Annotated in this window: 82 protein-coding genes and 1 pseudogene (1 of these 83 only partly in view); 58 read left to right on the forward strand and 25 right to left on the reverse strand. The window is 72.0% G+C overall.

What is annotated here, in order from left to right:
* Positions 1 to 730: 730 nt before the first annotated feature.
* Positions 731 to 1,078 carry an SCP2 sterol-binding domain-containing protein gene (locus AB0M26_RS06165; RefSeq protein ID WP_365255292.1) on the reverse strand — a complete coding sequence of 116 codons (348 nt, stop codon included), beginning with the start codon at positions 1,076 to 1,078 and terminating at the stop codon, positions 731 to 733.
* Between the two features lie 426 nt (positions 1,079 to 1,504).
* Between AB0M26_RS06165 and AB0M26_RS06170 the strand changes: the two genes are divergently transcribed.
* From AB0M26_RS06170 to AB0M26_RS06195, 6 genes are all read left to right on the forward strand, one after another.
* Positions 1,505 to 1,789 (forward strand): hypothetical protein, encoded by a 285-nt coding sequence (locus AB0M26_RS06170; protein WP_365255828.1) that lies wholly within the window; start codon positions 1,505 to 1,507, stop codon positions 1,787 to 1,789.
* 7 nt (positions 1,790 to 1,796) lie between these two features.
* On the forward strand, positions 1,797 to 2,603 hold the full coding sequence (locus tag AB0M26_RS06175; protein ID WP_365255295.1) for a TlyA family RNA methyltransferase: 807 nt from the start codon (positions 1,797 to 1,799) through the stop codon (positions 2,601 to 2,603).
* A complete protein-coding gene (locus AB0M26_RS06180; protein WP_365255298.1) occupies positions 2,600 to 3,505 on the forward strand; it encodes an NAD kinase in 906 nt (301 codons plus the stop codon). The genes AB0M26_RS06175 and AB0M26_RS06180 overlap by 4 nt, the downstream gene beginning before the upstream one ends.
* A gap of 734 nt (positions 3,506 to 4,239) precedes the next feature.
* Complete coding sequence (recN, locus tag AB0M26_RS06185) at positions 4,240 to 6,003, forward strand: DNA repair protein RecN (RefSeq protein WP_365255831.1); 1,764 nt, start codon at positions 4,240 to 4,242, stop codon at positions 6,001 to 6,003.
* Positions 6,004 to 6,491: 488 nt separating this feature from the next.
* Positions 6,492 to 7,391, forward strand: a complete 900-nt coding sequence (locus AB0M26_RS06190; protein WP_365255301.1) for a hypothetical protein — start codon at positions 6,492 to 6,494, stop codon at positions 7,389 to 7,391.
* Positions 7,392 to 8,030: 639 nt separating this feature from the next.
* Complete coding sequence (locus tag AB0M26_RS06195) at positions 8,031 to 9,191, forward strand: glycosyltransferase family 4 protein (protein WP_365255303.1); 1,161 nt, start codon at positions 8,031 to 8,033, stop codon at positions 9,189 to 9,191.
* Positions 9,192 to 9,301: 110 nt separating this feature from the next.
* Here AB0M26_RS06195 and AB0M26_RS06200 read toward each other — a convergent pair whose 3' ends face one another.
* Together AB0M26_RS06200 and AB0M26_RS06205 are read right to left on the reverse strand one after the other, a co-directional pair.
* The gene (locus tag AB0M26_RS06200; RefSeq protein ID WP_365255306.1) at positions 9,302 to 10,942 is read right to left on the reverse strand and encodes a PucR family transcriptional regulator; all 1,641 of its coding nucleotides are present in this window, start codon (positions 10,940 to 10,942) and stop codon (positions 9,302 to 9,304) included.
* Between the two features lie 595 nt (positions 10,943 to 11,537).
* Positions 11,538 to 12,668 (reverse strand): LacI family DNA-binding transcriptional regulator, encoded by a 1,131-nt coding sequence (locus AB0M26_RS06205; RefSeq protein ID WP_365255308.1) that lies wholly within the window; start codon positions 12,666 to 12,668, stop codon positions 11,538 to 11,540.
* A gap of 148 nt (positions 12,669 to 12,816) precedes the next feature.
* Between AB0M26_RS06205 and AB0M26_RS06210 the strand changes: the two genes are divergently transcribed.
* Positions 12,817 to 14,049: a beta-1,3-glucanase family protein gene (locus AB0M26_RS06210; RefSeq protein WP_365255310.1), complete on the forward strand. Its 1,233-nt coding sequence runs from the start codon at positions 12,817 to 12,819 to the stop codon at positions 14,047 to 14,049.
* Between the two features lie 211 nt (positions 14,050 to 14,260).
* On the opposite strand, the gene AB0M26_RS06215 is transcribed toward AB0M26_RS06210, so the two are convergent.
* Positions 14,261 to 16,063, reverse strand: a complete 1,803-nt coding sequence (locus tag AB0M26_RS06215) for a glycoside hydrolase family 15 protein (protein ID WP_365255313.1) — start codon at positions 16,061 to 16,063, stop codon at positions 14,261 to 14,263.
* A gap of 635 nt (positions 16,064 to 16,698) precedes the next feature.
* Between AB0M26_RS06215 and AB0M26_RS06220 the strand changes: the two genes are divergently transcribed.
* From AB0M26_RS06220 to AB0M26_RS06265, 10 genes are all read left to right on the forward strand, one after another.
* Positions 16,699 to 18,351 carry a CTP synthase gene (locus tag AB0M26_RS06220; protein ID WP_365255316.1) on the forward strand — a complete coding sequence of 551 codons (1,653 nt, stop codon included), beginning with the start codon at positions 16,699 to 16,701 and terminating at the stop codon, positions 18,349 to 18,351.
* A gap of 76 nt (positions 18,352 to 18,427) precedes the next feature.
* Positions 18,428 to 19,069, forward strand: a complete 642-nt coding sequence (locus tag AB0M26_RS06225) for an NUDIX hydrolase (RefSeq protein WP_365255318.1) — start codon at positions 18,428 to 18,430, stop codon at positions 19,067 to 19,069.
* 269 nt (positions 19,070 to 19,338) lie between these two features.
* The gene (locus tag AB0M26_RS06230) at positions 19,339 to 21,423 is read left to right on the forward strand and encodes a tetratricopeptide repeat protein (protein ID WP_365255321.1); all 2,085 of its coding nucleotides are present in this window, start codon (positions 19,339 to 19,341) and stop codon (positions 21,421 to 21,423) included.
* 131 nt (positions 21,424 to 21,554) lie between these two features.
* On the forward strand, positions 21,555 to 22,670 hold the full coding sequence (gene ald, locus AB0M26_RS06235) for an alanine dehydrogenase (protein ID WP_365255834.1): 1,116 nt from the start codon (positions 21,555 to 21,557) through the stop codon (positions 22,668 to 22,670).
* 401 nt (positions 22,671 to 23,071) lie between these two features.
* Entirely contained in the window at positions 23,072 to 24,226 is a 1,155-nt protein-coding gene (locus AB0M26_RS06240) for a ParA family protein (protein ID WP_365255324.1), read from the forward strand.
* Positions 24,223 to 24,900: a hypothetical protein gene (locus tag AB0M26_RS06245; protein ID WP_365255837.1), complete on the forward strand. Its 678-nt coding sequence runs from the start codon at positions 24,223 to 24,225 to the stop codon at positions 24,898 to 24,900. Before AB0M26_RS06240 ends, AB0M26_RS06245 begins: the two co-directional genes overlap by 4 nt.
* Positions 24,901 to 25,112: 212 nt before the next feature.
* Complete coding sequence (locus AB0M26_RS06250) at positions 25,113 to 26,651, forward strand: segregation/condensation protein A (RefSeq protein ID WP_365255326.1); 1,539 nt, start codon at positions 25,113 to 25,115, stop codon at positions 26,649 to 26,651.
* Between the two features lie 293 nt (positions 26,652 to 26,944).
* Complete coding sequence (scpB, locus tag AB0M26_RS06255; protein WP_365255840.1) at positions 26,945 to 27,514, forward strand: SMC-Scp complex subunit ScpB; 570 nt, start codon at positions 26,945 to 26,947, stop codon at positions 27,512 to 27,514.
* Positions 27,515 to 27,525: 11 nt separating this feature from the next.
* Positions 27,526 to 28,578: a pseudouridine synthase gene (locus AB0M26_RS06260; RefSeq protein ID WP_365255329.1), complete on the forward strand. Its 1,053-nt coding sequence runs from the start codon at positions 27,526 to 27,528 to the stop codon at positions 28,576 to 28,578.
* Positions 28,579 to 28,606: 28 nt separating this feature from the next.
* The gene (locus tag AB0M26_RS06265) at positions 28,607 to 29,632 is read left to right on the forward strand and encodes an ADP-ribosylglycohydrolase family protein (RefSeq protein ID WP_365255332.1); all 1,026 of its coding nucleotides are present in this window, start codon (positions 28,607 to 28,609) and stop codon (positions 29,630 to 29,632) included.
* Between the two features lie 113 nt (positions 29,633 to 29,745).
* Here AB0M26_RS06265 and AB0M26_RS06270 read toward each other — a convergent pair whose 3' ends face one another.
* Both AB0M26_RS06270 and AB0M26_RS06275 read right to left on the reverse strand, forming a co-directional pair.
* Complete coding sequence (locus tag AB0M26_RS06270) at positions 29,746 to 30,108, reverse strand: DUF952 domain-containing protein (protein ID WP_365255335.1); 363 nt, start codon at positions 30,106 to 30,108, stop codon at positions 29,746 to 29,748.
* Between the two features lie 198 nt (positions 30,109 to 30,306).
* A complete protein-coding gene (locus tag AB0M26_RS06275; protein ID WP_365255338.1) occupies positions 30,307 to 30,750 on the reverse strand; it encodes an ATP-binding protein in 444 nt (147 codons plus the stop codon).
* Between the two features lie 813 nt (positions 30,751 to 31,563).
* Between AB0M26_RS06275 and aroH the strand changes: the two genes are divergently transcribed.
* The 5 genes from aroH to der all read left to right on the forward strand — a co-directional run bounded on the left by aroH (position 31,564) and on the right by der (position 36,288).
* Complete coding sequence (gene aroH / locus AB0M26_RS06280; RefSeq protein ID WP_365255341.1) at positions 31,564 to 31,926, forward strand: chorismate mutase; 363 nt, start codon at positions 31,564 to 31,566, stop codon at positions 31,924 to 31,926.
* Positions 31,923 to 33,008, forward strand: coding sequence for a prephenate dehydrogenase (locus AB0M26_RS06285; protein WP_365255344.1), 1,086 nt, complete (start codon positions 31,923 to 31,925; stop codon positions 33,006 to 33,008). The genes aroH and AB0M26_RS06285 overlap by 4 nt, the downstream gene beginning before the upstream one ends.
* A 201-nt stretch (positions 33,009 to 33,209) precedes the next feature.
* A complete protein-coding gene (gene cmk / locus AB0M26_RS06290; protein WP_365255347.1) occupies positions 33,210 to 33,911 on the forward strand; it encodes a (d)CMP kinase in 702 nt (233 codons plus the stop codon).
* A 65-nt stretch (positions 33,912 to 33,976) separates the two neighbouring features.
* Entirely contained in the window at positions 33,977 to 34,564 is a 588-nt protein-coding gene (locus AB0M26_RS06295) for a lysophospholipid acyltransferase family protein (RefSeq protein ID WP_365255843.1), read from the forward strand.
* Between the two features lie 263 nt (positions 34,565 to 34,827).
* The gene (gene der, locus AB0M26_RS06300) at positions 34,828 to 36,288 is read left to right on the forward strand and encodes a ribosome biogenesis GTPase Der (RefSeq protein ID WP_365255350.1); all 1,461 of its coding nucleotides are present in this window, start codon (positions 34,828 to 34,830) and stop codon (positions 36,286 to 36,288) included.
* Positions 36,289 to 36,439: 151 nt separating this feature from the next.
* Here der and AB0M26_RS06305 read toward each other — a convergent pair whose 3' ends face one another.
* Together AB0M26_RS06305 and AB0M26_RS06310 are read right to left on the reverse strand one after the other, a co-directional pair.
* Positions 36,440 to 36,715 carry a hypothetical protein gene (locus tag AB0M26_RS06305; protein WP_365255353.1) on the reverse strand — a complete coding sequence of 92 codons (276 nt, stop codon included), beginning with the start codon at positions 36,713 to 36,715 and terminating at the stop codon, positions 36,440 to 36,442.
* A 188-nt stretch (positions 36,716 to 36,903) separates the two neighbouring features.
* Entirely contained in the window at positions 36,904 to 37,812 is a 909-nt protein-coding gene (locus AB0M26_RS06310) for a hypothetical protein (RefSeq protein ID WP_365255356.1), read from the reverse strand.
* A 530-nt stretch (positions 37,813 to 38,342) separates the two neighbouring features.
* Between AB0M26_RS06310 and AB0M26_RS06315 the strand changes: the two genes are divergently transcribed.
* Positions 38,343 to 38,966, forward strand: coding sequence for a transglycosylase family protein (locus AB0M26_RS06315; RefSeq protein ID WP_365255358.1), 624 nt, complete (start codon positions 38,343 to 38,345; stop codon positions 38,964 to 38,966).
* Between the two features lie 187 nt (positions 38,967 to 39,153).
* Complete coding sequence (locus AB0M26_RS06320) at positions 39,154 to 40,035, forward strand: transglycosylase family protein (protein ID WP_365255361.1); 882 nt, start codon at positions 39,154 to 39,156, stop codon at positions 40,033 to 40,035.
* Positions 40,036 to 40,118: 83 nt separating this feature from the next.
* Here AB0M26_RS06320 and AB0M26_RS06325 read toward each other — a convergent pair whose 3' ends face one another.
* The 3 genes and pseudogenes from AB0M26_RS06325 to AB0M26_RS06335 form a co-directional block, all read right to left on the reverse strand.
* Positions 40,119 to 40,844 (reverse strand): ATP-binding cassette domain-containing protein, encoded by a 726-nt coding sequence (locus AB0M26_RS06325; protein WP_365255364.1) that lies wholly within the window; start codon positions 40,842 to 40,844, stop codon positions 40,119 to 40,121.
* A complete protein-coding gene (locus AB0M26_RS06330; RefSeq protein ID WP_365255367.1) occupies positions 40,841 to 44,077 on the reverse strand; it encodes an ATP-binding cassette domain-containing protein in 3,237 nt (1,078 codons plus the stop codon). The genes AB0M26_RS06325 and AB0M26_RS06330 overlap by 4 nt, the downstream gene beginning before the upstream one ends.
* A gap of 272 nt (positions 44,078 to 44,349) precedes the next feature.
* Positions 44,350 to 44,844 (reverse strand): annotated as a pseudogene (locus tag AB0M26_RS06335) (hypothetical protein); the annotation flags it as partial.
* 266 nt (positions 44,845 to 45,110) lie between these two features.
* Between AB0M26_RS06335 and AB0M26_RS06340 the strand changes: the two are divergent.
* From AB0M26_RS06340 to AB0M26_RS06360, 5 genes are all read left to right on the forward strand, one after another.
* The gene (locus AB0M26_RS06340; RefSeq protein ID WP_365255370.1) at positions 45,111 to 45,638 is read left to right on the forward strand and encodes a hypothetical protein; all 528 of its coding nucleotides are present in this window, start codon (positions 45,111 to 45,113) and stop codon (positions 45,636 to 45,638) included.
* A gap of 115 nt (positions 45,639 to 45,753) precedes the next feature.
* A complete protein-coding gene (locus AB0M26_RS06345; protein WP_365255373.1) occupies positions 45,754 to 47,040 on the forward strand; it encodes an ABC transporter substrate-binding protein in 1,287 nt (428 codons plus the stop codon).
* Positions 47,041 to 47,216: 176 nt separating this feature from the next.
* A complete protein-coding gene (locus tag AB0M26_RS06350) occupies positions 47,217 to 48,488 on the forward strand; it encodes a glycosyltransferase family 4 protein (protein ID WP_365255376.1) in 1,272 nt (423 codons plus the stop codon).
* 170 nt (positions 48,489 to 48,658) lie between these two features.
* On the forward strand, positions 48,659 to 49,612 hold the full coding sequence (locus tag AB0M26_RS06355; protein WP_365255379.1) for a hypothetical protein: 954 nt from the start codon (positions 48,659 to 48,661) through the stop codon (positions 49,610 to 49,612).
* A gap of 148 nt (positions 49,613 to 49,760) precedes the next feature.
* Positions 49,761 to 50,738 carry a YafY family protein gene (locus AB0M26_RS06360; RefSeq protein WP_365255382.1) on the forward strand — a complete coding sequence of 326 codons (978 nt, stop codon included), beginning with the start codon at positions 49,761 to 49,763 and terminating at the stop codon, positions 50,736 to 50,738.
* Positions 50,739 to 50,802: 64 nt separating this feature from the next.
* Here AB0M26_RS06360 and ctaD read toward each other — a convergent pair whose 3' ends face one another.
* Positions 50,803 to 52,494, reverse strand: a complete 1,692-nt coding sequence (ctaD, locus tag AB0M26_RS06365) for a cytochrome c oxidase subunit I (RefSeq protein WP_365255385.1) — start codon at positions 52,492 to 52,494, stop codon at positions 50,803 to 50,805.
* Positions 52,495 to 53,019: 525 nt separating this feature from the next.
* Between ctaD and AB0M26_RS06370 the strand changes: the two genes are divergently transcribed.
* Positions 53,020 to 53,235 carry a hypothetical protein gene (locus AB0M26_RS06370; RefSeq protein ID WP_365255388.1) on the forward strand — a complete coding sequence of 72 codons (216 nt, stop codon included), beginning with the start codon at positions 53,020 to 53,022 and terminating at the stop codon, positions 53,233 to 53,235.
* A gap of 223 nt (positions 53,236 to 53,458) precedes the next feature.
* Here AB0M26_RS06370 and AB0M26_RS06375 read toward each other — a convergent pair whose 3' ends face one another.
* A complete protein-coding gene (locus AB0M26_RS06375) occupies positions 53,459 to 54,430 on the reverse strand; it encodes a phosphatase PAP2 family protein (RefSeq protein ID WP_365255391.1) in 972 nt (323 codons plus the stop codon).
* A 580-nt stretch (positions 54,431 to 55,010) separates the two neighbouring features.
* On the opposite strand from AB0M26_RS06375, the gene AB0M26_RS06380 reads away from it, so the two are divergent.
* Entirely contained in the window at positions 55,011 to 56,864 is a 1,854-nt protein-coding gene (locus AB0M26_RS06380; protein ID WP_365255394.1) for an MFS transporter, read from the forward strand.
* 334 nt (positions 56,865 to 57,198) lie between these two features.
* Positions 57,199 to 58,377 (forward strand): acyl-CoA dehydrogenase family protein, encoded by a 1,179-nt coding sequence (locus tag AB0M26_RS06385; RefSeq protein ID WP_365255397.1) that lies wholly within the window; start codon positions 57,199 to 57,201, stop codon positions 58,375 to 58,377.
* A 54-nt stretch (positions 58,378 to 58,431) separates the two neighbouring features.
* On the opposite strand, the gene sepF is transcribed toward AB0M26_RS06385, so the two are convergent.
* Positions 58,432 to 58,878, reverse strand: coding sequence for a cell division protein SepF (gene sepF, locus AB0M26_RS06390; protein ID WP_365255400.1), 447 nt, complete (start codon positions 58,876 to 58,878; stop codon positions 58,432 to 58,434).
* A 2,092-nt stretch (positions 58,879 to 60,970) separates the two neighbouring features.
* On the opposite strand from sepF, the gene AB0M26_RS06395 reads away from it, so the two are divergent.
* The 3 genes from AB0M26_RS06395 (at position 60,971) to AB0M26_RS06405 (ending at position 64,580) form a co-directional block, all read left to right on the forward strand.
* The gene (locus AB0M26_RS06395; protein WP_365255846.1) at positions 60,971 to 61,873 is read left to right on the forward strand and encodes a S1 family peptidase; all 903 of its coding nucleotides are present in this window, start codon (positions 60,971 to 60,973) and stop codon (positions 61,871 to 61,873) included.
* 225 nt (positions 61,874 to 62,098) lie between these two features.
* Complete coding sequence (locus tag AB0M26_RS06400) at positions 62,099 to 63,154, forward strand: SPFH domain-containing protein (protein ID WP_365255403.1); 1,056 nt, start codon at positions 62,099 to 62,101, stop codon at positions 63,152 to 63,154.
* A gap of 355 nt (positions 63,155 to 63,509) precedes the next feature.
* Positions 63,510 to 64,580 (forward strand): S1 family peptidase, encoded by a 1,071-nt coding sequence (locus AB0M26_RS06405; RefSeq protein ID WP_365255406.1) that lies wholly within the window; start codon positions 63,510 to 63,512, stop codon positions 64,578 to 64,580.
* Positions 64,581 to 64,729: 149 nt separating this feature from the next.
* Here AB0M26_RS06405 and AB0M26_RS06410 read toward each other — a convergent pair whose 3' ends face one another.
* Complete coding sequence (locus tag AB0M26_RS06410; protein WP_365255409.1) at positions 64,730 to 65,173, reverse strand: subtilase-type protease inhibitor; 444 nt, start codon at positions 65,171 to 65,173, stop codon at positions 64,730 to 64,732.
* Positions 65,174 to 65,707: 534 nt separating this feature from the next.
* Positions 65,708 to 66,808, reverse strand: coding sequence for a DUF3533 domain-containing protein (locus AB0M26_RS06415; RefSeq protein ID WP_365255412.1), 1,101 nt, complete (start codon positions 66,806 to 66,808; stop codon positions 65,708 to 65,710).
* Positions 66,809 to 67,057: 249 nt separating this feature from the next.
* Between AB0M26_RS06415 and AB0M26_RS06420 the strand changes: the two genes are divergently transcribed.
* The 3 genes from AB0M26_RS06420 (at position 67,058) to AB0M26_RS06430 (ending at position 73,831) form a co-directional block, all read left to right on the forward strand.
* Entirely contained in the window at positions 67,058 to 70,729 is a 3,672-nt protein-coding gene (locus AB0M26_RS06420; protein ID WP_365255849.1) for a DNA polymerase III subunit alpha, read from the forward strand.
* Between the two features lie 88 nt (positions 70,730 to 70,817).
* Positions 70,818 to 71,828, forward strand: a complete 1,011-nt coding sequence (locus AB0M26_RS06425; protein ID WP_365255415.1) for a hypothetical protein — start codon at positions 70,818 to 70,820, stop codon at positions 71,826 to 71,828.
* Between the two features lie 1,106 nt (positions 71,829 to 72,934).
* A complete protein-coding gene (locus AB0M26_RS06430; RefSeq protein WP_365255418.1) occupies positions 72,935 to 73,831 on the forward strand; it encodes an alpha/beta fold hydrolase in 897 nt (298 codons plus the stop codon).
* A gap of 120 nt (positions 73,832 to 73,951) precedes the next feature.
* Here the strand turns inward: AB0M26_RS06430 and AB0M26_RS06435 are convergent, their stop codons facing one another.
* On the reverse strand, positions 73,952 to 74,974 hold the full coding sequence (locus AB0M26_RS06435; RefSeq protein ID WP_365255421.1) for a lytic polysaccharide monooxygenase: 1,023 nt from the start codon (positions 74,972 to 74,974) through the stop codon (positions 73,952 to 73,954).
* A 327-nt stretch (positions 74,975 to 75,301) separates the two neighbouring features.
* Between AB0M26_RS06435 and AB0M26_RS06440 the strand changes: the two genes are divergently transcribed.
* The 3 genes from AB0M26_RS06440 to AB0M26_RS06450 all read left to right on the forward strand — a co-directional run bounded on the left by AB0M26_RS06440 (position 75,302) and on the right by AB0M26_RS06450 (position 79,238).
* Complete coding sequence (locus tag AB0M26_RS06440; RefSeq protein ID WP_365255424.1) at positions 75,302 to 76,909, forward strand: carboxyl transferase domain-containing protein; 1,608 nt, start codon at positions 75,302 to 75,304, stop codon at positions 76,907 to 76,909.
* A 508-nt stretch (positions 76,910 to 77,417) separates the two neighbouring features.
* Complete coding sequence (locus tag AB0M26_RS06445) at positions 77,418 to 78,671, forward strand: methyltransferase domain-containing protein (protein ID WP_365255427.1); 1,254 nt, start codon at positions 77,418 to 77,420, stop codon at positions 78,669 to 78,671.
* A gap of 192 nt (positions 78,672 to 78,863) precedes the next feature.
* On the forward strand, positions 78,864 to 79,238 hold the full coding sequence (locus AB0M26_RS06450) for a GntR family transcriptional regulator (protein WP_365255430.1): 375 nt from the start codon (positions 78,864 to 78,866) through the stop codon (positions 79,236 to 79,238).
* 106 nt (positions 79,239 to 79,344) lie between these two features.
* Here the strand turns inward: AB0M26_RS06450 and AB0M26_RS06455 are convergent, their stop codons facing one another.
* Positions 79,345 to 80,781, reverse strand: coding sequence for a DUF5925 domain-containing protein (locus tag AB0M26_RS06455; RefSeq protein ID WP_365255433.1), 1,437 nt, complete (start codon positions 80,779 to 80,781; stop codon positions 79,345 to 79,347).
* Between the two features lie 84 nt (positions 80,782 to 80,865).
* Between AB0M26_RS06455 and AB0M26_RS06460 the strand changes: the two genes are divergently transcribed.
* Positions 80,866 to 81,513 carry a GntR family transcriptional regulator gene (locus AB0M26_RS06460; RefSeq protein ID WP_365255436.1) on the forward strand — a complete coding sequence of 216 codons (648 nt, stop codon included), beginning with the start codon at positions 80,866 to 80,868 and terminating at the stop codon, positions 81,511 to 81,513.
* Positions 81,514 to 81,881: 368 nt separating this feature from the next.
* Here the strand turns inward: AB0M26_RS06460 and AB0M26_RS06465 are convergent, their stop codons facing one another.
* Positions 81,882 to 83,093, reverse strand: a complete 1,212-nt coding sequence (locus tag AB0M26_RS06465; RefSeq protein ID WP_365255439.1) for a S8 family peptidase — start codon at positions 83,091 to 83,093, stop codon at positions 81,882 to 81,884.
* Positions 83,094 to 83,380: 287 nt separating this feature from the next.
* On the opposite strand from AB0M26_RS06465, the gene AB0M26_RS06470 reads away from it, so the two are divergent.
* The 6 genes from AB0M26_RS06470 to AB0M26_RS06495 all read left to right on the forward strand — a co-directional run bounded on the left by AB0M26_RS06470 (position 83,381) and on the right by AB0M26_RS06495 (position 90,952).
* Positions 83,381 to 84,187: an SGNH/GDSL hydrolase family protein gene (locus AB0M26_RS06470; protein WP_365255442.1), complete on the forward strand. Its 807-nt coding sequence runs from the start codon at positions 83,381 to 83,383 to the stop codon at positions 84,185 to 84,187.
* Between the two features lie 337 nt (positions 84,188 to 84,524).
* Positions 84,525 to 85,247 (forward strand): GntR family transcriptional regulator, encoded by a 723-nt coding sequence (locus AB0M26_RS06475; RefSeq protein ID WP_365255852.1) that lies wholly within the window; start codon positions 84,525 to 84,527, stop codon positions 85,245 to 85,247.
* Positions 85,248 to 85,854: 607 nt separating this feature from the next.
* On the forward strand, positions 85,855 to 87,972 hold the full coding sequence (locus AB0M26_RS06480; RefSeq protein ID WP_365255445.1) for a pentapeptide repeat-containing protein: 2,118 nt from the start codon (positions 85,855 to 85,857) through the stop codon (positions 87,970 to 87,972).
* Between the two features lie 73 nt (positions 87,973 to 88,045).
* Complete coding sequence (locus tag AB0M26_RS06485; protein WP_365255448.1) at positions 88,046 to 88,384, forward strand: hypothetical protein; 339 nt, start codon at positions 88,046 to 88,048, stop codon at positions 88,382 to 88,384.
* Positions 88,372 to 90,441, forward strand: coding sequence for a collagenase (locus tag AB0M26_RS06490; RefSeq protein WP_365255451.1), 2,070 nt, complete (start codon positions 88,372 to 88,374; stop codon positions 90,439 to 90,441). Before AB0M26_RS06485 ends, AB0M26_RS06490 begins: the two co-directional genes overlap by 13 nt.
* 250 nt (positions 90,442 to 90,691) lie before the next feature.
* Entirely contained in the window at positions 90,692 to 90,952 is a 261-nt protein-coding gene (locus tag AB0M26_RS06495; protein ID WP_365255454.1) for a hypothetical protein, read from the forward strand.
* Between the two features lie 102 nt (positions 90,953 to 91,054).
* Here AB0M26_RS06495 and AB0M26_RS06500 read toward each other — a convergent pair whose 3' ends face one another.
* Both AB0M26_RS06500 and AB0M26_RS06505 read right to left on the reverse strand, forming a co-directional pair.
* Positions 91,055 to 92,260 carry a CaiB/BaiF CoA-transferase family protein gene (locus AB0M26_RS06500; protein ID WP_365255457.1) on the reverse strand — a complete coding sequence of 402 codons (1,206 nt, stop codon included), beginning with the start codon at positions 92,258 to 92,260 and terminating at the stop codon, positions 91,055 to 91,057.
* Between the two features lie 116 nt (positions 92,261 to 92,376).
* A complete protein-coding gene (locus AB0M26_RS06505; protein ID WP_365255855.1) occupies positions 92,377 to 93,624 on the reverse strand; it encodes a type ISP restriction/modification enzyme in 1,248 nt (415 codons plus the stop codon).
* A gap of 366 nt (positions 93,625 to 93,990) precedes the next feature.
* Here AB0M26_RS06505 and AB0M26_RS06510 point away from each other — a divergent pair, with 366 nt between their 5' ends.
* Entirely contained in the window at positions 93,991 to 95,931 is a 1,941-nt protein-coding gene (locus AB0M26_RS06510) for a propionyl-CoA synthetase (protein WP_365255460.1), read from the forward strand.
* A 21-nt stretch (positions 95,932 to 95,952) separates the two neighbouring features.
* Here the strand turns inward: AB0M26_RS06510 and AB0M26_RS06515 are convergent, their stop codons facing one another.
* Together AB0M26_RS06515 and hmgA are read right to left on the reverse strand one after the other, a co-directional pair.
* Entirely contained in the window at positions 95,953 to 96,699 is a 747-nt protein-coding gene (locus tag AB0M26_RS06515; RefSeq protein ID WP_365255463.1) for a GntR family transcriptional regulator, read from the reverse strand.
* Positions 96,700 to 96,729: 30 nt separating this feature from the next.
* Positions 96,730 to 98,073 (reverse strand): homogentisate 1,2-dioxygenase, encoded by a 1,344-nt coding sequence (gene hmgA, locus AB0M26_RS06520; protein WP_365255466.1) that lies wholly within the window; start codon positions 98,071 to 98,073, stop codon positions 96,730 to 96,732.
* 168 nt (positions 98,074 to 98,241) lie between these two features.
* On the opposite strand from hmgA, the gene AB0M26_RS06525 reads away from it, so the two are divergent.
* The 4 genes from AB0M26_RS06525 (at position 98,242) to AB0M26_RS06540 (ending at position 105,140) form a co-directional block, all read left to right on the forward strand.
* Positions 98,242 to 98,826, forward strand: coding sequence for a TetR/AcrR family transcriptional regulator (locus AB0M26_RS06525; RefSeq protein WP_365255858.1), 585 nt, complete (start codon positions 98,242 to 98,244; stop codon positions 98,824 to 98,826).
* A gap of 500 nt (positions 98,827 to 99,326) precedes the next feature.
* Positions 99,327 to 101,621, forward strand: a complete 2,295-nt coding sequence (locus tag AB0M26_RS06530) for a molybdopterin oxidoreductase family protein (protein WP_365255469.1) — start codon at positions 99,327 to 99,329, stop codon at positions 101,619 to 101,621.
* Positions 101,622 to 102,022: 401 nt separating this feature from the next.
* On the forward strand, positions 102,023 to 103,546 hold the full coding sequence (locus tag AB0M26_RS06535) for a citrate:proton symporter (RefSeq protein ID WP_365255472.1): 1,524 nt from the start codon (positions 102,023 to 102,025) through the stop codon (positions 103,544 to 103,546).
* Positions 103,547 to 103,805: 259 nt separating this feature from the next.
* Positions 103,806 to 105,140: an MFS transporter gene (locus AB0M26_RS06540; protein ID WP_365255861.1), complete on the forward strand. Its 1,335-nt coding sequence runs from the start codon at positions 103,806 to 103,808 to the stop codon at positions 105,138 to 105,140.
* On the opposite strand, the gene AB0M26_RS06545 is transcribed toward AB0M26_RS06540, so the two are convergent.
* Entirely contained in the window at positions 105,118 to 106,065 is a 948-nt protein-coding gene (locus AB0M26_RS06545) for a cyclase family protein (protein ID WP_365255475.1), read from the reverse strand. The genes AB0M26_RS06540 and AB0M26_RS06545 overlap by 23 nt on opposite strands.
* Positions 106,066 to 106,296: 231 nt before the next feature.
* Here AB0M26_RS06545 and AB0M26_RS06550 point away from each other — a divergent pair, with 231 nt between their 5' ends.
* The 3 genes from AB0M26_RS06550 (at position 106,297) to AB0M26_RS06560 (ending at position 112,482) form a co-directional block, all read left to right on the forward strand.
* The gene (locus AB0M26_RS06550; RefSeq protein WP_365255478.1) at positions 106,297 to 109,224 is read left to right on the forward strand and encodes an FUSC family protein; all 2,928 of its coding nucleotides are present in this window, start codon (positions 106,297 to 106,299) and stop codon (positions 109,222 to 109,224) included.
* Between the two features lie 639 nt (positions 109,225 to 109,863).
* Entirely contained in the window at positions 109,864 to 111,282 is a 1,419-nt protein-coding gene (locus AB0M26_RS06555) for an aldehyde dehydrogenase family protein (protein ID WP_365255480.1), read from the forward strand.
* Positions 111,283 to 111,345: 63 nt separating this feature from the next.
* Positions 111,346 to 112,482, forward strand: coding sequence for a zinc-binding dehydrogenase (locus tag AB0M26_RS06560; RefSeq protein ID WP_365255483.1), 1,137 nt, complete (start codon positions 111,346 to 111,348; stop codon positions 112,480 to 112,482).
* Positions 112,483 to 112,579: 97 nt separating this feature from the next.
* Here the strand turns inward: AB0M26_RS06560 and AB0M26_RS06565 are convergent, their stop codons facing one another.
* Positions 112,580 to 113,236, reverse strand: a complete 657-nt coding sequence (locus tag AB0M26_RS06565) for a TetR/AcrR family transcriptional regulator (RefSeq protein ID WP_365255486.1) — start codon at positions 113,234 to 113,236, stop codon at positions 112,580 to 112,582.
* Positions 113,237 to 113,349: 113 nt separating this feature from the next.
* Here AB0M26_RS06565 and AB0M26_RS06570 point away from each other — a divergent pair, with 113 nt between their 5' ends.
* Both AB0M26_RS06570 and AB0M26_RS06575 read left to right on the forward strand, forming a co-directional pair.
* Entirely contained in the window at positions 113,350 to 114,501 is a 1,152-nt protein-coding gene (locus tag AB0M26_RS06570) for an acyl-CoA dehydrogenase family protein (RefSeq protein ID WP_365255489.1), read from the forward strand.
* Between the two features lie 279 nt (positions 114,502 to 114,780).
* Positions 114,781 to 115,343, forward strand: the 5' portion of a protein-coding gene (locus AB0M26_RS06575; protein WP_365255864.1) for a TetR/AcrR family transcriptional regulator. It continues 73 nt past the right edge of the window; 563 of the gene's 636 nt are visible here — the first part of the coding sequence; the start codon lies at positions 114,781 to 114,783; the stop codon falls past the right edge of the window.

A 115,343-nucleotide genomic window follows, 5' to 3' on the forward strand; every position in this document is an offset into this window, starting at 1 on the left:
CGGGGTCGTGCATCGTGCCGCTCACCGCTGTGGCGACGGGCGGTGGCCGGGTCGTGCATCGTGCCGCTCACCGCTGTGGCGACGGGCGGTGGCCGGGTCGTGCATCGTGCCGCTCACCGCTGTGGCGACGGGCGGTGGCCGGGCAGCCGGCGTTCGTCGCGCTCACCGCACGGCAGCTCGGCAGGCGACCCACGCGCTCCGTCGGGCCCCCACCTGCTGCCCGCCGCCCGTACGGTCGGGGCGCTACTGGTCCCCGCGGTCCGGGCGTCGCAGCGGGTCTTCGGGGCGGACCGGCGGTTGGCCTCGTGGCCGGGGGCCTGTGCGCGGATATCTGCTGTGGCTGCTGGTGACGGAGCGCATGGCGGGCGGATATGAAGGGCGTTGCGGATATGACGCGGCAGGACCGACGCGGGCCTGATCGGGCGCCGGACCAGCAGGGGCCGGAAGCAGGGCCGGACCCGCAGGGGCGGGGAAGCACAGTCTGCCTTCCCGCCACCGGATACGACGGACGTCCGACGCCGTGCCGGACGCCCTGCCCCGAGCGCCGTGCCGGAATTGGGCTGCTGCCGCAGTCGCTCATCGCTCCGGACGGTCACCGGCAGCGCCGACCTCGTGGCACGCGGCCGCTACCCGCACCAGGGGCCTGGCGCGGCAGTGGACACCGGCAACGAGCACACACCAGCAGCGAGCGGGACGACAGTAGCGGGCAGTGCGACAGCCGTGAGCCGCACTACAGCAGTGTGCGCAGCCGCATCAGGTCAAGCAGCCCAGCTTCGAGTTTGACCCTGCCCGTACCCCATGCCTTGGCGAAGTTCAGCTCCCCGTCGACCATGGCCACCAGGTCGTCGCCGGCCATCGTCAGCCGGATCTGCGCACGCTCCGGCGGAGGCCCGGGCACCGTCGTCACGTCCCTGATCCGGCCCTCCGCGAGACGGCCCATGAAGGTGATGTCCAGGTCGGTGATACGGCAGCTCAGCGAACGGTCGAGCGCGGCGGCGCTGCGCAGGTCCCCGTTCGCCCGGGCGAGATTCTCCGAGAGCCGGTCGAGTGCCAGCCGGCACTCCTCGATCGTCTTCATCGTGATCGACGGTACCTCAGAGCCTCGCTCCCCGATGACGGCTCGGTTCGGGGTAGCGTCGGGGCCATGAACGAGTCGATGCCCGGCGGGGAGCAGGCCCGGAACCGGGAATGGCTGTCGCAGGACGATCCGGCGGCGGGACGGGAGCCGGCCGCGGAGCAAGAGCGTAAGCCGGAGCCGGAGACGGCGACGGAGCAGGAGCGTACGGCCGAACCGGAGCCGGCGGCGGAACCGGAGCTCACACCCGCCGCGGGGCCGGAGCACGTGGTCGGCACCGAGCCCGCACCGGCCGTACCCGTATCCCTATCCGTACCCGTACCCGTACCCGTACCCGTTGCCGGGGCAGGGCAGGCGCCTCCCCCACCGGGGCCCGAGGACAGCCGCGATGCGCAGGCCGCCGCGGATGCGGGGGCCGACGGCGCCGGAGTGGAGTCCGGCACCGGTCCCGCGCCCCTGGGCGTCCCGCGCACCCCCACCGGGAACGCCGAGGTGGACGCTCAGCTCGAGCGGCTGGCCGACGCCGACCATCTCCCCGCGGACGGCCACATCGAGGTGTACGAGGAGGTGCACCGCGGCCTGCGCGACACGCTCACCGCACTCGACTCCCGCCCGGGCCCGCCTCCTCCGTCCGGCCCCCGCCCCCCAGGGCCTTCAGGGCCCGAGCCGTCCCGCCCTTCGCCCGTACCCGGGCCGTACGACCCCAGGAGCTGAACCGCCCGTGGCACGACGCCGACTCGATGCCGAGCTGGTGCGCAGGAAGCTGGCCCGCTCGCGGGAGCACGCGAGTCAGCTCATCGCCGCGGGAAGGGTGACCATCGGCGGCACCACCGCGACCAAGTCCGCGACCCAGGTGGAGACCAGCGCGGCCGTCGTGGTCCTGGAGGACGCCGGCGACCCCGACTACGTCTCGCGCGGAGGCCACAAGCTGGCGGGCGCGCTCGCCGCGTTCGTCCCCCTCGGCCTGAAGACGGAGGGCCGGCGCGCGCTCGACGCGGGCGCGTCGACCGGCGGGTTCACCGATGTGCTGCTGCGGGCGGGCGTCGAGCACGTCGTCGCCGTGGACGTCGGCTACGGCCAGCTCGCCTGGACTTTGCAGGGCGATGAACGCGTCACCGTCAAGGACCGTACGAACGTACGCGAGTTGACGCTCGAGCAGATCGACGGAAAGCCGGTGGGGCTGATCGTGGGGGATCTTTCGTTCATCCCGCTCGGCCTCGTGCTGCCCGCGCTGGTGCGCTGCGCCGAGCCGGACGCCGACTTCGTGCTCATGGTCAAGCCGCAGTTCGAGGTCGGTAAGGACCGGCTCGGCAGTGGCGGTGTCGTGCGCAGCCCCGAACTGCGTGCCGAGGCCGTACGCGGCGTCGCAGGAGAGGCGTCCGGGCTCGGCCTCGGGGTGCTGGGCGTCACCGCGAGTCCTCTGCCCGGCCCGTCCGGTAATGTCGAATACTTTCTCTGGCTGCGCGCCGGGGCGCCCGCCCTGGACCCGGCAGCTGTCGAACGAGCAGTGGCGGAGGGGCCGCGTTGACGAAGACCACATCAGCACGCACCGTTTTTCTGCTCGCCCACACCGGCAGGCCGTCCGCGATCCGCAGCGCAGAGCTGGTGGTGCAGGGCCTGCTGCGCTGCGGCATCGGTGTACGCGTGCTGGCCGCCGAGGCCGCGGACCTGCCGCTGCCCTCCCAGGTCGAGCAGGTCGACCCGTCCGAGGACGCGCTCGACGGCAGTGAACTGCTGGTGGTGCTGGGCGGTGACGGGACCCTGCTGCGCGGCGCGGAGCTGGCGCGCAGCTCGGGCGTGCCGATGCTCGGCGTCAACCTCGGCCGGGTCGGCTTCCTCGCCGAGGCCGAGCGCGACGATCTGGACAAGGTCGTCGACCGGGTGGTCACCCGCTCGTACGAGGTCGAGGAGCGCATGACCATCGACGTGCTGGTGCGCACCAACGGGCAGATCGTGCACCGCGACTGGGCGCTCAATGAGGCGTCGGTGGAGAAGGCCGCGCGTGAGCGGCTGCTGGAGATCGTGACCGAGGTCGACGGTCGGCCGGTCTCTCGCTTCGGCGGGGACGGCGTGGTCTGTGCGACGCCGACGGGCTCCACCGCGTATGCGTTCTCGGCCGGAGGTCCCGTCGTCTGGCCGGAGGTCGAGGCACTGCTGATGGTGCCGATCAGCGCCCACGCCCTCTTCGCCAAGCCCCTGGTCACCGCGCCGGATTCGGTGCTCGCGGTCGAGGTGCAGCCACAGACACCGCACGGTGTGCTGTGGTGCGACGGCCGTCGCACCGTCGAACTGCCGGCGGGCGCGCGGGTGGAGGTGCGGCGCGGAGCCGTCCCTGTACGGCTCGCACGTCTGCACCATGCGTCGTTCACCGACCGGCTCGTCGCCAAGTTCGCGCTGCCGGTGGCGGGTTGGCGCGGAGCGCCGCAGTAGCCGACGGACCGGACCCGACCGGGGGGTCAACCCCGGCCGGCGAGCGGTGCGTGGGCGCGGGCGAAGGCGCCGTGCCGGATTCCCCGCGGCAGCGGTGGCCGTGGCGGTCGTGGTGAGAACGGCCACGGCGGCGAGTACCAGAGCCGCGGTGGTCGTACGGCGGTGGCGTCGGTCGCCGGTGGACACGGGTGCCTCCAGGGGGGATGCGCGTGAGTGGCAGGTCAGGGGTGGTCGATGGTGCGGGTCCGCGGATGACGCCCCCACGAACGCCGCCCCGGTGAACGCCGCCCCCACGAACGCCGCCCCGGTGAACGCCGCCCCAACGAACGCCGCCCCGGTGAACGCCGGCCGGTGCGCGGGCATCCACGCCCGTGCGAGTGAAGCGCCCATGCTCCGCAACCTCCTTGATGCTTACGGGTGTTCGGGTAACGCCGCCGCTGCCGCACCTTCCGCCGGTCGCGTACTTACCGGGGGTTCGGCCGGCACGTCAGGCAGGTGGCGCCGGCCGATGGCTCAAGCGCCGTGGCCGGGGTTCGTCCGGGGCCATGGAGTGATCAACCGGCCCGCCGTGGGGGTGCCGCCCGACCGGGGTGGGGGTGTCCCCAGGGCGGACGGCGTCGCCGGAGTCCCACCGGGAGGTGTACGGACCGCACGCGCGCCCTACGGGGGGCTCTTGGGGAGGGCGTCGCGCGCTGCCCTCGGAACCTCGTAAGGTCGTGTCCGTGTTGGAGGAGATGCGGATACGGTCGCTCGGGGTCATCGACGACGCCGTCGTGGAGCTGTCGCCCGGCTTCACCGCGGTGACCGGTGAGACCGGCGCCGGCAAGACCATGGTCGTGACCAGCCTCGGGCTGCTCCTCGGCGGGCGCGCCGACCCCGGCCTGGTACGGATCGGGTCGAAGGCGGCGGTCGTCGAGGGCCGGATCACCGTCCCCGGGGACGCCGCGGCCATCGTGCGCGCCGAGGAAGCGGGCGCCGAACTCGACGACGGCGCGCTGCTCATCAGCCGTACGGTTTCCGCCGAGGGGCGGTCCCGGGCGCATCTGGGCGGGCGGACCGTACCGGTGGGGCTCCTCGCCGAGCTGGCCGACGATCTCGTCGCCGTTCATGGCCAGACCGACCAGCAGGGGCTGTTGAAGGCGGCACGGCAGCGGCAGGCCCTGGACCGCTACGCGGGTGAGGCCGTGGCGGCGCCCCTGGAGAAGTACGGGGCGGCTTACCGGCGCTTGCGGGCCGTCGCCGCCGAACTCGACGAGCTGACGGCGCGCGCCCGCGAGCGGGCGCAGGAAGCCGACCTGCTGCGGTTCGGCCTCGAGGAGATCGCGGCCGCCGAGCCCCGGCCCGACGAGGACATCGAACTCGCCGCCGAGGCGGAGCGGCTCGGCCATGCCGAGGCCCTCGCCTCGGCCGCCACCGCCGCGCACCAAGGGCTCGCGGGGAACCCCGAGGACCCGGAGAGTGTGGACGCGTCCACCCTGGTCGGCGGCGCGCACCGCGCCCTGGAGGCCGTACGCGGCCACGATCCCGCGCTCGCCGCGCTGGCCGACCGACTCGGCGAGATCGGCATCCTGCTCTCGGACGTGGCCGGTGAGCTGGCGGGCTACGCCGACGACCTCGACGCCGACCCGCTGCGCCTCGCCGCCGTGGAGGAACGCCGGGCGGCGCTCGCCCAGCTGACCCGCAAGTACGGCGAGGACATCGCGAGGGTCCTCGTCTGGTCCGAGCGGAGCGCGGCCCGCCTCGCCGAGTTGGACGGCGACGACGACCGGATCGGCGAACTCACGGCGGAGCACGACGGGCTGAGGTCCGAACTCTCCGGCCTTGCCCAGGCGTTGACGGACGCCCGGAGGGAGGCGGCACAGCGGTTCGCCGACGCCGTCACCGCCGAACTCGCCGAACTGGCCATGCCTCACGCGCGCGTGAGCATCGACATCCGGCAGACCGAGGATGCGGACGGGATCGAGGTCGACGGGCGGACCGTCGCGTTCGGCCCGACGGGCGTCGACGAGGTCGAACTGCTCCTCGTCCCGCATCCCGGCGCGCAGCCGCGGCCGATCGCCAAGGGGGCCTCGGGCGGTGAGCTGTCGCGGGTGATGCTCGCGGTGGAGGTCGTCTTCGCCGGTTCCGACCCTGTGCCGACGTATCTCTTCGACGAGGTGGACTCGGGCGTGGGCGGCAAGGCGGCGGTCGAGGTGGGACGGCGCCTGGCGCGGCTGGCCAAGTCCGCCCAGGTGGTGGTGGTGACGCACCTGCCGCAGGTCGCGGCGTTCGCGGACCGGCACCTCGTGGTCGAGAAGACCAACGACGGGTCGGTGACGCGCAGCGGCGTCAAGGCGATGGAGGGCGAGGACCGGGTCCGCGAACTGTCGCGGATGCTGGCGGGCCAGGAGGACTCGGAACTGGCCCGCGCACATGCGGAGGAGCTGCTGGAAGCGGCCCGCGCCGCGGCCGACCGCATGGCTGCGGACCGCCTGGCGGGCGAGGCGGCGCGACGGTAGGGGCGGCCGCTTACGCGCGGGCGGACTATCCGCCCGGACCAGCCCCGTCTCGTAGGCCAGCACCACGGCTTGGACGCGGTCGCGCAGGTCCAGCTCCGAGACGCGCGAGCCGGGCAGGATCTGTTGCGCGCGGTCGGGTGAGGTGCGCGCGGGGCGGGCGGAAGTTGCGTGCGGGCGGGGGTTGCCATTGCATGCGGGCCGGTCGCCGTTGCGTGCGGCGTCGGGCGTCGTCTTGGCGTGGCCGGGTCGCCGTTGCGCGTGGGAGAGCCGTCATGGACCGGGACCGGGACTTGGGCCGTGACGCGCGCGACCGGCGGCTTACGGGGGTGCGAGCGGCCGTCGCGCGCGGGTCGGGTCGTCGTATTGCCACCGTGCGCTGGGCCTCCGTGGGCTCCTCCCGCCTGCGGGAATTCCTCAACCCGCTCTGCTGGAAGGGGTGATGAGGAACTAGGGTGACGGGCGGTTCACCAGGTGAGGGGAGCAAGGCGATGGTGGCGGAGCCGGACGGCGGAATGCGGGGGCGGGCCGCGGCCCTGCTCGCCGCGGCGGGGGCGGCCCGTGCGGCCTACGCCGGGCTGCGGCGCAAAGCCCCCGGCGGCACGGAGATATGGGAGCGCCGCAACCACTCCGGCCGTGTGGTCGACCTTCATGCCGGGCCCGCCGTCACCTTCGGAACCGCCCTCGCCGTCACCACTGCGCCCACCCTCCCCGTACGGGCCCGGGCCGCCGCGGCGCTTGCCGTGCTCGCCGCCGGTGCGTGCGGCGCGTACGACGACGTGGCGGGCAGAGGTGACCACCGCCGCGGTTTCCGCGCCCATCTCGGGGCTCTTCGGGAGGGCGAGATCACCTCGGGTGCCGTCAAGCTCTTCGGGATCGGTGCGACGGGGCTTCTGGCGGGGGCTCTGCTGAAGCGGCGGGCCGCCGACCGGATCCTCGCCGGAGTCGTCATCGCGGGCAGCGCGCATCTGGCCAACCTCCTCGACGTACGTCCGGGCCGGGCCGCCAAGGCCGTGCTCGCTGCCGCGGCTCCCGGACTGCTGCTCGGCGGCGCGGCCGGGGTCCTGTCCGCCGCGCCGGTCGGCGCCGTGGCCGCCGTGCTCTGCGACGACCTCGGCGAGCGCACCATGCTCGGCGACACGGGAGCCCACGCGCTGGGCGCCGGGCTCGGGTTGGCGGTCGTGGCCGGTAATGGCCGTACGGGGCTGGTCCTGCACGCCGCCGCTGTGGTCGCAGCCGCGATCGTGGGGGACGCGGTCGGAACCGGCACGGCATGGCGGAAGTTCCCTCCCCTCCGCGTATGGGACGCGCTGGGCCGCCGCCCCGAACCCGCCTCCGTCTTCTCGCGCGGTGTCACGCCCGTACGGCCCATGGGCGGGCCCGGCCGCTGATCGGCGCGCCGCGTTGGTTTCCCTGCCGCCCTGCCGCCCTGCCGCCCTGCCGCCCTGCCGCCCTGCCGCCCCGGCGTCCTGGCGTTCAGGCGCCCTGCCGCCCTGCCGCCCTGCCGTCCTGGCGTCCTGGCGTTCAGGCGCCCTGCCATCCTGGCGCCCTGCCGTCCTGGCGCCCTGCCGTCCTGGCGTTCAGGCGTCCTGCCGTCCTGGCGTGGCGTCCTGGCGTTCAGGCGTCCTGCCGTCCTGTCGTCCTGCCGTCCTGTCGTCCTGTCGTCCTGCGGTCCGGCTTCCGGCCTACCCTTCGGGGGCCTGAGTCTTCTTCCGAGGCGTGCTTCTCCCCGTCGCCGGTCTCCGCGCTCGGCCCCGGGTGGGACCACCTCAGGGGCGCGTCCCGAAAACGGACATAGCCCCCGGTTGTTCGTACGCCGAGTCGTCGTCCGGGCATAGTTGGCCCCCGGTCGTACCCCGGTCGAGTGACCGCCCCGGCGCGCGCCGGGCCTCAGGGCACAGAAACCGCGGGGCATCCCTGCCCGCCACGGCGCCGCTGCTGGCATGCTGGGGGCGCGCGTGCGCCCGCCGTCCCGCCCGCAACACCGTCCGAACCGCCTCGCGTACGACCCGAATCAGGAGCTCCACCGCGTGAGCAGCACACCGGTCCCGCCGCTGGGGAAGCCGTCCCTGCACGTGGTCCAGGTGCTGGGGCGGGGGAGTTCGGGCAGCGGGGCGCATGTGTGTTCGCTGGCCGCGGGGCTCGTCGCCAGGGGCGTACAGGTCACCGTGTGCGCCCCATACGCGACCCAGTGCGCCTACGACTTCACGAGTGCGGGTGCCCGGTTCGTGGCCGTCGAGGCGCGCACGGACCCGGCCGCGCTCGCTGTGCTGCGGGCGGTCTGCGCGGACGCCGACCTCGTACACGCCCACGGGCTGCGTCCCGCCGTACGGTCCTCCCTGGCCCTCGGAGGCGCCCGTACGCCCCTGGTCGTCACCTGGCACACCTCGATCCACGCGGAGGGCGCGCGGGCTCATCTCGTACGCCTGACCGAGCGCCGGGCGGCACGGGCCGCGACCGTCGTGCTCGGAGCGTGCTCGGAACTGGTGGAGCGCGCAAGGGAGCGTGGGGCGCGCGACGCCAGACTCGCACCGGTCGCGGTTCCCGCACCACGAAGGAAACGGCCGACCGACGGCACGGCCGAGACCGGCGACGACGACCGGCGGAACACCAAGGCTCACGCCGAACTGGGCGCGATGGGACGGCCGTTGCTGCTCACCGTCGGCCGGCTCGAAGCCTGGCAGGGGTACGACCTGCTTCTCGACGCCGCCCGCGCGTGGCGCCGCCTGGAGCCGCAACCGCTGCTCGTCCTCGCGGGTGAGGGCCCCGAACGCGTCGGGCTGCAGCGGCGCATCGACATGGAGGACCTGCCGGTACGGCTCCTGGGCCGCCACGAGGATGTGACCGCGCTGCTGGACGCGGCCCATCTCGCCGTGCTGCCGAGCCGGTGGGAGGCCCGGTCCCTCTTCGCACAGGAGGCGCTGCGCGCCGGCGTGCCGCTGGTGGCCACAGCGGTCGGCGGTGTCCCGGAACTGGTGGGGGCGGCAGCCGAACTCGTCCCCTACGGTGACCCCGCGGTGCTCGGGCACGCCGTCGTGCGGCTGCTCGCCGACCCGCGACGGCGTGCCGAACTCGCCCTGGCGGGCCCGGAACAGGCGGCCACCTGGGCGACGGAGGACGACACGGTGGCGCAGGTACTGAGCGTCTACGACGAGCTGGTCGCCCGCCGCGGGTCAGCCTCGGGGCGCTGACGACGGTGGAACACCTGCCGTCAGCGTCTTTCGCGCGGCGAGGCGAGCCACCGTCGTCGCGACCCCCGCCTGAGCCCCCCCGGCGCCATCTCCGCACCGTCCAGGTCGGGTCAGGGGGCGTGGCGGCGGGCCTGGAGTGCGAGGTTGAGGGTGAGGACCGCCTGCGGGTCGTCGAGATCGGTCACCAGCAGGTGCGAGATACGGGCCAGACGGTCGTACAGCGTCTGGCGGTTGAGGTGCAGCTCGCGCGCGGTCTCCGCCTTGTTGCCGGCATGGGCGAGATAGGCCTCCAGCGTGGGGAGGAGCGGCGGGCGGGCCGTACGGTCGTGTGCGATGAGCGGGCCGAGCGCCCGGTCCACGAAAGCTGCCAGGTCCGGGTGGTCGCGCAGACGCCACAGCAGCAGATCGATGTCGAGGCGGCGCGCGTCGTACCACGGCCTCGGCGGCAGCCCCTGCGCGGCGGTCGCCGCCTCCGCCGCGTGCCGCAGGCCCGGGCCGGCTTGCGCCCAGTCGCCCGCGACCCCTACGACGACCGCGGGCGGCAGCACCCCGGCGCGTTCGAGCCCGGCCCGTTCGACACCGGCGCGCAGGGCGGCGGCGACACGGTCGGCCGCTGCGGACCGCTCGGACTCCGAGCGCAGACCGAGCAGCAACGGAACCCGGCCCTCCACCGGCCGTACGCCCATGAGCACCGGCAGCCCCACCGTGGTCAGCTCCTCCTGCACCGCGCGGACGAGCACCGACCAGTCGCCGGGTGGGATGAGTTCGGCGGGCAGTCGCATGACGACCGGCAGCAACAGCCCGCCGGACGGGCGGAATCCGAGGACGCGCGCCTGGTCGGGCGCGTCCTCCGCCGCCGTACGGCCTTCCGCGAGGTCGGTGAGGAAGTCGCCGCGGCCACGGGCGGCGAGTTCGTCCTCCTGCCGTGCCTGCATCAGTACGACCGCGAGCAGTCCGGCCGTACGCTCCGCCGCGATCCGGTGAACCTCGGCGAGCGGGCGGTCGACGGGGATGATCACCAGCCGGGCGCGTACGGCACCGGGGCCCGGGCCTCCGCCGGGGATGTCGACCGTGACACCGCCCGCGGGGAGTTCGGCCGAGCGCCCGGAGCGCTGCCGCCGCAGGCCGTCCCACACCTGCACCGGATCGGCGGCGGCGCTGTCGGACGACGGACCACCGGCGGCACCGGCCGCGTAGAGCAACTGCCCGTCCGGGGTCTCCAGGAACACGGGATTGCCCGCGAACTCCGCGAGCAGCCGCAGCACATCCGGAGCGCCACCGCCGCGCAGCAGCAGCTCCGTACAGCGCCGGTGCACCTCCTCGGCGCTGCGCAGCATCGCGTAGTGCCCGTTGACGATCTCGGTGTGGATCTCCTCGGTGACGGTCACGAACGGGACTTGGCGGTGCAGTTGCACGAGGGGCAGTCCGCAGGAGCGTGCCGTGTCCACGAGGGCGGCGGGGAGTTCCGTGAAGCGGCCGCCCAGCTCGACGACGAGCGCCGCGATGCCGCGCTCGGCCAGCTTGCGGATGAACGTGCGCTGGTCGGCCGGGCGGGCACCGAGGCCGAGGCCGGTGGTCAGGAGCAGTTCGCCGCCCTTGAGGAGGGAGGCGATGTCGGGTACCTCGCCCGCGTGGACCCAGCGGACCGGCCGGTCGAGCCGGTCCTCCGACGCCACGACCTCGGGGAGGCCGCGACGGAGTGCGGGCAGTTCGAGCGCCCGCCGCACCGTGATCCCGGCCTGAGCATCCATGACGCGGACGCTACCCCGCGCGCATGTGCCGCGCACAATCCCCTTGCGGCCGAGGGCCCGGGGCCAGTCGGCGATCCGCGCCGCCGCACCCCGAGCCGCCCGAAACCCGGGGCCCGCGCTGCTCGCGCTCCGCGGCGCCCGCACGGCCCCACGACGTGCCCGCACCCAGGCGCCCGCATCCGGTGCCCGCACGCGCCCGGCGGCCGCACGCGCCCGGCGGCCGCACGCGCCCGGCGGCCGCGCCCCGCGGCGACGCACAGCCCCACGCGGCGCCCGCACGCGCGACCGCATCCCGGGGTCCGCGGTGTCACGCGCTTGCCGCCTCACCCCGGCGGTCCGGGCGACCGCGCCCGACGACGCACGGCCGCACGCGGAAACCACACCCGGTGCCGCCTGCGCCGGCGCCCGCACGCGCTGTCCGCGCCCGGCGGCCGGCCCGCGCCTGGCGCCCGCCCGCGCTGTCCGCGCCCGGCGGCCGGCCCGCGCCTGGCGCCCGCCCGCGCCCGGCGGTCGCCCGCGTTCCGCGGCGCGCGATCCCGCGCCCGCATCCCGCATTCCGCGCACCGCGGTCCGCGGCGACCGCGTCCCCGTGGTCCTACGCCGAGGCGCGGATCACCAGGCGCGCTGGGGTGATCACCGGCGCGAGCGGCGTCTCCTCCGGCGACTCGGCCGTCGTACCCGTCGACGAGTCCGTCGTCACACCGGCCGTCCCCGCCGCAGCCACACCTGCTGTGGTCGCCCCCGGGGCGCCGGCGGACCCCACGCCCAGGCGGCGCAGCAGCAGGGCGGCCATCATCCGCCCCATCTCCTCGACGTCCTGATGCACGGTGGTGAGCGGCGGTTCGGCCCATGCCGCGGGCTCCATGTCGTCGTAGCCGACCACCGCCACGTCCTCGGGCACCTGCCGTCCCGCTGCCCGCAGGGCGCGCAGCGCCCCCGTGGCCATGAGGTCGGAGCCCGCGAACACCGCGTCCAGATCGGGGGTGCTCTCCAGGAGTTCGGTCATGGCGCGCTCGCCCCCCTCCGCCGTGAAATCACCGCGAGCCAGCAGTGCGGGGTCGGGCTGAGTGACGCCGAGCGCGTCGCAGTAGCCGTCGAGACGGTCGGTCGCCGAGGTCTGGTCGAGGGGGCCGGTGATGACGGCGATGCGCTTTCTGCCGTGTCCGAGGAGGTATTCGACGGCCTGGCGGGCCCCGCCGCGGTTGTCGTTGTCGACATAGAGCAGGTCGGGATCGTGGTCCGCCTCTGCCCAGCCCGGGCGGCCGCCGAAGACCGTGGGCAGCCCGGAGGCGGCGGCCATCGACGGCAGTGAGTCGTCGTTGTGCAGGGAAAACATCAGGGCGCCGTCGACATGGCCGCCCGAGAGATAGCGGCCGATCCGCGGGTAGTCCCGCGGGTGCTCGACGAGCAGCAGCAGGAGCTGGATGTCGTGCGCCGACAGTTCGCGGCTGATGCCGCGGAGCTGCTGGGCGAAGAACGGGTCGGAGAACACACGCCGCTCGGGTTCGGCGATGACGACCGCCACCGCCCCCGTACGCCGGGTGACCAGACTGCGCGCCGCGCTGTTGGGGACGTAGCCGAGATCGGCCACGGCGCGCTGCACCTTTTCGCGCACCGCGTCACGTACGCCCGCGCTGCCGTTGACCACACGCGACACAGTGGCGCGGGAAACCCCGGCGTGCGCGGCGACGGCTTCCAGCGTGGGGCGAGGTTCGGGCACGGTCAACTCCTTGTTCTTCGCGGAGGCTTGACGCTACCGCCTGTTGTCGGCAATGTGCTGGACAGGGATCTGAGAGCGCTCTCTACGACACCATGCTCTCACTCTCCCATGCCTGTCTCCTCCCGCCCCCCACCACGAAGAGGAGCGAGAAATCATGCCTACCAGCAAGCACCGCGTCGGCGCGCCCCCTATGACCCGTCGCAGGATCCTCGGGCTCGCCGCGGGAGCCGCCGCCGGGATCGGAGCCGGGGCGGTCGCCGGCTCGGACCGCGCCTCGGAAGGCCCCGCGCGCACGGCACGCCCAGCCGGGCGGACGGACGCGCGCGTCGCCGAGGGCCTGCCGCTCACCGTCGCCAACAGGACGGGGGAGTTCGCGAATACATCGATATGGCTCTACATCGTCGGCAACGACGGACATCAGCAGGTCCGGGTCACGCCCGACGGCGAGCTGAAGCCCGTCGCGCTCTCCGACAACGGCTCCGACGGCTTCACCGACTACGCCGTCCCTCTCTCCGGCAGCGGCGACACCACACTCACGCTGCCGCCCATGTCCGGCCGGATCTACGCCGCGCTCGGCGACAAGCTGAAGCTCAAGGCCGTCGAGGACGGGGACGGCGAACCGGCACTCGCCTACCCCGCGGGCTGGGTGGAGTCCGACCCCAACCACCCCGTGCTGCACGACTGCGCGGAGTTCACGTTCAACGACCGCGGCATGTTCTGCAACACCACCATGGTCGACATGTTCAGCGTCCCCATGGCCATCCGGCTCACCGGGGCCGAGGACCGGACGACCGGCACCCTCAAGAGCGGCGGGCGCGCCCGGATCTTCTCCGACGTCGGCGCCCAGGAGGCCTTCTCCCGGCTCGTCATCGACGACCGGCGCGTCATCGCCCCCGGCCACGGACTGGACGCCGGGCTCTTCGCGGAGGACCACTTCGCGTCGTACATCGACAAGGTGTGGAGCATGTACGAGTCCAAGGACCTCACCGTCACCACCAACGCGGGGACCTTCACCGGCCGGGTCAGCGGCGGGAAGCTGGCCTTCGCGGGACCGGGCTCCGTCTCCTTCGCCAAGCCGTCGACACGTGACGTGCTCTTCTGCGACGGCGCGCTGGCGGCCCCCAACGACCCGGTCGTGGGGCCCGTCGCCGCGATCCTCGGTGCCTCGTTCAACCGCACCACGCTGCACGATCAGGCCGCCCAGCCGACCACCGACCCCGCCCGCTTCTACGGGACGGACTCGGCCCACCACTACGCGAAGGCGATGCACGCGGCATCGGAGGACGGCAAGGCGTACGGCTTCGCATTCGACGACGTGGGGGGCTTCGCCTCGTACATCGAGGACGGCGCACCCGTGAGCATGACGCTCACGCTGACGCCGTTCTGAACTCCGATCGGTTCCGCCCGATCCGTCCGCCCGATCCGTCCGGCGGTCCGTCCCGTCCGAACCGTTTCGGCGGCGCTCGCCGAGTGGTCGCCCATCTCGCCGTCGTGGCGGGAGCCGCGGAACTCCTCCCGCCACGACAGCGGAACGACAGCGGAACGACAGCGGAACGACGGCGCCACGACGGCGGGATGCGACCGTGCGCGGTCCGGGCTCAGCCCCCGTACGCGCCCGAGGCCGTCAGCCGCAGCGCGGTGTCGATCAATGGCACGTGGCTGAACGCCTGCGGGAAGTTCCCGACCTGGCGCTGCAGCCGCGGGTCCCACTCCTCCGCGAGCAGCCCCAGGTCGTTCCGCAGTGACAGCAGCTTCTCGAAGAGCTTCCGGGCCTCGTCCACCCGGCCGATCATGGCCAGGTCGTCGGCGAGCCAGAACGAGCAGGCGAGGAAGGCGCCTTCGTCACCTTCCAGGCCATCCACGCCTTTCTCGTCGCCCTGGGTCGGGTAGCGCAGCAGGAAGCCGTCCTCGGTGCCGAGCTCGCGCTGGATCGCCTCGATGGTGCCGATGACGCGCTTGTCGTCCGGCGGCAGGAAGCCCATCTGCGGGATGAGCAGCAGCGAGGCGTCCAGCTCCTTGGAGCCGTAGTACTGCGTGAAGGTGTTGCGCTCCTTGTCGTACCCCTTCTCGCACACCGTGCGGTGGATCTCGTCGCGCAGCTCGCGCCACCGCTCCAGGGGCCCGTCCACGTCGCCGGACTCGATCAGTTTCACCGTGCGGTCCACCGCGACCCAGGCCATGACCTTGGAGTGGACGAAGTGGCGGCGCGGTCCGCGGACCTCCCAGATGCCCTCGTCCGGCTCATTCCAGTGGTCCTCCAGGTACTGGATGAGCTTGAGCTGGAGGAGCGAGGCGTAGTCGTTGCGCGCCAGGCCCGTCATGTGGGCCAGGTGCAACGCCTCGGTGACCTCTCCGTAGACATCGAGCTGGAGCTGGCCCGCCGCACCGTTGCCGACCCGGACCGGCCGCGAGTTCTCGTAGCCGGGCAGCCAGTGCAGCTCGGTCTCGCCCAGCTCCCGCTCGCCCGCGATCCCGTACATGATCTGCAGGTTCTCGGGGTCGCCCGCGACCGCGCGGAGCAGCCACTCGCGCCAGGCGCGGGCCTCCTCGCGGTAACCGGTGCGCAGCAGCGACGACAGGGTGATCGCCGCGTCGCGGAGCCAGGTGAAGCGGTAGTCCCAGTTGCGGCAGCCGCCGAGGTCCTCGGGCAGCGAGGTCGTCGGCGCCGCGACAATGCCTCCGGTCGGCCCGTACGTCAGTGCCTTGAGCGTGATCAGCGAGCGCACGACCGCGTCCCGGTACGGGCCGTGGTAGGTGCACTGCTCGACCCACTCCCGCCAGAACTCCTCGGTCGCCTCCAGCGACGCCTCGGGCTCGGGCAGCGGGGGCGGCTCCTTGTGCGAGGGCTGCCAGCTGATGGTGAAGGCGATCCGCTCACCCGGGGAGATCGTGAAGTCCGAGTACGTGGTCAGGTTCTCGCCGTGCGTCTCGACCGGGGTGTCCAGCCACACCGAGTCGGGGCCGGCGACCGCGACGGTCCGCCCGTCGATCCTGTGCACCCACGGCACGACCCAGCCGTAGGAGAAGCGCATCCGCAGGGCCGACCGCATCGGCACGCGCCCGCTGACGCCCTCGACGATCCGGATGAGCTGAGGTGCGCCGTCACGCGGCGGCATGAAGTCGATCACCCGCACCGTGCCGCGCGGGGTGTCCCACTCCGACTCCAGCACGAGGGAGTCGCCCTGGTAGCGGCGGCGGTCCGCGGCGGGGGGCTCGGTGCCCTCCTTGTGCGCCGGGCCGAGTCTCCAGAAGCCGTGCTCGTCCGTGCCGAGCAGACCCGCAAAGATCGAATGCGAGTCGAAGCGCGGGAGGCACAGCCAGTCGGCCGTGCCGTCCCTGCAGACGAGGGCGGCGGTCTGCATGTCTCCGATGAGAGCGTAATCCTCGATACGCCCGGCCACGTGCATCTCCAGTCGAACGGCTGGGCGCCCCTCAGGGCGTCTTGCGGTCAGGGGAACTGTGACGAGCTCATGCTCCGGGGGGTGGGCGGGGGTGGTGCCGTACCGGCTCGCTCGCTGATGTGTCCGAGCAGGATACGACGCCCGGTAGTGATCTGTGCGACCGTCCCGGCAAGCTGCCTGAGCCTGTCGAGTGAGCCGCATCCGGGGCCCGGCCGGAGGCCCGTCCCGTACCGTAACCGCAGCACCGTCGGGTCGCGTAACCGCAGGCCCGCCCGGCACCGCAACCGCAGGCCCGCCCCGCGCCGCGATCGCAGGCCCGCCCCGTACCGCAACCGCACCGCCGCCGGGTCAGGGAACCGCGGGCCGGTCCCGTACCGGAGGACGCCGGGCAGGAACCCTTCCGGTGGCCGCGCCACGCGCCCGGAACCGGAAACCGGAGCGGACTGGCCTGAAGCGGTCTCCCGTTGTCGCTGATACCCTGGTAGCCCGTGGACCGGTGGGGCCCACCCCTGGTGAAGGCACCCCCGAACCGCAGCGACGGCATCCCCTCGGCACCACTCAGGACCAGGGTACGGCCGGCCCGCACTTCACGACGCGACCACGGGAGCCCCCTCTTGGCACTGCCGCCGAAATCCATGACGACCAGGCACCTCTTCGTCACCGGGGGTGTCGCCTCATCGCTCGGCAAGGGGCTCACCGCCTCCAGCCTGGGTGCGCTGCTCAAGGCGCGGGGCCTGCGGGTCACCATGCAGAAGCTCGATCCGTACCTCAACGTCGATCCTGGCACGATGAACCCGTTCCAGCACGGTGAGGTCTTCGTCACCAACGACGGCGCCGAGACGGATCTTGACATCGGGCACTACGAGCGCTTCCTCGACGTCGATCTCGACGGCTCGGCGAACGTGACCACCGGGCAGGTCTACTCGACGGTGATCGCCAAGGAGCGGCGCGGTGAGTACCTGGGCGACACCGTGCAGGTCATCCCGCACATCACCAACGAGATCAAGCACCGCATCCGCCGGATGGCGACCGAGGACGTGGACGTCGTCATCACCGAGGTCGGCGGCACGGTCGGCGACATCGAGTCGCTGCCCTTCCTCGAGGCCGTGCGGCAGGTCCGCCACGAGGTGGGGCGGGACAACGTCTTCTTCGTCCACGTCTCCCTCCTCCCGTACATCGGTCCGTCGGGCGAGCTCAAGACCAAGCCGACCCAGCACTCCGTCGCGGCGCTCCGCAACATCGGTATCCAGCCGGATGCCATTGTCCTGCGGGCGGATCGGGAAGTTCCCCAGTCCATCAAGCGCAAGATCTCTCTTATGTGCGACGTCGACGAGGCCGCCGTGGTTGCCGCGATCGACGCAAAGTCGATCTACGACATCCCCAAGGTGCTCCACGGGGAGGGCCTGGACGCGTACGTCGTGCGCCGTCTCGACCTGCCGTTCCGCGACGTCGACTGGACGCAGTGGGACGACCTGCTCCGCCGCGTCCACGAGCCCGAGCACGACATCACCCTCGCGCTGGTCGGCAAGTACATCGACCTGCCCGACGCCTATCTGTCGGTGACCGAGGCGCTGCGCGCGGGCGGCTTCGCCAACAACGCCCGCGTCAAGATCAAGTGGGTGACCTCCGACGACTGCCGGACGCCCGCCGGTGCCAAGCGGCAACTGGCCGACGTCGACGCGATCTGCATCCCCGGAGGCTTCGGCGAGCGCGGAGTCGACGGCAAGGTTTCGGCCATCACCTACGCCCGCGAGAACAGGATCCCGCTGCTCGGCCTCTGCCTGGGCCTGCAGTGCATCGTCGTCGAGGCCGCGCGGAACCTGGCCGGCATCACCGATGCCAACTCCACCGAATTCGACGCCTCCACCGCCCACCCCGTGATCTCCACCATGGCCGAGCAACTCGACATCGTCGCGGGCGAGGGCGACATGGGCGGCACGATGCGCCTGGGCATGTACCCGGCCAAGCTCGCCGAAGGCTCCATCGTTCGCGAGGTCTACGGCGACCAGCCCTACGTCGAGGAGCGCCACCGCCACCGCTACGAGGTCAACAACATCTACCGCGTCGAACTCGAGAAGAACGGCCTGGTCTTCTCCGGCACCTCGCCCGACAACAAGCTGGTGGAGTACGTGGAGTACCCGCGCGACGTCCACCCCTACCTCGTCGGCACCCAGGCGCACCCCGAGCTGCGCTCCCGCCCCACCCGCCCGCACCCCCTCTTCGCGGGCCTGGTGAAAGCGGCGGTCGAGCGGCAGAAGTCGACGCGGAAGCAGAGCACGCAGGTCTGACCGATACGGTGGGCAGGGGTACGGCCACGCAGCATCCGTACCCCGCACCATCGTTTCCCCGGAGGTCTCCCAGCTCATGGGCCAGCACAGCGAGCGCCTGCGCGACACGGCGGAGGAGTGGACGGTCGTCGACACCGCCACCCCGTTCACCGGCAACAAGACCAGCGTCCGCACGGACCGCGTCGTCATGCCGGACGGCACGGTCGTGGCGCGCGACTACCAGGTCCACCCGGGCTCGGTGGCGGTCCTCGCCCTCGACGACACCGGCCGCGTACTCGTCCTGCGCCAGTACCGCCACCCGGTGCGCCAGAAGCTCTGGGAGATCCCCGCGGGGCTGCTCGACGTCCCCGGCGAGAACCCGCTCCACGCGGCGCAGCGCGAGCTGTACGAGGAAGCCCACGTCAAGGCGGAGGACTGGCGGGTCCTCACCGACGTCTACACCTCGCCCGGCGGTTGCGACGAGTCCGTGCGGGTCTTCCTCGCCCGGAGTCTCTCCGAGGCCCGGGGCGCGCGCTTCGAGCCCGAAGAGGAGGAAGCGGTCATGGAGCACGCCCGGGTGCCGCTCCAGGACCTCGTACGCGGCGTGCTGGCGGGCGATTTGCACAACAACTGCCTTGTCGTGGGCGTCCTCTCGCTGACTGCGGCCCTCGCGGGCGACGGTCTCGACGCGCTGCGCCCGGCGGACGCGCCCTGGCCGGCCCGCCCGTTCGAGGCGTAGCCGACCCGCTGCCCGTACCGGCACCGGCAGGTTGCCGTCAGGTCGGCAGCGGTACGAACCGGCCCGCCGCGGCCGCGATGATCCGATGCGGTGATCTTCGGGCGCCCCAACCGCCCTGCTCCGCACGGCCCGTCGTGTCATCTGAACTACGCTCGGATCCTTCCCGTCCGCAGCCGCGGCGGGCCGGTGCGCGGGCACGGGGCGGCTCTTGAGCCCCCGGCCGCGCCGGGGATACCCCGCCCCGTAGGCAGGGGAAGGGAGCGTGGCCCGTGTCGGATCAGGTACTGGATCCGGGCGGCCGCGCGCAGAGCCCCCCGGGCCGGGCCCCCGGCGGCGCGGCGCGGCCGGCCGGTGACCCCGCCTTCCACGGCCGTGCCCGCGAGCTCAAGGCGCTGCGCGAGGACATCGCCCGGGCCGGGCTCGACACCCTCTCCGGACGCAAGTCCGCCCGCGCGCGCGTTCTGCTCATCGCGGGCGGTCCGGGCTCGGGACGGACCGCGCTCGCCGAGGAGTTCGCCCGGCAGGTGGCGGACGACTACCCCGACGGTGTGCTGCGTGCCCGGCTCACCCGGCCCGGCGGCCGTACCGTGCCCACAGCGCGTACGGCCCGCGACCTCCTCGCGGCACTCGGCACCTCCGGCGCTCCCGGTTCGGACGAGGAGGAGCTGACGGCGGCGCTGCGAAAGGCCCTGTCCGGGCGGCGGTTCGTGCTGCTCCTCGACGACGCGGCGGACCCCGAGCAGGTGCATGCGCTGATCCCCGACGAGCACGACTGCCTGGTCCTCGCCACCTCCGAGGGGCCCCTGACGGGGGTGCCCGACGTACGGCCCTGCGCGCTGGGCGGTCTCGACACCGCCGCAGCCGTGGAAGTCCTCGCCCACCATGCCGGCGGCCGCACCCGATTCACCGTCGACCCCGTCGCCGCACGCTCGCTCGTGGAGGAGTGCGCGGGCCGGCCCGCCGCCCTCGTCCTCGCCGGTGGCTGGCTCGCCTCGCGGCCCAAGGCCTCGGTCGCCGATCTGGCCCGGCGGCTCCATGCGCTGCCGCCGGGGGAGGAGCACGCCCAGGGGCTGCGCGCCCTGGCCCGCGCCTTCCGTCTGGTCCACGAGGAACTGCCCCCGCCCGCCCACCGGATGCTGCGCCTGCTGGTACTGGCTCCCGCGGGCTGTGTCGACGCGCACATCGCTTCCGCGCTGGCCGGGTGCTCGGTCACGGCCGCGCAGGGCACCCTCGACCTCTTCGCCGCGCAGGGGCTGCTGCGGAGCGCCGAGGGGCCACGGCACGGTCTGCCGGAGTACGCCGTGCCGGGCTGCCTCGCCCCCTTCCTCGTCGCGCTGCTCCAGGACCGGGACAAACCCTCCGAAGTGCTGCTGGCCCGCGCCCGGATGCTGGAGCGGACCGTACGACAACTCCAGGCCTGCCGGGCGACCGCCGAACCCGTGGACTCTCCCGCCCGCAAGCGGCTGGCCGGGCTGCCCAAGGCCCTGCGCTTCCCCACCCGGGAGGCGGCCGCTGAGTGGCTCGACTCGCGGCTGCCGATGCTGCTGGCCGCCGCCGTGCTCGCGGTCGAGGACGGTGAACTGGACACCCAGGCACGGCGGCTGGTCTCCGCGCTCGTACGGGCTCTGATCGCGCACCGGGGCGAGGAGGCCGCGGCCCCCGAGCTGTATCCCCTGCACGAGCTGGTGCTGGGCGTCGTTGTGCGGCGGGATCTGAAGCTGGAGCAGGCCGCCGCGCTGCTCAACCTGGCCGATCTGGACACCCGAGCGGGCCGCCCCCGTACCGCCCTGGCCCGCTACCGGCGCGCCCTGGATGCGGCACGGTCCGCCGGGGACCCGCTGCTCACCGTGCGCGCTCTGGAGTCCCTCGGCGGCACGTACCAGGAGCTGGAGGACTGGGAGCGGGCCGCGGACTGGTACGGCCGGGCCCTGTCCGTACGGCTCGCACGCAACGAACCGGCCGAGCAGGCGCGTCTCTACGGACGGCTGGGCGCCGTGCACTGCTACGCCGGGAGTTGGGGCGAGGCGATGCGGAACTGGCGCGCCGCGGCGGCCGGCTACCGCCGAATGCGCGACGACCGGGGCCATGCGCGGGCCCTGGGTGAGATGGCCCGGGTGCAGGAGTACGCGGGCCGGCCCGAGGAGTCCCTGCGCACGTGCGAGGAGGCCCTGTCCTGCGCGATGCGCGCCGGGGACCGCCGGCTCCAGGCGGCACTGCAGATGCGCATGGCGGACACCTTGGACCGCCTCGGCGACCCGGCGGCCGCCCGGATACGGCGAGGTGCCGCAGACAGGCTGCTCAGCGACACGCCGGGAGTCGCCTACGAAATCCGTAGCAGTCTGCCTAAAGATTAATGCTTTGAAAGGCTAGACAGCGCGACATCCTTCAATAGACTGGTTGCGCCGCACCGAGTGGCGGTGACATCCCGTATGCAACCGCATGCTGGGGTTTGTACCCAATCCCACATTCAAGGACCGTGATCGACGTGAAGGTCGGCATCCCCCGCGAGGTCAAGAACAACGAGTTCCGGGTGGCCATCACCCCCGCCGGCGCGCTCGAACTCGTCCGAAGTGGCCACCAGGTCTTCGTTGAGCAGGGCGCCGGCCTGGGCTCATCCATCCCCGACGAGGAGTACATCTCCGCCGGAGCGAACATCCTCCCCACCGCCGACGAGGTCTGGGCCACCGCCGACCTGCTCCTCAAGGTGAAGGAGCCCATCGCGGAGGAGTACCACCGCCTTCGCAAGGACCAGACGCTCTTCACGTATCTGCACCTGGCCGCCTCGCGCGAGTGCACGGACGCGCTGCTGGAGTCCGGCACCACGTCCATCGCCTACGAGACGGTGGAGACCGCGAACCGCGCACTGCCGCTGCTCGCCCCGATGTCCGAGGTCGCGGGCCGTATCGCCCCGCAGGTCGGCGCGTACCACCTGATGCGCTCGGCCGGCGGCCGTGGCGTGCTGCCCGGTGGCGTCCCCGGTGTCGCACCGGCCAAGGCCGTCGTCATCGGCGGTGGTGTCTCCGGCTGGGAGGCAGCGCAGATCGCCATCGGGATGGGCTTCCGCGTCACGCTGCTCGACAAGAACATCAACAAGCTGCGCGAGGCCGACAAGATCTTCGGCCCCAAGGTGCAGACGATCGTCTCCAACGCCCTGGAGCTGGAGAAGGCCGTTCTCGACGCCGACCTCGTCATCGGCGCGGTGCTGATCCCGGGTGCAAAGGCCCCGAAGCTGGTCACCAACGAGCTCGTGTCCCGGATGAAGCCGGGAAGTGTGCTTGTCGACATTGCGATCGACCAGGGCGGCTGCTTCGAGGACTCGCGTCCCACCACGCACGCCGAGCCGACCTTCCAGGTCCACAACTCGGTCTTCTACTGCGTCGCCAACATGCCGGGCGCGGTGCCCAACACCTCGACGTACGCGCTGACCAACGCCACGCTGCCGTACATCGTCGAGCTGGCCAATCGTGGCTGGGTGGAGGCCCTGCGCCGCGATGCCGCGCTCGCCAAGGGCCTCAACACCCATGAAGGACAGGTCGTCTACGGCCCGGTCGCCGAGGCGCACGGTCTGGAGTCCGTGGAGCTGAGCACGCTCCTCGGCTGAGTATTCGGGGAGTCACCCGAGAGGGTGTCAACACCCGCCGTCAACATCGTCAACACCGCGCATCCGGCCGGGCCTTGTCGACCAGGGCCCGGCCGCATGCGTGCCGGTGTTTCCCGTACGTCCTTTCAACTCGCCGCAATTGCAACCCATTAACCGGTTCGCACAGACGGGAAACGAGTCCTGCCGAGGTCGTTACACCCTTGACAGAAGGGCGTTCGGATGCCGACACATCATGCCGGGTCCGGTGGATTGTGTTGCTGTGAACCATCGACACGCCATAGAGTCGCCAACCGTCGGCATGGTGTCACGCTGACCTATCGATAAGTTTCCCGGCCGCATCCGAGGAGGTAAGACGACTTGTGAATGAGTCGACATTTACTCCCGGAGGTGGACAACCAGGGATGGGCCCCCTACGACCCGAGGGCGTGGGGGTGCCCCCAGCGCGGGGCCAGGGACCCTCCGGGCTCGAGGCTGTCGGCTCCGTCGCTGTCAACACCCTCGCAACCCGCCAGCAGAGCACGACAGCCCACCAGAGCATGGACGGCCATCACGTGAACGCCATGGCCGGCGACCAGCGCGGGTCGGATCCCGCCACCCGGTTCGCCGACTACGACGACCTGCCCGAGGGGCACTTCTACGACCCCGACGCCGAATACGAGCCGGACCCCGAATACGCGGCGACGCTCGCCCCGGACGCTGCACGCCAGCGCCGGGAGCGCATCGGTCCGACCGGACGGCCCCTGCCGTACTTCCCGATCCCGGGTCCGCTGACCGACCACGGGCCCGCGAAGATCATCGCGATGTGCAACCAGAAGGGCGGGGTCGGCAAGACCACCTCGACCATCAATCTGGGCGCGGCACTTGCGGAGTACGGCCGCCGGGTGCTTCTCGTCGACTTCGACCCGCAGGGCGCGCTGTCCGTGGGCCTCGGCGTCAACCCGATGGAGCTCGACCTCACGGTCTACAACCTGCTGATGGAGCGGGGCATGTCGGCCGACGAGGTCCTCCTCAAGACGGCTGTCCCCAACATGGACTTGCTTCCCAGCAATATCGATTTGTCAGCCGCTGAAGTGCAGTTGGTCAGCGAGGTCGCCCGGGAGTCCACGCTCCAGCGGGCGTTGAAGCCGCTGATGGCCGACTACGACTACATCGTCATCGACTGCCAGCCCTCGCTCGGCCTGCTGACCGTCAACGCGCTCACCGCCGCCCACAAGGTGATCGTGCCGCTGGAGTGCGAGTTCTTCGCGCTGCGCGGTGTCGCGCTGCTCACCGAGACGATCGAGAAGGTCCAGGAGCGGCTGAACCCGGAGCTCGAACTCGACGGCATCCTCGCCACGATGTACGACTCCCGCACCGTGCACAGCCGCGAGGTCCTCGCCCGGGTCGTCGAGGCCTTCGACAATCACGTCTACCACACCGTGATCGGCCGGACCGTCCGCTTCCCGGAGACGACGGTCGCGGGCGAGCCGATCACCACGTACGCCTCCAACTCCGTGGGTGCCGCCGCTTATCGCCAGCTTGCCAGGGAGGTGCTCGCCCGGTGCCACGCCGAGTGAGTCTCCCGGGGGCCGACGAACTGTTCCGCACCACCGGGGGGACCGCTCTCCAGCCGTCGTCCCCCCGGCAGCACGCCAACGGGGAAGCACCGTCGACCGCACCGCGCGTGCCGGCTCCGGCGGGCGAGCAGGACCCGGCCGCAAAGGCGGGGTCCGCCCCGAAGGCCCCCGCGACGCCCTCGGGGGCCTCCGCGCCCTCCGGTATGTCAACTTCGGTGTCCGGCAAGGAGACCCCGGCCCGTACGACGGCGGACGGGTCCTCGGCCGAGCACAGCGGGCGGGGGAGTGGCGACGAGAAGCAGGGGGAGGTCCGTACCCCGGCGCAGTCCGCCGCCCGGCCCCAGAGCCGCCCGGCCCAAGAGGGGACCGCCGCACCGCGCGCCGCGGCGGGCGCGAACCCGGCCCAGCAGACCGTGGGTGCTCAGGGACGGCGCCGGTCCCGTTCGGCGCCCCGCCGCCCGAGCGGCCGGGAGCGCCACGACGAGAAGATCACCGTCTATGTCTCCGCCGAGGAGCTCATGGACCTCGAACACGCGCGGCTCGTGCTGCGCGGCGAGCACGGGCTCGCCGTCGACCGCGGCCGCATCGTCCGCGAGGCCGTAGCGGTCGTCCTGGCCGACCTCGAGTCGCGTGGCGACGCAAGCATTCTGGTCCGTCGGCTCCGCGGGCGCTGAAGCGCACCGCGCCGCCGGCCTGCGCGCTTGCCGACGACTCCGTTGCGGCGCCGGTCGGCCGCGTTGCCTGCCGCCGCGGTCGACGTGGAGGGCGGCCTGACGCCGGCCGTGGCCCGCGGGAGGTAACCTGCCGATTCCGTGGGCCGGTCTCCGGCGTCCGGCCCGGTGACCCGCCCCGGCGTCCGCCGGGAACCCCAGACCCCTGGACCGCAATGCCGACGAACGACGCCTCCGCGCCCCGACCCGCCCGCCGCAGCCTGGGCCGCGGCCCAGGGACGGCCCAGCCGTCCCAGGGGCCCGCACAGGCCGTCCCCGGGCCCGGCCACGAGGCGGTCGACATGGGCCATGAGCGGGATCACGCACCGGGGTCCGAGCCGGGGTACCGGTCCGCCGAAGGCGGTCCCGAGGCCTACGGGCCCGGCCGCGACGGGAGCGTAGGCCCCGATCCGGACCGTGCCGCGCCGCCGCCCGCCGAGACGGCGGGAGCGAAAGCGCCGGGCCCGAACGGCGACGATGCAGACGGCCCTGCCCCGGAAGGTACGGGCGCCGAGGTGCCGGAGGGGCCGTCCGCCGAGAGGCCGGACGAGACGACCGGGGCGCCGGTGGAGACGGGCGAGGTGCCGGTGGAGACGGGCGAGGTGCCGGAGGAGACGTCCGCCGACGGGGACGGTTTCGGGGCGGGCGCGAAGAGCGAGACCCCGACTGCGGACACCGAGGCGTCGACCGGCGAAACTCCGGCCCCGGCAGCCGAACCACCGGCTCCTGCCGCTGAACCACCCGCCCCCGTCGTCGATACGTCCGCCTCGGCCGTCCCCCAGGATCACTTCGTCCCTGTCGGCGCCGAGGGCACCCGCGAAGCGTCCGTACGTGGCGAGGTCCAGCGCGGCGACACAGCGCAGAGCAGCACGACCGCAGGCGGCGGTGAGGAAGCAGGGGGGCGTTTCACCGTCCGGCTGGCCAACTTCGAGGGGCCCTTCGACCTCCTCCTGCAGCTCATCTCCAAGCACAAGCTCGATGTCACCGAAGTCGCCCTCTCCAAGGTCACGGACGAGTTCATGGCGCACATCCGTGCCATGGGTGCCGACTGGGACCTCGACCAGACCACCGAGTTCCTCGTCGTCGCGGCGACCCTGCTCGACCTCAAGGCCGCCCGCCTCCTGCCCGCCGCCGAGGTCGAGGACGAGGCCGACCTCGCGCTCCTCGAGGCGCGCGACCTCCTGTTCGCGCGCCTGCTGCAGTACCGCGCGTACAAGCAGATCGCGGACATCTTCAGCGAGCGGCTGGCCGCCGAGGCGCAGCTCCAACCCCGTACCGTGGGCCTGGAACCGCACCACGCCGAACTTCTCCCCGAGGTCGTCATCAGCATCGGCCTGGAGGGCTTCGCCAAGCTCGCCGTGAAGGCGATGCAACCCAAGGCCAAGCCGCAGGTGTACGTCGATCACATCCACGCGCCGCTGGTCAGCGTGCGCGAGCAGGCCGAGGTCGTGGTGGCGCGGCTGCGCGAGGCGGGCGAGGCGAGCTTCCTGGCGCTCATCGAGGACGCCCCCGACACCCTCACCGTCGTCGCGCGCTTCCTCGCCCTGCTGGAGCTGTACCGCGAGCGCGCCGTCGTTCTCGACCAGGAGGAGGCGCTGGGCACACTCATGGTCCGCTGGACCGGCGGCGAGGACGGACGGGAGCCGGTGGTCACGGACGAGTTCGACCAGGTTCCGGGCGAGCAGGCCGCGGAGAAGGAGAAAGAGAACGCATGAGCAGCGACGACGTGGCCTCCATCACCGATGGGCCCCCCACCACCGGTGGGACGTCCGCCCCCGATTGGCCCCCCACCACCGGTGGGACGTCCGCCCCCGATGGGCCCCCCACCACCGATGGGCCCCCCACCACCGACGTGGCCCATGATGCGCCCGCGGACGTGGCGTACGAGCCTCGGGAAGACGTGGCGTACGAGCCTCAGGAACCCGAGGCGGCGGCGCGCTCCACCCAACCCCCCGCCGGTACCTCCGCCGTCGCCGAGCTCGACCTCAAGCCCGCCCTCGAGGCGGTCCTGATGGTCGTGGACGAGCCCGCGACCGAGGAGCACCTCGCCAAGGTGCTGGAGCGCCCACGCCGGGCCGTCGCGGACGCCCTGCGCGAGCTGTCCGACGACTACACGGTGCAGCGCCGCGGATTCGATCTGCGGCTCGTCGCCGGAGGCTGGCGCTTCTACACCAGGACCGAATACGCGGAGGCGGTCGAGAGCTTCGTGCTCGACGGCCAGCAGGCCCGGCTCACCCAGGCCGCACTGGAGACCCTGGCCGTGGTCGCGTACCGCCAGCCGGTGAGCCGTTCCCGCGTCTCGGCCGTGCGCGGTGTCAACTGCGACGGCGTCATGCGCACCCTCCTGCAGCGGGGGCTGGTCGAGGAGGCGGGCACGGAACCGGAAACAGGTGCGATCCTGTACAGGACGACGAACTACTTCCTGGAGCGGATGGGCCTGCGCGGCCTCGACGAGCTCCCCGAGCTCGCTCCCTTCCTCCCGGAGGTGGACGCGGTCGAGGGTGAGTCCCAGGAAGGCGTGCCGTCGTTCGACCCGGACGCGCCGGACACCGGCGCGGACGACAGCAGCCACTCGTAGACGGAAATTTGATGCGAAGCAGCGGCAGGAACAGCAGGGGCGGCAGCGGCAACCGGAACTTCCGGGGGGCGGGCAACAGCCGCGACGACAAGCAGAGGCGCGCGGGCCGGCCCCGTCCCGAGGAGCGCCGCTACGACGCCCAGGGCGCCCAGGGCAGCCAGAGCGGCCAGAGCGGCGGCAAGCCGGGCGGCGGCCGCAAGGGGGCGCCGCCGGTGAAGGGGCGCGGCCGGGGCCGGGGTTCCGCTCCCGCCCGCCCGCGCGAGTACGAGGCGCAGATCGAGGAGCGCAACCGCGCTCGCCACGACAAGCCGCAGGCCAAGCTCCCGAAGACCTTCGGCGAGCAGGAGGGCGAGCGGCTGCAGAAGGTGCTCGCCCGCGCCGGCATGGGTTCGCGCCGGGCGTGCGAGGAGCTGATCGAGCAGCGCCGCGTCGAAGTCAACGGCAAGGTCGTCACCGAGCAGGGTCTGCGCGTGGACCCGGAGAAGGACGAGATCAGGGTCGACGGGCTGACCGTCGCCACCCAGTCGTATCTGTTCTTCGCACTCAACAAGCCCGCCGGGGTGGTCTCCACGATGGAGGACCCCGATGGTCGGCAGTGCCTCGGTGACTATGTCACCAACCGCGAGACGCGCCTGTTCCACGTCGGCCGTCTCGACACCGAGACCGAGGGCATCATCCTGCTCACCAACCACGGCGAGCTGGCCCACCGTCTCACCCACCCCCGGTACGGCGTGCGGAAGACGTATCTGGCCGCCATCCAGGGGCCGATCCCGCGCGACCTCGGCAAGCGGCTCAAGAGCGGCATCCAGCTCGAGGACGGCTACGCCAGGGCCGACCACTTCAAGGTCGTCGAGAACACCGGCAAGAACTACCTCGTCGAGGTCAGCCTGCACGAGGGCCGCAAGCACATCGTGCGCCGCATGCTCGCCGAGGCGGGCTTCCCGGTCGACAAGCTGGTGCGGACGAGTTTCGGTCCGATCGCCCTCGGCGACCAGAAGTCGGGCTGGCTGCGGCGGCTGACCAACACCGAGGTGGGGATGCTGATGCGCGAGGTCGACCTGTAGGGTTATCGTCACTGTAACGCGAAGTGCGATGAGGGGGGCGGGCGCTGTGAGGCAGGCTGCCGCGGGAAGCCTGATCGGGCTGGCGCTGGGGGACGCGCTGGGACATCACACCGAGTTCAGCGACGTGCCGACGATCCTGACCACCCACGGCCCCTGGCGGGAGATGGAACTGCCCGACCCCGCCCTCGTCACCGACGACACCCAGATGACCCTGGCGCTGGGGCAGGGACTGCGTACGGTCCTCGACCGCGGCCCCCTCACGCCGGAGCACATGGAGGCGCCGGTGCGCGCGGAGTTCGTGGAATGGTGGCGCTCGCCGGACAACAACCGTGCGCCCGGCATGACATGCCTCGACGCCTGCCGGCAGCTCAGCCATGACGAGGTGCCGTGGCGGGAGGCCTGCCGCGTCGGCTCCAAGGGCTGCGGGGCCAACATGCGGGTGGCGCCCGTGGGGCTGCTGCCCGGTGTCTCGGCCGAGCAGCGTGCGGGGGCGGCCCAGCTCCAGTCTGCGCTCACCCACGGCCACCCGACCGCGCTCGCGGCGAGCGACCTCACGGCACACGCCGTCCACGTCCTCGCCGAGGGCGGCACCCCGGCCGAACTCCCCGCTCTGCTGCGGGAGTACGCCCTGGAGCATCGCGGCACGTATCACGAGCGCTGGCTCGGCGACCTGTGGAAGTACGCCCAGGACCCCTCGCCGGCCGCGTTCATCGAACGCGGCTGGGACGACTGCCTGACCGTGCTCGACCGGCTGGAGACGGCGCTGTGCCGACCCGATCCGGAGGCAGACCCCTGCCTGGCCACCGGCGCCGGCTGGATCGCCGAGGAGGCCCTCGCCACCGCCCTGTTGTGCTTCCTGCTGTTCCCCGACGAGCCGGTCACCGCGCTTCGCCGAGCCGCCTGCTCCTCCGGCGACTCGGACTCGATCGCCTGTCTGGCGGGCGCGTTCGCGGGCGCCCACCACGGCCTGGACATATGGCCTTCGCGGTGGGCGGACCGCGTCGAGTACCGCAGCGAACTGCTGTCACTGGCCGCGATCTGGGACTTCCGGTAGCGCATCCGGCGCGGCCGCCAGGCCGCCTCGCGCTCAGGGGGTGTCGGGCGGTTCCGTTGGCCGGCGCTCGCCGGCTGCGGCCGTGTGCGGTCGGGTGGGCGGGCTTCGAACCCTCAGGACCAGAGGGCCAGCCCCGTCGCGTGGCCGTCGGACTCCCGCTGGACCTCCATCATCCCGACGACCGCGGAGCGGTTGATGTGGCCGTAGACGTGCGGGAAGAGCACCCCGGGTGCGACACCGGGAGGTGCGGGGGAGGCCGCGGGCTCCCAGCGGACGGGAGCGTCGAGCAACTCCTCGTCGACGAGGAGGACCATCAGCGGTCCGACCGCCTCGCGGTAGAAAGCGTCGGCGACGGCGAGGGTGGTGGCCTCGTCGGGCGAGCAGTGGACGAAGCCCTCGTCGGCGAGCGTGGGAGGGGCGTACGGGCGCTCGGGAACCGCCAGCCAGTCGTCGAGCCGCACCACATGGAAGATCATGCGCAACACCTTACGAGGTGCCGGTGTCCGTCCAGCGGTTCCACGAGGGGTCGTCCCGTCCTGGTCAGGAGCGCGGGAAGGATGAGCTCGCCTCCGTCCGGAGGGGACCGGTGAGCCGCTGCAAAGCCTTGCCGGTCCACGGAGTTGGACCGTCGGTATCCGTCGCGCGTCGGCCCCCTTGCGCCGGCGCCCCTTGCGCTACGCCCCCATGACGAAACGGTCCGTCCGCAGGCCGGCGGCAATCTCCGCGGTCGTCTCCTCCACGGACTGATCGCTCGAATCGACGACATGGCTTTCGAGCGGGCCCATGTCCGCAAATGCTCCGTACAGGCCGGTGATCGGCTCGACGTCCTTCAACTGCCGTCCCTCGCGCTCGGTGGCGCGCGAGAGCGTCACGTCCCGGCTCGGCCGCAGGACGATGTACGAGAGGCCGATGCGGCGCTGTCGGCATGCGGCGCGGAACGAGTCGAGCAGCCACGGCCTCAGGAGGCCGTCCAGGACGACGTCGTAGCCGCCGCTCGCGTACGCGCACGCGGCGTCGATCATGACGTTCCGGACGACCTCGTTCTGGGGCCCGGCTTCCGGACGATGGGGCAGTACGAAGCCGGAGCGGATCCACACGTGGAAGGTGTCGGTGTGCATATGGACGGTGGGCCGTTGCGCCGCCGTGGCCAGCGTCTCGGCAAGCGGTGGACTTTCCGGATCCAGGTGGTCCACCGAGCAGTACGAGCCTGCCGAATGGTGAATCGCTGACTGCGTCCTTGTACGGCAATTCATGGCTTCTTCGATGGGCGAGCGATCCCGGCGGAGCGTATCCGGAGACGATCCGGGGGATCCAAGCGGCGAAGCAAAGAAATTCTGTCAAGGGACGGGTCCGGTGAACCGGGTCACGAGGGCGTGCACTCACGGGAGTTGGGCATGACGCCCTTGGGCCCGGCCGCCGGCCGTCCGTGCCGACTCGGGCTGCGAAACGGACCGTTCGGCGGACCAGCGGACCGGCGGACCGGCGGACCGGCGGACCAGCGGACCGGCGGGACCAGCGGACCGGCGGACCGGCGGGACCAGCGGACCGTCGGGACCGGCGGGACCAGCGGACCGTCGGGACCAGCGGACCGGCGGGACCAGCGGGACCAGCGGACCGTCGGGCGGATCAGCGGACCAGCGGGCCGTGAGCGGGAAAATTCCCCCGTCATCGGAATGCGCCCTGCCCCTGTCTCGCTCATTCGAAGCAATCGCCTGCGATTGCTCTGTTGCCGGTTCGGATTCATACGCGTTCTCGCCTTTTCTCTCCCGTTGAGAAGTGAAGAGACGGTGAGGGAAGGGACCGGTGCCTCGAAGCAGGGCCGGTCCGTCTCGCAGGGCGGTCGCCCGGGCTGCCGGACGTCCCCGCTGACTACGCTGGTCGGAGCAGGTCGGCAGACCGGTGGACGGCGGGGCAGGAGAGGGAGAGACGACGTGGCGGTACGAGCGGTCCGAGGGGCCGTCCAGCTCGAGCGGGACGAGTCCGCCCATATGCACGACCAGGTCGGTGAACTGCTGACCGCCGTCCTCGAGCGGAACGGCCTCACCGCCGACGACCTCATCAGCGTGTGGTTCACGGCCACGCCCGATCTGCATGCCGACTTCCCGGCGGCCGCGGCCCGCAAGCTCGGCATTGCCGACGTGCCGCTCATCTGCGCCCAGGAACTCGACGTCGTCGGCGCCATGCCGCGGGTCGTCCGCGTGCTCGCACACGTCGAGACCGGTCTCGCCAGGTCTGAGATCTCCCACGTCTACCTCGGCGCCGCAGCCGCTCTCCGCAAGGACATCGCCCAGTGAGAACCGCTCTCGTCATCGGAACCGGACTCATCGGTACCTCCGCCGCTCTCGCCCTGGCCGGGCGCGGCGTCCGCGTCCACCTCATGGACCACGACCCCGCCCAGGCCCGTACCGCCGCGGCGCTCGGGGCGGGCACCGACGAGGAGCCGGAGGGGCCTGTCGACCTGGCCGTGATCTCCGTACCGCCCGCGCACGTCGCCCGCGCCGTGGCCGACGCCCAGGGCCGGGGTCTGGCCCGCGGCTACATCGATGTGGCAAGCGTCAAGGGCGGCCCGCGCCGCGAGCTGGAGTCCCTCGGAGGGGACCTGACCCTGTACCTCGGTACGCACCCCATGGCCGGGCGGGAGCGCTCCGGCCCGCTCGCCGCCACCGCGGACCTCTTCGAGGGACGGCCCTGGGTGCTCACCCCCACCCGGAACACCGACACCGAGGTGCTCAACCTCGCGCTCGAGCTCGTCGCCCTCTGCCGCGCCGTGCCGGTGGTGATGGACGCCGACGCCCACGACCGGGCCGTCGCCCTCGTCTCGCACACCCCGCAGCTGCTGTCCAGCATGGTCGCGGCCCGGCTGGAGGGCGCCGAGGAGGCGGCGGTACGGCTGTGCGGCCAGGGCATCCGGGATGTGACCCGGATCGCCGCCTCCGACCCCGCCATGTGGATCGACATCCTCTCCGCCAACCCGGGGCCCGTCGCCGACGTCCTCGCCGCCGTCGCCGCCGACCTCGACGAGACGGTCCAGGCGCTGCGCGCCCTCCAGTCCGCCGACGAGGTCAAGCGGCAGGACGGCTCCGCCGGCATCGAGGACGTGCTGCGGCGCGGGAACGCCGGCCGGGAACGGGTGCCGGGCAAGCACGGTGCGGCCCCGGCCACGTACGAGCTCGTCACTGTCCTCATCGGGGACCAGCCCGGCGAGCTGGGCCGGATCTTCTCCGACGCCGGGCGTGCCGGGGTCAACATCGAGGACGTCCGGATCGAGCACGCGACCGGGCAGCAGGCGGGTCTGATCCAGCTCTTGGTGGAGCCCGCCGCGGCCCCGATCCTCACCAGCGCGCTGAGGGAGCGCGGCTGGTCCGTCCGCCAGTAGCGGCCGTCCCGACCAGGGCCGGCCTCCGGGGCGAAACCGGTTGCTCACCGCGGGTACGGGTTCCTGATCCCGCTTGCGGGGAGCCCGCGGAAGAAGGCCGCGCGGAGGGCTGCACAGGGCGGTCCGGACAGTCGGTAACCTTGTCCGAAGGCTTTGTCGCCCAGCAGATCCCCCCGTGTCACAGGAAAGGTGTTCGTCACCGTGGAAACCGCCGCCAGGACCGCACCGGCATCGGTGATTGTCGCCATCGACGGCCCCGCAGGGACGGGCAAGTCGAGCACCTCCAAGGCCGTGGCGGCCAAGCTCGGCTTCGGCTACCTGGACACCGGCGCCCAGTACCGGGCGATCACCTGGTGGATGCTGGCCAACGACATCGACGTGAGCGATCCGCAGGCCGTCGCCGCCGTGGTCGACAAGCCCGTCATAGAGTCCGGCACCAACCCAGCCACCCCGACGATCACCGTCGACGGAACGGACGTCTCGGGCCCGATCCGCAAGCAGGACGTGACCTCCGCGGTCAGCGCCGTCAGTGCGGTCCCCGAGGTGCGTGCCCGGATCACCGGGCTGCAGCGCGCCATCGCCACGGCCGCCGCCCCCGGCATCGTCGTCGAGGGCCGGGACATCGGCACCACCGTCCTGCCCGACGCCGACCTGAAGATCTTCCTGACCGCCTCGCCGGAGGTCAGGGCCGCCCGCCGCAGCGGAGAGCTCAAGGGCAAGGACGCCGCGGACATCGCGGCCACCCAGGCCGCGCTCGCCAAGCGTGACGCCGCCGACTCCAGCCGCAAGACCTCGCCGCTGGCCAAGGCGGACGACGCGGTCGAGGTGGACACCACCGAACTCACCCTCGACCAGGTCATCGAGTGCGTCGTCACGCTCATCGAGGAGAAGCGGACCGCGTGACCGGATCCGACACGCTGCCCGGGGCGGGCGGCGCGGCTGTCGGCCGACGGCTGGGCATCGGCCTGATGCACGGATTCTGGAAGCCCCGCGTGCTCGGAGCCTGGCAGGTCCCGGCGACCGGCCCGCTCATCCTGGCGATCAACCACTCCCACAACATCGACGGCCCGATGGTGATGGGTACGGCACCCCGGCCGGTGCACTTCCTCATCAAGAAGGAGGCGTTCACCGGCCCGCTCGGCGCCTTCCTCCGGGGCATCGGGCAGCTGGAGGTAGACCGTATGCGCGCCGACCGGACCGCGATCACGCGCGCCCTCGGCGTACTGGAGCGCGGCGGTGTGCTGGGGATCTTCCCCGAAGGGACCCGCGGTGAGGGCGACTTCGCCTCGCTGCGCGCCGGACTCGCGTACTTCGCCGTGCGCTCGGGCGCGCAGATCGTGCCCGTGGCGGTGCTCGGCAGCACGGACCGTAAGGGCAGGCTGGTCCACGGGCTGCCGCCGCTGCGCGGCCGCGTCGACGTGGTGTTCGGCGCACCCTTCACGGCGGGGGACGGCAGCGGCAGGCGCACCCGCAAGGCCCTCGACGATGCCACGGTGCGCATACAGGAGCAGCTGACCGCCCACCTGGAAAACGCCAGGCGTTCCACCGGACGCTAGGGTCTGTCGTCACAGGGCCGTCCTGCTCGCGACGCCAGCGCGGCACTCCGCCGCGTTGTCGGAGCCGGCCGAGTACACCCCAGTACGAGGCCAACCCCCCAGCCACCGCTGGGAGGGGCCCCACCGCCTTGCGGTGCTTCCCCGGCCACCACTGGGAGGTGCCCCGGTATGGATGCCCCTGTGATGACAGACCCCGGGCGAGACTTGACCCGGTGATCCGTACGGGATCGCCACGGCTGATGGACGATGAGGAAACAGACTTCATGAACGACCAGATCCACTCCGGCGACGAGCACGGTGAACTGGGCGACGCCGAGTACGCGGAGTTCATGGAGCTCGCCGCACAAGAGGGCTTCGACCTGGAGGAGGTCGAGGGCGACCTCGCCGCGGCCGGCCACGGCCCGCTGCCCGTCCTCGCCGTCGTCGGCCGCCCCAATGTCGGCAAGTCGACCCTGGTGAACCGCATCATCGGCCGCCGCGAGGCGGTCGTCGAGGACCGGCCGGGCGTCACCCGCGACCGCGTGACGTACGAGGCCGAGTGGGCCGGCCGCCGCTTCAAGCTCGTCGACACCGGCGGCTGGGAGCAGGACGTCCTCGGCATCGATGCGTCCGTCGCGGCCCAGGCCGAGTTCGCGATCGAGGCCGCGGACGCCGTCGTCTTCGTGGTGGACGCCCAGGTCGGCGCCACCGACACCGACGAGGCCGTGGTCAAGCTGCTGCGCCGGGCGGGCAAGCCCGTCGTGCTGTGCGCCAACAAGGTCGACGGACCCTCCGGTGAGGCCGACGCCGCGATGCTGTGGTCCCTCGGCCTCGGCGAGCCCCACCCGGTCTCGGCCCTGCACGGCCGGGGCACGGGCGACATGCTCGACGAGGTCCTCGAGGCGCTCCCCGACGCCCCGGCCCAGAGCTTCGGGCAGGCGGTGGGCGGTCCCCGCAGGATCGCGCTCATCGGCCGCCCCAACGTAGGCAAGTCGTCGCTGCTCAACAAGGTCGCCGGCGAGACCCGCGTGGTCGTCGACGAACTGGCCGGCACCACCCGCGACCCGGTCGACGAGATGATCGAACTGGGCGGGAGGGCCTGGAAGTTCGTCGACACGGCCGGCATCCGCCGCCGTGTGCACCTCCAGGAGGGTGCGGACTACTACGCCTCGCTGCGCACCGCCGCGGCCGTCGAGAAGGCGGAGCTCGCGGTCGTCCTCATCGACGCGAGTGAGACCATCAGCGTTCAGGACCAGCGCATCATCACCATGGCCGTCGAGGCGGGACGCGCGCTGGTCATCGCGTACAACAAGTGGGACACCCTGGACGAGGAGCGTCGCTACTACCTCGAGCGCGAGATCGAGACCGAGCTGGTGCAGGTCCAGTGGGCGCCGCGCGTCAATGTCTCCGCGCGCACCGGGCGGCACATGGAGAAGCTCGTACCGGCGATCGAGACCGCCCTGTCGGGATGGGAGACCCGCATCCCGACAGGCCGGCTGAATTCCTTCCTCGGCGAGCTGGTCGCAGCCCACCCGCACCCGATCCGCGGCGGCAAGCAGCCCCGTATCCTCTTCGGGACGCAGGCCGGTACCAAGCCGCCGCGGTTCGTGCTGTTCGCCTCCGGTTTCCTGGAGGCGGGCTACCGGCGCTTCATCGAGCGGCGGCTGCGCGAGGAGTTCGGCTTCGAGGGCACCCCGATCCAGATCTCCGTGCGGGTGCGCGAGAAGCGGGGACGCAAGAAGTAGCGCCGGGCGGGCGGCACCGGTCGCCCGCTACGGCCGTACGTCCCCGGCGCGGCCTCACGGCGCGTGCCTCGCCCCTGCCGCGTCACCACCCGCGGCGGCTTTCACCACACGCGGGTCGCCGGTGTCACAACGCGCGGGTCGCCGGGCGACGTCAGTGCCCGTGCTTACGGTTGTCGCGCTGCGCGGGAGGCAGCGCGGGCGGACCCGCGCGGTGCTGCCCCCGCGCGCCCGAGTCCCAGCCTTCGGCACGTTCCCACGAGCCGCGGGGCTCGCGGTTGCCGAAGGGCTTGAACCCGAGGTCCTCCTCGCCCGACCGGTCACCGGGCAGCGCCTTGAAGGAGCGGCGGTACTCGGCGTACAGCGAGTCGTAGATGGGCGTGGCCGACTGGGGGCCGCTCGCCGGGCGCGCGTCCAGAGGATGACGCATCCCGGGGATGTGGCTCTGGTAGGGAATTCGGGCAGGGGGGTCATATGCGTGCACATAGGTGCCAACGACCTCCGGGCCGCTCGGATGCGGCCGCGTCCCGAAACCCCCTGATCGGCGCGGAGTGAAGGGAACGGCTGACCGGATGGAACGGTGCCGGCCGTTCGCCTGTCCGTCGGCGGGGGGCCGGTTCATGTGCCCGCCAGGGGCATGATGGCGGCCACCAGCTCTCCGCGGGCCGCGGCCTTGTCCAGAGCGTCGCGCAGCAGGTCCTCGCGCGGCTGCTGGCCAATGGCCCCCGCGGGGGCGGCGAACACCAGGACCTTGGAGGACCGGTTCACGGCCGTACGCCAGTTCTCGCTCACCAGCATCGGCTGGTGCGCCTGCCACCACGAGACCGGCTGGCCGCCGCCGGTGCCCGGCATCAGGATGGCGTGGAGCTGACCCATGGCCAGCAGGACGGACCAGCCGGGGAGTTGGGCGGGCACGTTCTCCACGTCGTGCACCGGCATGAAGCCCTGTTCGAGGAGGAGCGGCAGGAACTCGTCGCCGGGGCCGTCCGTGCCCGGCCGTGCGATCGGCCCCGTCGGCTCGACCACCAGCGCCGGGAAGAGCTGGCCGCTCACCAGAACGAGCCCGCTGGTCACGCCGATGACTGCCTGCCGCGGTTCGAGGTGGAAGTCCACGTCCTGGTGCGGCTCCAGGTGGAAGTCCTCGTCGTGGAGCGGCGCCGGACCGTAGTCGTCCGCCCCGTGCGGGCCCGGCGCCAGGCCGTCCGGGCCCTGCGGCGTATGCACCGGCTGCGGCTCGGGGGCGGTGCCGTTGTCGCCGGTGATGCTGCGGACGGCGCCCTGGAGCTGTTCCTCGGAGACCGAGACGACCTGGGACGGAATGCAGCTCGCGTGGGCGAAGGCGAGGACCGCCGTCTCCTCCCCGACGAACAGCACGGTGCTGGTGCGCTCCTGTGCGGTGTCGCCGGGGGTGCGGCAGGAGGTGCAGTCGTAGCTGCCCGGGGCGTTCTCGCCCGCGATCAGCCGGTCGGCTTCGTCGTCACCGATCTCGGCACGTACGTCATCGCTGACGTCGAGCATGCGCGGCACTGGAGGGCTCCTCGAACTCGGGGATGGGCGCCGGTCAAGAGAACCCGGCTCATAAGAGGACAACGGGTGATCTGTGGGCGGAGTCACGCGCGCACGCCCGCGGAATCGGCGCATCGGGCGCGGAGCGTGAGGGTGCGGCCGGAATGCGTCACTCCCCGTCAATTCCTGGGGGCGGGTTGACGGTTGGCTCAAGTGAGGTGAACCACACGACGTGATGTGATGTGGTGGAAATGGCGGGATTTCACACGACGTGGTGGGTGTCCAAGAATCACGGATACCCGGGGTAACGCGCAACTGGCCTGGAGCGACGAGGAGTTGTTTGATTCCCGACGAGGCCGCTGCCTAGATTCTCCCGCCGTGTGCACCGAGCACCGCCCGGGAACGCCCGCCACCCGCGCCCCGCGCCACCGGCGCGACAGCACCACCGCAACACCTCCCCCTCGGCGGGCGGGACGGAACGGCACGCCGACGCCGGACGCGTACGGCGGCTGCTCCGCCCAGGGGCCCCCGGGTCCGTGGAGAGGGAATACATGTCCAAACGTCGTCGTGAGACAGCAGCGCTCGCCGGGGCCGTTCTGATCGCCGCCCCGCTGGCACTGCTCGCCGCCGCCGGCCCGGCCGGCGCGGCGGACACCGGAGTCTGGGACCGCATCGCCAAGTGCGAGAGCGGCGGTGACTGGCACATCAACACCGGCAACGGCTACTACGGCGGCCTCCAGTTCGCCGCGACCACCTGGCGCGCGTACGGCGGCACGTCCTACGCCCCGACGGCCGACAAGGCCGGCCGCTCCCAGCAGATCGCCGTCGCCACCAAGGTCCAGGCCGCCCAGGGCTGGGGCGCCTGGCCCGTATGCGGCGCCCGCGCCGGAGCATCCGGCGACGCACCCGCCACGCCCGCGGCCTCCGCGCCCCGGTCCGAGATCGCGGCCGTGAAGCCCACCAAGCGGTCGCTGCCGAGCCAGGCCCCTGCCCGTACGGACGGGCACACGGACCGCAGCCAGGGCCGCGCCGACTGCACCGTCGCGCGCGGCGACACCCTGGGCTCCATCGCGGAGGCGAACGGCACCACCTGGCGGGCCGTCTACGCGGCCAACCGCGACGTGATCGGTGACGACCCGGACCTCATCCTGCCCGGACAGCGGCTCGACCTCTGATCCCGGTCGCTGCATCCCGCCACACCACGCCCCACCCGGTCCCGACGGACGCGTCCCGGGACGACCGAGCCGTACAGCGGACTGTCTCATCGTCGGCTTGTCCGATCGTCCGACCGGGTGGGGCTCGGCGCACACGAGGGCGCGGCTCCCGGGAAGACGCCCAAGGGTCTGCTTAGCGTCTGGCGGCATGTCCCATGTTCTGATCGGCAGGTCAATGGTTCTCGCCCTCGCAGCGCTGATGGCCATGGCGCCGGGAGCGTCGGAGGCCGCGCCCGCGGCCCCCGCCGCGGACAAGTCACCCGGCGGGGCGGGCAGGAACGGCAAGAACGGTACGGGCGGCACGTTCGCCCCCGGCGGGAAGTACGCCGGCGACGCAGGCCGGACCAAGAGCGTCACGGGCTTTCTCGCCGTCGGCAGCGGCAAGAGCGCCGAGATCCGCAGGAGCGGCAAGGACAACGACCGGAAAACCGGCGGCTCGGGCGGTACGGCGGTCTGGGACCGGCTCGCCCAGTGCGAGAGCAGCGGGCGTTGGCACATCAACAGCGGCAACGGCTACTTCGGCGGACTGCAGATCATGCATCGCACCTGGGTGGAGCACGGCGGCCTCGCCTTCGCCGCACGGGCCGACCTCGCCACCAAACGGGAACAGATCGCGGTCGCCCGGTCCGTCCAGGCCAAGCAGGGCTGGAACGCCTGGCCGGTCTGCGCCAGGCGCGCCGGGGCCGCCTCCGCCGCCCGCCCTGCCGCGCAGGCGGATTCCGCTCGGGCGGCATCGGGGCGGATCCACGTCGTACGGTCCGGCGAGACGCTCTCGTCGATCGCCGAGCGCTACAGCGTCCCCGGAGGCTGGCGGGTACTCCACCGGGCCAACGCCGGGGCGATCGGCCCCGACCCGAACCGGCTCGTCCCGGGCACAAGGCTGCGCGTGCCCCCGGCGCGGCAAGCCGCGCGCCGCACAACCCGGCCCGCGGTCATGTCGCGAACCGCCGCCCGGCCCGCGGTTCGCCCGGCAGCACAGCTCGCGGCGGCCGTCGCGCCGGCCGGGTCGGCGTCCCGGGCCCGGTCATGAGGCGTCCTCCGGGCCCGGAGCGATGCCGTCGTTCCGGGCCGCCCCCGGCGCCGGGCGTGCTGCCGGGTCCGGAGGTTTCGCCGTCAGCCCCGCTGTTCGTCCGGCCGATCGTCCCGCGGGTCCGGGACCGCAGGGGCCGATGACTCCTCCGGGATCTCCCAGGGCTCGCCGCTGAGCACCACGGCACCGCGCCGCAGGACGTACACCACGCTCGCCTCGGCGCGAAGGGCCGGTGGCAGGGCCTGTTCCGCCACCAGGACCGTCCGCCCGCCCGCGGCAGCCTCGCCCAGCAGGGCGTAGGTACGGGCCGCAGTCTCCGGCGACATGCCCTGGGACGGCTCGTCGAGCAGCAGCAGGCGGGCGGGCGACAGCAGCGCCCTCGCCACGGCGAGCATGCGCTGCTCGCCGCCGGAGAGCGTGGCTGCCCGGCGATCGAGGAGGGGGCTCAGCGCGGGGTAGACGCCCGCCACGGCCGGTCCGGGGTCCCTGCCCTGACGGATCGCCAGTGCCAGGTTCTCGGTGACGGTGAGGGACGCGAACACGGCTCGCTGATCCGGTACGAACGCGAGGCCGCGGCGCGCCCGCGCGTACGCCGGCAGCCGGGTCACGTCCGCGCCGCCCCAGTCCACCCGGCCTTCCGCCAGCGGGACCGTACCGGCCAGCGCACGCAGAACGGTCGTACGGCCCGCGCCGTTGCGGCCGGCGAGCACGGTGAGACGGGCGGCGGGCACCGCGAGATCCACGCCGTGAAGGGCCTCCAGCGGTGCGTATCGGACGCGGGCGCCGCGCAGTGCGATCTCCACGCTCATGGCGCGGTCTCCGCGAGCACCCGCCCGGCGGGCCCGGTGGCCACGATCCGTCCGGCCGCCATCGCGTAGACGGTGTCGGCGAGACCACCCACCAGATCGAGGTCGTGCTCGACGATCAGCAGAGCCATGCCGTCGGCCGCGAGCGCCCGCAGCGCGCGGGCCAGCGCGGCGACCTCGGTCGCGTCGAGCCCGGCAGCCGGCTCGTCGAGCAGCAGGGTCGTGGGGCCGCCCGCGAGGGCGCGTGCCAGCTCCACGCGGCGCAGCGTACCTGTGGACAGCCCGGCGGCGGGGGCGTCGCGCACCGGCCCGTCGAGGCCGAGCAGACGCAGGATCCGCCCGACGGCGGCGGGGTCGCGAACCCGGCCCTGCTCGGCGCCGATGCGGACGTTCTCCGCAACCGTGAGCGAGGGGAACACGGCGAGCTGCTGGAACGTACGGGCGATGCCGAGGCGGGTACGGGCGTGGGCGGGGCGCCTGGTGATGTCCCGGCCGTCCAGGACGACCCGTCCGGACCTGGGCCGGAGTGTGCCGGCCAGACAGTGGAACAGGGTGCTCTTTCCCGCCCCGTTGGGGCCGATGAGCGCGGTGACCGTGCCCGGGGAGACGGCGATGTCCACGCCGTCGAGCACGGCGAATCCACCGTACGTCACCCGGATTCCGCGCGCCGTCAGCCGCCCGCGGGGACGCGGAGCCTGCCCGTGAAGTCCGGGGACGGGACGGGCTCCCGTGCCGTGACCGGCGGTGGCCGGACCGCCGGTGCCGGGACCACGAGACCTGGCACCACGAGTTTCATCACCACGAGTTTCGTCACCACGAGTTCCGCCACGAGTACCGGAACGAGTCCCGTCACCGGCGGAACGGTCGCCGCTCTCGCTGCGCCGGGCGGCGGGCCTGCGGGGGAGGCGTGGTCGCCACGGGGGTTCGGGACCCGGGTCCGAGCCCGGACCTGCCGGGTCCGAACCGGGGCCTGCCGGGTCCGAACCGGGGCCTGCCGGGTCCGAACCGGGACTGTCCGGGCCTGAACCGGGACTGTCCGGGCCTGAACCGGGATCGCCCGGGCCTGAACCGGGATCGCCCGGGCCTGAACCGGGATCGCCCGGGCCTGAACCGGGATCGCCCGGGCCTGAACCGGGTTCGCCGGGGCCCGGTGGCCCGGGGCTGCCCGAGCCGGGCCCTCCCGTACAGGATCCCGGATCTCCCCGGCCCGACCCCGGATCTCCCGCACCCCGACCGGCACTTCCCGTATCCGAGCCGCGGTTGTCCGCGCCCGGAGGGGAGACTGCGCGGCCGGAATCGGCGGCAGCCGCCCGAGAAGGGGCAGGCGCAGCGGTCGGCGCCCCGGCCGCGGCCAGGCGTGTGGCGACCCGTACGCCCAGTGGCGTCAGGGCGGGCGTTCCGCGGAGCGGGAAGAGGCGGGCCGCCGCCGAGCGGAGCGCGCCGGTCACGCCGTCGGGGAAGTGGCCCACCAGCACGGCGAGGAGACCGATCAGCGCCGCGGCGACCCCGCCCCGCGCCCCCGCGTCGAGCCCCACCAGCAGCGCGGCCGCGAGCATCGCGCCGAGCAGGCTGTCCGCGCCGAGCACCACCACCGCCGCGAACCAGAGCAGGCTGCGCACCGGGTCGAACGCACCAGGGTCGAAGGCCCGTGCGCCCATGCCCAGCAGGCCGCCGCCGAGTGCCGCCAGCGCCGCACCGGCCGCGAAGGCCGCGATCTTCAGCTGCGGCACCTGCACCCCGGCGGCCGCGGCACCCGGCTCGTGGTCCCGCATCGCGGCCAGCGCACGGCCCGCCCGGCCGCGCCGCAGAACGGCCACGGCCGCCAACGCCCCTGCGAGCACGACGACTTCGAGGAGATAGAACGCCCGGTCGCCGTCGAAGCCCGCGGGTCTGCCGAGAGTCAGACCGGATGTCGCGTACGGCTGGACGAAGACGAAGCGGCTGACCGCCACCCCGACGGCCAGCGTCACCAGCGCCAGCGCCAGCCCGTGTCTGCGGATCGCGGGCCCGCCCGTGAGCAGACCGAGCGGGGCGACGAGCACAACGGCCACGCCCAGGGCGAGGAGTTCGGGCAGCGCGGGCAAGCCGGGGAAGCGGCCGGCCGCGAGCAGGGCGGTGAAGAGCGCGCCCAGCCCGGCGTACGCGGCCTGGCCCAGGGAGATCTGCCCGCCCATGCCGGTCACCACGACCAGCGACAGCAGGACGACGGCCAGGGCGGGCACCTCCGCCGCGGCGTACAGGTCCCGGCCCGCCAGGCCGAGGGGGAGGAGGAACAGTACACCGCAGACGAGCCAGGCGGTCCCCGGGTGGCGCCCGCGCCTGCGCCGTCCCAGTGGAAGGGCCGACTCCGTACCGGCGGTCAGCCCGCGTACGGCGCCGACCGCCGGCAGCGCGAGGGCCGCGATCAGCAGGGCGATGACGAAGAGGTTCGCGCCCATCGCCTGCACCAGCGGCTCCGCCCAGCCGCGGGGATGGAGCCGGGTCATCTGGCTCTGCGCCACGCCGATCGCCAGCGCCACCAGCACCGCCACGGGCAGGCTGCGCATAGCGGCGGCGACCGCGACGGCCATGGCCTCCATCACCAGCAGCGGCAGACCGTACGGGTCGAGGCGGACGTACGGGGCCAGCAGCACGCCGGTGAGCCCGGCCGTGAACGCGCCGAAGGCCCAGCCCGCCGCCGCCACCCGGTCGGCGTCGACGCCGCCGAGTACGGCGAGCCGCCGGTTGTCTACCACGGCCCTCAGCTCGCGGCCGAACGGCGTCCAGCGCGTCACCGCGCCCACCCCGGCCGCGAGGACGACGGCTGTGCCGAGCTGCACCCACGGGTCCTCCGGCAGCAGGGCGGGGGCGTCCGCCTGTGCGCCCGGACCCCACACGAGCGTGGCGCCGCCGATGAGGAGCACGAAGACGCCGAGGGAGGCGACGAGTGTCCGGGCCGGTCCGGCACCGCTCAGATCGCGGGAACGGGAGAGCGGGCGGAAGACGACGGCGTCGAGCAGGAGGCCGATGCCGGGCGCGACGATCAGCAGGCTGACGGCGGCGGCCGCCGCGAGCGGCCAGCCCCAGGCGACGGCGAACTGCCACATCACGTAGGCCGTGACCATCGCGACCGCGCCCTGGGCGAGGTTGAGCACGCCGGTGGCCCGGTACGTGACGATCAGCCCGATGCCGGTGAGCGCGGCGGCGCTGCCCACGGCGACGCCGGCGAGGGTGAGTTCGTAGGTGAGCGAGCCCACGGTCAGGTCTCCGGTGGGGGCCGGCCGCCGGGCCGCGGGGCGCCGCCGCGCTCGTCCGGGCCCTGCTCCGTCGCCTCATCGGCCCCGTCGCCATTGCCGTGTCCGGCTTCGGTGTCGTGTGCGGCTGCGGTGTCGTGTCCGGGGGCTTCGGTGTCGTGTGCGGCTGCGGTGTCGTGTCCGGGGGCTTCGGTGTCGTGTGCGGCTGCGGTGTCGTGTCCGGGGGCTTCGGTGCCTTCCCCGTCGGCGTCGCCGGGGGACGTCTCGCCGAGGTCCGGCTCGCAGACCGGGCACGGGCCCAGGCCACGTCGCGTCCGGTCCCGATCGCTTACGGGGGTGGCCTCCGCCTTACCCGCGACCAGCGGGCAGTCGGGCCGGTGCAGCAGCGTTCCGCCCGGGAGCGCCACGAGCGGAGGTTCCCGGTCCCCCGGCCCGCCCCCGGTTTCCGTGACGAGGCCCCCAGGCCCCCGGCCCGGCTCATCCGGCCGCGGTGTGTGGGGCCCTTCCTCTCCGCCCGCCGCGCCCTCCGCCCTTTCTCCGGCCACGTCCCCGGAGCCGCCCTCGTAGGTCACCAGCAGCCGGTGCAGTTCCTCCACGCGTTCCGCGGCGATGTCCCGCTCGCCGCGGGCGAGCAGCACCGCTCCCGCGACGATCAGCGCGGCGCCGGGCACGGTGCAGGAGGCCAGGTAGGGGATCTGCCGCTCGGCGAAACGCTCGCCCGAAACGCCGTACCAGCCGACGAGGCAGAGGACGGCTCCGGCCGCGAGCACAGGCCAGCCCGCCCAGTGCGGGGCCCTCGCCCAGAAGCGCCAGTGCGTCGCCCTCGCCCACGAGCGCTGTCGTGCCGTCCGCATGCGGCCCCCTCGGGGTTCCATCGATCGGGGCTCCCTCAATCGGTCTGCGGAGGCGCCGTACCGCGACATTCGCCATGCCGGATGTGTCTATTTATCACCCGATAGGTTGCGCTATGCCCCTCGGAGTCACACCCTGAAAGCATCGATCAGTACGGGCCCGACTACATCTGGTGGTGGTCCAGATGGTCATTGGCGGACATGCGCGGATGGCGGCGTGGGCTGCGGCCGGGATCCTGTTCGCCGGGGTGGCCGCCACGGGCTGCGGTGACGGCGGCGGGGGAAACGAGGAGCCGTCCCCGACACAGACCCAGAGCGAGACGCGTGAGCAGAGCCCGACGGGCAACCGGCCCGCCGATCCGGCGGCAGCGGAGAAGGAGATCCGCCAGAACTGGCAGACCTTCTTCAGCGCGGACACGCCACTCGACGAGAAGACCAAGTTCCTCGAGAACGGCGGCCAGCTGCAGCCGCTCCTCCAGGCCTTCAGCGGTGACGCCCGCGCCCGGCAGGTCGGGGCGGAGGTCGAGAAGGTGACCTTCACCTCCCCGACCGGAGCCGATGTCACGTACACCCTCACGCTCCAGGGCGCGACCGCACTGCCCGATGCCCGCGGTTCGGCCGTCGAGCAGGACAGCGTGTGGAAGGTCTCCGTGAAGACCCTCTGCGGTCTGGTGCAGATGAGCGGCAGTGACGTCCAGGCGCCGGGTTGCTGAGGAGGATCGGTCGGCGGCGCATCGGCGGAACACGTCGGCGGCCCGGGGAGGGGCACGCTCGCACGCGCGAGCCCGGGCGGCGGTCTGTACTGCGGGATTCCTGGCAGCGCTGCTCATGGCGACGGCGGCCTGCGGCAGCCGCCTGCCGGAGAGCGAGTTCGGGCACCGGCCGCCGGGCGGGAGCGGTACGTCCTCGCCCGGTACGGGCACCGCCCACGGGCCGCCCGTCAAGGTCGGCATCATCACCAGCGCCACCAGCGCCGTCGGCGGCGCCGTGTTCACCGGTCCCCGCGACGGAGCCCGCGCCTACTTCGACGTGCTCAACGCCTCGGGCGGGATCAACGGCCGCCCCGTCCAGGTGCTCACCTGTGACGACGGCGGAAGCGGCATCGGCAACAACGAGTGCGTGCACCGACTCGTCGACGAGGAGAAGGTGTTCGCCCTGGTCGCCACCACAGCCCTGGACTACGCGGGGGCGCCCCGGGTCAGCGCGGAGGGTGTCCCCGACATCGGCGGCCAGCCCATCGGCCCCGCCTACGACACTTATCCGCACCTCTACAGCATCTACGGCAGCCAGGCCCCGCGGCGTGGGGGCAAGCCCGGCTGGGACGGCCGGCTCTACGGCGGCACCCAGGTCTACCGCTGGTTCAAGCGTGAGCAGGGCGCCGGGACCGCGGCCGTCGTCTCGTACAACCAGGCGTCCTCCGCGGCGTACGCCCGGCTCATCACCCGCGGGCTGAGGGCCGAGGGCTACAAGGTCGTGAACGAGGAGGTCGACTTCGCGCTGCCCAACTTCCAGGCCGTCGCCGCCGACCTCCGGTCGCAGGGCGCCGACCTGGTCTTCGATGCCATGGACACCCACGGCAACGCCCGACTCTGCCAGGCCATGGATGCCGTCGGCGCCAAAGTCACGGCGAAGGTGACGAACGTTCAGAACTGGTCCGATTCGGTCGCCGAGGACTACAAGGACTCGCCGGCCTGCCGCAATGCCCTGTGGGTGACCGGCTCCAGCCGCAACTACGACGACACCGGCAACCCTGCCGTCCGGGCGTTTCGGCAGGGTATGCGAGGGCACGCGGGCGGGGACCGGTTGTCCCAGTGGGAGTTGGAGGGGTGGGCCGCCGCGATGTGGTTCACGGATGCCGCGAAGTCCTGCGGCGACCGGCTCACGCGCGCATGCGTCGAACGGTTCATGGGACGCGGCAAGCCCTACACCGCGGACGGCCTGTTGCTCCCCGCGAGCTTCACGCCGACGGACACGCCGCCCAGGACGCGGCGCAACTGCCTCTCCGTAGCTCGTTGGAGTGATGGAGCGCAGGAAGGGAAAGGCGGCTGGGTCACCCAAGGCGGTGACATGACCCGGAACTGCTTCACGGTTCCGCAGCTCCCGTACAGCCCGTGATGTAGCAGTGGAGACGATGAAAACTCGGCTGGGGTTCCACAAAACGGCTCTCGAATCCGTATCTCTTATGGAACAAGACGGTGATAGAGACCAACCCTGTCCATTGCGGACCGGTCTAACCCTTCGGTAGGCGGACGAGCCGGGCTGTCCGCAGGAAACATGAGATACGGGGACGGATGCACATCTCATTCCTCATCCACAACGCGTACGGGATCGGTGGAACGATCCGTACGACGTACAACCTTGCCCGCACCCTTGCCGAGCAGCACGACGTGGAGATCGTCTCGGTCTTCCGTCACCGCGACGAGCCGGTGTTCGACACCGGCCCGAAGGTGCGGCTCAGCCACCTCGTCGACATCCGCAAGGACAGCCCAGGGTACGAAGGGGACGCTCCCCAACACCAGCGTCCCGCCCGGGTCTTCCCCAAGGCCGAAGGCCGCTACGAGCAGTACAGCGAGCTCACCGACCAGCGGATCGCCCAGCACCTGAGAACCCTCGACGCCGATGTCCTCGTCGGAACCCGCCCCGGGCTCAATGTGCACATCGCCCGGCAGGCGCGCAGCGGCCCCGTGCGGGTGGGACAGGAGCATCTGACGCTCGACAGCCACTCGGCCGAGCTGCGCAGGGAGCTGCGCGGTCTCTACCCGCGGCTCGACGCCGTCACCACCGTCACCGAGGCGGACGCCGGCGCGTACCGCGGCAAGCTCCGGCTGCCCGGCGTACGCGTCGAGGCCGTCCCCAACAGCGTCCCCAAGCCAGTGGTCGAGCCCACCGACGGCACCGGCAAGTGGGTCGTGGCCGCGGGGCGCCTGGCCAAGGTGAAGCGCTACGACGTCCTCATCAAGGCTTTCGCCGCCGTCGTGGAGCAGCGGCCCGACTGGCGGCTGCGGATCTACGGCGGCGGCGCCGAGAAGGACAAGCTGCGCCGGCTGATCGACCAACTCGGCCTCTACAACCACGTGTTCCTGATGGGCCCCGCCAACCCCATCGAGGCGGAGTGGGCCAAGGGCTCCATCGCCGCGGTCACCTCCAGCCTGGAGTCGTTCGGCATGACGATCGTCGAGGCCATGCGCTGCGGCCTGCCCGTGGTCTCCACCGACTGCCCCCACGGCCCCGGCGAGATCATCGAGAACGGGGTGGACGGGCTGCTGGTGCCCCCGCGCAAGCCGGACGCCGTCGCCGGCGCCCTCCTCGACCTCATCAACGACGATGCCCTGCGGCGCCGCATGGGGCGGGCGGCCCTCGAGAGGTCCGCCCGCTACGACCCCTCCCGGGTCGCAGGCCGCTACGAATCCCTGTTCTCCGACCTCGTCGAGCAGGCGGGCCGCGGCAGCGCCCGTGCCCGGCTGCGCAGTTCGCTGCACCGTACGCGCGGTGCGCTGCTCGGCGGTGCCTACGCGTTCCGGGACGCCGGACGCACCGTGCTGCGCAAGGGGCGGCCCGCATGACCACTTCCGCCGGCCTCCCGACAGGGACCGGATGCGGCGCCGGGACGGGGCGCGCTTCCGGGAACGGGCGTACTTCCGGGAACGGGTGCGCGTCCGGGGCGGAGCCCATCACCGAGACGGCACCGGACACCCGGACGTCCCCGACCACAGAGATGCTCCGGACCACAGAGATGCTCCAGACCCCCGTGACGTTCGAGACCGGAACAGCCGAGGAGACCCCTGACGTGTCCGCCCCGCCGCGACGCTCCGACTGCATTGCGGACTCCGCCGGAGGGCTCACCTTCGACCTCGTGGACTGCGGCACCTCCGGTGGCGCCGACGGCAGTTGGGACGCGGCGCTCGTGCTGCGCGGGCGGGGCGCGAACTCCACGGCGGACGAGGTCCGCCTCCCGCTCGTCCCGGCCGGCGACGGCCGGCTGCGCGCGGTGCTGCCGAGCACGGTGGCGCTGCCCGAAGGGCGCTGGGACGCCTTCGCCGCGGTGGGCGCACGCGCCTCCGCGGCGACGGTGGGCGAGGCGGACCGGCTGCTCCCCGGCATCCTCGACCTCCGCTCCCTCGTCGACCGGCGGCCCGACACCGACCGCCCCTCGGTCGCCGTCCGCATCCCCTACGCCACCAAGCACGGCAACCTCTCCATCCGGAGCTGGCTGCGGACGCCGCACGCCGAGGCTGGCGAGATCCGGCTTGCCGACGGGGTGATGACGGTCCAGGGTCGGCTGTACGGAGTGCCGGCCGGGGCCGGTGCCACGGCCGAGGCGTGCTCCCGCCGCGATCCTTCCCTGGTCCGCACCGTCCCCGCGTCCGTCGAGGACACGGTCCGCGACGGCGCCACCGGCCGTGTCTTCGCCTTCGCGCTCGCCTTCAAGGAGCTGGCCGAGGAATGGCGGGGCGGCCGCGAGCCATGGGACCTGTGGCTGCGTCCCTCGCCGGACGCGAAGCCGGTGCGGATCGCCCGCATCCTCGACGACGTGCCGGACAAGAAGCACATCTTCACCTACCCCGCGCAGCCGCTGACCTGCTCCGAGCATGGACCTGCCGAGGCGGGCCCGTACTACACGGCGGACAACGACCTTGCCGTCCGGGTCGCTCCCGCGGGCGAGAGCGAGGTCGCCGAGGCGGACTAGGGGCCGTGTTCAAATGGCGTCGTCGTCCCGAAGGGCGGACGACGCGGGACTTTGAAGACGGGCCTGGATGCCGCGGCGCCATCGCGCTGTTCACGTGGAGGGGGACCGCGGACGGTCTCTGTCCTCGATCATGTGGACACTGAGAAGCATGTTGGAGACCTCGGCACGACTGCTCCGTCTGCTCTCCTTGCTGCAGACGCACCGCGAATGGTCCGGCGCGGACCTGGCGGACCGGCTGTCGGTCACGACCAGAACCGTCCGCCGCGATGTGGACCGGCTGCGCGAGCTGGGTTACCCCGTGCATGCCAGTCCCGGAACGGGCGGCGGCTACCAGCTCGGTGCGGGTGCCGAACTGCCGCCGCTCCTCCTGGACGACGAGGAGGCCGTGGCGGTGGCGGTCGGCCTGCGGACCGTGGCGGGCGGCGGGATCGAGGGCATCGAGGAGACGTCCCTGCAAGCCCTGGCCAAGCTGGAGCAGGTGCTGCCGTCCCGCCTCCGCCGCCGCGTCGAGGCTCTGAACTCGTACACCGTGCCGATGCTCGGCGGCCACCGCGGCCCGAGGGTCGACGCCGGGACGCTGACCGAGCTGGTGCACGCCTGCCGGGACCGCGAGCGGGTGCGCTTCGAGTACCGCGACCACGCGGGTACGCCGAGTCGGAGGATCGTCGAGCCGCACCGGCTGGTCTTCAGCGAACGCCGCTGGTATCTCGTCGCCTGGGACGTGGAGCGGGAGGACTGGCGTACGTTCCGGGCCGACCGCATCGTCCCGAAGCCCCCGCACGGGCCCCGCTTCGAGCCGCGCCGACCGCCTGCCGAGGATCTTGCGCGGTACGTCTCGAGCGGGGTGTCCACCGCGGCGTACGCGGCCCGGGCCGTCGTCCTGCTGCACGCATCGGCCGAGGTGGCGGCGCAGCGGATCAGCCCGGCGGACGGGGTACTGGAGCCGGTCGACGAGCACACCTGTCTGCTGCGCACCGGAGCTCACTCGCTCGAGGTCCTGGTGATCCACATCGTGCTCATGGGGTTCGACTTCGAGGTCCGCGAACCGGCCGAGCTGGGCGACCACATCTGGGCGATCGCCGAGCGCCTGGGGCGTGCCCTGGACGCAGGGACTCCGTCCCGCTGACCGGCATCCTCCACGGTCCGCTCGTGCCTCCCCGAGTCGGTCACGCCGCCGCCCCGCGGCCGCGTCATTCCTCCAGTTCGCTCGCCTTGCGCTCCCGCAGCGGCATCTCCGGTTCGAGAGCCGACACCTCCGGGTGGTGCAGATCGAACGCCGGTGATTCGGACCGGATGCGGGGCAGGGTCACGAAGTTGTGCCGCGGCGGGGGACAGGCGGTCGCCCACTCCAGCGAACGGCCGTAGCCCCACGGGTCGTCGACCTCGACTCTGGCGCCGTGCGCGGCGGTCCTCCAGACGTTGTAGAGGAAGGGCAGCGTCGACAGGCCGAGGACGAACGACCCGATCGTCGAAACGGTGTTGAGCGCGGTGAAGCCGTCGGCCGCGAGGTAGTCGGCGTACCGACGCGGCATACCCTCGGCGCCGAGCCAGTGCTGGACGAGAAAAGTGGTCTGGAAGCCGAGGAACAGTGTCCAGAAGTGGATCTTCCCGAGCCGTTCGTCGAGTCGCTTGCCCGTGAACTTCGGCCACCAGAAGTAGAAGCCGGCGAAGGTCGCGAAGACCACCGTGCCGAAGACGGTGTAGTGGAAGTGGCCGACGACGAAGTAGGTGTCGGTGACATGGAAGTCCAGCGGCGGTGAGGCCAGGAGCACTCCGGTGAGCCCGCCGAAGAGGAAGGTCACCAGGAAGCCCGTCGCCCACAGCATCGGTGTCTCGAAGGACAGCGAGCCGCGCAGCATCGTGCCCGTCCAGTTGAAGAACTTCACGCCCGTCGGCACGGCGATCAGGAACGACAGCAGGGAGAAGAACGGCAGCAGCACGGCGCCGGTCGCGAACATGTGGTGGGCCCAGACGACCATCGACAACGCCGTGATGGCCATGGTCGCGCCGATCAGTGTGAGGTAGCCGAAGATCGGCTTACGGGAGAACACCGGCAGGATCTCGGTGATGATCCCGAAGAAGGGCAGGGCGATGATGTAGACCTCGGGGTGCCCGAAGAACCAGAAGAGGTGTTGCCACAGCAGCGCGCCGCCGTTCTGCGGCTGGAAGACGAGGGCGCCGAAGCGCCGGTCGGCCTCCAGGCACAGCAGCGCGGCCGCCAGCACCGGGAACGCCATGAGCACCATGATCGAGGTGAACAGGGTGTTCCAGGTGAAGATGGGCATCCGGAACATCGTCATCCCGGGTGCGCGCATCGCGATGATGGTGGTCAGGAAGTTCACCGCGCCGAGGATCGTTCCGAATCCGGCCAGCGCGAGCCCCATGATCCACAGGTCGGCACCGATACCCGGGGTCCGCTCCAGGCTGTTGAGCGGCGCGTAGGCCGTCCACCCGAAGTCCGGGGCGCCGTCCGGCACCACCAGTGCGCCCAGCACCATGAGCCCGCCGAAGAGGAACAGCCAGTACGAGAACATGTTCAGCCGGGGAAAGGCCACATCGGGCGAGCCGATCTGGAGCGGCATGATCTCGTTGGCGAAGCCCGCGAAGGTCGGCGTCGCGAAGAGCAGCAGCATGATGGTGCCGTGCAGGGTGAATGCCTGGTTGAACTGCTCGCTGGACATCACCTGGAGGCCGGGGTGGGCGAGTTCGGCCCGCATCATCATCGCCATCACGCCCGCGGCCAGGAAGAAGAGGAACGATGTGATCAGGTAGAGGTGGCCGATCTTCTTGTGGTCGGTGGTGGTCAGCCAGTCGACGACGACGTGCCCCGGCTTCCTCACCGGTGCGGGTCCGGCGCTCGCCTCGGCGGTCCGGCTGCTCATCAACGCCCCCTCGTGCTCTCGCCGTAGGCTTCGCCGTACGGATTGCCGGGCTGGTTCTCCATCGCACGTTATGCCGCGTATGTCGGCATCGGTGGGCAGCGCGCCGCAGCATGCGCGGAGCGTGCGGCCCGGCGGGTACCCGGGTGCGGAGGCGTGACGCACGGGTCCGCGGAGAGGGGGAGGCCGTGCCGGGGATTTCTGATTTGTCTTTGCCGGCGAGGGCGTGCCGCGCTTCCCGGCGCGGTGTTCCCGAACCGGTCGAAAACGCCGTCGCCGGCAGCTGCCGAATTTGCTTGGCCGGTCCGCGTGTTCAGTATTTCCGAATGAATGAGCCGTGCCGCGCGACCGATAATGCGCGGAAATTCTCCGGGTGTTCTCCAGGGTCCAGGAATGCCCGTACGAGTGACGGCCGACAGGTGACGCCGGACGGGCCCGCTTGTGACAGAGCCGTGACGAGACCTGGATCGCACGGTGCTCCCGGGTGTGGCTTCCGTCCCCCGCCGGCCGCGGCCTACGGTGGGCTTCATGGACGACACTTCGCAGCATCCGGAGCCGGTGGACGACGACTTCGAGGCTTATGTCGGACTCACGGCCGAGGCCGCCGAGGCGCGGGCCCGCGACCTCGGCTGGACCACGGTCCGCAGCCTCCCGCCGGACGCGATCATCACCATGGAGTACCTGGTCGGGCGCATCAACTTCGCCGTCAAGGACGGCGAAGTCGTCCGCTGCTGGAAGGGTTGAAGCACGGCGCGACGGCAGCGGCACCCTTACGCGGACGGGTCGGCGCGGTGATGGCGGTGATGGCTGCGCGACGAAGGCCCCGGTGCTCGAGCAGGAGCGCCGGGGCCTTCGTCCGCGCGGGAGCGGGGTGTGCGTACCGTCCCCGCGGTCTCCGGGGCCTCGGAGGGCGTCCGCGGGCCCCGAGCGCGCCCTCCTCGTCTCTCGTCGGACCCTCCGGTGGGCGTCAGGCCCCGGAGCGTCCGCGCTGGGCCGCGGGCCCCATGCCGGCGGTGCGCGGCGTACGGTCCAGGTGCGGAGGCCTGCGGCTGCCCGTCGGTGTGACGGGGGTGCGCTCGGACCGTACGGTGTGCGGCCGCGGCGCGTGGTGGATCCGGGTGTCGGCGTTCCGCGCGGCCCGCTGGGCCACCAGTGCCGGCGGGATGGCCGCGGCCGGTGCGACCGGCACGGGGGCGAGCCCGCGGCGCCGGCCGAGCCGGGCCTTGGCTGCGATGATCCAGGCGTTGGCCCTGGCGATGGCCGGCTCGAACCAGGGCAGCGCCAGCAGGACGAGCAGCCCGGCGGCCCAGCCCAGGAGTACATCGCTGACCCAGTGGGTGCCCAGGTAGACGGTCGTCGCACCGACGCCCAGCGCGAAGACGGCGGCCACGACTGACAGCACGCGGCGGGCGCGCGGGGTGGTGGCGAGGTAGGCGAGAATGCCCCAGGTCACCACGGCGTTGGCGGTGTGACCCGAAGGAAATATATCCCCGCCGGCGAACAGCTCGGCCGAGCCGACCGTCGTCGCGTAGTGCGGGCCGAGCCGGCCGAGACCGTACTTCACGGCTCCGACGGTGATGTTGAGCAGGAGCAGGCCGATGCCGAGTGCCAGAAGCGGGCGCATGGTCCGCTGCCGCCACGACCTCCAGCCGAGCCATGCGGCCACGAGCACCGCGGTGGGGCCGCGCTGGCCCATCACGACGAAGTAGTCCAGGAAGGCGTGGAGGTCCGGCCACTGCTTGTACGGCCGGAAGAGCATGACCTGCCAGTCCAGGAGAAGGAGGTGGTCGCTCACGAACACGGCGGCGACGATCGCCAGGTAGAACAACACCGCGGCACCGAACAGCACCACGCGGTGTCGGCTCATCCGCGGGACATCGCGGTTGCTTGGTCGCTCCGGCTCCTGCTCCAGCCGGGCGAAGATTCGCTCGGTACGCACTCAATCGACGTTACAGGGGGTGAGCGGTGCCCCCGAACGAACCAGGGGGTTCGTGATGACGATGTGATGTGGCAGAAGCGCTCTTCAGAGCCTTTTTCGAGCCCTGCCGACAAAACTCGAGTGGCCGTGTGGTGAATTTCTCAGGACTATTGCCTGGGGCCGCCTTTGCGTCGCCTGCCGTGTTTACCTGACTGTGGCCCGGAATTCTTCACCGCGTTCCGGGCCGGGCGCGGACCGGAAGGTTCCATGCTCCTGCGCCGGTCCGCGATCATGTGGGTGACCTGTGCGTTCCCCGTACCCAGGTGATCGTCGGCGCCGAGGTTCCTTCGATGCGGCGCCCCGAAGGACGGCCGAGCCGACGATGACGCTCCGCGTAACCCCGTACAGCTGTGCGTGACGGTCGCCCGATGGTGCGGGGCGAGGGTGAGGTGCCGAGGTTGACAAAGGTGAGCCTGGCCACGCTCCCCGCAACCCGATTCGCGTAGTCTGGCGGCTCACTCGCATCCGATACCGGGCTGCCGGGGCCGCAATCAGCCCCTGGGGCTCGTTCGACGGCGAGGCAAGACTGGGAGGTGCCTACATGTCCGGAACGACCACGGCCCGCGAACCGCGGGCGGCGGGCGTTCCCCGGCATCCGCACGGCACGGCCGGCGGTGCCAACCGCTGGGCCGTACTGATCGTCCTCTGCGTGAGCCTGCTGCTCGTCGCGCTGGATGCGACGGTGCTGCACGTGGCGGTCCCCGCCCTCACCGAGGACCTGCGCCCCGGCGCGATCGAGCTGCTCTGGATCGTCGACGCCTATCCGCTCGTCGCCGCCTCCCTCCTGATCCTCTTCGGCACCCTCGGCGACCGCGTCGGACGGCGGCGCATCCTGCTGCTCGGCTACGGGCTCTTCGCCGTGGCATCGGCCGTCGCCGCCTTCGCGGAGACCCCGCACCTGCTCATCGCGGCGCGCGCCCTCCTCGGCGTCGGCGGCGCGATGATCATGCCTGCCACGCTGTCGATCCTCCGCAAGGTCTTCCCCGACCGGCGAGAGCGTGCGCTGGCCATCGGCATCTGGAGCGCGGTCGCCGCGGTCGGCGCGGCCATCGGCCCGCTCCTCGGCGGCTTCCTGCTGGAGCACTTCTGGTGGGGCTCGGTCTTCCTGATCAACATCCCGCTGATGGCGATCATCCTGCCCATCGGCCGCTGGCTCCTGCCCGAGTCCACCGGCGACCGCAACGGCCCCTGGGACGTCTTCGGCGCCCTGCTTGCCGCCTTCGGCCTCTTCGGCGTGGTCCTGGGCGTGAAGCGGGCGGGCGGCGGCGAGGCCCTGCTCCACCCGCTCACCCTGGGACCGCTGCTGGCGGGCGTGGCGCTGCTCGTGGTCTTCGTACGGCGTCAGCGCCGCCGGGCGCACCCTCTCCTCGATCTGCGCATGTTCTCCCGGCCCGCCTTCGGGACGTCCGTCGGGTGCATCGTCCTCGCCGTGCTGGCGCTCGTCGGGCTGCAGCTCATCGCCACCCAGTACCTCCAGCTCGTCCTCGGGCTCTCCCCGCTCGAGACCGGGCTGCGGATGGTGCCGCTGACCGTCGCCGCGATGGCGGCCGGGCTTTTCGGATCGCGCATGCTCCAGCGCTTCGGTCCGCGTGTCATGGTCGCCATCGGCTTCTCGCTCACCGCCGCCGCCGTGCTGTCCGTGACCTTCATGGGCCAGCAGGACAACCCCGCGCTCCTGACCACGGCCTTCGTGCTCCTCGGCTTCGGCCTGGAGACCACGCTCTTCGGCGCGTACGAGTCGATGCTGAGCGAGGCCCCCGCGGAGCAGGCGGGTGGCGCCGCCGCGATCGGCGAGACCTCGTACCAGCTCGGCGCGGGCATCGGGATCGCGGTGCTCGGCAGCATCATGAACGCCGCCTACGCCCCGGGTGTCACCTCCGTGCCCGGCGTGCCCTCGACGGCGAGCCGCGCGGCGGAACACTCGCTGGGCGAGGCGTACGAGGTGGCGACGCGGCTCGGTGGCCCGGCGGGAGCCGCCCTGCGCACGGCCGCCCGCGACGCCTTCGTCCAGGGTCTGCATGTCACGCTCATCGCGAGCGCCGTCCTGCTGCTGCTCGGCGCGGCCGCCGCGCTGCGGCTGCCGCGCGTCATGGAGTGCGGCGAGGCCGGGGACTGCGCGGTCGGCGGGGGAGCGGATGCGGCGGAGGTGGTTGCGGCGGAGGCGGATACGGGGGAGGCGGATGCGGCGGGGGCCGCGCACGGCTCGGGCGAGCCCTCGGGCCTGCCGCACCTCGCGACCGAGGGCGTCCCCCGGCAGGCCGACGCCCGCGACCGAGAGCGGGACGGTCGTGAAGCGCGGGCCCGGGAGCGGGACGGTCGTGAAGCGCGGGCCCGGCAGCGGGACGGTCGTGAAGCGCGCGCCCGCGAACGGGTCGGCGCCGAGTCGTCCGGCTGAAGCTGCCCGCGGCACGCCTCGGAGCTGCCCGCTGCCCGGCCCGGCAGGCGAGACGGCCCGCCGAGAGCATCCCGGCCGGGCCCCGCAACGAGCCTTTCGCTCGGGGCCCGCCGCGCGCAGGCCGGCCGGACCGGGGTCCTCTGGACGTGGGGGCCCGCCCGGCCGTAGCGTCGGCTCAGCCGTAAGTGATCTCCCAAGCCATCGCTGGGAGGTGCCCATCAGCAGCCAGGGCGCCCCGGAGAGCCGGACGGCCACTCCTGGGAAGCCACTGACGGCAAGGACCCATAAGCCACATCCGGCCCTCCCGGGCCACACAACAACTTACGGAGGACCCATGCCCGCGCCGCAGTTCGATCCCCAGGACCCGCTGGGTCTCGACGACCTGCTCGGCGCCGAGGATCTCGCCGTCCGCGAGACCGTGCGCAAATGGGCCGGAGACCGTGTCCTGCCGCACGTCGCCGAGTGGTACGAGCGCGGCGAACTGCCCGGCATCCGCGAACTCGCCCGCGAACTCGGCTCGATCGGCGCGCTCGGCATGTCCCTCGACGGCTACGGCTGCGCGGGCGCCACCGCCGTCCAATACGGCCTGGCCTGCCTGGAGTTGGAGGCCGCCGACTCAGGGATCCGCTCCCTGGTCTCCGTCCAGGGCTCCCTTGCCATGTACGCGATCCACCGCTACGGCTCCGAGGAACAGAAGCAGGCCTGGCTGCCGAGGATGGCTGCGGGCGAGGTCATCGGCTGCTTCGGCCTGACCGAGCCCGACATCGGTTCCGACCCGGGCCGCATGCGCACGTACGCCAAGCGTGACGGATCCGACTGGGTTCTGACGGGCCGTAAGATGTGGATCACCAACGGCTCGGTGGCCGGCGTCGCCGTCGTCTGGGCCCGCACCGACGACGGCATCCGCGGCTTCGTCGTCCCCACCGGTACCCCCGGCTTCTCGGCGCCCGAGATCAAGCACAAGTGGTCGCTGCGCGCCTCGGTCACCAGCGAGCTGGTGCTCGACGACGTACGGCTCCCGGACGATGCCGTCCTGCCCGGGATCACCGGGCTCCGCGGTCCGCTGAGCTGTCTGAACCACGCCCGCTACGGCATCGTCTGGGGCGCCATGGGCGCGGCGCGCACCTGCTTCGAGACAGCCCTCGAATACGCCGGTACGCGCGAGCAGTTCGGGAAGCCGATCGGCGGATTCCAGCTCACCCAGGCCAAGCTTGCCGACATGGCGGTCGAGTTGCACAAGGGCATCCTGCTGGCGCACCACTTGGGGCGGCGGATGGACACGGGGACGCTCGGACCCGTACAGGTCAGCTTCGGCAAGCTGAACAATGTGCGGGAGGCGATCGAGATCTGCCGTACCGCCCGGACGATCCTGGGCGCCAACGGGATCTCGCTGGAGTACCCGGTGATGCGGCACGCGACGAACCTGGAGTCGGTGCTCACCTACGAGGGCACGGTCGAGATGCACCAACTCGTTCTGGGCAAGGCGCTCACCGGGATCGATGCCTTCGCGTGAGCCCGAATGCCCACGCCTGCGGTCGCGAGAGGGGCGCGGTGAGCGGCCCTGCCGTCAGCTCTGGTTGAAGAAACCGTCGGTGGAACGGTTCGCCTCGCCGCTGACCACGTGGTAGTCGGTGGGGGTGAGCAGGAACACCCGGGTGGCGATCCGCTCGATGGAGCCGCGCAGGCCGAAGGTCAGCCCGGCGGCGAAGTCCACCACGCGCTTGGCGTCGGTGGGCTCCATGGCCGTGAGGTTCACGATCACCGGGACGCCGTCCCGGAAAAGCTCGCCGATGCCGCGTGCGTCACGGAAGCCGTCCGGGGTCACCGTGGCGATCCGCCGGTCCTCCTCCTGCGCGCTCTCGGCGGCCACCCGCACGCGTGGGTCGGTCACCCAGGCGTCCTTCGGCTGCTGCTGCTGCTCGGACTCCTCGCCGTACTCGTCGTCGTAGTAGCGGTCGTCATCGTGGTCGTCGACGAGGCCCAGCCAGGCACTCGCCTTGCGCACAGATCCCATGGACGCCTCCTCTCACACGCGGTCTGTTGCGTCCGCCTTCCTATGGTCGTCCATGATGCGGATGTTGCGCCAAGCGGATACCCCTCGAAAAAGGGTTTCGTGACGGTACTGGTGCAGAACGAATGTCGGAACATCAGTGTTCCTGCTGCGTACGGCTACTGACGGAGCGCCACCTCCTGCCTGAGGTCCCGAGCTCCGTCCGGGCGCACCCCAGCCGGATGGGTGACTCGGGGGTCGTACGGGTGACGCATGGCGGTCGGTCCGATGCCCCTTCTGTTCAGCGGCAGGTGGTACAGGGGGAACGCGGTTCGGAATAGCGCTGGATGTCCTGGAGAATCCGGACCATGACGCGGCGTCAGGTGCGTGGAGTGTGCGCAGCACGTCCCGGCCCTGTGGAACCCGAGTTCGCCGTGCACCGGCTCGGGCGCATCTTCCTCGTACAGCTCTTCGCTGTGTACGAACCTCTTCCTTGTGTGTTAACTGCCGCGCTCGGTCGACCGGCTCTTCGGGACGGCGGGCCGCGCACACCGGGGCCCTGGATCGCCGCCGCGGGGCAGGGCCCGGTCGATCCGGAGGCACCGGGCACCGGGCACCGGGCACCGGGCACCGGGCACTGTACGTAGTACGGCCGGGGGGCCGGTCCGGGTGGTGCGACTGGACTTGTGAGCGCCGCTGCCCCTGCGGCGGCTGCTGACCTTCCCGGATCAGTGGCCCCGCCCGGGGAGCCGGTGCCGCTTTCCGGCTCCGGTGTTCGCTGCCTTCCGGATCCTGCGGGTCACCGGACCGGTCGAGCCGGGGAGGCGCATGGGGCTGACGGACCCGCTCCGTCGGGCGTCCGGACCGGACGAGTCCTGCGGTTCATTACCTCCGACGGGCCCGTGGCGGCGCTCGCGACACGGCTGGGGCGGGGGCGTTTCATCCGGACGGACGCAGCGCGGGGATTCATCCTGGAACTCTGCGGCGCACACGTTCGTCCTCCCGAATTCGTGCATGGTGTAGCGCAACTGATGCCGCGACACCGTACGGCCGCATGCGGTTCGGGCAGGTCCGCACGGCGCGCGAGCGCATGAGGCTTCCCGTGCCTGTGTGCAAGGGTCAGCACCATGAGCGATCACGGAGCGGAGGTGCGGTGGCGGGTGCCGCCCGTCCACCGTGTTGCCCCGTTTCCAGAGGGCCGCGGCCCGACGCTCCCCACCGGCGAAACCGGCGAAACCGGCGAAACCGGTTCCACCGCAGGTGGCTCCGGCGGCACCGCAGGCGGTACCGGCGGCGTCCACGGGCTTCCCCCAGTCGGGTGCATCCAGTTCGAGCGCGGTACCGCCAGTCCGGATCCGGTCATCTGCGGACCCCGGCTCGGCCGGACAGGCCGCGGCCGCACCCGCGGGGTGTTCGCCGGGCCCGTGTCCACCGCGTACGCCCCGCGCCGGCACCTGCTCAAGGGCTTCCGGCCGTACGGCATGCAGCGCGCGGTCCCGGCCCCCGGGCCCGGCGGGTGGATGCGCGGGCCCGGCGGGCAAGGGCTCGGGCCCCACGGTGAGGAGTCCGCCATCGCCGCGGAGGCGGTGGCCGGGCCAGCGCACACGCTCCCGATCGTCGTCGCACAGAACTCCCCCCGGCCGGAGGTCGGGGGAGCGAAGGGCGGGAGCCGCGGCTTCCGCACCCTCTTTCCACGGCTTGGAGAGCAGGCCGCAGACACCCCGGTGACGTGGGCTTTCGTGCGTACGGCCGCCGTGCCGTTCGCCGTCACCCGGCACCTCACCCACCCGTCGCCGCCGCCCGGCGCCGCGCCAGTGCGCGTCGGCGCGGCGGGTGAGCGGAGCCGACCGGCGCCGGTGATGCGCCGGAGCCCCGGCCGGGAGGCAGGGACCGCCCCGGCGGCATGTGGCCGCCAGGGCGTCCGCTGTGCGTACGTCCCGTCCGAAAGGCGCCCTTGCGGCCCCAGGCCCAGCCGCCGAATATCCCCACAGCGCACTTGTCAGGAACACGTCGTGTTCGCGGGCCGCGGTGCGACTCCGCACCCACGCGTTCCCCCGACTGCGCCTCACGGGCCTGCCCACCCAAGCGGACCCAGAATTCCCCTTTGGAGGAAGAAGTGAGGATCAAGCGCATGAACCCCCACACCGGACGCGCGAGACGTAACCGGCTGATCGCCGTGGCGTCCGGATTCGTCGCCGTCACCGCCTTCGCCGTTCCGGCCGCCAGCGCCGAGCCCCCCGCCCCCAGCTACAGCGAGCGCCAGCTCGCCGACGCGGGCCACGCCGTTCTCACCGCCGACGTGGGGGGCACCGCCTGGCATGTCGACGTCCGGACGAACTCGCTGGTCGTCACCGCCGACAGCACCGTCTCGCAGGCCGAGATCGACCGCATCAAGCAGCAGGCCGGGACGAACTCCGGAGCCATCCGGATCGAACGCACCCCGGGCAAGATCAGCAAGCTGCTCACCGGTGGCGACGCCGGCTACGCGGAGAGCTGGCGCTGCTCGGCCGGATTCAATGTGCGCAGCGGCACCACCTACTACCTGCTCACCGCCGGGCACTGCACCGACGGCGCGGGCAACTGGTACACCAACTCCTCCCGCACCACCCTCATCGGCCCGACCGCCGGTTCCAGCTTCCCGGGCAACGACTACGGCCTGGTCCGCTACAGCAACCAGAACATCAGCCGCCCCGGCACCGTCGGCAGCGTGGACATCACCAGCGCCGCCAACGCCACCCTCGGGATGTCCGTCACGCGGCGTGGCTCCACCACCGGCACCCACAGCGGTACGGTCACGGGCCTGAACGCCACGGTCAACTACGGTGGCGGCGACATCGTCTCCGGCCTGATCCGCACCAATGTGTGCGCCGAGCCCGGTGACAGCGGCGGCCCGCTCTACTCCCGCAGCCGGGCCATCGGCCTGACCTCCGGCGGCAGTGGCAACTGCACCACCGGTGGCACCACCTTCTTCCAGCCGGTCACCGAGGCGCTGAGTGCGTACGGCGTGAGCGTCTACTGAGGCTCCGTACGACCACTCACTGATCACTCACCGATCACACGTTGATCTTCCGCGGCGGCCGGCGGGCATCCTCCGGCCGCCGCCCCTTCCCGGCCCGCCTCCGGTTTCCTGGGCCCTCCCGGCCCGATCGGCGCGGGATTATCGTGGAAAACGGGCCCCGATTCGAGGCCAAGATGCCCATACCGGGGTATCGATCACGACGACGACGGCAGGCAGGTGGCCGTGATGGTCGAGGAACTCGTCACAGCGGGGGCAGCCGTACTTTCCTGCGGCGCGGTCTACGCGATGGCCGCGGCCCGGGTGGTCAAGCAGTACGAGCGAGGGGTCGTGCTGCGCCTCGGGCGGCTGATGCCGCATGTGCGCGAGCCGGGCTTCACCATGATCGTTCCGATGGTGGACCGGCTGCACAAGGTGAACATGCAGATTGTCACGATGCCGGTCCCCGCCCAGGAGGGCATCACGCGGGACAACGTGACCGTCCGCGTGGACGCCGTCGTCTACTTCAAGGTCGTGGATGCCGCGGACGCTGTCGTCCAGGTCGAGGACTACCGCTTCGCGGTCTCGCAGATGGCGCAGACCTCGCTGCGCTCGATCATCGGCAAGAGCGAGCTCGACGACCTGCTGTCCAACCGCGAGAAGCTGAACCAGGGCCTGGAGCTGATGATCGACAGCCCGGCGCTGGGGTGGGGCGTGACCGTCGACCGGGTCGAGATCAAGGACGTCTCGCTGCCGGAGACGATGAAGCGCTCGATGGCCCGGCAGGCGGAGGCCGACCGTGAGCGGCGTGCCCGAGTGATCAACGCCGACGCCGAGCTGCAGGCGTCGAAGAAGCTGGCCGAGGCCGCGACGCAGATGGCCGATGCGCCCTCAGCACTCCAACTCCGGCTGCTCCAGACCGTGATGGCGGTGGCCGCGGAGAAGAACTCGACGCTCGTACTGCCCATTCCCGTGGAGCTTCTGCGCTTCCTGGAGCGCGCCCACGAGGGCCCGCAGCATCCGTCGGTGCAGGCGTCGCCGGGTTCGCGAAAGCAATCGGACCGGCCCGCCGAGTCGGCCACCGGTGAACAGCCGGGCGCGGAGGCGGTGTTCGAGGGTGAGGCGCCCGGGCTGGAGGCACCGGAGAGCCCGGCCACCGCTGCCGAGGTTCCCGAGATCCCGGAGCGGCCGGAAGCGCCGGCGGCCGCCGGCGAGCCGTCTCACCGTCAGGGCGACGGTGACCACCCGAACGGCCAGTCATCCTCGGACTCCGGAACCGGAACGGCGATTACCGGACAGGCCTAGCAAGGACGGGTCTTCCGGCCCCCATCCGGACGCCGGACCCTCAACGGTGTGCCGTGCTGAGGTGACGTGCGTCTCCACAGGTGTGCGCATGGTGTGAGACCACGCCGTGAATTCTTCGCACATACGACCGGAACACAGTCTTGTGTGTCACAGACCGGCGTCGGATACTCGACGCCACTCATCGTCATTTGGCATGGACGCGACTTGCGATGCGATGGGCTCGATCGGGAGTCGCGTCCTGCGCGGTAAGGCGCCACCCATCAGCACCACACCGTTCCGTACGACAACCGAGGCATGACACCCTCCGGGCCGATGCTCCCCACGGCTGGCCCAACCCCCCACGGGAGGTTACGACTTGAAGCACCGACGCATACCCAAGCGCCGTACCGCCATCATAGGAGCGTCTGCGGCGGCCGTCGTTGCCACCGCGTTCGCACTGTCCAGCGCGAACGCCGCACCAACGTCCAGCATTGACACCCTGACGGCCCAGGCCGCCGGGAGACTCGCCTCCACACTCGGCTCCGACCTGGGAGCCGACAGCGGCGGGGCGTACTACGACGCCGACGCCAAGAAACTCGTCGTGAACGTCGTGAACGAGGCCGCGGCGGAGAAGGTCCGCGCCGAGGGCGCCGAGGCGAAGCTGGTCACGCACACGCTGGCGCAGCTCGACTCGGTGAAGGACACGCTGACCGAGAAGGGCATGACGGGCACGGCCCGCGCGGTCGACGTGAGGACGAACCAGGTGGTCGTCACCGCCGACAGCACCGTCAAGGGTGCCGAACTGGCCGAGCTGAAGAAGCAGGTCGCGGCCCAGGACGGCAAGGCCGTACTGAAGCGCTCGAAGGGCAGGTTCACCACCAGAATCGCCGGTGGTGACGCCATCTGGGGCTCCGGCGGGCGCTGCTCGCTGGGCTTCAACGTCACGGTGAACGGCGAGCCGGCCTTCCTGACGGCCGGTCACTGCACCGAGGCCATCTCGAGCTGGTCCGACTCCCAGGGTGGAGCTGAGATCGCGACCACCACGGACGGCAGCTTCCCCGACAACGACTACGGTCTCGCGACCTACACCAGCGAAGTGGACCACCCCAGTGAGGTGAACCTCTACAACGGATCCACGCAGGCCATCACCCAGGCCGGCGACGCCACGGTGGGCCAGCAGGTGCAGCGCAGCGGCAGCACCACGCAGGTCCACGACGGCGAGGTCACGGCGGTCGACGCCTCCGTCACGTACCCGGAGGGCACGGTGAACGGTCTGATCCAGACGACCGTCTGCGCCGAGCCGGGCGACAGCGGTGGCTCGCTCTTCGCGGGTGACACGGCGCTCGGTCTCACCTCCGGCGGCAGCGGTGACTGCTCGTCCGGCGGTGAGACCTTCTTCCAGCCGGTCCCCGAGGCTCTCGAGGTCTTCGGGGCTCAGATCGGCTGACCACCGGCCGGCCGGCGTTGCAGCGCCGGCCGGCCCGACGGCCGGGGGAACGGCCGTCCCGCAGGCCCCCGGACACCCCCACAGTGTCCGGGGGCCGCGGTGTGCCGTCCCGCGGTCCGCGTCATCGGAAGCCTGGACACGGCGCTGCCTCAGAACGAGTAGACCGTGCCTTCCTGCATCGCTCCGTTCATCTCACAGGCGTTGGCGAAGGTCTGGGACCAGGAGACCCGCTTCCCCTGCCACACGCCGTCCGCCGTGACGACGACCGGGTCCCAGATCTTCGTACACATGGGGCCGGGGCCCTCGTGGACGGTCAGGGCCTCGAACTGGCCACCCACGGAACGGAGTTCGGCGCAGGCCTTGGCGGCGGCCGGATGTGTGCCGCCGGCCTTGGGGAAGCAGTTCAGCAGGACGGCACGCTGCACCGTGGACGTCGCGACGCCGTCCCCCTTGCCGACCGTGAGCACAAGAGCCGACGGGGCGTAGAGCGAGCTGGCTTCGGCGGGTGCGGCCTCGGCCGCTCCGGTGGTGCCCGCCAGCAGACCGACGGTCAGAGCGGAGACCGCCCCCAACGCCCGTGCGGTGTAACGCATGTTGACTCCTTTGGTGTTCGCAGGTGCAGATGCCGGACGGGAGTCTTGCTCATGCGAACGGTGAACGCACGTCCGTCGGTCACTTTCAGTCGTAGTGTCCGAACTGAACGTGTCCGAATGTTCATTCGGGCAGTTCGGAGGCGGTGTGAAGGGTGTGGGGAGGACGTCCAGAATGTGGACATGTTTGCTTGCTTCAAGCAAAAACGCCAACTTGACCTGCGCAAACGCGACTTGGATTTCATGCCTGATTGCCGCAGCTCGACCGGAAACCGCCGTCGCTCACCGGCGTGTCGCGGTTTCCCTCGTAGCGCCGGGGGCTTGTGGCGCTGTTGCGGACACTCCGTCAGGCGCCCTCGTGGGCAGGTGATGTGTGATCGCTATCGATCAGGAACGGGTTCAGTGACGCCCGTTCGTGTTCGCCCTTTTCCCGATCGGGACGGCTCAAACCACTTTCCCGCTGTCCTTTTCCCCGGTCATGTGCCGCGTGAACACCGGTGCGGCACAAGCGTGTCGAGACCGGCGCACTCCCGGGGCTCACCGCCGCGGATGCAGGTGCCGCCTCCCGTCGCGCAGGGTCGCGAGCCCCAGAGTGGCCACGGTTCCGCCCACCGCCCAGGCGGAGACGACGAGCAGCGGACCCGTCATCGCACTGCCCCGGAAGTACGCGATCGAGCGGACCGACCAGGTCGCCGCCCCCGGTGGCAGCGCCGGCCCGATGGCGCGCCAGAAGTCCGGCAGCAGCGGATACGCATACGGGCCACCTGCGCTGGGGTTGCCCGCGATGACGACGATCAGGATGGCGAGGCCGATGCCCACCGTTCCGGCGAGCCCCTGCAGCGCGAGGGTCAGTGCCCCGACGGCGAACACCAGCAGGGCGCCCAGACCCAAGAAGCCGGGCGTGCTGCCCGGCAGGGCGTCGAGGACGGGCCCCGCGATGAGCGCGCCGCCGAGGCCGCCGAGAACCGCGTACACCGCGAGAACCGCGAGCCGGATCACCGCCCGGTGCGGATTCGCGGGCCGCGCACCCGCGCTGACCGCCAGGGCGGCGGCGCACAGATAGCCGCCCACGCACCACCCGACGACCAGGTAGAACGAGGTCAGTCCGCGGCTGTCCCCCGCGTGCACCGGTGCGACGTCCTCGGTCCGCAGCTCGCGCTGCTGCGCCCGTTCGGCCCGCGCGACGACCTCCTCGAGGGCCTGCGCGAGCGCGGAGCCCGCACCTGAGGCGACGAGCAGGGTGTCGGTGGTGCCCCGTGGGTCGATCACGAGCGCCCCGTCGACCTCCCGGTCCCGGATGCGCCGGCGGGCGTTCGCCTCGTCCGGTGCCTCCGCGGTCACCTCCAGCGGCTCACCGGGCAGCGACTCCAGTCGTCCGGCAACCGTGTCCCGGACCTGTTCCGGGGCGGCGAGGGCGATCGGGACGCGGTGCGGCGACGGGGCGTGGAAGGCGCCGATGTAGGACGCGATGAAGGCGAGCTGCAGAAGCAGTACCCCGACGATCAGCAGGGCGGCCCGGCCCGAGACCGCGGCCCCGACCTCGTCGAGGAAAGCGGGGCGGGGCCGGGATTCGCCGGGGCCGCCGGGGAGTGGCACCCCGCCGGGGTGTGCGGTGCCGCCGTCGCCGGGGTTGGTCATGCGCCGCTCCTCGCTCCTCGCCGCACAGGCCGGAAGGGGCTCGTTCCGGCGCGGATCCGTGCCCCCACGGTGCGCGGGGCGGCTGGGCGCCGCAGGCGGCGGAAGGCCGATCAGGTGAGTAGTACGGGGGCGGGGGAGGGGGTGGACGTGCCCGAATATCGAGTCGCACGACTGTTCGAAACTTGGTCTATGGTGGGGGTGGGGGCGAAAGGTTTCGGTCAGGGGGTGGGCGAGCGGCAGGAGGTGCGGATGCCCGGGTTCACGCATCTGCACACCGTCTCGGGGTTCTCCATGCGGTACGGCGCCGCACACCCGGAGGCGCTGGCCGGGCGTGCCGCCGAGCGCGGCATGGACGCGGTCGCGCTGACCGACCGGGACACCCTCGCCGGGACGGTCCGGTTCGCCAAGGCGTGCGCACGGGCCGGGGTCCGCCCGCTGTTCGGCACCGGCCTGGCCATCGGCGAACGGCCGCGGGAGGACCGCGAGCGTGCCCCCCGCAGGCGTACGCCCGTGCGCGGCGGGGCGTTCATCGACGAGTCCGCGCCCCGTACGGTCTTCCTCGCGCGCGACGGCGCCACCGGCTGGGCCGCCCTGTGCCGTCTGATCTCCGCAGCCCACGCGGACACCGCGGCCGAACGGCCGGTCCTTCCCTGGGCCGACCTGGAGACCTCCGCGGACAGCGGTCTGACCGTGCTCCTCGGCCCCGGCTCCGAGATCGGCCGGGCGCTGGCCGCCGGCCGCCCCGACCGCGCAGCCGGACTCCTCGCACCCTGGCGGGACCTCCACGGAGACGCGCTCCGGCTGGAGGTCGTCCACCACGGCCGCGCGGGCACCGCCCCCGGCTCGCTCCGGCTCGCCGCCCGCACCCTCGGCTTCGCCGCCGAGCAGGGCGTACGAGCCGTACTGAGCAACGCCGTCCGCTACGCAGACCGGGGCCACGGCGAGGTCGCCGACGTGCTGGACTCCGCCCGCCGCCTCGTCCCCATCGACCCGCGGAAGCCGGACACCCTCGACACCGGCGAACGCTGGCTCAAGGACACGCGCGACATGGCCCGCATCGCCGAGCGGATCGCCGAGGCCGCGGGGTTCCGACGCGACGCCGCACACCTCCTGCTGGAGGAGACGCAGGCCACCGCGGCCGAGTGCCGCGTCGACCCCGAGGACGACCTCGGGCTCGGCAGCGTGCACTTCCCCGAGCCGTATCTGGTCGGCGCGGAGCGGCGCACCGCCGACCGCACCCTGCGCTCCCGCTGTGCCGCCGCCATGGTGCTCCGCGGCTACGACGGGGAGCGGAAGCGCTGGGAGCGGCTGCACGAGGAGCTGGACATCATCGCGTTCCACGGCTTCGCCTCGTACTTCCTCACCGTCGCCCGGGTCGTCGACGACACCCGCGCACTCGGCATCCGCGTCACCGCCCGCGGCTCCGGCGCCGGGTCCCTGGTCAACCATCTGCTCGGCATCGCGCACGCCGACCCCGTGGAGCACGGCCTGCTGATGGAACGGTTCCTCTCCCGGGACCGGCGGGTGCTGCCCGACATCGACGTCGACGTGGAGTCGGCGCGGCGGCTGGAGGTCTACCGTGCGATCTTCGACCGCTTCGGGGCGGAGCGCGTCGCGACCGTCTCCATGCCCGAGACCTACCGCGTACGCCACGCCATCCGCGACGTGGGCGCGGCCCTCGGCATGGACCCGGCCGAGACCGACCGCCTCGCCAAGGCGTTCCCGCACATCCGTGCTCGCGACGCGCGCGCGGCGCTCGCCGAACTGCCCGAGCTGCGCGGGATAGCCGCCGAGCAGGACCGTTTCGGCGACGGCCGGCTGTGGGAGCTGGTCGAGGCGCTGGACGCGTTGCCCCGCGGCATCGCCATGCATCCCTGCGGAGTGCTGCTCTCGGACGCCTCGCTGCACGCCCGTACGCCCGTCGTGGCGAGCAGCGGGGAGAACTTCCCGATGTCGCAGTTCGACAAGGACGACGTCGAGGACCTCGGACTGCTCAAACTGGACGTCCTCGGCGTGCGGATGCAGTCCGCGATGGCGCACGCCGTCGCCGAGATCGAACGGGCCTCGGGGGAGCGGGTGGACCTCGACGACCCGGCGGACGTGCCGATGGGCGACCCCGCGACGTACGACCTGATCCGGTCCACCGAGACCCTCGGCTGCTTCCAGATCGAGTCGCCCGGCCAGCGTGATCTGATCGGGCGGTTGCAGCCCGGCACCTTCCATGACCTCGTTGTCGACATCTCGCTCTTCCGGCCGGGACCCGTCGCGGCCGACATGGTCCGGCCCTTCATCGAACGGCGGCACGGGCGCACCCCGCCGCACTATCCGCACGCGGACCTGGAGGGCGTGCTGAGCGAGACCTACGGCGTCGTGGTCTTCCACGAGCAGATCATCGAGATCCTGCGCATCATGACCGGCTGCTGGCGTGGGCGCGCGGACGAGGCGCGCCGCGCGCTGTCGGACCCTGAGCGGCAGGGGCGGGTACGGGCCTGGTTCTTCGAGGAGGCGGGCCGGCGGGGCTACGGGCCGGAAGTGCTGGAGCGCACCTGGGAGATCGTCGAGGCGTTCGGCAGTTACGGCTTCTGCAAGGCGCACGCCGTCGCCTTCGCCGTGCCGACCTACCAGTCGGCGTGGCTGAAGGCGCACCACCCCGCCGCCTTCTACGCGGGACTGCTCACCCACGATCCCGGGATGTACCCGAAGCGGCTGCTGCTCGCGGACGCCCGGCGGCGCGGTGTGCCGATCCTTCCCCTGGATGTGAACCGGTCGGGCCCGGCCTATCGAATCGAACTGGTGTCTGGGGATGAAGCCGCGTCAGGGGATAAATGGGGCATCCGCCTTGCGCTCTCCGACGTGCACGGCATCAGCGAGGCCGAGACCGAGCGGATCGCGGACGGGCAGCCGTACACCTCGCTCCTGGATCTGTGGCAGCGGGCCCGGCCCGGACGGCCGGTCGCCGAACGGCTCGCCCAGACCGGCGCGTTGGACGCGTACGGGGACAACCGCCGCGACCTGCTCCTGCACATCGCCGAACTGCACCGGCAGCACCGGGTGGCCGGGCGTACGGGCGGGGCGCACGCCGGACAGCTTCCGCTGGACGCGGAGGCGCGCGCGGGGGCGGAGCCGCTGGGGCTGCCGGACCTCGACGCCTCCGAGCGGCTCGGCGCCGAGCTGAACGTGCTCGGCATGGACACCTCCCGCCATCTCCTGGGCGACCACCAGGAGTTCCTGGAGGAGCTGGGCGCGACCCCGGCGCGGCGGCTGGCGTCCGCGCGCCATGGCGAGGTCGTGCTCGTCGCCGGGGCCAAAGCGGCCACGCAGACGCCGCCGATCCGCTCCGGCCGCCGGGTCATCTTCACCACCCTCGACGACGGTACGGGCCTGGTCGACCTGGCCTTCTTCGACGACAGCCACGCCACCTGCGCACACACGGTCTTCCACTCCTGGCTGCTGCTCGTCCGCGGTACGGTCCAGCGGCGCGGGCCGCGCAGCCTCAGCGTCGTGGGCGCCGCGGCCTGGAACCTGGCCGAACTCGCCGAACTGCGCCGGGAGGGCGGCCTGGAGGCGGTCGCGGCGCGGCTGACCGAGGAGAGCCGGGGCGGCGCGGCGGCTGTGGATGCGAACGCCGCCGATCCGGACGCCGCTGATCCGGGGGCCGCGGGAGCCGCCGGCCATGAGGGAGACGGGGGGACCGGAGGCTCCGGTGACGGCGCGGACGGTCCGGATGGTTCGGGCGGTCCGGATGGTTCGGGCGGCGCGGACGGTTCGGGCGACGCCGACACCGACGGCGCGCACGGCCGCCGCATCCACATGCCCACCGGCTACGCCATGCACCCCTGGGCGGACCTCCGCCCCGCGGGCGAGGGCTCCGCGACCCCCCGCAAGCTGTGGCACTCCAGCCCGGGGAGCGCGGGCCGATGACCACTCACGCCACACGTGCCCGGTTCTCCCTCCGGACCGGAGTCGAGCAGTCCGTGATGTCTCGATGGCGAGTGGGAGGCGATGTCCCGTGAACGACGTCCGGCAGCCCAGCAGTGGTACGGGAAGCATTCTGCATGTGCGCTGTGCCTCGACGCTGTCCGAGGACGGCTACCGGGCCGTGCTGGAACTGCTTCGGGAATTCTCCCCTGTCGTACAGGCCGTTCCGCCCAGGGCTGCGCTGGTTCAGGTACGAGGGGCGCAGCGATACTTCGGTGCGGATGCCAGGCGGATTGCCGGAATGGTGCGGTTGCGCTCCTTGGCCCGCCTGGGCACGGACGTGCGTATCGGAGTCGCCGGGACGTGGGCCGTGGCAGCAACCGCCTCCGGTCGTGTACCGGGGCACGGCGGCGTTCTGGCCGTGGCCGACGATTCGGTGGACACCTTCCTCGCGCCGCTACCGGTGGAGTCGCTGTACGGCATCGGGCCCAAGCAGGCCGAGGCACTGCATGCGTACGGGCTGCGCACCATCGGTGCGCTTGCCGCTCTCCCGCCGGGAGTTGTCGAACGGATCCTGGGCAGGCGCGCAGGCCGGGTGGCCGCGGAACACGCTCGCGGGATCGACCCCCGGCCGGTCACCCCCAAAGATCTGCCGCGCTCGGAGAGCGTCCGGCACCGGTTCACCCGGTACGAACTCGACGGTCCCCCCGTACGGGCCGTACTTCTCGGTCTGGTGGTCCGGCTGGCGGCAGTGCTGCGCACCCGTCGTCAGGCCGCCCGGTCCTTGTCCTTGACGCTGGAGTTCGCCGGCGGGGCTCGTTGGGAGAAGACCCGGAGGCTTGCGGAGGCGTCTGCGCACGACGAGGACCTGCGCAACCTGGCGTACAGGCTGATGGACGCGGCCGGTCTGCAGCGGGCATGCCTGACCGGTCTGGTACTTCGCGCCGAAGACCTCATCGATGCCGAGCGCGTGACACGGCAGATCTCACTCGACCCGGAGCGCGAATCCCGCCTGTCGGTGGAAGCGTCCGTCGACCGGGCGAACTCCCGGTTCGGCTTCGGTACCGTGCGTCCGGCCGCCACGTTCCGCAAGGCGTCGTAGATGCGGTCGATGAACCTCCGCAACGGAAGCTGCGTCTTGACCGACACACATCACCATTGATGCCCGCGATTGATCGTGACCGCCGTACGGGACGCGGTGAGGCTACCGGCGCACGCCCACCAGGGGCGTTTTCCCGGTAGTCGTCGATGCCTTTCCCGGGTGGCCGAAATCGGGAGGGGATCCCTCGCGTCCTCGTCAAGGGATCCCGCAGGAACCGGGATCGGGAGTCAGGGGCGCGGAGGGCGTGGACACGGTACGGAGATCGTTCTGGGAGCGTCGGCGGCGGCGGTGCTCGACGAGCCGGCGACCCGCGAGGAGTTGATCGCCGTCGCGGGGCTGCCACCGGACCTTCGGCAGGAGTGCCCTCCTCGCCGCCCTCTCCTGCTCCGCTCTGGCGGAATACGAGCGCGGCCGTTACGGCTGTTCGTCCCGCTCGCCGCACTCTCCGTCCAGCAGGTTGGTGCCCGGCCCGCTTCGGCAGGAACTGCACGGACGGGACGCTGACGTGCTCGCGTGCAGAGAGCCGTTGCCATGGGCGTCCCTGGCTCGTCATCGCCGCGCAGCCGGCCGCATCCACGGCTGGCTGCGCGCCGTGGAGCGGGCTGCGGTGCAGGCCACCGAGTCCGGGCGGCACCAGGATGCGATCGGGGTGCTGGAGCGGACCCTCGCCTCTCCTGCCGTGCCGCAGCAAGCCCGTGCCCGCCTGGCGCCGATGCTGGCGCGCAGCGCGGTCCTCGGCTGCGCTCGGACCCAGCTCCGGAGTCGACCCGGAGGCGGCCCGGAGTTCGGAGAGAAGGGTCTGCCGGTCCCGAAGGCGGTGGCCGGCAGGCCCCGTTGGCCGTTCATCGGTCATCCGCCACGGCCGGGAGTCACGGCGCCGTCCAGCGGCTCACATTCGAACGGGTCGGTGTCCCGGCGGCCCGCTCCGTCACGCTCTGGCCAACGATTGGGATGCGACGTGAAGGTCATGTGCCGGATTCTTTACCGCCATATGCCTGGCCAGTGGGCCTACTCGCCCGTAACTTGAACTCAGAACAGCTCTCTTGTGATCCGGATCACAGGCGACGGAGTCACCCAGCCCGTCCCGCCCCCCGCGAGGAGATCACATGAAGCTGCCCTGGAAGCGAGCCCTGAAGCTTCTTCCTGCCCTTCTACTGACGGCCGGCCTGGCCGCGGTCCCCGTGCAGGCCACCGCCGTACAGGCTGCTTCCGCCGCCCCTGATGCCCCTGCCGCCTCTGCCGCCAACTCCAGCGGCTGGAACGACTTCTCCTGCAAGCCGTCCGAGGCGCATCCCCGCCCCGTCGTCCTCGTGCACGGCACGTTCGGCAACTCGGTCGACAACTGGCTCGGTCTCGCTCCTTATCTCACCGCACGTGGCTACTGCGTCTTCTCCCTCGACTACGGCCAACTGCCCGGCGTGCCCTTCTTCCACGGCCTCGGACCCATCGACAAGTCGGCCGGCCAGCTCGCGGACTACGTCGACCGCGTCCTGGCCGCGACCGGAACGTCCGAGGTCGACCTGGTCGGCCACAGTCAGGGCGGCATGATGCCGCGGCACTACCTCAAGTTCATGGGCGGGGCGTCGAAGGTGAACGCCCTGATCGGGCTGGCGCCGGACAACCACGGCACCGACCTGAACGGGCTCACCAAACTCCTGGAGCACTTCCCCGGGGCCAAGGACGCGATCAATGAGCACACCCCCGGCCTCGCCGACCAGATCGTCGGCTCGGACTTCCTCACCAAGCTCAACGCGGGCGGCGACACCGTCCCCGGAGTGCGCTACACCGTCATCGCGACGAAGTACGACGAGGTCGTGACCCCGTACCGGTCGCAGTTCCTGTCCGGGCCCGAGGTCCGCAACGTCCTCCTCCAGGACCTCTGCCCGCTGAACATCTCCGAGCACCTGGCGATCGGGCTCCTGGACCGAATCGCCTTCCACGAGGTCGCCAACGCCCTCGACCCGGCCAACGCCGAGACCACGACCTGCTGGTCGATCGGCTGAACCACGGCACGTACGAGGCGCCGCCGCCCTCCCGGACGAGCAGGGCGGCAGCGCCATGTGCCCGTACGACGTGTGACCTGCACGCCGTACGGAGACGGGGAGTCCCGGACGTCGGAGGGCTCAGCCGCGGTGGCGTGCGGCGCCGGTGGCAGTGCCCCTGCGGCGCCTCGCGGCCACGATGAGCAGACCGGCACCGAGGGCGGCCACGGCCGCACCGCCGACCGCGAGCGGCGCGGTGCCGCTCTCGCCACCGGTCCGGGCGAGGCGCTCCTCACCGTCGCTCTCGCCGTTCGGCGCGGGCGCGTTGGCCCCGGTCGCCTCGTGCCCGGCGCCCTCGCCCGGCCGGTCGGCGGACTCATCGGCCGGAGCGGACTTCACCCCGGTGTCCGAGGCGGAGCCGTGGCCGCCGTCGTGACCGTTGTGGTCCACGGTCGACTTCCCGGCCCCCTCCTCGATCTGGCCGTCGGTCGGCGCGCTCGCCTCGGGAACCGGGGCCGAACCGCCGCTGCCTCCGCCGAACACCACGTCGGAGCAGGTGTAGAAGGCCTCGGGGCTGTCCGAGCGCTGCCAGATGCTGTAGATCAGGTGGCGCCCCGACTTGCCGGGCACGGTGCCGTCGAAGACGTAACTGCCGTTCTCCAGCTTCGGGTCCGTCACCTCGGCGAACGGCTCGGCCTCCAGGTCCGACCACTTGAGCGGCTTCTTCGGGTCGTAGCCGTCCTTGGTGATGTAGAGCTCGAAGGCGCCCTTGTGCGGGGCGGTGGCCTTGTACCGGAAGGTGTGGCGGCCGGCCGACATCCGGGTCGACGGCCAGTCGGCGCGCGGCAGGTCCAGCCCCTTGTACTTGTCGCGACCCGCGCTGCACAGCTTGCCGTCCGGGATGATCTCCTTGTGGCGCCCGGCCGCGTTCCCGATGTTGACCTCGTTCCAGTCGTAGAACGCCTGGGTGCCGCTCGCGGCGACGGCCGCCTTGCACGCGGCGGACCGGGGGCTCTCCGGGCCCTCGGTGTAACAGGCCGACACCCGGCTGACCGGGTCGGTCATCGAGCCGTGCGCGGCGGCCGGGACGGCCGTGAGGGCGGAGAACACCAGCGGTGCCGTGCCGAGTACGGCGATTCCGGCGGCCTTGCGACGAGAGGTCATCGTGGGGGTCTCCTCAAACGGTCGTGCGGTACCGCGCTCAGGGGGATCTGGGCGAGGTCCGGTGCCCGGGCGAGATGCGGTCCAGGACCGACGGAACCGTCGGCACGGCCCCGTGGGCCACCAAAGGTGTCGCCCGCCCGTCACGGCGCTCAGCACGCTAGCCCCGCGGAGCGGTGAAATCCCCTGCTGGGGCGGGCCGGAGGCGATCCTTATGGTGCGGTTGAGGCACCTCTAAGCGAGGCAACAGAAAGCCCGTCCGGCACGTGGTGCAGCGCAGCCGAGGGGCGCTGAGAGGGGCCCGGGCACCGGCGTGGCAAGGTGTCCCCCATGAGCGCAGCCCGCCCCCGTACCTCGTCCGCCGCGCTGCGGCTCATCGAGGCCGTCGCCGATCCCGGTACCTGGCAGAGCTGGGACCGGCCGGTGGAGATCAGCACCGAGGATCCGGACTATCGGGCCGACCTCGAGCGCGCCCGCGAGCGCACCGGCCTCGACGAGTCGGTCATCACCGGTGAGGGCAGGATCCGAGGGCGGCGGGTGGCGGTCGTCGCCTGCGAATTCGGTTTCCTGGCCGGGTCCATCGGGATCGACGCGGGCGAGCGGCTCGTCCGGGCCGTGGAACGCGCCACCGCAGAACGCCTCCCCATCCTGGCCGCGCCCGCCTCCGGGGGCACCCGGATGCAGGAGGGCACGGTCGCGTTCGTCCAGATGGTGAAGGTCACCGCGGCCATCACCGATCACAAGGCGGCGGGACTGCCGTATCTGGTCTACCTCCGGCACCCGACCACCGGAGGCGTCCTCGCCTCCTGGGGGTCCCTCGGCCATCTCACCGCGGCCGAACCCGCCGCGCTCATCGGCTTCCTGGGCCCCCGCGTCCACGAGGCCCTCTACGGCGAGGAGTTCCCGCCAGGCGTCCAGACCGCCGAGAACCTGATGGCCAACGGCCTGGTCGATGCGGTCCTGCCGGCGGATCAGCTCGCCGGGACAGCGGCCCGGGCACTGGACGTTCTCGCCGGTGACGATGCCGGCACCGGGCCCGGCGGGAACGGCGCGACGCTCTCCTCCGGCCCGCCCGCTTCGGACGGGCCCTCCTCGGACGCCGCCTCCGCCGAGGGCCCCTTCGCGGACATGCGCCCTGGGGACGGGCGCGCACCGTCCGCCGGGGAGTCCATCCGCCGCTCGCGGCGCGGCGACCGCCCCGGCGTACGGGCGTTGCTGAAGGTCGCATGCCGTGACGTCACGCCGCTCAGCGGCACCGGCGCGGGCGAGCACGACCCCGGGCTGCTCCTCGCCCTCGCCCGTATCGGCGGCACTCCCTGCGTGCTGCTCGGCCACGACCGGCGCGGTGAGGCCGCCCCGCCGCTCGGACCCGCCGGGCTGCGCGAGGCCCGGCGCGGCATGCGGATCGCCGCCGAACTGGACCTGCCGCTGCTCACCGTCGTCGACACGGCGGGCGCCGCACTCTCCCGCGAGGCCGAAGAGGGCGGACTGGCCGCGGAGATCGCCCGCTGCCTCGCCGACCTCGTGACACTGCCCGCGCCGACCCTGTGTCTGCTGCTCGGCCAGGGCGCGGGCGGCGGCGCACTCGCGCTGCTGCCCGCGGACCGGGTGATCGCCGCCCGCCACGCCTGGCTCTCGCCGCTGCCGCCGGAGGGCGCGTCCGCGATCCTGTACCGGACGACGGAGCGGGCCTACGAGGTCGCGGGCCGCCAGGGCGTACGGTCCTCCGACCTCCTCGCCCATGGCATCGCCGACCGTATCGTCGAGGAGACGGACGAGATCGGCGAGGGCGACGCGGCCGACCGTGCGGGTGCGTTCCTCACCCGCCTCGGGGACATCCTCGGCGCCGAACTGGCCGCGTTGCGCGCCGAGCCGCCCGCGCTGCGCCTCGCCACCCGCAGGCAGCGCCACCGCGGGCTGGGGACGACGGGCCGATGACGGACGACACCGTCATCCGATCCGCGACCCGGCCGACGCGTCCGCCGTGCGGACCGTCACCCGGGCCGCGTACCACCCGTACGTCGAGAGGACCGGTGGACGCCCAGCCCCCATGGACGCGGGTGTGAAGGCCACCATGCGGTCCACACCCGTGCGTTGACTATGAAGAACCAGCGGACCTACGAGCGCCGCGGCTACGAGGAGACGGCGCGCGGGCGGACCGATCGGTGCCACCGGATCCACTATCGCGAGCGGTGCGAGGGGGGCGCGCCTCGGCGCGGGATGCGGGTGGTGGGTGGCGGGTGGCGGTGGTGTCCGCGTGCCGGGTGGTGGGTGGTGGGTGGTGGTTGTGTCCGCGTGCCGGGTGGTGGGTGGCGATTGTGTCCGCGTGCCGGGTCGCGGTGGTGTCCGCGTGCCGGGTGGCGGTGTCCGTGGTGTCCGCGCGCCGGGAAGGGGTCCGGAGCGCCGGTGGCATCGGGTTGTCAGTGGCCGGTGCGACGATCCCGGTGTGAGCGATGACAGCGATCTTCAGCAAATCACGGGTACGGCCGCGTACTGGGACGGGGCGGCCGACCGGTTCGACGACGAGCCGGATCACGGGCTGCGCGATCCGCAAGTGCGCGCGGCCTGGGCGGGGCGGCTGGCGGACTGGCTGCCGGATGAGCCGTCAGACGTCCTCGACCTCGGGTGCGGCACGGGCAGCCTGTCCCGGCTCGCGGCCGACCTGGGCCACCGGATCACAGCCGTCGACCTCTCGGCCGCCATGGCCGCCCGCGCGCGGGCCAAGCTGGAGGGTACGGGGGCGCGCGTCCTCGTCGGCGATGCGTCGGAACCTCCGGTGGGGGAGCGGCGCTTCGACGTCGTCCTCGCCCGCCACGTGCTGTGGATGATGGATGATCCTGCGGCCGTGCTGCGCCGCTGGTCCGCACTGCTGCGACCGGGCGGGCGACTCGTTCTGATCGAAGGACTCTGGGGCACGACGACGCCGGTCGGCATCCGTTCCGCCGAACTCGCCGCGCTTGCCGCCTCGTTGGCCACCCGGCTCAGTACCGAGCTGCTTTCCGGCGATCCCCTTCTGTGGGGCCGCCGGGTCGACGACGAGCGCTACGCCATGGTGGTGCACCCCGTATCCGCGAACCGGCCGGACCCTGCACGACCGGATTTCGCCGCACATGAGGAACCGTCGGGGTCCGGTACCGAACCGGCCGGACCCCGCCGCCACACCGAGGTCGTCGACGTCCACCTCATCCTGCGCCGCGGCGGCGACGTACTGCTCGCCCGCAGGGCCAACACCGGTTACGCGGACGGGCTGTTGCACGCCCCGTCCGGTCATGCCGAGGACGGCGAGGACGTGCTGCAGGCCGTGATCCGTGAGGCGCGCGAGGAGACCGGACTCGAGCTGCGGCCCGGCGACCTGCGAGTCGCGCTGGTGATGCAGCACCGTGCGCCGGAGGACAGCGCGCAGCCCCGCATGGGCTGGTTCTTCGAGGCGCTGTATGCGGCGGGCGGCGAGCCGGTCAACCGCGAACCCGGCAAGTGCTCGCAGCTCGACTGGTTCCCGCTGGACGCGTTGCCCGACGACATGGTCGCGTACTGCAGGGCCGGGCTGGATGCCTACCGGGCAGGCAGCCGCTTCGTCCTGCACTGGCACCGTCCCGGCGACTCGATCGCCTATGACGCTCGGCTCCCGGACCGTGCCATAAGGCTCCCGGCCACCTCACCGCCTCCGGATACCCGGGCATTTTCGGCCATGAAGCGGTAGCCATGCCTCCGGGACTCGTGTCGCCGATCCGGTGACGGGCTTCGCCTTTTCGTGTGCCCCGCCGCGCTCGCCCTTCCGTCTTCCCACACAATGAGTGCGACAAAGAGCAGCACTGACGTTCAGCCCGCCGAAGCCGGAGTACAGCGGCGCCTCCGCGGCATGCCCAGCCCGGCCCCGTCCCCAGGAGCCCCCGTGAGCCTGAAGGTCACCGTCGTCATCGACGCAGCCGACGCACCGTACGAGCAGATCCGGGCCCAGATCGCGGACCAGGCGCACTCGGGGGCGATTCCGGTCGGCTACCGGCTTCCGACGGTCCGCGGGCTCGCCGAGGAGCTGGGGCTCGCGGCGAACACCGTCGCCAAGGCGTACCGCGCGTTGGAGTCGGACGGTGTGATCGAAACGCGTGGCCGGAACGGGACGTTCATCGCCCCGGCGGGAGAGGCGGCCGAACGCGAGGCCGCCGCGGCGGCCTCGGCCTATGCCCAGCGCGCCCGCCGTCTGGGCCTGGACCATGCCTCGGCGCGTACGGCGGTCGAGCAAGCTCTCCGCGCCACGTACGGCTCATGACACAGCCGTACGTGACGCGTGCGCCCGGCCTGCCGGCGCGCGCGGGAAACCGCTGACCCGGATTGCGAGGCGGAGAACACGAGGTTCGGCGGGCTGGTGCCGCTCACTAGAGGTATAGCCCGGCGTTCTGGTCCGGCGGCTGGTGCGGGACCGACGCCGGGCCGGTGCCGCGGCGCAGCGCGAACAGCTCGGCCAGCGTCGCACCGTCGCGCCCGACTGCCTCGCCGCCTTGGTCGTCCCCGCCGAGCCAGTCGAGCGCCTCGCGCCGGGTCAGCGGTCCCACCTCGATCCGGGCCAGGCAGCGGCCTGGCCGTACGACGGCGGGATGAAGCCGCTCCAGGTCCTCGTTCGTGGTGACTCCCACCAGGACGTTGCGCCCCTGGCCCAGCAGGCCGTCCGTGAGGTTGAGCAGCCGTGAAAGGGCCTGGCCCGCGGTGTGCTTGGCCTCACCGCGGATCAGTTCGTCGCAGTCCTCGAGCAGCAGCAGCCGCCAGCGGCCCTTCGCCGAGCCGTCGTCCTCGCCGATCGCGATGTCCATCAGATAGCCGACGTCGCTGAACAGCCGCTCCGGGTCGAGCACACAGTCGACCTGGCACCACTCGCGCCACGACCGCGCCAGCGTTCTGAGCGCCGAGGTCTTGCCCGTACCGGGAGGACCGTGCAGGAGGAGCAGCCGCCCCGCGATGTCGTCCGGCGTGATCTCCATCAGCCGGCCCATCGCCTCGGCCACCGGGGCCGTGTAATGGGGCCGGATCTCCTCCCACGTCCCGGCCGAGATCTGACGGGTCGTACGGTGCGGGCCGCGTCGCGGCGACACGTACCAGAAACCCATCGTCACATTCTCCGGCTGCGGCTCCGGCTCGTCCTCGGCACCGTCCACGCAGCGGCGCAGCACTTTCTCCGCCAGTTCGTCGTCGACCGCCGTGACGGTCACGTCCGCGCCGCGGTTCCATCGCGACACCAGCACCGTCCAGCCGTCGCCCTCCGCGAGGAGCGCGCTGCGGTCGTCGTCGCGCGCGGAGCGGAGCACCGTGGCACCCGGGGGCAGCAGCGTCAGGCCCGACTTGACGCGGTCGATGGAGGAACTGCGGGACCAGGGCTGCTCGCCCGTCGCGAACCGGCCCAGGAACAGCGCGTCCACGACATCGGACGGCGAATCGCTGTCGTCCATCGTCAGCCGGATCGGCAGCCCGTCGGAGGAGGCGGGTGCGCCGGGCGGGGCCGGAGCGTCACCGGTGAGCGCGCCGTCCGTCCGGTCCGCGCCGCCCGTGACTGCGCTGTCCGTCCGGTCCGCGCCGTCCCCGACCGCGCCGTCCGTGACCGCTGCATCAGTGACCGCACCATCCGCGATGGAGCCTTCGGAAAGAACGCCGTCGGGGGCAACGCCTTCGGGGAGCACGCTGTCGGGCGGGGCGTGCAAGGCCTGCTGGGCCTCGGGAGCACGGTCCGGGTCGCTGTCGGGAGCGGGCAGGATCTGCCTCCTGTCGTCGTCGTACGGCCGGTCGGCACACATGCCGCCCATGATCCGGCACGAATCGGCCATACGCATCCAGGTTTCCCGGTGCCTGGCCCGAAGTTCCCCCGAGGAACCGCCCGCCACCCGTGGTAGCTTTCGTATACGAGCTGTATGCGCGTTCTGGGGGTGCCCGTGCAGTCCGGCCGTGAGAAGGCGTACACGTACCTCAAGGAGGTCGTGCTGGCCGACCCGGAGATGCAGGGCAGATTCCTCACCGAGCAGGAGATCGCCGATCGGATCGGCGTCTCCCGCACCCCGATCCGCGAAGCGCTGCTGCTCCTCGCGGCCGAGGACCTGATCCAGTTGGTGCCCAAGCGCGGTGCCCACATCGCCCCGCTCTCCGGCCGGGAGATCACCGAGCTGATGGAGTTGCGCGGGATCGTCGAGCGCTACGCGGCGGAGCACGTGATCGGCAGCGGCGAAGTGCCGGCCCGGTCCCTCACCGAGATCCTGGAGCGCCAGAGCGCGCTCACCGGCCCGGACCAGCGCCGGGAGTTCATCGCGGCCGACCACCTCTTCCACGCCACCCTGGTCGCGGGCGTTGGCAACACCCTCCTCGACCGGCACTACGACGGGCTGCGCAGCCGTCAGATCCGTGTCGGTTTCGCCGCGCTCCACAATCAGCCGGGCCGGCAGGAGGTGGTGCTGGCCGAACACCGGGCGCTTCTCCATGCGTTGGTCTCCGGCGATGCCGACGCCGCGCGGGTCGCCGTCACCAGTCACCTCGACAGCACACTGCGCGTCCTGCTCGCGGGTTAGGCGCCGTCTTCCAAGTCCCATCTGCCCGGCGGAGGTCGCGGGGCCAGCCCTTCGGGCGGACGACGCCACGTTGAACACGGGCCTGGTTCCGCTCCCGGAGCGGCGGCGCGTGCTCGGCAGCGACGACGCGGACCTCTTGCCGGTCCGATGGAGAACCCCGCCGTGGACCGTCGATCGCCGGTCCACGGCGGGGTGTTGGCGGCCGCGGGCGCATCGCCGTACGCCTGCGCCTCCCCTTGCGGCGCGTCGTCTGTGCGCTGCGTACGGCGCCTGGTCAGTGCGCCGTATGACGCCTCCGCCAGGCTTCTCTATGTGCGCCCGCCGCGCTTTGTGTCAGGAGCGGTGCCTGGTGCCCGCTTCAGGAAAGGTCACTCCACGATCTTCAGCAGCTTGTTGGGCGAGCCGCTGCCGGGGTCTGTCACCACGTCGGGCGTGGCACCGTCACTCAGGGCCTGGGCGACTTCGGCGGGCGTGGCGCTCGTGTGCCCCGCGAGGTAGACCGCCGCCGCGCCGGCGACGTGCGGACTGGCCATCGACGTACCCGAAATGGTGTTGGTGGCGTCGTCCGAGGTGTTCCAGGCACCTGTGATGTCCGAGCCCGGTGCGAAGATGTCCAGCCGGGCACCGAAGTTGGAGAAGTACGAGCGGCCGTCCGCGTTGGTCGTCGAGCCCACCGTGATCGCCTCGGGTACCCGCGCGGGGGAGAAGCCCTCGGCGTCGGCGCTCGAATTGCCCGCCGCCACCGCGTAGGTGACGCCACTGGCGATGGAGTTCTTGACGGCGGTGTCGAGGGCCTCGTCGGCGCCGCCGCCGAGCGACATGTTGGCGACCGACGGGCCGCTGTGGTTCTGCGTCACCCAGTCGATGCCCGCGACGACGCCCGCCGTGGTGCCCGAGCCCTGGTCGTTGAGCACGCGCACGGCCACGACCTTCGCGCTCTTCGCCACGCCGTGCGCGGTGCCCGCTGCCGTGGACGCGACGTGCGTGCCGTGCCCGTGCCCGTCCTGTGCGGTGTTGTCGTTGTCCACCGCGTCGTAGCCGTCGGCGGCTCGGCCGCCGAAGTCGGCGTGGCTGATGCGGACTCCGGTGTCGATGACGTACACCGTGGTGCCGCTGCCCGCGCTGTCCGGATAGGTGTACTTCTGGTCGAGCGGCAGAGCCGCCTGGTCGATACGGTCGAGGCCCCAGGACGGCGGGTTGTCCTGGGTGGCCCCGATACTGACTCTCCGGTCCTGGTAGACCTTCTCCACCGCAGGGTCCGCGGCGAGCCGTCGTGCCCCGGCCGCGTCCAGCCGGACGGCGTAGCCGTTGAGCGCGGCGCGGTAGATCCGCAGCACGGTGCCGCCGTAAGCGGCGACCAGCTTCTTGCCCTCGGCGGAGGCGGACTTGAGGCCGCTGCCCTGCTTGAACGTGACGATGTAGCTGCCCTTGACGGCGTCGGAGGCGCCGGCGCCGACGATCGTGCCGTCCGCGGGGGCGGCGTCGGCGGGAAGTGCGGTGAGTCCGCCGAGGAGCGCGGCGGCCGCCGCTGCGGTGATCGCCGTGGTGACCCTGCTCGAGGTGGTACGCATCACTGCCATCGCGAGGGATTCCTCCTCAGGAGTGGCGCGCTGTGGTACTGCGCGCATGTGGGGGGAGCGCACGGGGAGTTCGTGCGCGAGGGGCCCGAACATGGGTGCCGGCCGGGCCCTTCTGAAGAGTCCACGCTCTCCCTCAAAGGAACAAGAGTTCTGACGGGATGTCATATGCACGTCAAGATCCCCCGGTCACATATATGGGCTCATCGTCAGTTTTGACATGAACACTTCCCGTGTTGCTGCGGCGCTGCTACGACATATGTGGCAGAGGTCCTGCTAAGGGAGGTTCCATGAAACTGTTCCGATGTGCGGCAGTGATGTCCGCAACCGTTCTCACCGCAGCGCTCGCCCTGACCGGGGCGGGCGCCGCTCATGCGGCCCAACGGGCCGCCGCCCCCCACTACGTGGCCCTCGGCGACTCCTACTCCTCCGGCGTCGGCGCCGGGAGTTACGACAGCGGGAGCGGCAACTGCAAGCGCAGCACCAAGTCGTATCCCGCGCTCTGGGCCGCCGCCCACTCACCCGCGTCCTTCGGCTTCACCGCCTGCTCGGGAGCTCGTACGGGCGACGTTCTCGCCGGTCAGCTCGGTCCTCTCAATACGTCCACCGGCCTGGTCTCCATCTCCATCGGCGGCAATGACGCCGGCTTCGCCGACGTCATGTCCACCTGCGTCCTCAGCTCCGAGAGCACCTGTCTGCAGCGCGTGCAGGAGGCTCGCGCGTACGTCGCCACGACCCTGCCGGGCAAGCTCGACGAGGTGTACGCGGCCATCGCCGGTCGCGCCCCCAACGCCCATGTCGTCGTGCTCGGTTACCCTCGCCTCTACAAGCTGGGCGGCTCCTGCATCGCGGGGCTCAGCGAGAAGGAACGTTCCGCGCTCAACGCCGCGTCCGACGACCTCAACGCCGCGACCGCCAAGCGCGCCGCTGACCACGGCTTCAGCTTCGGTGATGTGACCACCACGTTCTCCGGTCACGAGATCTGCTCCAGTGATTCCTGGATTCACAGCGTGACCTTGCCCATCGAGAACTCCTACCACCCGAAGGCCGCGGGGCAGTCGGGCGGTTACCTTCCCGTCTTCGCGTCGGCGGCCTGACCATCCGTCCGCGCGCCGCCCCCCACCGCGCACGGTCCACCCATCGCGCACGGCTCCGCGGGTCCGTACGACTGTGGATGGGTACGACCATGGATCGGTGCGACCGTGGATCGGTGCGACCGTGGATCGGTGCGACCGTGGATCGGCAAGCCGAGGGACCCGCAAGGTCGATGATCCGCAAGGCCCCTGGATCCGTAGAGCAACGAACCGTTGCGGACACCGTGAGGAGGCCCCGCTCCGCCGGGGTCTCCTCTTCCTGGTCACAGGGGAGTTCGGGGCTCGCCGGGGAAACGTGACATTGTACGCTGAGGACTCCGCAGAGCATCGGAGGACCGCGATGGGCGCCCTGCAGCAGCGCAACCCGATCACCGCTCAAGAGCGGCTCCGCGACCAGGTCGCCCACGCCCTGCGCGCAGCGCTCATAGCCGGCGAACTCCGGCCGGGAACCGTCTACTCGGCCCCGGGGCTCGCTGCCGACTTCGGTGTCTCGGCCACCCCGGTGCGCGAGGCGATGCTCGACCTCGCCCGCGAGGGTCTGGTCGAGCCGGTACGGAACAAGGGTTTCCGTATCACCGAGGTGAGCGAGCGCGACCTCGACCAGTACACGGAGATCCGCGCCCTGATCGAGGTTCCGATGGCGGGCCGCGTCGCCGGGACCGCCACCCCTGAACAGCTGGAGAAGCTCCGGCCCGTCGCCCAGGAGATCGTCGACGCCGCGCGCAAGCACGACCTCATCGGCTATCTGGAGGCCGACCGGCGCTTCCACCTCACCCTGCTCGGGCTGACCGGCAACAACAGGCTCGTCGACGTGGTCGGCGATCTCCGCAAACGCTCCCGCCTCTACGGTCTCAAACGCCTTGACGAGCGGGACGAGTTGGTGCCTTCGGCGGAGGAGCATCTGGAGCTGCTGGATCTGATGCTGAACGGCGACGTCGAAGGGACCGAGGCCTGCATGGCCCGGCACCTCGGCCACGTCCGCTCGCTGTGGGCGCAGGCTCGCGACGAACCCGTGGAGCCGCGCCCGCGGTTGCGGTTGGGCCCGCCCGCGACCGCTCGCTGAAGCAGACGTACTGCCGTAACGCACTGCTGCCGCAGCGTCGTTCCCCAGCGAAGGCCATTCCCCGACAACGTCGCTCAGCCGAACTCGTCCCGGTGACAGATGACTCCTGTGTGTGCTCAAAACCGTACACACGGCGGGAACTTGGGCCGAAGACGAGCGCGCGGTCGGATCGATCCCACCTCAATGATCTTCGCTTCCGTCGAGATCAGCGTCGCCAACCCCTGGGTATGCCCTCCGTCTCCGTGCACGTGGAAGTGTCCGTGCACGTGGAAGTGTCCGTGAACGTGGAAGCGTTGGGAAAGCCGGCGTCCTTGCGGAACCGCTCGCGGGGCTGGAGTGCGAGCAACGGCCCGAGGCGGCCGACCCACCGAGCCGCCTCACCCGCCACCATGGGCCCCTGTTCATCTGGGTGCACCGTGGAGGTGTCAGCCCTTGCCGTCTCCGGGTGGAAACTGACTGGCGGTGCTCGATCGTCATTCGTAGCGTGACGTCCTCAACGCCTGAACCACCGACAACCGCTCCACCGTGGCCGCACTGCGGCCACGGTGCCACCTCGGACAATCCGGTCGGCTGCCCCGGTATCCACGTCCCCGGATGCACAGTGTGCTTGGCTCACGTAGACGAGGCTGATCGCGCCACCTATCTGGCGGCACTGACTCCTGGCGCCGACATCGACCACCGTGGCACCCCTTTCACCGCATCCCTGCTGCGTCGGCTGCTCGATGCCCTGTGCGCGCCCACCACGGAGAGACCAGAGCTCGGCCAGGCCCGGTTCAACGAAGCAACCTTCAACGGCGATGCCGAATTCAAAGGGGCGACCTTCACCGACGGCGTCACGTTTCATGGTGCGACCTTCAACGGTGTCGCCGAGTTCGAGGGGGCGACCTTCAACGATGGCGTCACGTTTCACGGTGCAACCTTCAACGGCGTCGCCGGGTTCAACTCGGGAACCTTCAACGGCTACGCCGGGTTCGCCCATGCAGCCTTCAACGGTGACGCCGCGTTCGACGAGGCGACGTTCACCGACGACGCTGCGTTCGGCGAGGCGGCCTTCAACGACACTGTCTGGTTCCGCCAGATGACCTTCACTGGCCACGCCCTGTTCAACGGTGCAACCTTCAACGGCCACGCCACGTTCCTCGACGTGACCTTCGACCAGGACGCCCAGTTCGGCTGGGTGACCTTCAACCACTGGACCCTGTTCAGAAGGGTGACCTTCACCGGCTCCGCCCTGTTCATGGGGGCGACCTTCACCCGCGGCGCCGGGTTTGCAGCGACGTTCAACGGCGAGATCTGGTTCAAACACACGACGTTCGACTGCGAAGCCGGGTTCGACGGGACAATCTTCAACCGCGAGGCGGGGTTCAACAAGGCAACCTTCACCGGCAAGGCCAGCTTCGACAGGGCGATCTTTACGGGCGGCGCCCGGTTCGACGAGGCGACCTTCAACGACGAGGCGAAATTCGACCGTGCAACTTTCAACGGCGATGCCCGGTTCGACGAGGTGACCTTCAACGACGAGGCGAAGTTCGACTGTGCAACCTTCAACGGCGATGCCCGGTTCGACGGAGCCCGGTTCGAGACGACGCCGCAACTGGGGCCCCTGATATGTGATGGCACGGTGGCGCTCGATCGTGCGGTGTTCGGCGCGCCGGTGACGATGCAGATGGCGTCCAGAGCAGCGTCGTGCCGACGGACACGGTGGCGATCCACGGCGGCCCTGCGGCTGCGCTATGCCGAGGTGGACTTGGCCGGAGCAGTACTGGAGTTTCCAGTCACTGTCGCAGCAGCACCAGAATCCTTCACCGACCAACACGGCAGAAACCTGTCCGAGTCGACACTGGAGAAGGACCGAGACCCAAGGGTGCGGATGACAGCCCTCAACGGACTGGATGCCGTGCACCTGGCGCTGACGGACGTGGACCTGACCGACTGCCTTTTCGCCGGCACGGTGAACCTGGACCAACTCCGCATCGAGGGCCGCACCACCTTCGCCCACCCTCCAGCGGGCTGGCACCGCCGCGGGCCGATGGCGCTGCGATGGTCCCGTCGGCGCACTCTCGCCGAAGAGCACTACTGGCGCGCCGCCACCGCCGACCGCCCCACACCAGGGCAACGGCCCTCCTCACAGGAGTGGCGGCCAGGTCCACAGCATCCAACTTGTACTCCGGGGCCGGAGACCATTGCCGCCACCTACCGGCAGCTACGCAAAGCCTTTGAGGACAGCAAGAACGAACCGGGAGCCGCTGATTTCTACTACGGCGAATGCGAGATGCGCCGCCATGACCACACCGACACGACATGGACCGAACGAACCCTGCTGACGGTGTACTGGGCCATCTCCGGATACGGCCTCCGCGCCTCTCGCGCCCTGGCCTGGCTCGCTGCAGCGATGACCGCCACCGTGGCGACCATGATGCTGTGGGGCATCCCAGTCGATGCGCCCAAGCCGACCACCACCGGCCCCCAGGTGCACGTCGGGGAGACGCTCAATCTGGTCACCGAAGCCCCGGACCCGGTCAACCCCACCGGGCCTTTGATGCAGCGCGCGACAACCGAGCGGTTCGAGAAGGCGTTGCGGGTGGTGATCAACTCGGTGATCTTCCGATCCTCCGGCCAAGATCTGACCACCGCCGGCACTTATACCGAAATGGCCTCGCGGCTCGGCGAACCCGTCCTCCTTGGTCTGGCCGTCCTCGCTGTCCGGAGTCGGGTCAAGCGCTAGATCCAAAACTAGAGCCCAGCGCGTCCCCCCAACTCCCCACACCCTCCAGGAGATTCAGGTGTCGCATCCGTGTATGTCACGCAGAATCCTGCTGGCCACGACCCTCGCCACCACCCTCGCGACCGGCCTTGTCCTGCCGGCCGCCCGGACCGCACAGGCCGCCGCTCATCAAGCCCGGCAGCAGACCAACCGTCAGGAGCCGTCCGCCCCGGCCGCTCCCGGTGACGCCGGCCGCCGTGCCGGGTCGCCGGCCACCAACCCGTTCGACGAGGTCGAGCGCCTCGCCAAGGCTCCGAAGGCGACGGCTCACCCGGCGCCCGCCCCCGGCGGCATCACCGACAGGGGCCGCATCCCCGGCCCGCAGACGCCGAAGAAGCCGAGGAACGCCGCACCGCACGCGTGCCCGCCGTAGCCCCCTGCACCCTCGACGGCATCACCGGCCTCGGCCCCGAACAGCTCGCCGACTTCCTTGCCGACCCCGCGGTCACCGCCGACGGCTGCCTTCGCGACCTCATCTGGACGTGGGACGCCCGGCTCGCCCCGGTCATGTCCGACGCCCACGTCCAGGCCGTCTCCCGTCGAATATCCGCGCTCGCCCCCGCCCACGACGGGAAGAACGGCAGCCACCTGTACGAGATGTTCACGTATCTGCACGCGGTGGCCTACCACGACTTCTCGCGCGACGAGATCGACGTCACCGACCCGCCCACCGTCGATGCCATGCGCCGGGCGGTGCACGCCTTCGGCACCGCTGCCAGGACGTTCGACGTCACCCGCACCAACGCCGACACCCTGCGCGAGGCGCTCTACGCCGCCAGTGCACCCGGTCTGCGCCAGCACCAACTCGCCCTGATCAAAAAGGTGCTGGCCACCATGGACAGCTACCACACCGACACCAACCGGGACCCGGCCTGGGCAGGCGCCACCCTCGCCGGGCTCTCCGTCAACTACCTGGGCATCTACCCGGGCAACAACGACACCGCCTTCCACGCCGCCGTCGCGGCCGACGCCGCGTACCGCGCCGCGTTCAAGACCTTCGCCGGCTACACCCACCTCAAGGGGACCGACAACGCGTGGGTGGTGCGCGACGCGCTCGGCGAGTACGGGCGCTTCGGCCAGGTGGCCGCCCTCAAGGAAGGCATCGTCCGCGACCTCGGGCCCCTTCTGGCCGCCGCCACACGGAACTTCGGCGAGGCCAGCGAGCCCTGGGCGAAGGTCGTCTCCTGGCTCATCTTCTTCGAGGCCTGCAAGCCGTACAGCGTCTGCAAGGAGGACATCGAGAAGAAGATCTTCCCGCACACCTACGTCTACGACAACGGCGCCATCAAGGTCCGAACCGGCCTCGACCGGGCCGTCGTCGACCAGCTGTACTACGCGAGCAAGCAGGTCAGGGCGCAGTTCCACCGCGTCGTCGACACCCGGGAACCCCTGGCCGGCGACACCAACACCACCCTCACCATCGTGCTGTACGCCTCACGCAAGGACTACGAGGTCTACCAGCCGCTGCTCACGGGTCTGAGCACCGACAACGGCGGGATGTACATCGAGCGCGGCGCGACCTTCTACACCTACCAGCGGCGCGTTCCCGAGGACTCCCGCCTCACCCTGGAGGAGCTGTTCCGCCACGAGTACGTGCACTACCTCAACGGCCGCTTCGCCGTTCCCGGTTACTTCGGCGAGGGCCCCTGGTACACCGGCGACCGCACCACCGCGATGGACGAGGGCACCGCCGAATTCTTCGACGGATCCACGCGCGACGACGGCATAGCCGTCCGCAAGTCGCTGGTCCGCAGCATCATCGAGGACACCGCGGGCGGGGGACCCCGCATGACCGTCGACCAGCTCCTGCACGCCACCTACGACGGGGACGGCTTCCGCTTCTACGCGTACGCGGGGACGTTCTACGAGTTCCTCTGGCGCGAACACCCCGCGCTGCTGCAGGAGATGTACCGCCATCTGCGTGCCGACGACCCGGCCGCCTTCGACGCCTGGCGCGACCGGCTCGGCCGTGACTCCGCCCTGCAGCAGGGCTACGACGCCTTCCTCGACGAGCACATCCCCAAGGCCGACGACCTCTTCGTCCCCGACACGGTCCACGTCCCGAACGACAAGCTCCGCTTCGCCCGGCCCGACGAGGTCCGGTCGGCGTTCGCCGCCGCCACCCAGAACACTCCCGTGTGCAAGGACGACGGCGGTACCGACGAGCGCCGCTTCATCGACGACGGCGGTACCGACAAGCCCCGCTTCGTCTGTACGGGCCGGATCACCGCCAACCTCTCCGACCCCGGGGACGCGAGCCAGGTCTTCAAGGACATGTCCGAAACGGTGGATCACTTCATCCTCGACCGCACCGGAACGGCGGCCACCAACTTCGAGGACATGAACTGTTCCTTCGGCCCTGTCGAGATCCGGGACACAGGGCAGGCCGGCAGCTCCGATTACAGCTGCGAGGGACCGTTGCGCCGCTGAGCCGTGGGTGCGCCCTTCCGTGGGCGTGCTCATCAGGGGCGGGGCCCTGGCCCTGACGGTCGGGTCCCGCCCCAGAGGGCGTGATCGGGTTCAACGGCGAACTGGTTGTTCCCGTACCGCGGTTCGGGCCGGAATCGTCAACACCCTTGCCGGGAAGGTGAATCCGTGCGCCTTGGATGCGCGGGTGACGTGACGGGACGGTAGGGTTAATCTGCCCGGGCCGGGTGCCCTCGTTTGGGTGGGGAGTCTCATGGAACAGATAGCAATGCACAGCAGGGCCCGCGTACCTGCGATCAAATGCGGAAGCAGCGCGTCCAGTACGCGTCTGGACCGCCATCTCGCCGTGCTGTCCGGCCCTGCCGTGCCGCAGCGCGAGGCGGAGGAAGCCACCCTGCTGATGCGCGAGATAGCGTCGCACGACGTGCAGCGCTCCCGGACGAACAAGGGCGCGCGAGTCAAGCTCCTCGCGCCGCTACGTCGGCTGCGCCGCTCGCTCTTCGGCAACCACTGACGCCTTTCGCTCCCCACCCAGGCCGTCGGCCGCCGATCCCGACGGCCTGGGTCCTCCGGCGGCCGCAGCGAGAGCCCCGGTGACCACACCGCATCGTTCCCCTCAGGCGACCACACCGTCCCGGCGCAAGGCACCGACCTGAGCGTCCGTCATCCCCAGGGCGCGGAGCAGCGCGTCGGTGTGCTCCCCGAGCCCCGGCACGTCACCGGCCCGCCGCTCCTCACAACCGGGCAGGGTGATCGGCGGCACCAGCGTCCGCAGCGGCCCGGCCGGTGAACCGGTCACCTGCCAACGGTTCCGGGCGGCTAGCTGCGGGTGATCGGCGAGTTCCGCGACGCCGTTCAGCCGGGCGCAGGCGATACCCGCCCGCTCCAGGCGTGTGATCGCCTCGTCGGACGTCAGCCGGGCCAGCGACTCCCCGACAGCGGCGTCCGTTTGCGCCCGGTTGCGTGTGCGGGCCACATTGGTCGCGAAGTCCGGATGCTCGGCCAACTCCGGTCGCTCCAACACCTGTTGGGCAAGCCGGCGCCACTCCCGGTCGTTCTGCACCGACAGCAGCACCAGCGGGCCGCCGGCCGTCGGATAGGCGTCGTACGGGGCGATGACGGCGTGGGCGAGCGCCGTCCGCGCGGGCGGCCTGCCCCCGTACATCCCGAAGTACAGCGGATGGCCCATCCATTCGGCGAGGGCGTCGAACATCGAGACCTCGACCGGGCCGCCGCGGCCGCTGACCCCGCGGCGCAGCAGCGCAGCCAGCACCCCCGAAAAGGCATACATCGCCGCGGCGATGTCGGCGGCCGGAACCCCCGCCTTGACCGGCTGCTCCGGGGTTCCGGTCACCGAGACGAGCCCTGCCTCGCACTGCACAAGCATGTCGTACGCCCGCTTGTGCGCGTAGGGGCCGTCCGGGCCGTAGCCGGAGACATCGACGGCGATCAGCCGCGGGTGGCGGGCGCAGAGCGTGGCAGCGTCCAGGCCGAGCCGGGCCGCCGCGCCCTGGGCGAGGTTCTGTACGAAGACGTCGGACTCTCCGATCAGCCGGCGGAGGATCTCCAGGCCCCGCTCGTCCTTCAGATCGAGCGCGATCGACTCCTTGCCGCGGTTGGCCCAGACGAAATGCGAGGCGAGTCCGTGCACTGAGGTGTCGTAGGCCCGCGCGAAGTCGCCGCCGTCCGGCCGTTCCACCTTGATCACCCTGGCTCCCAGATCGGCGAGCTGCCGGGTGGCGAACGGGGCGGAGACGGCCTGCTCGACGCTGACGACGGTGATCCCGTCCAGCGGGAGCGGCTGGGGCACGGTTTTGTCCATGGCCACGGTCCTATCGCTTGCGGCGCCGCGTGCGCCACGGGGGTCCCCACCGGCGCGGCGGGCCCGCTCCGCGCGAGCCCGCGTCGGAGCAGCACGGGCCCCTGTCCGGGGCGCCGTCACAACAGCGCGAACTGGCCGTTCGGGCCTTCCTCGTGGTGGTCCAGCACCGACGCCGGGCCGTGGGCCGCGGCGGGTGCCGGGAGCACGCCCGCGCGGCGCAGGTCCACGGCGGCATGACTGGGGCCGTCGGCCAGCCGGGCGGCCAGTGCGGCGCGCTCCGGCCGCAGTTCGGCGATCATCGCCAGCACCGTGATCAGCTCCAGCAGCTCGGAAGTCCACTCCTGCGGCCACGCGGTGGCCCGTACGGCGTCCAGCGTGCCGGGGGTCCCCGGAGCGGTCCGCACCTCGAACCACCGCTCCAGCACCCGTACACCGCCCGCGTGGAACTCCCAAGCGGCCGCAGGCACCGGGGCGATACGACCCGGGCCGAGATGGAGCGTCTCCTCCTCCCCATCGTGGGTGAGGGCGCCGGGACGGGCATGCAGATCCGGCGGGACGGCTGCCCGTACGTACGGCCGCCTGCCGCCGGGGAGCCTGGGCCGCTCACCCGCCGCTGCCGCGCACCGTGCGCCGTACGTGTGCAGCCACAGCAGCCTCCGGCCGAGGGCGACACCGGTACGCCATGTCTCGGGTGAAGCGGTCAGAGGGACGGCCACGCCCTCGGGGCGGCGGCCGGAGACGGCGGCCACCCATGCGAGGACGTCCACCGGCGAGACGGGAAGGCCGAGCAGGGAGGCGAGGTGGTCGAGGAGCCCCGGGGCCAGGTTGGGTTCGCGGCCGCCGGGACGGCGGTGGAGCGGGCGGATGCGGCCGGGACGGCCCGCCGGTGACCGCCCGTCGGGCAGCAGCGCGGAGAAGACCACTGCCGGGCCGGTGTCGTGCGGCACATGACCCGGCTCCACGGCGAAGATCTGGTGCCCGTCCGCGACCCGCCACAGTTCCGGCCGCGCCACGTCGATCAGCCGGTGGTCGGGGATCAGCCACTGCCGGTCGAACGGGCCGTGCAGCACCCGGACCGGCTCGGCGCAGGGCCCGCTCTCCCCGGCGACGGGCACGGTCGGGGCGGCATGGCCCGGGAGCTGGGGCACGGCGATGTGCACCGTACGGGCGCGGGAGCGCTGGAACAACGCCTCGCGCGCGGCCGCGTCCGGCGCACGCAGCAGCGCGTTCCAGCGGGCCTTCAGGGAGGCGGGGTCGGGTGCGAGCGGCCAGGCGCGCCCCGTCCGCAGCGGCGCGACAGACCAGGGCATGAGATCCGCGAGCAGCGGTGCGTCGTGCGGGGGCGTGACGTCGTACGGGGACATGGGGCCAGGGGCCGGTGCGGCGCGGCGGTCCGGTCCGGTGTCCCGTGCCGGTTCCTTGTCCTGAGCGGGTGCCGGCGTGCCGTCCTGGGCCGGTGCGGTCTCCCGGGCCGGTGGGGCGCCCGGGGACGGCGTGGTGCCCCGTCCACCGTCCCGCTCCGCCATCACGCGGTCGTCCTCCCCGATGGCGGCCGCACCAGCCACCGCCTCGCCCGTCGCGTCGTCCCGCATCGTACCCGCGGCCCCGTCCCGTAGTCGGGCCGCGGCGCAGGGCCGTTCTCGCCGGCAGGCACCACTCGGGCACGGGCCGTGCCCGAGTGGTGCCCGAATCGGATCAAGAGGTGTGGATCATGGGCCCGGGCCACCGAAGTGGGTCACACTGAGGGAAAGCCGAGGAATCAGGAGCTTGACGTGGCACGTTACGAGGACGCCCACCGCAGCAGTCTGAGTGATCCCGACGGGTTCTGGCTTCGCGCGGCGGAGGCGATCGACTGGGAGCGGGCGCCGACGCGGGCCCTGGACGCCACCCGGCCGCCGTTCTACCGCTGGTTCTCCGACGGACGGCTCAACACCTGCCACAACGCGCTCGACCGGCACATCGATGCGGGGCACGGCGACCGTACGGCGCTGATCCACGACTCGGCCTACACGGGGGAGCGGTGCTCCTTCACCTACGCCGAACTGCGTGACGAGGCGGCCCGGTTCGCCGGGGCGCTGCGCGGTCTGGGCGTCGGCGCCGGCGACCGGGTCGTCATCTACATGCCGATGGTGCCGCAGGCCGTTGTCGCGATGCTCGCCTGCGCACGCCTCGGTGCGATCCACTCCGTCGTCTTCGGCGGATTCGCTCCCAAGGAGCTGGCCGCGCGCATCGACGACGCCGGGCCCAAGGTCGTCCTCTCCGCGTCCTGCGGCATCGAGCCGGGCCGCATCATCGAGTACAAGCCCATCGTGGACGAGGCGCTGGCGCTGGCCGCGCACCGGCCGGACGCCGTCGTCGTCCTGCAGCGCGAACAGTCCCGCGCCGATCTCCGCAAGGACCATGTGCCGTGGGTCGAGCTGGACTGGGACGAGTTGACGGCGGGCGCCGAACCGGCCGACTGCGTGCCGGTGGCCGCGACCGACCCGCTCTACGTCCTCTACACCTCCGGAACGACCGGCCGCCCCAAGGGAGTTGTACGGGACAACGGCGGGCACGCCGTCGCCCTGGCCTGGTCGATGTCGGCGATCTACGACATCGGCCCGGGGGACGTGTGGTGGACGGCCTCGGACGTCGGCTGGGTCGTCGGCCACTCGTACATCGTCTACGCGCCGCTGCTGATCGGTGCGACCACCGTGCTCTACGAGGGCAAGCCCGTCGGCACCCCGGACGCCGGTGCGTTCTGGCGGGTGATCGCCGAGCACGGGGTGAAGGCGCTGTTCACCGCCCCGACCGCCCTGCGGGCCGTGAAGAAGGTCGACCCCGGGGCAGGGCTTCTGGCCGGTCACGACCTGAGCGGGTTCCGCACCCTCTTCCTCGCGGGCGAGCGGCTCGACCCCGAGACCTACCAGTGGGCCACGGACACCCTCGGGGTCCCGGTCGTCGACCACTGGTGGCAGACCGAGACCGGCTGGCCGGTGGCGGCCAACCTTCGCGGCCTGGAGCCGATGCCGATCAAGCCCGGCTCCCCGACGGTGCCCGTCCCCGGCTATGACGTCCGCATCCTCGACGAGACGGGCAAGGAGACGGAGCGCGGCGGCGAAGGCGCGATCTGCATCAAACTGCCGCTGCCGCCCGGCACGCTTCCCACCCTCTGGGGCGACGACCAGCGCTTCGTCGACTCCTACCTGTCGCGCTTCGAGGGTTACTACCTCAGCGGGGACGGCGGATATCTCGACGAGGACGGCTACCTGTTCGTCATGGGGCGCATGGACGACGTGATCAACGTTGCCGGGCACCGACTCTCCACCGGTTCCATGGAGGCCGTGCTCGCCGCCCACCCCGCGGTCGCCGAGTGTGCCGTGATCGGCGTGAAGGACCGGCTCAAGGGCCAGGTGCCGCGCGGCCTGGTCGTGCTCAAGGCGGGAGCCGACATCGGACCGGAGCAACTGCGCGACGAACTCGTCGCGGCCGTCCGGTCCGAGATCGGCCCGGTCGCGGCGTTCAAGGACGTCGACATCGTCGCCGGGCTGCCCAAGACCCGCTCGGGGAAGATCCTGCGGAAGTCCATGCGGTCCATCGCCGAGGGCCGCGAGGAGCCGGTGCCCTCGACGATCGAGGACGCCTCCGTGCTGGACGCCCTGCGGCCGGTGCTGCGCCCCGGAACGGACTGAAGGGCCGGGGCGCGGTCCGCACTACGCGTCGAGGGTGACCGTGAAGGAGAAGCGGTCGCCCCGGTAGTGGATGCGGGCGACGTCGACGACGCGCCCTTCGTCGTCGTACGTCACGCCCGTGTAGTGCAGGATCGGGCTGAGCAGCGGCACTCCGAGCAGCCGCGCCGTCTCCGGGTCGGCCAGCCGTGCTTCGACCGTGTCCGTGATGCGGCTGATCACCACGCCCACGACGTCGCGCAGCACCTTCGTCATCGGCCAGCGGGTCAGCACATCGAGGTCGATGCGCTCGGCGAGTTCGGGAAGCACCACGTTCTCGGCCCAGTTGGTCGGTTCGCCGCTGCTGCCGTCGCAGCGCAGCCGCCGATAGGACATCACCTCCTCCGCGCCCGGGAAGTGCTCCGCGAGCTCCATCGGTACGGGCTCCCTCCCGTGGTCCAGCACGGTGGCGGACTCGCCCGACTGCTGGGCCACGATGGCGTCCACCGAACCCAGCAGCCGTACGGGGGCGCCGGGGCGGGCGGCCGGCTCGATGAACGTGCCGCGCCGCCGGTGGCGGCTGATCAGCCCCTCCGCCTCCAGCTCCTTCAGCGCCTGGCGCATGGTCAGCACGCTCACGCCGTAGTGCTCCGCGAGGCTGCCCTCGGTGGGCAGCCGTAGCGGCGCGTCCGGGCGGCGCCCCAGTATCGAGGCGCGCAGGGACTGCGAGACCTGGTACCAGAGCGGCAGCTTGCGGTTCAGGACGAGCGAGTCGGGGGCGAAGGCGGTCACGGTGGCTCCGCTGGTTCTCGGGCGGCCGTGCTACGGACGGAAGTTCCGCTGCAGACCCTGCCACACGTCGTCGTAGCCCGGCTGGAGATGGCCGGCCGACAGCGCTTGCCCGGTGGCGGTCACCGGCCAGCGGGTCTCGAACATGAACGCCAGGCCGTCGTCGATCTTCTGCGGCTTCAGCTCGGCGGCGCTCGCCGCCTCGAAGGTCTCCCGATCGGGCCCGTGCGCGGACATCATGTTGTGCAGCGAGCCGCCGCCCGGGACGAAGCCCTCGGCCTTGGCGTCGTAGGCGCCTTCGATCAGGCCCATGTACTCGCTCATCACGTTGCGGTGGAAGTACGGCGGCCGGAAGGTGTCCTCGCCGACCAGCCAGCGCGGCGCGAAGACCACGAAGTCCACGCCCGCGAGGCCCGGGGTGTCGGAGGGCGAGGTGAGCACCGTGAAGATCGACGGGTCCGGGTGGTCGTAGCTGATGGTGCCCAGCACATTGAAGCGGTGCAGGTCGTAGACGTACGGCAGATGGTTGCCGTGCCAGGCGACGACGTCGAGCGGTGAGTGGTCGTAGGTGGCCGACCAGAGGTTGCCGCAGAACTTGTTGATCACCTCGACGGGGCCGTCGGTGGCCTCGTACGCGGCGGTGGGCGCGAGGAAGTCGCGCGGGTTCGCCAGGCCGTTGGCGCCGATGGGCCCGAGGTCGGGCAGGGTGAACGGCTGCCCGTAGTTCTCGCAGACATAGCCGCGGGCGGCGGGTGCACCCTCACCCGTGGTGTCGAGCAGTTCGACGCGGAAGCGGACACCGCGAGGGATCAGCGCGATCCGGCCGGGCTCGACGCCCAGCATGCCGAACTCGGTGCGCAGCAGCAGCCCGCCCCGCTCGGGGACGATCAGCAGCTCACCGTCCGCGTCGGAGAAGACCCGGTCGGTCATGGAGCGGTTGGCGGCGTAGAGGTGGACGGCCATGCCGGTGCGCTGCGTCACGTCGCCGTTGCCGCCGAGCGTCCACAGCCCCTCGACGAAGTCGGCCGGGCCGTCCGGCTCGGGCAGGGGGTTCCAGCGCAGCCGGTTGGGGTCGGGCACCGTCTCGTCGAACGGCGCGGAGCGCAGCGCGCCGTTGTCGATACGGCTGAATCGCGGGTGGGCGGACGAGGGGCGGATGCGGTAGAGCCAGGAGCGGCGGTTGTGGTGGCGCGGCTCGGTGAAGGCGCTGCCGCTGAGCTGCTCCGCGTAGAGCCCGAGGGGCGCGCGCTGGGGTGAGTTGCGGCCCACGGGCAGGGCCCCGGGGATCGCCTCGGAGCTGTGCTCATTGCCGAATCCCGAGAGGTATGCCAGCCCTTCGGCCGTCTTCCTCGCCTGCTCGCCGCCCGTGCCGCTCATTGCGTGCTCCCGCCGCTCAACGATTCCTATGTCAGACCATAGGAATCACCGCGAGGGTGCGTCAACGACGCGTCGCGGCATGATGGGGCCGTGCACCCGACCACAGAAGAGCCGACGGATCAGCCGACGGATCACCCGGAAAAGCGGCCCGGCCCGCCCCTGCGGCGCATGCCCGTCCAACGGCGCAGTGCCGACCGCCTCGCCCGCATCCTCGACGCCTGTGCCGAAGTTCTGGATGAGACCGGCTACGAGGATCTCAGTACGCGGGACGTCGCCGTACGAGCGGGCGTGCCCATCGGATCCGTCTACCGCTTCTTCAGCAACAAGCGCGCCATGGCCGATGCGCTGGCGCATCGCAATCTGGACGTCTACATCGCCCGTGTCGCGGACGCGCTGGACGCGGCCGGGACGGTGGACTGGCGGCGCGCGATGGACATCGTCCTCGACGTCTATGTCGGCATGAAGACAGACATGCCGGGCTTTGCGCTGCTCGACTTCAGTGTGCCCGCCCCGGCCGGTCGCCCGCCCGGTGGTGCCAACCCCCTGGTCGCGGAGCGGCTCTGCACCCTCCTGGCCGAACCGCTGGGCAGGAGCGCCGACGACGACGATCTGATGCGGGTGTTCGTGGTGTGCGTCGAGGCCTCCGACGCACTGCTCCAACTGGCGTTCCGCAACGAGCCCTCCGGCGATCCGGAGATCATCGCCGAAACGAAGGAACTGCTGCGCGCCTACCTCGCGCGCGTCCTCGACTGAACCGGTGGGCCGGGCCCCGTGCAGGCCATTCCGTGGGCGCTCGCCGCGGGGCGGGATGCCCGAGCCCCCGCGAGTCCCGTATGCGCTCGTGTGCCGTGTCCCCGCGGGTCCCGTTGCGTTCGTGCCCCGTATCCCCTGCTGCGTGATCCCGGCGTGTGCCGTATCCCCTCGTGGGCCGTGTCCCCGCGCGTCCCGTGTGCCGTCGTGGGCCGTGCCCCGGCGTGTCCCGTGTGGCGTGGTGGGTCGTGCCCCCGCGCGTCCCGTGTGCCCTCGTGGGTCGTGCCCCAGCGAGTTCCGTGCGCCCTCGTGGGTCGTGCCCCCGCGCGTCCCGTCTGTGCTCGTGTGCCGCTTCCCTGCGCATGCCATATCCCTCGTGTCTCGTGGGGCTCCCCGTCATGCCGTCCGGCCACCCGACTGACAAGGATGCCAACCGGTCGGTATGGTCAGGGATGGTGTCCTCGCCACCGCCGTCGCCAGCCGCCGTCCCACCGGGAGGGACCATGTCCGACACCGCCGGCCGCACCGCTCTGCGCATCTGCCCCCTCTGCGAGGCCACCTGCGGTCTCACGCTGACGATCGACGGCGAGGACCGGGTCACCGGCGTCCGCGGCGACCGGGACGATGTCTTCAGCGCAGGGTTCATCTGCCCGAAAGGTGCCGCTTTCGGGCAGCTCGACGGCGACCCGGACCGGCTCACGGGGCCCCTCGTACGCCGTGACGGGCGCCTGGAGGAGGCGAGTTGGGAAGAGGCCTTCGACGCGGTGGCCGCGGCGCTGCGGCCGTTGATCGAGCGTGACGGACCGGACGCGGTCGCGGTCGTCCTCGGCAACCCGAACGTCCACACCATGGCCGGGGCGCTCTATCCGCCGCTGCTGCTTACCGCCCTGCGCACCCGCAACCTCTACACCGCGAGCACCGTCGACCAGATGCCCAAGCACGTCTCCAGCGGACTGCTCTTCGGCGACGCCTTCGCCATCCCCGTACCGGATCTCGACCGTACGGACCATCTGCTGCTGATCGGCGCCAACCCGCTCGACTCCAACGGCAGCCTGTGCACCGCCCCCGACTTCCCCGGCCGCCTCAAGGCGCTGCGCCGCCGCGGCGGCGGTCTCACCGTCATCGACCCGCGCCGCACGCGTACGGCCAGGCTCGCCGACCGGCACGTGGCCGTACGCCCCGGCGCGGACGCCCTGCTCCTCGCCGCCCTCGTCCAGGTCCTCTTCGACGAGGGACTGACCGACCTCGGGGTGCTGGAGGGGCACGTGGACGGGCTGGAGGACGTCCGCGCCCTGATCGCCGCGTTCACACCCGAGGCCGTCGCGGCGGCGTGCGACGTGACGGCGGAGGAGATCCGTACGATCGCCCGGGAGCTGGCCGCGGCCCCGACGGCCGCCGTCTACGGCCGTGTCGGCAGCTCCACCGTCGAATTCGGCACGCTCGCCAACTGGCTGGTGGACGTGCTCAACACGCTCACCGGCAACCTCGACCGGCCCGGCGGCGCCATGTTCCCGCTCGCCGCCACCGCCCGCGCGCCCCGCCCGTCCCCTGGCCTCCGGCATGGGGGACCCAAACCCGGCAAGGGCTTCGCGCTCGGCCGCTGGCACAGCCGGGTCAGTGGGCACCCCGAGGCCAAGGGCGAGTTCCCGCTGTCCGCGCTCGCCGAGGAGATCGACACCCCGGGGGAGGGCCGGGTCCGGGCCGTGATCTCGGTGGCAGCCAATCCCGTGCTCTCTGCACCCGACGGCGACCGCCTCGACCGCGCTCTGAGCGGCCTCGACTTCATGGTCAGCGTCGACCCGTATCTGAACGAGACGTCGCGCCACGCCCACGTCGTGCTGCCACCGCCCAGGCCCGCGCAGGCGGCGCACCACGACTTCGCGTTCAACAACTTCGCCGTCCGCAACCAGGCCCGCTACACCCGAGAGGCGGTCCCGCTGCCCGACGGCCGTCCCGACGAGTGCGAGATCCTCGCCCGCCTGGTGCTGTGCGTGAGCGGTCTGCACGGTTCCGCCGGGCCCGCCGACGTCGACGCGATGGCCATCGACACCCTGCTGGGGAAGGCCGTCGCCGATCCGCACTCTCCCGTCCACGGCAGGGACCCGGGTGAACTGGCCGCGCGCCTGGCCGGCAGGACCGGAGCCGAGCGGCGGCTCGACCTCATGCTGCGCCTCGGACCGTACGGGGACGGGTTCGGCGGCGCGGGAGTGCCCCACGCCGGGAGCCAGGGGAGGGTCGGTCTGAGCCTGGAGACGTTGCTCGCCCACCCCCACGGCGTCGACCTCGGAGCGCTGAAGTCCCGTATCCCTGAGGTCCTGAGGACCCGCAGCGGCAAGGTCGAACTGTGCCCCGCGCCCATCGCGGCCGATGTGCCGAGGCTCCGTGCCGCGCTGGCGGAGCGCCCGTCGGGGCTGCTGCTCGTGGGCCGCCGCCATCTGCGGTCCAACAACAGCTGGATGCACAACGTCCCCGCTCTCAGGGGCGGGAGCAACCGCTGCACGCTGCAGATGCACCCCGACGACGCGGCCCGGCTCGGCCTCGCCGACGGCGGGGCGGCGCGCGTGAAGGGAGACGGCGGCGAACTGCTCGTGCCGGTCGAGGTGACCGACGCCGTACGGACGGGCGTGGTGAGCCTGCCGCACGGCTGGGGGCACGACCGGCCGGGGACGCGCCTCGCGGTCGCGTCCGAGGACGCCGGGGTGAACGTCAACCAGCTCCTGGACGGCACGCGCCTCGATCCCCTGTCGGGCACGGCGGTGCTCAACGGGTTTCCTGTGCAGGTGGCTTCGGCGGGGTGATGCCCGCGCCGGGGTGCGCGCGGAGGGCACCGGTGAGGGCGCGGGCGGGGGCCCGCGCGGAGGGCCCGGGTGCAGTTCGGGCGGGGGCCCGGGTGGTCGGTGTCCGGGTGCAGTTCGGGCGGGTGCCCGGGTGGTCGGTGTCCGGGTGCAGTTCGGGCGGGGGCCCGGGTGGTCGGTGTCCGGGTGCCCGGGCGCTGTGGGGGCGGGTCGCATGGGTGGTCGGTGCGCGGGGGCCCGGGTGCGGGCCCGGGCGGGCGGCGTGCCCACGCACCTTTGTGACCAGGGCTTTTGCGCTTATTGCTCACGCCTTCGGGTCTTGCTGGGGCTGAAACGCGCCGCCTACGGTCGTCCGGACCGCCGAACCCCACGGTGGAGTTCACGGGCGAACGATAGGTGTCCTCATGTTGACGATCCTCGGATTCGTCATGATCGCCGCCTTCCTGGCGCTGATCATGACCAAGAAAATGTCCCCGATGGCGGCGCTGGTGCTCATCCCCGCGCTGTTCTGTGTCCTGGTGGGCCAGGGAGCCCGGCTCGGTGACTACGTACTCAAGGGCATCGGTGACCTGGCGCCCACGGCGGCCATGCTGATGTTCGCCATCGTGTACTTCGGCGTCATGATCGACGTAGGTCTCTTTGACCCGATCGTCCGGGCCATCCTGCGGTTCTGCAAAGCCGACCCGATGCGCGTCGTCGTCGGCACCGCGATCCTCGCGGCCATCGTCTCGCTCGACGGCGACGGTTCCACGACGTTCATGATCACGGTCTCCGCGCTGCTGCCCCTCTACAAGCGGCTGAAGATGAGCCTCGTCGTGATGACCGGCGTGGCGGCCACGGCGAACGGCGTGATGAACACTCTCCCCTGGGGAGGCCCGACCGCGCGCGCCGCCACCGCGCTCAAGCTGGACGCGGGCGACATCTTCGTCCCGATGATCCCCGCCCTCGGCGTCGGCCTGCTCTTCGTCTTCGGCCTCTCTTACGTCCTGGGGCTGCGCGAGCGCAGGCGGCTCGGGGTACTCACCCTGGACGAGGACCGCGAGCCCGGTGACGTCACCGCGGCGGGGCCGGAAGAACGTGCGGCGGAGTCCGAGCAGGTGCTGGTCGGCACGGGCGCCGCGTCCGGTACGGGTCCGGGCGCGGGCCCCGGCGGTCGGCCCTCGAAGAGCCTCGCCGGCTCCGACTCCGGCTCCGGCTCCGGCTCGGGGACGGATGCGGAAGGCGGCGACAGCGGCGACGGCAGGAGTGGCGCGGAAGGCCGGGATGGCGGACCCGCCGGTCGCGAGGCCGCCGTCCTCGACCCCGACCGCCCCACCCTGCGGCCCCGGCTCTACTGGTTCAACGCGGCCCTCACCGCCGCGCTCATCACGCTGCTGGTGCTGCAGACGCTGCCGATCCCGGTGCTCTTCCTGCTGGGCGCCGCCATCGCCCTGACGGTCAACTTCCCCCACATGCCCGACCAGAAGGCCCGTATCGCGGCACACGCCGACAACGTCCTCAACGTCTCCGGGATGGTCTTCGCGGCCGCGGTCTTCACCGGCGTCCTCACCGGCACGGGCATGGTCGAGCACATGGCACGGGCGGTCGTCGACGCGGTCCCCGAGGGAATGGGCCCGCACATGGGGCTTGTCACCGGCGTGTTGAGCATCCCCTTCACCTACTTCATGTCGAACGACGGCTTCTACTTCGGCATCGTGCCGATCCTCGCCGAGGCCGGAGCCGCGCACGGCGTCGCACCGGTCGAGATCGCACGGGCCTCGCTCATCGGCCAGGCCCTGCACATGTCGAGCCCGCTCGTCCCGGCCGTCTACGTGCTGGTCGGCATGGCCGGGGTGGAGTTCGGCGACCACACGAGGTTTACGGTGAAGTGGGCCGCGCTCACGTCGCTGGTGGTGCTCGCGGCGGGCATCCTCTTCGGCATCATCTGACCGGGCCGGGGACGGCGACGACGAGACGTCGACCGGAAAGGGCGCCGGGAACGGCGTAGGGAAGAGCGCAGGAAAGAGCGCAGGGAAGAGCGACCGTCAACGGCGCCCGGCAGGGCGTCGCGATCCGGCGGCGGAAGGGCGCCGGAGACGGACGCAGAGCAGCGACCGGAAACACGTGACCGTGACGCACACAGGGCCAGGCAGGGGCTGGCTGATCCGCCTGGTCATCGCCTTCGCCTTCGCGCAAGGGGCGGTGTCCATGGCGCGGCCCGCCGTCTCCTACCGGGCCCTTGCCCTGGGCGCCGACGCCCGCGCCGTCGGAGTCATCGCGGCCGTGTACGCGCTGCTGCCGCTGTTCGCCGCGGTGCCCCTGGGGCGCCGTACGGATCACGGCCGGTGCGCGCCGCTGCTGCCCGCCGGCGTGGTGCTCATCGCCGCGGGATGCGCACTGAGCGGACTGGCCACCTCGCTCGTGGCGATGGCGGCATGGAGCGGAGTGATGGGGCTGGGCCATCTGGCGTTCGTGATCGGCGCGCAGAGCATCGTGGCCCGGCAGAGCGCACCCGCTGAACAGGACCGCAACTTCGGCCACTTCACCATCGGCGCCTCCCTCGGCCAGCTCGTCGGCCCCATCGCGGCAGGGCTCCTGGTCTCCGGCCACGACGGGGCGCTCGCCCGTACGAGCGCGGCGGCCCTGCTCGTCTCGGGCGCCGTCGCCGCCTTCTCATTCACCGCGCTCTGGCGCATCGAGCGGCGCGACGCCCTGCACGAACGGGCGATGGCCGCGGACACCCGGCGGGTGCCGGTGCACCGGATCCTGCGCACGCGGGGCGTCCCGGCCGGGATGTTCTCCAGCCTCGCCGTCCTGTCGGCCACCGACGTCCTCACCGCGTACCTCCCCGTCGTCGGCGAACACCGGGGCATCGCACCCACCACGATCGGGGTGCTGCTGAGTCTGCGGGCCTCGGCGACCATCGCTTGCCGGCTCGTGATGACGCCCATGATCCGGCTGCTGGGACGTACGGTGCTGCTGGTCGTGAGCTGCCTGGCCGCGGCGCTGCTGTGCGCCGCAATCACCGTGCCGCTGCCCGCGTGGGCACTGGGCGTGATGCTGGCGGCGCTGGGCTTCTGCCTGGGTGTGGGGCAGCCGTTGTCGATGACCACGGTGGTACAGGCGGCGCCGGAGGAGGCGCGCAGCACCGCGCTCGCGCTGCGGCTGACGGGCAACCGCCTCGGCCAGGTCGCCGCGCCCGCAACGGCCGGTCTGGTGGCTGGAGTTGCGGGAACGGCCGCACCGTTCGGCATGCTGGGGGCACTGCTCCTCGCCGCGGCGGGGACTGCGGTACGGCCGCTGCGCCGCCCCCAGCCGCGGGGAGCGGGGCGTGCGGCAGCGGGCACGGGAGAACGGGGGGCCGGGCATCCGGAAGGCTGCCCGCGGGAGTCCGGGCATCCGGAGGGTGAGCGGGGAGAGCGGACTGGGTACGAGAGCCGGGGCGCCGCCGCACAGTGCGAGCGGGGCGCCGCCGCAGAGAGTCGGCGGGGCGCAGCCGCGGAGAGTCCGCGGGACACAGCTACAGAATCGCGATGGGGTTGACCGGGGAACCGGTGCCCCCCGGCAGCCGCAGCGGGGCTACGAGACAGAAGAACGACCAGCGCCGCTCCTCCTCGCAGAGCGGGATCAGGTCCTCGAACTGCAGGTAGTCCAGCAGGTGCACACCCAGCGCATGCACGGCCAGCACGTGCACCGGATAGCCGACGTCCCGGACCAGGCCCGGCGCCACATCGCTGTTGCTGTCGCTGCCCAGTACGGCGACCCGGCGCTCGGCCACGAACTCCGCGGCGCCGGGGTGCAGCCCGGCGCGGGTGCCTGCCCAGGGGCCCAGCTCGCTACGGCGCTTGCGGTGCCCGGTCCGCACCAGGAGGATGTCGCCGCGCCCGACCCGTACGCCCTGGGCCTCCTCGGCGGCGGCGAGTTCGTCCGCGGTCACATGGTCGCCCGGCTCCAGCCACGGGACGCCCCGCAGCCGCGGGATGTCGAGCAGGACGCCACGCCCCGCGATACCGTCGCGGGCCGTCTCGACCGTCAGCTCCTGGGCGCCGTCCTCGGTGACGGTGGCCGCGGGCACACCGCCGTGCAGCGTGCCGTCGTAGATCACGTGGCAGAGCGCGTCGAGATGGCTATCGGCGTCGCCGTGCACGTTCAAGGCGAAACGGTCGCGGGCGAAGGCCAGGCCGCGACCCGTGTCCTGCGAGGCCCAGGCGGTCATCTCGTGGCGGCAGGGGTCCGGGTCGTCGGGCCCCGGCCGGGTCTCCATAGGTGCTGCGAGCGTCACGGTCCGCCCCATCCGTACCTCGGCGGCAGCGGCGAGGACCTCGACCCGGCCGATGTACGCCAGAGCGCCGCGCGGTCCGTCCGCTCCTTGCCGGGCCGCCCGCTGCCGAAGCGACGCGAACAGCGCGTCGAAGCCCCCCGCGCTCGAGGCGGCGGGTCCGTCGGCAGGCGTCGCGTGAGCAGTCACCGCGGCGTCGGGGGCGGGTGAACAGTCATGGCGGTTTCAGCGTCGCACGGAGTCGCCGAACACGCTCGGCCGCGTGAGCGGGCCGGGGCGACGCGCACACCGTCCGCTCGTGCGGCGCCGCGGACCGACGCTGCGGGGCCGCCCGGCCTGCTGCTCTCGGCGGCACCGCGCGGGTCGCGGCACGGCGTGCGAGTCTGGTTCTGTGCCCCGGCGGTCATGGGGGGTGACCTGATGCCCGGCGGGATCCGCCTGCCGCGTCTGCGCGGCCCGGTTCTGCCGTCGTTCCGGCGTGCGCTTCGGATCACGATCGCGGCCAGCACCGCGTTCTCCCTGTGCCGTCACGCCATCGGCAACGACGTCATGGCGATCTACGCGATCTTCGGCGTGATCGCTCTCGGTGGCCTCTCCCAGATCCCCGGGCCGTCCCTGCGCCGCGCGCGGACCCTGGTCGTCGCCCTCCCCGCCGTCTATGCGCTGGTCGCGGTTGGGACGCTGCTCGCGGTGAACGCATGGGCCGCGGCGGCCGGCATGTTCGCCGTCGGATTCCTCGTCACGTTCTCCGGCGTGGGAGGCCCTCGTTTCATCGGCATGGCCGCAGGGCTGCAGCTCTTCTACATGCTGGCCTGCTTTCCGCCGTACGAGCCCGGAACGCTGGACTCGCGCCTGGTCGGCGTCACCGTCGGCATCGGATTGCTGATCGCGGCCGAGCTGCTGCTGTGGCCGGATCCACCGCCCATCCCGTACGAACGACGCCTGGCCGAGGCCGCGGGCGCGGTGGCGGCGTACGTGGATCTTGTGGCGGGCCGGCTCGCCGGGGTGCCCGCCGAGGACCAAGAGCGCGGCCCGCGCGCCGTGCCCGGCACGGACGACCGGGATCGGTACCGGGGGGCGCACGAGCCACCCGGCGGGCAGGCACAGCAAGGGCGGCAAGTACAGCAAGAGCGGCAGGCACAGCCGGCGGGGGAAGCGAACCAGGGACAGCGGGGCCGGCAGGAACTGAGCCGCCCAGACGGGCTGCGGGGTGCCGAGGCCGCGGCGCGGCGCGGCACGGAAGCGATCCGGCCCTCCCGGCTGCCGCAGCCCGAGCGGCCGGTGTCGCCCAGCGCCAAGGACCGGGCGCTGAGCCAGGCCGGCGCGGCCACTCGGTTCGTCTTCGAGCAGGTGCAGGGCATCGCTGCCGCGGAGGCTGCGCGCCCGGTGCCGTTCCCCGGAGCCGCCGAGCTGCTGCGCGAGACGGCCCGGACCATCCGCGCGTCGGGGCGCGCCCTGGTCCGCCGCGGTGCCGTGCCGCCGGATCTCGACCACTTGATCTCCTGCATCAATGGGTTTCAGACGGCTCGAGCCACGCGTGACTCGGCCGAGGCGAACCTGGCGGCCTGTACGCAGACGGGCTCCCCGGCAGCTGCCCCCGCCGAAGCTGCTTACGGGGGTGCCGCTCCCGCCGAAGCCGACCGTGGAGGCGCCAGTCCCGCCGAAGCCGCTCACGGGGGTGCCGCTCCGGCCCAAGCCGACCGTGGAGGCGCCCCTCCTGGTGAACCCGACCGTGGAGGCGCCGCTTCTGCCGAAGCCGCTCACGGGGGTGCCGCTCCCGCCGAAGCCGCCGGTGAGGGTGCCGCCCTCCCCGAAGCAACCCAGGGAGGAGACGGCCACGGCGGGCCCGGAGCCGCCGCGCAACACACCGACAGCATCGGCCTCGCCGTCGCCGACCCCGGCACCGAGCGGCTCCGCCGGGGCGCCATGGCCCTCCAGACGGCCGAGGGCGTCCGCCTTCTCGCGACGGGTGTACGGATCGCGGTCGGAGCACCCGTACCGTCCGACCCCACGCCGCGGGGAGAGCGGCCGGGCCCCTTCTGGTTCGCGTACGCCCCCGTCCCCGCCCTGTGGTGGCGGCGTGTCCGGGCGAGCCTCACCCCGCGCTCGGTGTCCTTCCAGAACGCGGTGCGGGTCGCAGTCGCCCTGGCACTGGCCCGGTTGATCGCCGGGCAGCTCGATCTGGCCCACGGGTTCTGGGTCCTGCTCGCCACCCTGAGCCTGATGCGCACGTCTGCCGCCGATACCCGGACCAATTTGCGGCCTGCCTTCAAGGGCACCCTCGCCGGGGCGGTGGCCAGCGGGCTCATCCTCTACCTCGTCGGGGAGAGTCCGGCGTTCTACGAGGCGGCGATGCCCGTGGCCCTGCTGGTCGCCTTCACACTCGGCCCGGTCCTCGGCCTGGCGTGGATGCAGGGCCTGTTCACGCTGGCGATCGCCACGATCTTCACGCAACTTGCCACCGCCTCCTGGCAGTTGGCCGAGGCGCGGTTCATCGACATCGTGACCGGCGGAGTGATCGGCGCCGTCATCGGCCTGCTCGCCTGGCCCCGGGGCGGCGCGGGCGAGTTGAGACGCGCGGCGGCGGCCTTCCTGCCCGCGGCCGCGACGGCAGCCCGCGAGACCGTGGCCGTACTCACCGGCACGGGCCACCCCGAAGGGGCCCTGCCGCGGGCGCGGCGGGCGATGTTCCTCGCCGACGCGGCCTACGCCCAGTACCAGTCGGAGCGGCCCGACCCGCGCATGCACGCGGTGGACTGGCAGACGGCGATGGTCGCCGGCTACCGCATGGTGTGGGGCGGGCAGTCGCTGCTGTTGAGCTGCCCGCCCAACTGCCTCGCGCCGTGGCCCCGCCCGGCCACGGAACTCCAGCAGGCCGCGGACCGTCTGCGCTCGGCGTACGACGACTTGGCCGACCGTCTCCGCGCGGGTACGGAGCCGAACGGGCACAGCCCCGGCCGGGACACGAGGGACGGGACGGAGGAAGAGGAGGCGAGGGACGGGACGGAGCCGGAGGAGGCGAGGGACGCGATGGGGGTAGGGGAGGCGAGGGACGCGACGGGGGTAGGGGAGGCGAGGGACACCAGGGACGCGATGGAGGAAAAGGAGGCAGAGGAGCCGAGGGACGCGAAGGAGCCGACGCAAGAAGGCGATCCTTCGGGCACGGACCTGACGGACACGGTCGCTCTCTTGACCGATCCCTGGCACGACATCGCGGCGGCCATCCCCTCCGCGCAGGGTCGGTTGTTCGCCGCGGACATCGAGGTCTGGCTGACCGCGCTCGCCCAAGACCTCGACCGGATAGAGTCGCCGGCCACCAACAGCACCACACCTCTGCCCCGTCCGTGACACACAGCCCTTGCGCCGGACGTCACGGCGCCCTCGGCTCGCAGTCGCCCCGACGGCCCCCCTGCTGCTTGTCGCCCCCGCCCTCGGGGCCCGCCCCCGAAGCCACAGCCACCCGCGTCCGGCCCCGAGGACCGGAACTCCCAGCCGAACAGGGCACCGTAGAAGCCGGCGGCCGCCTCGGTGCCGGGAGTCGTGAGGTTGATCCACATCGCTGCGCCGGGGTCATGGCCGGTCGTCAGCATGCCGGTGCTCCTTCGCCGTCGTGATCCGTCCGACCGGTCCGTATCGTGGAACCGCTCGCGCTCCGTGCTCGCGCCCCCTTCCTGCCGTCCGGGCCGGTCATTGTCGATGTGACGTGTGGTGCCGAGCATGGCAGCGGGCACTGACAATCGAGGCGGCGTGACGGGCCCCACGCGATCCGCCCTGGCGGTAAAAAACTACCGCCGCTAGTTTAGTCGCGCGTGCCGAGAACACCCACAGGCAACACCCCCAGGCAACACCCCCAGGCAACACCCCCAGGCAATACGCACTCGGAACACGCACCGGGAACATGCACCGGCGACGCGTACCGAGAACACGCACCACGGCCCTCGTACCGAGGACTTGGCACGACAACGCCCGACTGCGCGGGAGGACGCGATGAAGGCCCACGACGGCATGTACATCGACGGGGACTGGCGGCCGTCCGCCGGAAGTTCGACGATCGACGTGGTGAACCCGGCCGACGAGCAGGTCATCGCCAAGGTTCCGGCCGGAACCGCGCGGGACGTCGACTCCGCCGTGGCCGCGGCCCGCGCCGCCTTCCCCGTCTGGGCGGCCACCGCCCCGGCCGACCGCTCCGCGCGCCTCACCGCGCTGCGCGACGCGCTCGCCGCCCGCCGCGACGAGATCGCCGAGACCGTGACCGCCGAACTCGGCGCGCCCATCGGTTTCTCGCGGAAGGTGCACGCGGATCTGCCGATCGCCGTCGCGGGCAGCTACGCCGAACTCGCAGCCTCGTACGCCTTCGAGGAGAAAGTCGGCAATTCCACCATTCTGCATGAACCGGTCGGCGTCGTCGGTGCGATCACCCCGTGGAACTACCCGCTGCACCAGATCGTCGCCAAGGTCGCGCCCGCCCTCGCCGCGGGCTGCACGGTCGTCCTCAAGCCCGCGGAGGACACTCCGCTGGTCGCCCAGCTCTTCGCGGAGGCGGTCCACGAAACGGGCCTGCCCGCCGGGGTGTTCAACCTCGTTACCGGCCTCGGGCCGGTCGCCGGGCAGGCCCTTGCCGAGCACGACGGCGTGGACCTGATCTCCTTCACCGGTTCCACCGCCGTCGGCAGGCGGATCGGAGCGGTCGCCGGTGGCGCGGTCAAGCGGGTCGCCCTCGAACTCGGCGGCAAGTCCGCCAACGTGATCCTCCCGGGCGCGGATCTGACCCGGGCGGTCAAGGCCGGTGTCGCCAACGTCTTCGCCAACTCCGGCCAGACGTGCAGCGCGTGGACCCGCATGCTGGTGGACGCCGCCCGGTACGACGAGGCGGTCGAACTCGCGCAGCAGGCCGCGGCCAAGTACGTCCCCGGCGACCCGGGCCATGCCGAGAGCCGCCTCGGCCCGGTGGTCAGTGCCAAGCAGCGCGACCGCGTCCGCGGATACATCGAGCGCGGTACGGCGGAGGGCGCCCGTGTCGTCGCGGGCGGCCCGGACGCCCCCGGGGGCCGCGAGCGGGGCTACTGGGTCCGCCCGACCGTTTTCGCCGACGTCACCCCCGACATGACCATCGCGCAGGAGGAGATCTTCGGCCCCGTCATCACGATCCTGAAGTACGAGGACGAGGACGACGCGGTGAGGATCGCCAACGGGACGGTGTACGGGCTCGCGGGCGCGGTCTGGTCGGAGGACGAGGAGGAGGCGGTGGCGTTCGCCCGGCGACTCGACACCGGTCAGGTCGACATCAACGGCGGCCGCTTCAACCCCCTTGCCCCGTTCGGTGGTTACAAGCAGTCGGGAGTGGGCCGCGAGCTGGGCGCCCACGGACTGGCCGAGTACCTCCAGACGAAGTCGCTCCAGTTCTGACCGACGCGCCGGCCCGTACACCGCAGACCGGGCCGTCGTCCCCGCTGCCCCCTCGTCCGTCCGATGGCCCCGGTGGACATCGGCCGACCCGATGAACGCCCCTACCCCGAGGGAGAAACCGTGATCCGCGCCGCCGTTCTGCCCGCCGTCAACGCGACGTTGGAACTGCAGGAGATCGATCTCCCGCAACCCGGCCCCGGCCAGGTGCGCGTACGGCTCGCCGCGGCCGGGGTGTGCCACTCCGACCTGTCGTTGTCCAACGGCACCCTGCGCCAGCCCGTACCCGCCGTTCTGGGCCACGAGGGCGCGGGCACCGTCACCGCGGTCGGTGGGGGCGTCACCTCGCACGCGCCCGGTGACCCTGTCGTCCTCAACTGGGCGCCTTCCTGCGGCGATTGCCACTACTGCACGCTCGCCGAGCCCTGGCTGTGCGCCCATGCGATGGCGGGTGCCGCCGTTCCGTATGCGCGTACCGCGGACGGCCGCGACCTCTACCCCGGTCTGAGCAGTGCGGTCTTCGCCGAGGAGACCGTCGTCGCTGCGCACGCCGCACTGCCTGTGCCGGACGGCGTACCGCTCGCGGAGGCCGCACTGCTCGGCTGCGCCGTCCTCACCGGATACGGCGCCATCCACCACGCGTCGCGAGTGCGCGAGGGCGAGTCCGTTGCGGTGTTCGGGGTCGGCGGGGTCGGCCTGGCCGTGATCCAGGCGGCCCGGATCGCTGGAGCGGGACCGATCGTGGCCGTCGATGTCGCCCAGGGCAAGGAGGAGTTGGCACGCAAGGCGGGGGCGACGGACTTCCTGGTCGCCGCCTCCGACACGGCCAAGCGGATCCGGAAGCTCACGGGTGGCCACGGCGCGGACGTCGCCGTCGAGTGCGTGGGCCGTGCCGGGACCATCCGCGCCGCCTGGGACTCGACCCGCCGCGGGGGACGTACCACGGTCGTCGGCATCGGCGGCAAGGAGGAGCAGGTCTCCTTCTCCGCCCTGGAGATCTTCCACTTCGGCCGCACGCTCTCCGGCTGCGTCTACGGCAACTGCGACCCGGCCAGGGACCTTCCGGTGCTCGCCGAGCACATCCGCGCCGGACGGCTGGACCTGGCGGGCATGGTCACGGAACGGATCGGCCTGGACGGCATCCCGGCAGCCTTCGACGCCATGCTCGCCGGTCGCGGCGGCCGCACCCTGGTGGTGTTCTGAGGGGCCCCGCATTGCGCATCCGGCCGAGGTGCGGAACGCGGCACGAGCCGCAACTGCCGGTGGCCAAGGGGCAGTCAGGATCAGCGGGCACCGGCCGTCACTGTTCGCGCACCTGCTCGTACTGGAGGGCCAGTCCGTCCACCAGAGCCGTGAGGCCCGTCTCGAACGCGCCCTCGTCCACCTGCTGCTGATGCTCCGCCAGCAGATGCGCCTGGCCCAAGTGCGGGTAGTCGGCCGGGTCGTACGCGGTCGCGTCGTCGACGAAGCCGCGCGCAAAGGAGCCGAGTGCCGAGCCCGCGACGAAGTAGCGCATCAGGGCGCCGATTCTCGTCGCCTGCGCGGGTGGCCAGCCCGCGCCCACCATGGCGCCGAACACGGCGTCAGCCATCCGCAGCCCGGCGGGCCGGCGGCCGGGGCCGCGGGCGAGGAACGGCACGATGTTGGGGTGCGCGGCCAGGGCGGCACGGTACGAGCGCGCCCACGTCAGCAGCGCCGTACGCCAGTCCGCCCCGGCTCGCGTCCTGGACGCCGCGTCGAACATCGACAGATCGACCTGGCCGACGACCGTGTCCGCGACGGCGTCCAGGATCTCGTCCTTCACCTTGAAGTGGTTGTAGAGCGACGGGCCGCTCACCCCCAGCTCCGCGGCCAGCCGTCGCGTGGACACCGCATCGAGCCCCTCCGCGTCGATCAGCGCCAGGGCAGTCTCCACGATCCGGTCGCGACTGAGCAGGGGCTTGCGGGGGCGGGCCATGCGGCACATAGTAGAGGCCGCCCCGCATAAACTAGCAGCGCTAATTTAAGCGGTGTCCGTTGATGCGGTGCCCGCGGAGTCCACGTCCCCGAGATCCGTGAAAGGTGCGCGCCGTGAACCTTGAGCTCTCCGATGAGCAGGACGCCGTCCGCCGGCTCGCCCGGGACTTCACCGACCGCGAGATCGTCCCCAACGCGGTCGCCTGGGACCGGGCAGAGAGCGTCGACCGCGGCATCGTGAAGAAGCTCGGCGATCTGGGCTTCCTGGGGCTGACCGTTCCCGAGGAGTTCGGCGGCTCCGGCGGGGATCCTCTCTCCTACGTCCTGGTCACGGAGGAACTCGGCCGCGGTGACTCCGCGGTGCGCGGGATCCTGTCCGTCTCCCTCGGCCTGGTCGCCAAATCGATCGCGACATGGGGCACCGACGAGCAGCGGCGGGCGTGGCTGCCGAAGCTCTGCTCCGGCGAGGCCGTCGGCTGCTTCGGCCTCACCGAGCCCGGAACCGGCTCCGATGCCGCCAACCTCACCACCCGCGCTGTCCGCGACGGCGGTGACTGGGTCATCGACGGCGCCAAGATGTTCATCACCAACGGGACTTGGGCCGATGTCGTCCTGCTCTTCGCGCGTACGGGAGAGGAGCCCGGGCACCGGGGCATCAGCGCCTTCCTCGTACCCGCGGACACGCCCGGGCTCGCCCGCCGCGAGATCCACGGCAAGCTCGGGCTGCGCGGCCAGGCCACAGCCGAGTTGGTGCTCGACGGCGTCCGCGTACCCGGTTCCGCCATGATCGCTCCCGAGGGCAAGGGCTTCTCCGTCGCCATGTCGGCACTCGCCAAGGGCCGGATGTCGGTCGCGGCCGGCTGTGTCGGCCTGGCGCAGGCGTGTCTCGACGCGGCTGTACGGTACGCGGGGGAGCGCGAGCAGTTCGGCCGCCCGATCGCCCGTCACCAGCTCGTCCAGGAGCTGATATCCGACATCGCGGTGGACGTCGACGCCGCCCGGCTGCTGACCTGGCGGGTGGCGGACCACATCGAGCGGGGGCTGCCGTACGCCACCGAGTCCTCGATCGCCAAGCTCTTTGCAAGCGAGGCCGCGGTGCGCTGCGCCAACAACGCCCTCCAGGTGTTCGGCGGATACGGCTGCATCGACGAGTACCCGGTGGGCAAACTGTTCAGGGACGCCCGGGTGATGACCCTCTACGAGGGCACCAGCCAGATCCACAAGCTGCTGATCGGGCGTGCGCTGACCGGTGCGTCCGCGTTCTGAAGCGTTCCGGGTCTTCCGGTCGTTCCGAGCCCGGCAGGCCCTTCCGAGCCCGCCCGACCGTTCCGGGCCCGCCCGGCCTGGGCGCCCGTTCCGCGGTCGGCGCACCCGTCGGCGTACGCACACCGACCACCCGTCGGCATACGCACCGACGCACCGACGCACCCGTCCACGTACGCACCGAGGCACCCCGGCCCCCTAAGCGCTTGCTCAGGTTCGGAGGTATGGTGTTCGTCCTGCCGGCGGAGGGCCCGCCGGGCGGAGGAACGGGGCGTGCGTGCGATGGGCACCGAGGCGGAGCGGACGGCCGGGGAGCGGCCCGAACAGTGGGAGGACGTGGCTCCCGGCGCGGCCAGGCGGCTGGTGATCGCCGCCGTCCAGGCCTTCGCCGAGCGCGGATACCACGCGACGACCACCCGTGACATCGCGGGCCGCGCAGGCATGAGCCCGGCCGCCCTCTACATCCACTACAAGACCAAGGAAGAGCTGCTCTACCAGATCAGCAGCGTCGGCCACCGTCTCTCGCTGCGCATCATGCAGGAGGCTGCGACAGGCGGCGGCACCCCCGCCGAACGCCTCGGCACAGCCGTACGCTCCTTCGTCCGCTGGCACGCCGAGCGCCACACCACCGCCCGCGTGGTCCAGTACGAGCTGGGCGCACTGGGCGAGGAGCACTACGCCGAGATCGTGGGCCTGCGCCGCGAGGTCGACGCCACGGTGCGGTCGATCATCCAGGACGGCGTCGACGCGGGCGACTTCGACGTCCCCGACATCCCCGGTACGTCGCTCGCCGTGCTGTCGCTGTGCATCGACGTGGCCCGCTGGTTCAACCCGGAGGGCCGGCG

The sequence above is a fragment of the Streptomyces sp. NPDC051776 genome (genome assembly GCF_040681345.1).
In the GTDB taxonomy this organism is placed as follows: domain Bacteria; phylum Actinomycetota; class Actinomycetes; order Streptomycetales; family Streptomycetaceae; genus Streptomyces.

Excerpts from the sequence above, each read along its gene's own strand:
- AB0M26_RS06165 (WP_365255292.1), bottom strand. The coding sequence starts at position 1,078 with ATGAAGACGATCGAGGAGTGCCGGCTGGCACTCGACCGGCTCTCGGAG.
- recN (WP_365255831.1), top strand. The coding sequence starts at position 4,240 with ATGCGGATACGGTCGCTCGGGGTCATCGACGACGCCGTCGTGGAGCTG.
- AB0M26_RS06190 (WP_365255301.1), top strand. The coding sequence starts at position 6,492 with ATGGTGGCGGAGCCGGACGGCGGAATGCGGGGGCGGGCCGCGGCCCTG.
- AB0M26_RS06200 (WP_365255306.1), bottom strand. The coding sequence starts at position 10,942 with ATGGATGCTCAGGCCGGGATCACGGTGCGGCGGGCGCTCGAACTGCCC.
- AB0M26_RS06210 (WP_365255310.1), top strand. The coding sequence starts at position 12,817 with ATGCCTACCAGCAAGCACCGCGTCGGCGCGCCCCCTATGACCCGTCGC.
- AB0M26_RS06220 (WP_365255316.1), top strand. The coding sequence starts at position 16,699 with ATGACGACCAGGCACCTCTTCGTCACCGGGGGTGTCGCCTCATCGCTC.
- AB0M26_RS06225 (WP_365255318.1), top strand. The coding sequence starts at position 18,428 with ATGGGCCAGCACAGCGAGCGCCTGCGCGACACGGCGGAGGAGTGGACG.
- AB0M26_RS06240 (WP_365255324.1), top strand. The coding sequence starts at position 23,072 with ATGGGCCCCCTACGACCCGAGGGCGTGGGGGTGCCCCCAGCGCGGGGC.
- AB0M26_RS06250 (WP_365255326.1), top strand. The coding sequence starts at position 25,113 with ATGCCGACGAACGACGCCTCCGCGCCCCGACCCGCCCGCCGCAGCCTG.
- AB0M26_RS06260 (WP_365255329.1), top strand. The coding sequence starts at position 27,526 with ATGCGAAGCAGCGGCAGGAACAGCAGGGGCGGCAGCGGCAACCGGAAC.
- AB0M26_RS06265 (WP_365255332.1), top strand. The coding sequence starts at position 28,607 with ATGAGGGGGGCGGGCGCTGTGAGGCAGGCTGCCGCGGGAAGCCTGATC.
- AB0M26_RS06270 (WP_365255335.1), bottom strand. The coding sequence starts at position 30,108 with ATGATCTTCCATGTGGTGCGGCTCGACGACTGGCTGGCGGTTCCCGAG.
- AB0M26_RS06275 (WP_365255338.1), bottom strand. The coding sequence starts at position 30,750 with ATGCACACCGACACCTTCCACGTGTGGATCCGCTCCGGCTTCGTACTG.
- AB0M26_RS06295 (WP_365255843.1), top strand. The coding sequence starts at position 33,977 with ATGCACGGATTCTGGAAGCCCCGCGTGCTCGGAGCCTGGCAGGTCCCG.
- der (WP_365255350.1), top strand. The coding sequence starts at position 34,828 with ATGAACGACCAGATCCACTCCGGCGACGAGCACGGTGAACTGGGCGAC.
- AB0M26_RS06305 (WP_365255353.1), bottom strand. The coding sequence starts at position 36,715 with ATGCGTCATCCTCTGGACGCGCGCCCGGCGAGCGGCCCCCAGTCGGCC.
- AB0M26_RS06315 (WP_365255358.1), top strand. The coding sequence starts at position 38,343 with ATGTCCAAACGTCGTCGTGAGACAGCAGCGCTCGCCGGGGCCGTTCTG.
- AB0M26_RS06320 (WP_365255361.1), top strand. The coding sequence starts at position 39,154 with ATGTCCCATGTTCTGATCGGCAGGTCAATGGTTCTCGCCCTCGCAGCG.
- AB0M26_RS06325 (WP_365255364.1), bottom strand. The coding sequence starts at position 40,844 with ATGAGCGTGGAGATCGCACTGCGCGGCGCCCGCGTCCGATACGCACCG.
- AB0M26_RS06340 (WP_365255370.1), top strand. The coding sequence starts at position 45,111 with ATGGTCATTGGCGGACATGCGCGGATGGCGGCGTGGGCTGCGGCCGGG.
- AB0M26_RS06345 (WP_365255373.1), top strand. The coding sequence starts at position 45,754 with ATGGCGACGGCGGCCTGCGGCAGCCGCCTGCCGGAGAGCGAGTTCGGG.
- AB0M26_RS06350 (WP_365255376.1), top strand. The coding sequence starts at position 47,217 with ATGCACATCTCATTCCTCATCCACAACGCGTACGGGATCGGTGGAACG.
- AB0M26_RS06355 (WP_365255379.1), top strand. The coding sequence starts at position 48,659 with ATGCTCCAGACCCCCGTGACGTTCGAGACCGGAACAGCCGAGGAGACC.
- AB0M26_RS06360 (WP_365255382.1), top strand. The coding sequence starts at position 49,761 with ATGTTGGAGACCTCGGCACGACTGCTCCGTCTGCTCTCCTTGCTGCAG.
- ctaD (WP_365255385.1), bottom strand. The coding sequence starts at position 52,494 with ATGAGCAGCCGGACCGCCGAGGCGAGCGCCGGACCCGCACCGGTGAGG.
- AB0M26_RS06370 (WP_365255388.1), top strand. The coding sequence starts at position 53,020 with ATGGACGACACTTCGCAGCATCCGGAGCCGGTGGACGACGACTTCGAG.
- AB0M26_RS06380 (WP_365255394.1), top strand. The coding sequence starts at position 55,011 with ATGTCCGGAACGACCACGGCCCGCGAACCGCGGGCGGCGGGCGTTCCC.
- AB0M26_RS06385 (WP_365255397.1), top strand. The coding sequence starts at position 57,199 with ATGCCCGCGCCGCAGTTCGATCCCCAGGACCCGCTGGGTCTCGACGAC.
- sepF (WP_365255400.1), bottom strand. The coding sequence starts at position 58,878 with ATGGGATCTGTGCGCAAGGCGAGTGCCTGGCTGGGCCTCGTCGACGAC.
- AB0M26_RS06400 (WP_365255403.1), top strand. The coding sequence starts at position 62,099 with ATGGTCGAGGAACTCGTCACAGCGGGGGCAGCCGTACTTTCCTGCGGC.
- AB0M26_RS06410 (WP_365255409.1), bottom strand. The coding sequence starts at position 65,173 with ATGCGTTACACCGCACGGGCGTTGGGGGCGGTCTCCGCTCTGACCGTC.
- AB0M26_RS06415 (WP_365255412.1), bottom strand. The coding sequence starts at position 66,808 with ATGACCAACCCCGGCGACGGCGGCACCGCACACCCCGGCGGGGTGCCA.
- AB0M26_RS06420 (WP_365255849.1), top strand. The coding sequence starts at position 67,058 with ATGCCCGGGTTCACGCATCTGCACACCGTCTCGGGGTTCTCCATGCGG.
- AB0M26_RS06430 (WP_365255418.1), top strand. The coding sequence starts at position 72,935 with ATGAAGCTGCCCTGGAAGCGAGCCCTGAAGCTTCTTCCTGCCCTTCTA.
- AB0M26_RS06435 (WP_365255421.1), bottom strand. The coding sequence starts at position 74,974 with ATGACCTCTCGTCGCAAGGCCGCCGGAATCGCCGTACTCGGCACGGCA.
- AB0M26_RS06440 (WP_365255424.1), top strand. The coding sequence starts at position 75,302 with ATGAGCGCAGCCCGCCCCCGTACCTCGTCCGCCGCGCTGCGGCTCATC.
- AB0M26_RS06455 (WP_365255433.1), bottom strand. The coding sequence starts at position 80,781 with ATGGCCGATTCGTGCCGGATCATGGGCGGCATGTGTGCCGACCGGCCG.
- AB0M26_RS06460 (WP_365255436.1), top strand. The coding sequence starts at position 80,866 with ATGCGCGTTCTGGGGGTGCCCGTGCAGTCCGGCCGTGAGAAGGCGTAC.
- AB0M26_RS06465 (WP_365255439.1), bottom strand. The coding sequence starts at position 83,093 with ATGGCAGTGATGCGTACCACCTCGAGCAGGGTCACCACGGCGATCACC.
- AB0M26_RS06470 (WP_365255442.1), top strand. The coding sequence starts at position 83,381 with ATGAAACTGTTCCGATGTGCGGCAGTGATGTCCGCAACCGTTCTCACC.
- AB0M26_RS06475 (WP_365255852.1), top strand. The coding sequence starts at position 84,525 with ATGGGCGCCCTGCAGCAGCGCAACCCGATCACCGCTCAAGAGCGGCTC.
- AB0M26_RS06485 (WP_365255448.1), top strand. The coding sequence starts at position 88,046 with ATGTCACGCAGAATCCTGCTGGCCACGACCCTCGCCACCACCCTCGCG.
- AB0M26_RS06495 (WP_365255454.1), top strand. The coding sequence starts at position 90,692 with ATGGAACAGATAGCAATGCACAGCAGGGCCCGCGTACCTGCGATCAAA.
- AB0M26_RS06500 (WP_365255457.1), bottom strand. The coding sequence starts at position 92,260 with ATGGACAAAACCGTGCCCCAGCCGCTCCCGCTGGACGGGATCACCGTC.
- AB0M26_RS06505 (WP_365255855.1), bottom strand. The coding sequence starts at position 93,624 with ATGTCCCCGTACGACGTCACGCCCCCGCACGACGCACCGCTGCTCGCG.
- hmgA (WP_365255466.1), bottom strand. The coding sequence starts at position 98,073 with ATGAGCGGCACGGGCGGCGAGCAGGCGAGGAAGACGGCCGAAGGGCTG.
- AB0M26_RS06525 (WP_365255858.1), top strand. The coding sequence starts at position 98,242 with ATGCCCGTCCAACGGCGCAGTGCCGACCGCCTCGCCCGCATCCTCGAC.
- AB0M26_RS06530 (WP_365255469.1), top strand. The coding sequence starts at position 99,327 with ATGTCCGACACCGCCGGCCGCACCGCTCTGCGCATCTGCCCCCTCTGC.
- AB0M26_RS06535 (WP_365255472.1), top strand. The coding sequence starts at position 102,023 with ATGTTGACGATCCTCGGATTCGTCATGATCGCCGCCTTCCTGGCGCTG.
- AB0M26_RS06540 (WP_365255861.1), top strand. The coding sequence starts at position 103,806 with ATGGCGCGGCCCGCCGTCTCCTACCGGGCCCTTGCCCTGGGCGCCGAC.
- AB0M26_RS06550 (WP_365255478.1), top strand. The coding sequence starts at position 106,297 with ATGCCCGGCGGGATCCGCCTGCCGCGTCTGCGCGGCCCGGTTCTGCCG.
- AB0M26_RS06555 (WP_365255480.1), top strand. The coding sequence starts at position 109,864 with ATGAAGGCCCACGACGGCATGTACATCGACGGGGACTGGCGGCCGTCC.
- AB0M26_RS06560 (WP_365255483.1), top strand. The coding sequence starts at position 111,346 with ATGGCCCCGGTGGACATCGGCCGACCCGATGAACGCCCCTACCCCGAG.
- AB0M26_RS06565 (WP_365255486.1), bottom strand. The coding sequence starts at position 113,236 with ATGGCCCGCCCCCGCAAGCCCCTGCTCAGTCGCGACCGGATCGTGGAG.